Origin of the sequence: Rahnella sp. EDr1-12, assembly GCF_049206505.1 — a bacterium.
GTDB classification, from domain to species: Bacteria; Pseudomonadota; Gammaproteobacteria; order Enterobacterales; family Enterobacteriaceae; genus Rahnella; species Rahnella rivi.
The window spans coordinates 1,737,277-1,852,619 of the sequence record NZ_JBLZNY010000001.1 but is presented as its reverse complement, the minus strand read 5'-3'; the positions used below and the strand labels follow the sequence as shown (position 1 = coordinate 1,852,619).

Below are 115,343 nucleotides of genomic sequence, written 5' to 3'. Positions count from 1 at the left end.
CACCGCAAAACTGGAATCCACTGGCTCAAAGCGGCTGATGCAGTTGCCGTTCGGGCAACGTAAAACGCCCACAATCCGGTCCGGCAGCGTCGGCATCAGTTTCTTCACCACTTCATAATCATCAATGCGATTTACCGTCGCGCGCGGGGCGTACACCGCCAGCTGATTGACCTGCTCGTCGGTCAGAAATGTATTCTCAATTTTGATGATGTCTTTGCGGCCAAGTTCGCCGGACGGCAGGTTCAGGCCGACGGTGACGCGTTGTTCCGTCTGGGTAAATTTGAACAGAGACAGCAGCTTAAACCCGACCTGCGCGGGAATATGGTCGATCACCGTACCGCATTTGATCGCTTCAACCTGAAGTTTATTGTCGTGAGTCATGATCGTTTCTCCTCAAGTTTATTGGGCAGTGTCTGCGTTCAGCACCAGTGCCAGCAACGCCTGGCGCGCAAAAATGCCGTTTCCGGCCTGCTGGAAATACCAGGCGTAAGGCGTTTTATCGACATCCGGCGTGATCTCGTCAATACGCGGCAGCGGATGCAGCACTTTCAGATGCGGCTGAGCATGGGTCAGATCGGCGGCGCGTAACACAAACTGCGCCTTCACATTGGCGTACTCAGAGGGATCAAGACGCTCTTTCTGCACGCGAGTCATGTACAGAATATCGATGTCCGGCACGACCTCCTCGATGCTGCTATGCAGGCTGTATTCAATCCCTTTCTCTTCCAGCAGCGCCAGAATGTAGCCCGGCATCGCCAGTGCGTCCGGGGCGATAAAGTAGAAACGGTTGCCGTTAAATTTCGCCAGCGCCTGCGCCAGGGAATGCACCGTGCGGCCATATTTCAGGTCGCCGACCATGGCGATGTTGATGTTATCCAGGCGGCCCTGTGTTTCCTGAATGGTGAACAAGTCCAGCAGGGTTTGGGTCGGATGCTGATTCGCACCGTCACCGGCGTTCAGTACCGGAATGTTGCCGGAGAATTCAGTGGCCAGACGCGCCGCGCCTTCCTGCGGATGGCGCATCACAATGGCATCGACGTAGGTGCTGATCACCGAAATGGTGTCGGCCAGCGTCTCGCCTTTTTTGCCAAGCGACGTGTTGCTGCTGTCCGAGAACCCGACCACCGACGCCCCGAGGCGGTGAACGGAGGCTTCAAACGACAGGCGCGTGCGGGTGGAAGCTTCAAAGAAACAGCTGGCGATGACTTTGTGTTTCAACAATTCAGGCTGCGGACTGGCTTTCAGGCTGGCGGCGGTGTCGAGCACCAGCTCGAGCTCCTCGCGGCTGAGATCGTTAATTGAAATGATGTCTTTTAGATACAGCGGATTCGCCATCGTCATTCTCCTGTTTCTTTGTGCTTAAAAGATGTGCTTGCAGTAGCTGCACACTCAAATTTCGGACAAAAAAAAGCCCCTGCAATGAGGGGCCTTTCTTTTTGATCAACTGAACGCTGACCAGCAATACAACGGAAGAACAACGGCAGCGGGCTGCCTGATGGCACGGTGTCTGGTCGATCGTCTGAGCGCAAAACGTGGCAAATGTTCATGGGTTCTCCCGGCAAATTGTGGCGCATTATACGCGCGTAACCGGCGACATCAAGCGGAAAATCGCCCGCAGGCAAACGTTTGGCTGTGGCCGGATCCGCAGGCAAAAAGTGTTAACTGGATCAAGGGGCGCAGGGCAAGAGTGCATTATCATGTTCCCACATTGAAACATCATTTCATTTTTACTACAGCAAAGGGAAAATCATGATTACCGGTAATATTCATCAGTTACATTTAATCCCCTATCTGCCTGCCGCGCTGCGAGAAGCGATCGAATTCGTCAAACAGAACATCAACGCCGATACCCCGCTGGGTAAACACGATATCTGTGGCGATGACGTTTTCGTGCTGATTTCCAATGATTCAACGGCACCTCAGGCAGAACGCCGCGCCGAATTTCATGCGCGTTATCTGGATATTCAGATTATCCTCAATGGGACTGAAGGCATGACTTTCAGCAACTTACCGGCAGGGTACGTTGACACCGACTGGCTGGCCGACAAGGACATCGCGTTTCTGGCTGCCGGTGAACAGGAAAAAACCATGATCATGCAGACCGGCGATTTCGTGGTGTTTTATCCGGGCGAAGTGCATAAACCGCTGTGCGCCGTTGGCGAACCGGCCAACGTGCGCAAAGCCGTGGTGAAAATGGACGCCAGCGTCTTACCCGCTTAACGCTCTGCAGGCTGACGTTTAGTACGTTTAAACAATTTCATCCGCCAGCGACGCAGTCTTCCGAGGCGTTCTGGCGCTTTCAGTTTGTGTTTGATCCACACCACCTGCCACGGCTGGAGGCGCGTCTGCCCGTTAAACACGTCCCCGCCAATCAGATCCTTGCCTTCTACCGCCAGTTTCAGCACCTGTGAACGGCTGCTGATGTTAAACACGCAGGTTATGCGGTCTTCTGTTTTCGGATCATAGCGTTCCATGGCAAACAGCGATTTCCCGAGGTCAAACACCCGCTGACCAGCCTGTGGCGAGAACGCCGGATGGGCGCGCCGGTGCCTTATCAGTGCCTGTAAGCCCTCGAAAACCCGCGCGGGCAAACTGTCTTTCTTTTCCAGTTCGGCCTCAATTTTACTCAGATCCAGCTTTTTACGGTTGATGCGCCGGTTGATCCCGGACTGATGCATGCCGTCGAGATCGTTTTCGCTGCCCAGCAGGCTGTGGATATAAATCGCCGGAACGCCGATGAACGACAACAACAGCGCCTGCGCCGCCAGGAACTTGCGCGCTTTCATTTCGACGCTATCTTCCGGCTCGGTCAGTGCGCTCAGGTAATTGATATTCAGTTCATAAGGAGAATGGGTGCCATCGCCGTTGTCTTTGTAGGAGACGCGCCCCTCTTTGCGCAGCGTTTCCTGCGCCATGTATTTGCGTTCTTCATCGCTGAGAAAGGTTTCTGTCGGGCGCAGGCCGATCCCGTCGTGGCTGGCGAGGAAGTTGAAATACGTGGTGTCAGGGTAGCGCGCTTCGGCATTCAGGCTCTGTGCCCAGCGGGTGAGTGTGGTGGTGTCTTCGCGTAAAAATGCATGCAGCGTCAGCGGCGGCAGCGGGAACTGATACACCATGTGCGCCTCATCGCCTTCACCGAAATAACTGATGTTTTCGTGATGCGGAACGTTGGTTTCGGTAATCAGCCGCGTGCCGGGGATCACTTCATCCAGAATCGTGCGCCACACTTTGATGATGTTGTGCGCCTGTGGCAGGTGAATACAGGAGGTTCCGGCTTCCTTCCAGATATACCCGATGGCATCGAGGCGAATCGACTGCCCGCCGCTGGCCGCGTATTGCAGCAGCACGTCGATGCTTTCCAGCAGGACCTGCGGATTTTTGAAATTAATGTCCACCTGATCTTCGCTGAAGGTTGTCCACAGGTACAGCTCGGTGCCGTCGGCTTTGATAAAGGGAGAGAGCAGCGGCGAAGCGCGCGGGCGCACAACCCGGCTGTAATCGAGTTCAGGGTTGGCGTCGATGAAATACCCTTTGTAATAGGGATCGTCGTGCAGATAGCCTTTCATCCAGTCGCTCGAACGCGAGATGTGATTAATCACGCAGTCGAACATCAGATTAAAGTTCTCTGACAGGTGGTGAATGTCAGACCATCCTCCGAGATTTTCGTCGATTCGCCGGTAGTCGATCACGCTGAAGCCGTCATCCGAGCTGTACGGGTACATCGGCAAAATATGGATGTCGCTGATAATGTCGCGCAAATAGGTGTTAGCAAAATGATTCAGCGTCGCCAGCGGCGGTTGCTCGCCCTGGCGGATATTGTCGCCATAAGTAATCAGATAAATATTCGTACCGTCCACCCAGCCGGTGGTGCGGTGTTTGCCGTAATCCCATTTGTTGGCGAGATGCAGAATCTTTTTCAGCAGATCGGCGATGTGTTCCCTGGGGTAAATCCTGCTTAAGAGGCTTTCCAGCCGCAGGACATACTCAAGATTTACTGAGCTCATATCGGTTCCTTCTCACTGCATTTCTGTTTTTCTGACAAAGGCGATAAAACGAAAGCGCTTTAAAAAGGTTAGTTGAAAATGACCGGCTGTGGCGACAAAAGGGGGGATAACGGAGAATTCTGGAGGAAAAAGGCGGCATCATCCGCAAAAAAATCGGGATGATGCCGTGGAGTTTATTCTGTGCCGAGTGTGGCAACCATGACGGCTTTAATGGTGTGCAGACGGTTTTCCGCCTGATCGAACACGACGCTGTGGCGGGACTCAAAGACGTCGTCAGTGACCTCCATACCGCCCTGCAAACCGTATTCTTCGGCCATTTGTTTGCCGAGTGTGGTCTGATCATCATGGAACGCAGGCAGACAGTGCAGGAATTTCACGTCAGGATTGCCGGTCAGCGCCAGCATCGCGCTGTTCACCTGATAAGGGCGCAGCAGGTTGATGCGCTCCTTCCAGGCCTCTTTCGGTTCACCCATCGACACCCAGACGTCGGTATAGAGGAAATCCGCATCTTTCACGCCGGTAGCAATGTCTTCGGTGAGCGTGATAGTGCCGCCATTTTCATTTGCGAGATGTTGACAGGTCGCGACCAGTTCGGCATCGGGCCAGCATACTGACGGTGCCACAAGGCGTAAATCCAGCCCGCACAGCGCGGCAGCTTCCAGCAGCGAGTTGCCCATATTGTTGCGTGTGTCGCCCAGATACGCCAGGCGCATCCCTTTGAGCGGCTGATTTGGCAGATGCTCCTGCATGGTCAGCAGGTCGGCCAGCAGCTGCGTCGGGTGAAATTCATTGGTTAAGCCATTCCATACCGGCACGCCAGAATATTCCGCCAGCGTTTCCACTTTATCCTGACCGTAGCCACGATACTGAATACCGTCGTACATCCTGCCCAGTACGCGGGCGGTGTCTTTCATCGATTCTTTATGGCCGATCTGGCTGCCACTGGGGCCGAGATAAGTGACTTTTGCCCCCTGGTCATATGCGGCAACTTCGAAAGAGCATCGTGTGCGGGTTGAGTCTTTTTCGAAGATGAGCGCGATGTTTTTGCCTTGCAGGCGGGCTTTCTCAGTGCCATTTTTCTTTGCCGCTTTCAGTTCAGCGGAGAGTGTCAGCAGGGACGAAATCTCTGACGGGGTAAAATCCAGTAACCTGAGAAAATGACGTTTACTCAACAAACTCATGATGTCGCTCCATAGCGCGTAAGCATTTCGGATTGAATTAAAATTCAATTTATATGTATGAATATGCAATTACAACCCCGCAGAGAAAACTTTCTCTTTAATAGTGGAGGCGCGCTCTATGGTGTGTGAAAATAGCGTACAAACGTCAAATTGATTGAGGACTGAGAAATGGCAAACCGTGAATTGCTGGAAGAACAACGTGAAGAAACTCGCTTAATCATCGAAGAGCTGCTGGACGATGGCAGCGATCCTGACGCGCTTTACACCATTGAACACCACTTATCTTCAGAAAAGTTCGAAGTTCTGGAGAAAGCGGTCGTAGAAGCTTTCAAACTGGGTTATGAAGTTTCCGACCCGGAAGAGCTGGAAGCTGAAGACGGTACTGTCATGATGTGCTGTGACGTGATTAGCGAAGTGGCGCTAAATGCAGAGCTTATCGACGCACAGGTTGAGCAACTGATGAATCTGGCCGAAACCAACGGCGTTAACTACGACGGCTGGGGCACTTACTTCGAAGGCGACGACGACGAAGAAGGTGAAGAAGGCGAAGACGAAGATTTCATCGACGAAGATGATGACGGCAAACGTCATTGATTGAGTCAGGCTTCTGAATTTCGATTCATGAAGAAAGAAAAGGCTGCCGGAGACGGTGGCCTTTTTTGTTTGTGCATGACAGCCCCCCTTTGTGACTCCCTTCGCATTAAGCAAATTTCATAAACCCTAAGTGAAATATGGTTAAATTCAACGCACCTGCCAAAAGTTAACATACCAATTCTGAAAGATATTCTACCTCATGGTGTGGAGTCAGATTATGGCAGCCGTAAAGAAATTGTCTGTTATAGAAAAACTTGGTTTTGGTATGGGAGACGCCGCTTGCGGGATCGTTTATTCCTCCGTCACGATGTTTCTGACCTACTTTTATACCGATATCTACGGGCTTTCCGCAGCAGCGGTCGGGGTGATGTTTCTGGTCACACGCATTCTGGATGCCGTCAGCGATCCGCTCACCGGTATTGTTGCGGACCGCGTGAAAACCCGCTGGGGGCATTTTCGCCCGTGGCTGATTTGGTTCGCCATTCCTTATGCCGTGCTGGCGGTGATGACGTTCACCACGCCTGATTTTGGTCATTCCGGAAAACTGCTTTATGCCTACATTACTTATTCGCTGCTGATGCTGTGTTACACCTTTATCAATATTCCTTACTGCGCGTTGGGTGGCGTGATTACTACGGATGATAAAGACCGTCTTTCTGCACAATCCTACCGGTTCACGATTTCCTCTCTGGCGGGTTTACTGGTTTCTGTCGGCACTTTGTGGCTGGTGGATTATTTTGGTAAAGAGAATCAGCAGGCCGGATATCAGGCGACGATGGCGGTGATGGGCGCGATTGCGGTGTGTATGCTGGTGTTCTGTTTTTGTTTCACCAAAGAACGCATCACGGCGGAGGATACCCGTCAGGTATCGGTGATGAGTGATTTGAAAAATCTGCTGGCGAACGATCAGTGGCGTATTGTCGCGATTATCACCTTTTTCTCCAGTATGGCCGGAGTGATGCGCAGTTCCGCCACGTTGTATTACGCGACGTATCTGATGCTGGATAAGGGCCAGAGTCTGGTCAGCGGTACGGCGATGAAAAGTACGTTTATTACCACCAGCGTGGTCGGCACGATATTCGGGGCGATGGCGGCGGGGTATTTTGCCAAACGGTTCAGCACGCTGGCGATGTTTAAAAATATCAACCTGCTGCTGGTTCTGACGGGCGTCGTGATGTTTTTCGTACCGCCGAAATTCCTGCCGGTGATTTTCCCGTTGTATTTCATCATTGGTTTTTTACACCAGATGTACCAGCCGTTTAAATGGAACATGATGGCCAATGCAGCGGATTATGGTGAGTGGAAAACGGGGCGGCGCATCACCGGCCTCTCTTTCTCCGGGAATCTGTTCGCGTTAAAACTTGGGATGGCCTTTGCCGGAGCGTTTGTCGGGTTCTCACTCGGCTGGTTCGGTTATCACGCTGGTGCAGAAACCCAAACCGCGCTGGCAACGACCGGCATCATCGGTCTGCTGACCGTCGGACCTTCAGTGTCCTATCTGATCCTCTATTTCCTTGCCCGCTTCTACAAACTCGATGATGCCACGATGAAGAATATTCAGACGGATCTGGCGAAACGCAGCGGTGATATTGCCCGCGAGCAGGAAAACGCAGCCGGTAATCTGGCGCCTGTGATGGCGGTCAAATAAGGGGAGATGAATATGGAGAAGATTAACCACGCTGGCTGGTGCGCAGATTTGGGTGACGGGCGTTATCAGAATCCTGTTTTGCATGCGGATTATTCGGACCCGGATATTGTTTGTGTGGGCGACGATATTTATATGGTGGCCTCGAGTTTTAACCATATTCCGGGCCTGCCCGTTCTTCATTCAACCGATCTGGTGAACTGGAAAATCATTAATCACGTCGTGCAGCGGATTAACTCGCCGGCATACGACAGCATGCAGCCTGGTAAAGGGATCTGGGCGCCGAGTATTCGTTATCACAACGGGCTGTTCCGGGTGTTTTACAGCATGCCCGATGAAGGCATTTTTATGTCTTATGCCGAAGACCCGGCCAAAGAATGGAGCGAGCCGCAGTGTATTAAAGCGGTGAGAGGCTGGATCGACCCTTGTCCGTTCTGGGATGAGGACGGGCGGGCGTGGCTGGTTCATGCATTCGCCTACAGTCGTTCCGGAATCAAGCATCAGCTACAGCTTTGCGAAATGTCCCCGGACGCCACGTCCCTGCTCGATGAGGGTAAAATCATTTTCGATGGCGCGGTTTCCCATCCGACTATCGAAGGGCCCAAAATCTACCGGCGTCATGGCTGGTATTATATTTTTGCCCCTGCCGGCGGCGTTGAAAGTGGCTGGCAGACCGTATTACGCTCCCGCCAGTTGAGCGGCCCGTTTGAGGCGCGCGATGTTTTACATCAGGGCATCACGACCGTGAATGGCCCTCACCAGGGCGGCTGGGTGGAACTGAAAAACGGCGAATGCTGGTTTGTTCATTTTCAGGATGCCGCACACAATGGCCGGATAGTGCACCTGCAACCGATGCGCTGGAATGGCGATGACTGGCCGGAGATCGGCGAAGAAATCAATGCCGAAGGGCTGGGGCAGCCGGTATCGGTGTACACAAAACCTGCTGCATACGCTCAGGAAATGCCATACGTTCCGCAAACGTCGGACAGTTTTGCCGACGGGCGCTTTGGCCTGCAATGGCAGTGGCAGGCGAACCCGCAGCCAGACTGGATAATCCCGTCGACGACTGGCCTGAAACTGGCCTGCCAGCCTTATGGCGCACGGTCTTTGTATGACACGCCGCAACTGCTTTTGCAGAAACTCTCCGCCCCTGAATTCACGGTGACCACCCGTCTGATACCGCATTTTAACCATGACGGTGAGCAAAGCGGTTTGATTGTGTATGGCGAGAGATACGCAGCGGTTTCGGTGTGTCAGCAGAATGGCGGGTGGGTGCTGGTGTTCGATTTCGGGTGGATGAGCGATAAAGGCGTTCTGAGCCAGAAAAGAACCGTGCTGGCAACGCTCACTGGTCATGAGGCGGTGTTCATCAGGGCGGATGTATTGTCACGTGGCGTTTGTCATTTTTCCTTCAGGCAGGTCGAAACGGAAGAGTGGAAAGCTGTTGAACCTCAATTTTCAATTTCAGCAGGGAAATGGGTGGGGGCGAAAATTGGCCTTTACTCGGCGGCCTCTGCTATCAATGCTGAAGCGGGCTACAGCGAGTTTGCCTATTTTTCGATGAGCGGCCGATAGCCATAAAAAAGCCAGCTCGCGGGAGCTGGCTGTTCTCTTCTTAAAGCACTTCACCGTTACTGCCAATCACTTTCTGATACCAGCCGAAGCTCTCTTTTTTAGAGCGCGCCATCGTGCCGGTGCCGTCGTCGTTTTTATCGACGTGAATGAAGCCGTAACGTTTGCTGTACTGGCCAGTGGTGAACGACACGCAGTCGATGCAGCCCCATGGCGTGTAGCCCATCAGATCCACGCCATCTTCCAGCACGGCTTTTTTCATCTGCACGATGTGCGCTTTCAGATAGGCGATACGGTAATCGTCGTGAATGACGCCGTCTTCACCGGCTTTGTCGATTGCGCCAAAGCCATTTTCAACGATAAACAGCGGCTTCTGATAACGTTCGTACAAGATATTCAGGGTGTAACGCAGACCGACAGGATCAATCTGCCAGCCCCAGTCGGATGCCTTCACATGTGGATTCGGCACGCTGCCCGCAAAGCCGGACAGGCCGTTATCGTCGCTCGGGTTGTGCGCCGAAATTGCGTTGCTCATGTAATAACTCAGCCCGATGTAATCGGCACAGCCGTCGCGCAGCGCCTGAAGATCGCCGTCTTCCATTTTGATATTGAAACCGCGACGTTCCCACTCTTTCAGCGCATATGCCGGGTAGTAACCGCGCATATGCACGTCGCTGAACAGGAAGCGTTCGTGCATCGCTTCGACGGAATACATCACGTCGTCCGGATGGCAGGAGAACGGATAAAGCGGCACCATGGCGATCATGCAGCCGATTTTGAAATCAGGATTAATGGCATGGCCGAGTTTGACCACTTTGGCACTGGCAACGAACTGATGATGCAGCACCTGATACATAGTTTCTTCCGGATTTTCCTGCTCGGTAAACACCACGCCGGAGCAGCAATAACCGAACAACGGGTACTTCCAGTTGCGCTGGTTGTTGATCTCGTTGAAGGTCATCCAGTATTTGACCTTGCCTTTGTAACGCTCCATGACCACCTGGCTGAAACGCACAAAGAAATCCACCACCTGACGGTTTTTCCAGCCGCCATATTCTTTCACCAGATGCCACGGCATCTCAAAGTGAGAAAGGGTAATGACCGGCTCGATATTGTGTTTGAGTAGTTCATCAAACATATCATCGTAGAATTGCAGACCGGCTTCGTTAGGCTGTAATTCGTCACCGTTCGGGAAGATGCGCGTCCACGCAATCGAGGTGCGGAAGCATTTGAAGCCCATCTCAGCGAACAGCGCGATATCTTCTTTGTAGTGCGAGTAGAAATCGACGGCTTCGTGGTTTGGATAACTGTAACCCTCCAGCACGCCGTCGGTCATCACGCGGTCAACGCCGTGTGCGCCGCCGGAAAGCACGTCGCAGATGCTGATGCCTTTGCCGCCTTTGTTCCAGCCGCCTTCAACCTGATGCGCCGCTACCGCGCCGCCCCACAAGAAATCTTTCGGTAACTGATGACTCATTTGATTCTCCCTGGATACTTGATGAGGGCAGATTGCTTCTGCCCTGTAGATCGTAATGTCAGATTTAATTCATTTCCGCCTGCGCGGCACGCCGGGATTCCGCCTGTACCTTTTTGGTGGCTACCACATCGGGCTCGTCTTTGAAGCCGACCAGCCAGGTGAAGAGCGCACCGAGAACAAAGGCCACGCTTATCGACAGCAGGAAGCCAAGGAACTGCGGCATGTGGCCTTCTTTAAAGAACACCGGCAGCACGGCGATACCCGGCAGGCAGTAGCTCCATGACACCGCATTAAAGGAACCGGCTATCGCGCCGCCGATACCGCCCGCAACGCAGCTGCACAGGAACGGTTTTTTCAGGCGCAGCGCCACACCGTAAATGGCCGGTTCAGTGATGCCAAACAGACCGGTCACGCCGGCGGAGAGCGAGATGCCTTTCATTTCACGGCTGCGGGTTTTCAGGTACACGCCGAACATGCTGCCGGTCATCGCGAAGACGGCGGAAGCCTGCAGGCCGGTAAAAGTGTCATAACCCAAGGTCGCGTAGTTGCCGACGGTCACCGGCGTAATGCCCCAGTGAACGCCCAGCGTGACCAGCGGTTGCCAGAAGGCGCCGACCACGAAACCGGCAATGATCGGGCTGAGGTGATAGAGATAATTATAAACGCCGCCGATCGCGCCGCCGATCATGTTACCGACCGGGCCGAACACCAGCAGGGTCATCGGCACCATAATGGCGATACAGAACATGGGGGTGAACAGGTTACGGATAACCACCGGCAGCACTTTATTAAAGAAGTGCTCGATGTACGACATCGCCCAGACCATCAGAATGATCGGGATAACGGAGGCGGTGTAACTCAGGTATTTCACCGGAATACCGAGGAAATCCAGCGTCGGTGCAGAAACCGGAATGCCGACCACGTTTTGCAGAATGTTGGCGATATCAGGATTGCTCACCGCTTCGCGCATCAGTTGCTGCATGGCCGGGTCAGCGGAGTTGATTGAGGTGATCTTGAACGCCGTCAGCATGTTCATGTAATCAGGGCTGATCAGCGCGCAGGCCGTAATCACGGCGGTGAAAGGGTTCACGTTGAATTTTTTGGCGGCGGTGAAGGCAATCATCACCGGCAGGAAAGTAAACGCCGTCCACGACACAAAGTTGAGAATACGGTAGGTGCCGCTGTTCGCATCCATAATCCCGACAGCGGCAAGGAAGGAGATGATCCCCTGTAAAATACCGCAGGCGGCGAGCTGATAAAGGAACGGGGTAAAAATGCTGGAGATGACGTCCATAACCCGGCTGACGATACCGACGTTTGGCGCTGAAACAGGTGCGTTTTCATCGATGTCGATCAGTTGTAATACCTGTTTATAGGCATCACTGACGTGGTTGCCGATCACCACCTGCATCTGGCCACCGGCCTCAATCACTGTGATCACGCCTTTTACACGTTTTAATTCTTCTTTATCGACGGCTTTATTATCTTTCAGAACAAAACGTAAACGGGTCGCGCAATGTGTGATGCTAATCACATTAGCATTGCCGCCGATATATTTAACAATATCCTGGGCTGTTTGTGCGTAATCAATGGCCATTATTTATTATTCTCCTGCCGGGGTGTACAGAGATGAGTTTTATTTTTTTAATCGCTGGCAGGAGTGTAGCAAAAGAAAGGATGAAGTCACGATATAACAAAAAACAAGATTAGGAATATGTCACAACGTAAAAACACCCTGTTTTTTCATTGCGCTGCGTCACGTTTTATTAACGGAAGTTTCTTGCCGATAGTTTCAATAATATAAAGTACCGGGATCTGCGTAGTAATATTATATTGACCTTCAAGCACGATTTGCGGCATGTGGTATGAGATGTTGAGGTCTGCCATGCGCGCCAGCGTGGAGTTCTCGCTGTTGGTCAGGCTGATGATCTTGCAATTGTGCTGGCTGAACTGTGTGGCAAAGCGCAGCACTTCTTCCGTTTCACCGGAAACAGAAAGAATAATGGCGATGGCATCTTTATACATATCGCTGTTGATCGGGAAATAAGGGTCGTCAATAAAGGTGCTGAATTTACCAACGTTAGAGAAAAAACGCGCGCTGTATTTCCCGAGTGATCCTGACGTTCCCACGCCCACAAATATAATGCGCTGGGCATCAGATATTTGTTTTGCGGCCTGATCTAATAATTCATCAAACTCGCTGTTATTAATACTTTTGAAATAGCTGATAATTTCACTGATTCCAAAAGATACCGGCGGCTTTTCTTCATGTTCTAAAAACAGCTTAAAACGGATACGAAATTCTGAGTAACCGTCGCAATCCATCTTTTTACAAAAGCGCAAAACAGTGGTGGTAGACACGCCTGCGGCATCCGCCAGTTCGCGGATAGTCATGTACATCACTTTGTCGCCATTTTTGACGATGTAGTTATAGACCGTCAGTTCCAGTTCATTTAACGCGGAAATGGCTTTGTGTGTGAACATGAGGCGCCTGTTTGCAATGATCGATTAAAGAACGAAAGCGGTGTCAGAGATATTTCAACATCGTCACTTCGCAATCGACGTGACCTGTATTCCCCATTGCGCCATCAATGTGCCGGAAGCCGAGGCGTTCATACAGGGCAATGGCCTGAGTCAGGCTGGCGGTGGTTTCCAGATAGCAGCGGGCAAACCCTTGCTGACGCGCATGATCGATGGCCTGTAATGCCAGACGTTTTGCCAGACCCTGGCCGCGCAAAGAAGGCATGAAGTACATCTTCTGCAACTCGCACAAATCGTCTTCTGCACCTGACAGCGGTGCCATACCGCCACCACCGGCCACCACGCCATCCAGTTCCACCACCCAATAAGCACAGCGCGGCTGGCTGTAGCTTTCATACAGATGATCTAAATTCGGATCAGCGACGGTATAGCCTTTGTCAGCCGTCAGGCCAAATTCGGCAGAAACGTGGCGGATCACGTTAGCGATAGCGGCATTATCTTCAGGGCGGATCGGGCGCACCAGCACGCTGACAGGAAAGGTGGTCGTCATGTTACTCACTCAGTTTCAATAATCGGCAATCATACAGACCGTTTTAATACCATTTAAGGGCGGGTGGGCGCAACGCTGCCGTCCCCTCTGCGACATATTCCTTAACGCAAATGAGAGTCTTTTTCATCTGAATTGTAAAGAATTCGTTGCCTCCTTGTACCGGAGCGTGATTAAATCTTCATCGTTATGTAAAGCACTACGCCTCTTTCTTAATTACAGGAGAGACGGTTTCTCATTCCTTTCAGGACGAAAGATAAAAATGTCTGATAATAATCAACACAACGACAACCTGCATCAGGTCCGTTTTCATGGTAAGGGCGGAGAATATTTCGCAATCTGGCTGGTTAATGCATTACTGACCATTGTCACATTAGGGATTTATTCTGCATGGGCGACAGTGCGCCGTCGTCGTTATTTTCTGGGTAATACTGAAATAAACGGTGATCGTTTTGATTATCACGCAAAGCCAATTCAAATATTGAAAGGCCGTTTGCTGGTGATTGCAGGGATCATTGTCTTTTATATTCTGGCGGCAATAATGCCGCATCTGGCGTTATTGTTCGTGCTGGCCTTTTTCGCCCTGCTGCCGTGGGTGATTATTCGCAGCTGGCGCTACAATGCGATCATGACCAGCTACCGTGGTGTGCGTTTTAATTATCACTGCAAAACAGGGCGCGCTTACTGGACCCTGTACCTGTGTCCGATCCTGCTGATGCTGGCGTTGTATATTCCGATTGTGGCCATCGTTCTGATTGCAGTTCAGACAGCCAGTATCAGTGCAATATTACTGAGCGTGGTGCTGGTGGCTGTCGCCTTAGTCCCTGGTATTGCTGCCGTTCAGGGGATTATCAGCGCCATGACCCACGACCTGTACGTGAATAATATGTTCTTTGGAAAGACGGCATTCAGTGCCGAATTAAAGAAAGCCGCATTTATTAAATACAGCCTGCTGGGCATTTTATTATTCCTGCCATTCCTTATCTTCGCCTTCTGGCTGATGGGATCGTTTATCACCACCCTGTATCAGATGGCTCTGATGGGCGGTATGTCTGATGAAATGGCCAGTGCGATGCTGATGGGCAATCTGTTTGGTTTCTTCCTTGCCATCGTCATTCTGCTGGTGGGTTCCCTGGTGGTTGCCAGTTATCAGGTCGTGGCTATCCGTAATTACGTCTTTAACCAGACACGGATTGGCAACGGGGTTAAGCTGCATTCCTCGATGAAAACCCTCTCCTACTTGGGGCTTCTGTTGACTAATGCGCTGATTGTGGTGTTCTCACTGGGTCTGGCGACGCCGGTGGCGCATGTGCGTATGGCGCGTTACATCGCCGCATCGACCGCTGTTTCTGGCGATTTATCACTGCTGGATGTGCAGGCACACAGCGATTCTGTTAACACGGCCGTTGCCGAAGAAGTTGCACAGGCGTTTGATCTTGGCGTCGGTATGTAATGCATGATCATTGAAGGCTTTTATCAGCCTCCGGGACGGGCAGCGCGTGAGGCTGCCCGCCTCTTTTTAGAAGAAGGACAGCAACTGACGCTGGACACCCCGGAATCGCAGACTCGATTTTCGCTGCGTGATATTGATGTTTCTGACGCGCTCGGCACTATCCCTTTATTCCTCACATTCCCCGACGGCAGCCGTTTTGTGCCTTCCGATGACGCGCCGTTTCGTCACTGGTTGTCGCAGCATCGAAAGCCGGGCTGGGTTTATCGTATGGAAAGCCACAAGCGCGGTGTCATCCTTGCGCTGCTGTCGACCTGCCTGCTGATTATCTTCTATGTCTACGGTTTATTACCCTGGGCCAGTCATGCCATTGCGCTGCGAATTCCGACCACCATTGAGCAGAACCTCGGTCGTCATACGATGACGCTTCTGAAAGCCAGCGATTTTCAGGCATCGGCGCTGCCCGATGTCCGGCAGAGCGCACTTCAGGCGCTGTTCAGGCAGGTGACTCCGCCGTCATTGCGCGATGACCGAACGCCGGTCAGCCTGAAACTGATGAATATTCCTGATACCGCTAATGCGTTTATGCTGGCGGATGGCACGCTGATCCTCAGCGATAAGCTGGTGGAACTCAGCCCCGGGGATGATGCGCTGGCGGCAGTCATGCTGCATGAAATGGCTCATCATGCATATCGTCATCCGATGCGCATGCTGGTGCGCTCTTCGCTGGTGTCACTCACGCTCCTGTGGATGACCGGAGATGTCAGCGGTATCGGTGATACGCTGCTTCAGACGGCGTCACTTGCCAATGAATTGCAGTTTTCGCGCAGCATGGAGCGCGAGGCGGATGACTGGGCGATCGCAGAGATGAAGCGGGAAGGGCGGTCGCTGGCGCAAATGGCGCAAATTTATATGTTGCTCTCCGCGCAGGCGCAGAATGAAAAAACCTACGACAGCACGTTGCCGGACTGGCTGAGTACGCACCCTGCGATGCAGTCACGGACTGAACATATCAGGGAAGCGGATAAACACGAGTTTCGCCGCCCATAAAAAAAGGCCGCTTGCGCGGCCTTAATCATTTTGCTTTAGTGAGTTTACAGCGCGGCAATCGTGGCTTTCTGCTCTGCAATCTTGAGTTTCGCTTCACCGCAGGCTGCCAGACGTTCGCGTTCTTTTGCGACAACGGCTTCTGGCGCACGCGCGACAAAACCTTCGTTAGACAATTTGCCTTCGATGGACGCAATCTCGCCGTCGAGTTTTGCGATCTCTTTGTCGAGACGTGCCAGCTCAGCATCTTTGTCGATCAGACCTGCCATCGGGATCAGCAGTTCCGCGCCTTCGACCAGCTTGGTGACAGACACCGGGCCTTTGTCGCCGGCAGGCAGAATGGTGATGGATTCCAGACGCGCCAGAGATTTAATAAAGCTCAGGTTCTGTTCCACACGACGCTGTGCATCCGCACCTGCACCGCGCAGCAGCAGTTCCAGCGGCTTGGCCGGAGACAGGTTCATCTCGGCACGCACGTTACGGATTGCGATGATCGCCTGCTTGATCCACTCGAGATCGGCCAGCGCCAGTTCATCCGCTTTCGCCGCATCAAACTCAGGGAAAGGTTGCAGCATGATGGTTTCAGCTGTGATGCCTTTCAGCGTTTTCACGCGCTGCCAGATGGTTTCAGTGATGAACGGAATGATCGGATGCGCAAGACGCAGCAAACCTTCCAGCACTTCCACCAGCGTATGACGGGTACCGCGCAGTTGTGCTTCGCTGCCGCCGTTCATGACCGGCTTGGTCAGCTCCAGGTACCAGTCGCAGAACTGGTTCCAGGTGAATTCATACAGAATGCTGGCAGCCAGATCGAAGCGATAGCTGTCCATCGCGTCACGGTAGGCTTTCACCGTGCGGTTATATTCCGCGAGGATCCAGCGGTCAGCCAGTGACAGCTCAAGTTCGCCGCCGTTCAGGCCACAATCCTGATCTTCGGTGTTCATCAGTACGAAGCGGCTGGCGTTCCACAGCTTATTACAGAAGTTGCGGTAACCTTCAAGACGCTTCATGTCCCAGTTGATGTCACGGCCAGTAGAAGCCAGCGCCGCCAGCGTGAAGCGCAGGGCGTCGGTGCCGTGCGGTTCGATACCGTTCGGGAATTGCTTCTCGGTACGCTTGCGGATTTTTTCCGCCAGCTGAGGCTGCATCATGTTGCCGGTACGTTTTTCCAGCAGGTCTTCCAGTGAGATACCGTCAATCATATCCAGCGGATCGATAACGTTACCTTTGGACTTGGACATTTTCTGCCCTTCGTCGTCGCGGATAAGACCGGTCATGTAAACGGTATTAAACGGAACCTGCGGCTTGCCGTTTTCGTCTTTCACGAAGTGCATGGTCATCATGATCATGCGCGCGATCCAGAAGAAGATGATGTCGAAGCCGCTCACGACCACGCTTGAAGGGTGGAAGGCTTTGAGATCAGGCGTCTGTTCTGGCCAGCCCAGCGTGGAGAAAGTCCACAGGCCGGAAGAGAACCAGGTATCGAGCACGTCTTCGTCCTGAGTCAGCACGACGTCTGCGCCCAGATTGTTTTCGCTGCGCACTTCCGCTTCGTCGCGGCCAACGAAAACGTTGCCTTCGGCGTCATACCACGCCGGAATGCGGTGTCCCCACCACAGCTGACGGGAAATACACCAGTCCTGAATGTCACGCATCCAGCTGAAGTACATGTTTTCGTACTGTTTAGGCACGAACTGGATCTCACCTTGCTCAACGGCTTCTACTGCCACTTTCGCCAGCGGCGCGGTACGGACGTACCACTGGTCGGTCAGCATTGGCTCGATCACCACGCCGCCACGGTCGCCGTAAGGTACGGTCAGATCGTGAGGTTTAACTTCTTCCAGCAGGCCCGCTTCATCAAACGCTGCGACCACGGCTTTACGCGCAGCAAAACGCTCAAGGCCACGGAACTGCTCAGGGATATCATTGGCACATGCATCACTTTCTTCGCCGTTCGTATCGAATACTTCAGCGGTCTGGCGGATATCGCCATCGAAAGTCAGGATGTTGATCATCGGCAGGCCGTGACGTTTACCGACTTCATAGTCGTTAAAGTCATGCGCAGGCGTGATCTTCACGCAGCCGGTGCCTTTTTCCATATCCGCGTGTTCATCGCCCAAAATAGGAATGCGACGGCCCACCAGCGGCAGAATGATCTCTTTGCCGATCAGATCTTTGTAACGCGGATCTTCCGGGTTGACCGCCACGCCGGTATCACCGAGCACGGTTTCCGGACGTGTGGTGGCGACCACCAGATAATCTTTGCCTTCAGCAGTTTTCGCGCCGTCAGCCAGCGGATAACGCAGGTGCCACATGGAACCTTTAGATTCGCGGTTTTCTACTTCGAGGTCGGAGATCGCGGTGCGCAGTTTCGGATCCCAGTTCACCAGGCGTTTGCCACGGTAAATCAGGTCTTCTTTGTACAGGCGAACAAACACTTCGCGCACGGCGTTGGACAGGCCTTCATCCATGGTGAAGCGCTCGCGCTCCCAGTCCACGGAGTCGCCGAGGCGGCGCATCTGGCGGGTAATGGTGCCGCCGGATTCTGCTTTCCAGTCCCAGATTTTGTTGATAAACGCTTCACGGCCATAGTCGTGACGGGTTTTGCCTTCTTCGGCCGCGATTTTACGCTCAACCACCATTTGCGTTGCGATACCCGCATGGTCGGTGCCCGCCTGCCACAGGGTGTTTTTGCCCTGCATGCGCTGATAGCGGATCATGGCGTCCATGATGGTTTGCTGGAAAGCATGACCCATGTGCAAGCTGCCGGTAACGTTCGGCGGCGGGATCATGATGGCAAAGCTTTCTTTACTGGTATCACCATGTGGCTTGAAATAGCCCTGTTGTTCCCAGTGCTCGTAAAGCGGCTGCTCGATGTCTTGCGGGTTATATGTCTTATCCATTTCGCTTCGTATTTTCGTCGGTCGATGTGGTGACGGAGGGCGGCGTGGCCGTCGTCAAAGAGAAACCCACGCTGCGATAGGCTTTGTAGCGTTCGCGCGCAAGTTGTTTAAGGGAATCTTCGTAAGGAACGAAGTCTACCACTTCATGGAAAGCAGTAGCAAAATCTGCAAACTCAGGCAGGAGGCTTATCAGCAGGTCGCGAGGCGCATTGCCGCGCTTACCTGGCCAGCAGAGCTCCACCGGTGCACCAAAACGCGGGCCTTCGCCCGCCAGATTGTGCGGCACAAAGTGGCTCGGATCGCGCTTCCAGAGTGCTTCATCCAGACGCTCGGCCTGTTGTTGATTTTCACAAGCCAGCAGGACACGTTTGCCCATCCGGTAACGTTCAGCGGCGACCTGACAGGCCAGCGCTTCGTGTGAGCTGAGCTCGCCACTTGCATCCGGCGCATCGAGAAGAAAAAAGGTTGCCTGTTTCATGATGAGTTCACTGTGCTGCTGAGAAAAAACAGGGGCGCAACTGGGTGCGCCCGCCTGTGAAGGGTCTGGCGAGCCAAACCCTGAGGATGAAATTATACCTTATTTGCCGGGTGAATCAGATCATTCATCACCGTCAAGACCGGCACGGTTAAGCAGGAACTGTGACAGCAGCGCGACCGGGCGACCTGTCGCCCCTTTGTTTTTCCCTGAACGCCATGCAGTACCGGCGATGTCCAGATGCGCCCAGCTGTATTTACGGGTGAAGCGCGACAGGAAGCAACCGGCGGTGATAGCACCCCCTGCACGGCCACCAATGTTTGCCATATCGGCAAAGTTGGAATCCAGCTGTTCCTGATATTCGTCAGCCAGCGGCAGACGCCATGCGCGGTCACCTGCCTGCTCAGAGGCGCCAATCAGCTCATGGGCCAGCGGATTGTGGTTCGACAGCAACCCGGTGATGTGATGACCAAGGGCAATCACGCAGGCACCGGTCAGCGTGGCGACGTCAATCACCAGCTCAGGATCGAAACGTTCGACGTAGGTCAGCGCGTCACACAGCACCAGACGGCCTTCAGCGTCGGTGTTCAGCACTTCGACAGTCTGGCCGGACATTGTCGTCAAAATGTCACCCGGACGGAACGCCTGGCCGCCAGGCATGTTTTCACAGCCGGCGAGGACGCCAATCACGTTGAGCGGCAAATTCAGTTCAGCCACGACGCGCATTGCGCCATACACCGCGGCTGCACCACACATGTCGTACTTCATTTCATCCATATCCGCGGCGGGCTTGATGGAAATACCGCCGGAATCGAAGGTCAGGCCTTTGCCGACGAGCACGATAGGCTTAGCGTCCGGATTAGGATTGCCCTTATATTCCATCACCGACATCAGCGATTCGTTTTTCGAACCCTGACCGACGGCCAGATAAGCGTTCATCCCCAGCTCTTTCATCTGCTGTTCGCCGATAACGCGGGTGGTGATGTTCGTGCTGAACGCGTCGGCGAGCTGACGCGCCTGTGACGCCAGATAAGCGGCGTTACAGATGTTTGGTGGCATATTGCCCAGATCTTTCGCGGCTTTGATACCGGCGGAGACGGCTAAACCGTGCTGGATGGCGCGCTCACCGCTGGTCAGTTCACGGCGGGTTGGCACGTTGAAGACCATTTTACGCAGCGGACGGCGAGGTTCGACTTTATTGCTTTTCAGCTGGTCGAAGGTATAAAGCGATTCTTTAGAGGTTTCGACCGCCTGGCGCACTTTCCAGTAAGTATTGCGCCCTTTTACGTGCAGCTCGGTGAGGAAGCAAACGGCTTCCATAGAACCGGTGTCGTTCAGGGTATTGATCGTTTTCTGGATAACCTGTTTGTACTGGCGCTCATCCAGTTCGCGTTCTTTGCCACAACCAATCAGCAAAATGCGTTCTGAAAGAATATTCGGTACATGATGCAGCAACAGGGTCTGGCCCACTTTGCCTTCAAGTTCGCCACGGCGGAGCAGGGCACTGATATAGCCATCACTGATTTTATCGAGCTGTTCGGCAATCGGTGACAGACGGCGAGGTTCGAAAACGCCGACTACAATACAGGCACTGCGTTGTTTTTCCGGGCTACCGCTTTTTACGCTGAACTCCATGCACTCTCCTGAATCTTAAAGACAAGGGCGGGAGGTACGGCTAGAATGGTTGCCGGAGACACTCTCCCGTCATTGTGTTAACGACCTGTGTTAACCTTAAACGGCGTTAGTTTTTATTTTGGCGGCTATAAGCATGTTCCTATAGGACACCCCAATTCTCGGTGTTGTAATACTATTTTAGCTGTGAAGGTTGCCATATGATGAGAATAAATGACGGATTAGCGATGAAACTAGCGATTTTCCTTCAAAAAGACAAGTTTTCACAGGCGTATTAAGCGTGATCATCATTAGATATCTGGTTAGGGAAACCTTCAAGAGCCAATTTGCCATTCTGTTCATTCTGCTTCTCATCTTCTTTTGTCAGAAGCTGGTCAGGGTGCTTGGAGCGGCAGTCGATGGCGATATCCCAACAAATTTAGTTCTGTCACTTCTGGGTTTAGGTATTCCGGAAATGGCGCAGCTTATCCTTCCTCTCAGCCTTTTCCTCGGCTTGCTGATGACGCTCGGTAAATTGTATACCGACAGTGAAATCACGGTCATGCATGCCTGTGGTCTTGGAAAACGGTCGCTGGTCATCGCGGCGATGGTATTGGCGTTATTTACCTCAGTTTTCGCCGGCTTTAACGCGATATGGTTAAGCCCGTGGTCATCGAAACATCAGGATGCGGTTCTGGCGGAAGCCAAAGCCAATCCCAGTATGGCGGCGATGGTTGAAGGCCAGTTCCAGCAGGCACAAAACGGCAATGCGGTGCTGTTCGTGGGTAACGTGAAAGGTAAGGAATTCCATAACGTCTTCCTGGCGCAGCTGCGCCCGAGTGGCAACCAGCGTCCTTCAGTGGTGGTGGCAGATAAAGGCCACATGTTGCAACGTCCGGACGGTTCTCAGGTCGTGACTCTGGATCAGGGCACGCGCTATGAGGGCACGGCCTTGCTGCGCGATTTCCGCGTCACTGACTTTACCGATTATCTTGCCGTTATTGGTCATCAGACCGTTCAGCTGGATCCGAACGAGTCCGATCAGATGAGCATGTCGCAACTCTGGCATTCCGATGAGCCGGAAGCGCGTGCAGAGCTTAACTGGCGTATCACATTAATTGTGTCGGTCTTTATCATGGCGCTGTTAGTGGTTCCGCTTAGCGTGGTGAACCCGCGTCAGGGCCGCGTGCTGAGCATGTTGCCGGCTATCCTGCTTTATCTGATTTTCTTCCTGCTGCAAACCTCCCTGCGTTCCAATGGCGCGAAAGGTAAACTGGATCCGATGGTCTGGATGTGGGGCACTAACCTGCTCTACCTCGCACTGGCATTGGTTCTGAATGCATGGGATACCTTGCCGGTTCGTAAGGTCCGCGCGCGTCTGAGAGGAGTTGCCTGATGTTTGGCGTATTAGACCGGTACATCGGTCGCACGATCTTCAACACCATCATGATGACGTTGTTCATGCTGGTGTCGCTCTCCGGCATCATCAAGTTTGTCGACCAGTTGCGTAAGGTCGGGCAGGGCGGATATTCAGCGGCTGGCGCAGGGCTTTACACCTTACTGAGCGTTCCGAAAGATATCGAGATCTTCTTCCCGATGGCCGCACTACTCGGTGCATTGCTGGGTCTTGGCACACTGGCAACACGCAGTGAGCTGGTGGTCATGCAGGCCTCTGGTTTCACCCGTATGCAGATCGCAGCATCGGTGATGAAAACGGCAATTCCGCTGGTGCTGCTGACCATGGCGATTGGTGAGTGGGTCGCGCCGCAGGGCGAGCAGATGGCGCGTAACTATCGTGCGCAGCAGATGTACGGCGGTTCGCTGCTCTCTACCCAAAATGGGCTGTGGGCAAAAGACGGGCATGACTTTATCTACATTGAGCGTGTTGCGGGTGAGAAAGAACTCACTGGCGTGAACATCTACCATTTCGATGATCAGAATAAGCTGCAATCGGTGCGTTATGCCTCTTCAGCGACCTTTGATAATGGCGAGTGGAAACTCTCTCAGGTGGATGAATCAGACCTGACCGACAAGCTGCAAATCACCGGTTCTCAGACCCTTTCCGGCGTGTGGAAAACCAACCTGACACCGGACAAACTCGGTGTCGTGGCACTGGATCCGGATGCGTTGTCGATAAGCGGGCTCTACAACTACGTAAAATACCTCAAGCAGAGCGGCCAGGAGTCCAAGCGTTACCAGCTGAACATGTGGAGTAAAATCTTCTCTCCGCTGTCTGTTGCCGTAATGATGCTGATGGCGCTTTCGTTCATCTTCGGGCCGCTGCGCAGTGTGCCAATGGGCGTGCGGGTGGTGACGGGGATCTGCTTTGGTTTCCTGTTCTACGTGCTTGATCAGATTTTCGGCCCGCTGAGCCTGGTTTACAGCATTCCGCCGATTCTGGGCGCATTGCTGCCAAGCGGACTGTTCCTCGTCATCAGCATGTATTTACTGTTGAAGAAAAAGTAAACCGCAGATTCAGATAAACAAAAAGCAGGCTCTTTACAGAGGCCTGCTTTTTTTACGTCTGAATGCGGAGATCTGAACAATCAGATCTCGTTATTGCGCACCAGATCAGCCACCAGATCGTTCACGCCATCGCTCATGTTTTTAAACTTGGTCAGCTCGCTGCGGGTCACCACCACGAACACACCGACACCGCGTTGCGGTACCATCGCAACATAAGTGATAAAACCACCGCCGCCACCGGTTTTCTGAATGATGCGCGGTAACAGTGGGGTTGGCGCCATGGTCACCCATCCCATGCCCAGCGAGTCCGCCATGCCCGGTACGTCCATCCCCTTGAGCGACACTAAATCAGAACGTTTGTAATACATTTTCTGCGCCATCTCGGCGGTAGAGGTGCGTTGCCCGAGGAACTGACGCATCCAGCGGCCCATATCAGCCGGCGTCGAGTACAGCCCGCCACTGCCTGCTGCTGCCGTGGTGTTGATGCATGGCGTCGGTCGCAGGCCCACCATCAGCCTTGCACACTGGCTGGCATTTGGTGTGAGCGTGGTGTCGATCATGCCGAGCGGCTGGGTGATCTGCTCGCGCAGAAGTTGGGTGTAAGGTTTATTCGCGGCTTTTGATAACGCATCCGACAACAGATCAAATGCCAGATTAGAGTAAGACGCGCGGGCGCCCGGCGGCACGGTCATTTTGGCGACGCTCAGCCAGTTCCAGCGATCGCTTTTCGTCGGCCAGGTAAATACATCACGATGCGCAACGCCACCCGGTTGCTCACGGGGCAGCCCACTGGTGTGCGTCGCCAGATTCAGCAACGTGATGGGATTGGTGCCGTTGTAACTGGGTACGCGGGCACCGGCAGGTGCATATTTACGCAGCGGGTCATTAATACTGACTTTGCCCTGTTGCGCCATTTTGACCAGCACTTCGCTGGTAATCAGCTTAGTCAGCGACGCAACGCGCACGAGGGAGTCTTCACGTGGACGCACATCGGAACCGGGGCGGGTTTCGCCAAAACTGCGGAACACCTGCTGATTGTTATCCACCACCACCAGCGCCATTCCCATTGCGCCACTGCCGTAAAAAATGTGTTCTGCATGGTCATCCACGACCTGCGACGCGAGACGCGCGTTTTGTTGCGCATAGCTCCATAAAGGCGTACTGGCAAAGGCCAGAGCAAGGAGCGAAAGAGAGATTTTTTTCAACAAGCGGGTATCCATCAACAGGGCATCAACTATTCGTGATTTGTATACTAATGCGAAGTTTGAGAAACGGCATGAGAAAAACGCGCCCAAATCGAAGATTTTTGTCAACAAAACCCCCACTTACCGCGGCTGATGTTTGTTTTTTCAACACTTAAACCGAACAGGGTGGGATAACTATTGCGTGACCTGCTGGGCTGGGTATAATGCCCACGTTTTCCGCATACTACTTTCTGTGCCGAAGTGGCGAAATCGGTAGACGCAGTTGACTCAAAATCAACCGCCGCAAGGCGTGCCGGTTCGATTCCGGCCTTCGGCACCATTAGTATGTAAATAGACCTCAACTGAGGTCTTTTTTTATGCCTAAAATCCAGTCCCCGCAAGGCTTTCCCCCGCGTTTCAGTCAACCGATGTCAATCTGAGTTACCCCACATCAACATGCTTGTGAGTATAGAACCGAGTATATATGCTGGTTCGATAATGCTTATATACTCACGGCAGCATATGGAAGGAATACCATCATGGCCCTGACTGATACCAAGGTGCGTTCGGCAAAACCTGAAGCAAAGGAATACTCGCTAGTAGACGGCGATGGAATGTTTTTGCTGATACACCCTAACGGCTCCAAATACTGGCGTTTCCGCTTTCGCTTTGGCGGCAAGCAACACTTGATGGCGTTTGGTGTTTACCCAGAGACATCACTTGCTGACGCCAGACATAAAAGAGAAGCTGCCAGAAAACTCGTTGCCGCTGGGATTGATCCTCGCAAACAAAAGCGAGCAGTAAAAGAAGAGTTGGCGAAAGAAGTCTTCACCTTTGAAGTGGTTGCCAGAGAATGGCATGCGACTAATAAGAAGTGGTCAAAAGATCACAGTGCTCGAGTTTTGAAAACCCTGGAAGATTTTCTTTTTCCGGCCATTGGTAAACACAATATCACCGAACTTAAAACTCGAGATTTACTGGCACCTATAAAAGCCGTGGAGAAGTCTGGACGTCTTGAGGTGGCTTCGCGTCTGCAACAGCGCACAACAGCAATCATGCGCTATGCCGTACAAAGCGGTTTGACCGATTATAATCCCGCTCAGGAAATGGCTGGTGCCGTCGCTACAGCAAAACGGCAACATCGTCCCGCCTTAGAACTTAGCCGCACTCCTGAACTACTTCATCGTATCGACACCTACACCGGCAGACCGCTCACTCGTTTGGCAATAGAGATGACATTGCTGGTCTTTATCCGGTCAAGTGAGTTGCGTTTCGCCCGCTGGTCAGAGATCGACTTCGAGACAGCTATGTGGACGATTCCGGCAGATCGCGAACCATTGGAAGGTGTTAAGCATTCTTACCGTGGATCTAAGATGCGAACGCCGCATCTGGTACCGTTATCTCGTCAGTCCCTTGGAGTCCTTGAGAAAATAAAACGCCTAAATGGTAATCGCGATTTAATTTTCGTTGGCGATCATGATCCGCGTAAACCAATGAGTGAAAATACGGTAAACAATGCACTTCGGGTAATGGGCTACGATACGAAAGTCGAGGTTTGCGGTCATGGCTTCAGAACCATGGCGTGCAGTTCGTTAATTGAATCGGGGATTTGGTCTAAGGATGCGGTAGAGCGACAGATGAGCCATCAGGAGCGTAACTCTGTACGTGCCTCTTACATTCATAAGGCTGAGCACTTGGATGAGCGCAGACTAATGCTGCAGTGGTGGGCTGATTTTCTGGATGCGAATCGGGAAAGCGCGACGAGTCCATTTGATTACGCAAAGATTAATGCATCGATGAGAATTTAGAATGGCTGATGGCTGACGAATACATTCCATGTGAACACGAAAAGTGGCCCTTAACTAATAGATACCAACCGCGGACCTCACTGACAATTCCATCAGTGAGGTTAATGTCTTCATTTTAATTTAATTATCGCTTCATGTGGCGCTGTGAGGGATATATATCGAAACACAGATTACACTGAAATTCATCGACATAGAGATGTATTTGATGAAGTAAATGACAACTTTTGTTAAACAAGAAATTGAAGCCAATATGCAACGCTACTTGGATTTTGCTAAACTTTATGAGATTATTTTTTATATGGTAGTAGTGGGGATGGAAAGTCTCAGATTTTGACAAGCTGTCAGTCAGAACATCGTTACCAGCAGCGGTTCACGTTCCATTTGGATGCTACACATATTTTTGCTCCCCGACAATCAGCTATTGATGCCCTGAATATTTTATTTGAAAAACACCATCTGCAATCACGTCCCCTATTGGTGGGCATTTATAATGGGATGCTTGCTAACTTTGCAAGAGAAGGCGCTGAATGCCACCAGAGAGTTCGAGTTGCGATTGATCTGTTTTTATCAAAACAGGAGAAGTAGCATGGTTCTTATAGTACGGATAATTTCTATTTTTTGACTTCGAAAATTATTAAAAACTTCAGTTCGACGCAGATAAAAATGCTCACAATTTAATAAAAAAGTATTAGATCAGTTAAATTGCGATACTGGTGAAAATATTTTTACACTATTTTTAAATGTGAAGGATTCACAGAACATGATTTAAATGTAGTTGTTAATTTCAAGCTGCTCTGTATGCCTGGCGTTAAGGATATCTTAATTACGAAACTTTTTAAAGTGCGATTAATTAAATGTCAGTTCGTTACTACGAGAACGTTATTGGATTTTCTATAGCCAAATTCCCCTGTCAGTTTAATAAATAACATTACGTCACTGATGTTACTTATCCCTTTAAATAAACAGTGCGGCGACACCTGGTTATAAATTAGTTTTTATGCCAGAGGTATTCTGAACCCTTTTTCGGTAAAGTTCAAAAAATGCAGTGCCTCCACCAGCATATGCCAGTAAAAAATCACAGATCTGTTTATCCAGCGAGAATTGTAAGTATCCCTGCAAGCAGTGGATATCCGCTTGGTATGCGACTGGATTGAGTCCTGGAGCTAATCTCACCTTGGTAGCGTTACTCATTATATCTCTAACAAAGTGTCCAGAATGATTAGACCATTACAGTGTGAAAATTTTAGGAATTACCATATTGATCTCTCCCACTAAAATATTATTATTAAAATTACAGGTGCTAAGAAAAGTTGCTAAGAGGTCAGCAGCCTTGAGATGGAACCTCTCAGAAAAAAGTTGCGGCAGTCTCTTAAAGATTTGAGACTTAAATGGAGAAATAGCATGACACAGAAGAAAAGCACATCCAATCAGATTGATGACTACTTTAAAGCTATGAGCGAAGGCACACTGGGTGAAAGGAAGACATATTTGCAACTTTTTGCCGAACTTACCTCAACGCATAAATCGGTCAGCCGAAAGGACATCATTCGAGGCCTGGTTAAAAAGCTTGAAATGGAGAAGGACGTAACAAAGGCCGATATTTATCGCAATATACTTGAACAGATGCATGAAACTCGGGATAACGACTAGCTAAGCAGGCATAATTTTCAATGTATAAGAGAAAAAATACCGGACGAGAAAGTTACTAAATCCACTGAGTAAAAAAATTTTCAAGACTACATTAAGCATTCAATATTTATGCTGATATTAATAAGGAATTCTATTATATACCTCTGTCATTGTAGACTGAAGATTCTATATTAAAATGATGAGTGCGCCATTTAGTGGGGTGGGGCTCGAGTTTATGAATATACCGTTGCTCCTTCGTAAATTTATTAGCCCAACTATCATACTTCGCTACATGCAATTTAAAAAGTGTGAAAAAAACTCATACATTGTTCCGTACAATGTATGAGTAAGCCAAGTGGCCAATACCAGGGAATCAAAAACACTATAATAAATAGTGAGTTAGTAAATTTCCTGAACCGGGACGAACTTATTGATTACAAGTGTCTGACCGAAATTTAAGTTCTAGAATTGTTGCATGTGAATGAGCTTAATTCTGTATTCCAGTAAAGTGCTTACTTTGTATTTCTGCATAGCTGACCTTAAATGAGAGCTAACTGTTTTAGGTGTTATGCCCGTTATTGTACTTATCTCATTATGGCTTAGACCTTTCCTGAGCAGATCAGAGACTTTACGTTCCTTATTTGTTAAGGCTAAATTTTCAGTTCTTACAAAAAGATTATTCCTAATTAAAGGCGAACCAAACATAACCATTTTAAAGATGTTTAAAATCTGATCTAATCCTGTGTCAGGGGCAATAAAAAGTGCATTTTCATACCCTCTTATGCCTCTCACAACTTCTGACATTGAAAAAGTACAGAAAACGATCACTGCTCCTCCTCTATCAAGCGAAGGGCTACGTTCAGGTAACTTTTCAAATATGCTCCTGGAAGATAAGACGACAATATCAGCTTGAAAATAATCGTTATATCTTGACTCATGTCGATTAATGAGCCTTACATTTACTACATGAGAATGATATATATCATCTAAAAGTTTTTGCAAGCCAACCTTAAAGTAATAATCCTTGCAGTAAATAGAAAAAAGTGAATTTCCATATGACAACATATTCAAAGTCCATATTAATAGCAACAGCTCTAGCGAATTGCAATTGAATATCTTAAGCAATCGCTAATAAAAAAACTTAAAGATCGTTATCCTTTTTACCAACAGGAACTAACTAAAGCAACTCGTCAAAGCTGTAAGGAGAAATGACATAATGAGCATAATCCTAATATCGAAAACGAAATAGTGGCTTCTCTTTAAATTAACAAACCAAATAAAATAGGAATATTCATACTGCACGTTGTGCCCAATTAGGATTGAAGCGATATAAACTAGGATTTTTCACATGCAGCAAGAAATAATAACATAAGTGATTAATCATAATCATAAATCACTAATTGCTAGCAACGATAGATACAATCACATTGATAGAAATTAACATTTTAAACGCCTTGATAATTTAAAATGAATAATCAATTCATTCCAAAGAATGCCCCGTTGTGGACGTTTCATCATGGTTGAAGTGAAGACGTTACTCACCCCACTTTGGGCGGAATAAGATATGCAAAAAGACAATTAAGTATAGAGTTCACTGACATCTTCCATTTCGCGTTGTTAGATTCCTGATATAAATCATGGTGACTAACTCAATTGAAGCCATCGAGAGTATCGATATGTGAAAGCTTTACTCTGTACTCTAACAAAGTCTTAACTTTAAATTTGGTCATGGCTGATCTTAAATGTAAACTCACAGTCTTTGGGTTAATGCCTGTAAATTGACTAATATCATATTGATTTAGTCCTTTACTCAATAGTGAAGACACACGCATTTCATTACAGGTCAAGGGGGCCAAACCCGTCTTTGTAAACAAAGATTTTTTTGCTCCTTCCGTGCCAAACACTAGCACACAAAAAATCTGAGCTAACTTCTCCAGTTTGACATCCATCGGAATACACGAAACGAGATCGTATCCTGTAATACCGGTGAGTATGTGTGTCATTGAGTCAGAACAAAATATTATTGCAGCGTGATTCTTTTTTTTCTTAAGAATTTGTTCAGGTATTTTCTCATATATAGCCTTAGAAGACAGAACTATGATGTCAACGACAAAATAGTCAGCGAGCTCTAATTCGAATGGAATGCCATTATTAACAGGCAATTTAACTGATGAACATATGTCCTTAAAGATTTCTTGTAATCCTATTTTAAAAAAACGATCTTCACAATGAATAGAAAATAAACAACTCCCAATTACAAACATAATCAGACCTAGTTATTGAATTTAATCTTGATATAAAATAAAATATCCGCAGCATGGCTAAAATGCATATCGTAATTAAAAAAAACACTTTAACCATCATGCATATAGAATATTTCCCATATCATTAATGAACGCCAAAAGGGAATGCTAAGTATTTCTATCTCAGAATTTTACATTACTGTTCCTGACAGGATAGTAGTGAGTGATGTTTATCATGACACTGTTTAACTAAACAGCAGTCTAACAACATCAAAGATAAAAACTTAATCCACTATTGATAACGATTTATAAATCTTTAAGATTACTGAGCCCTGCCTGCCTTACAGAACTCCGCACGTATTTATATTATTAACGCATTGTTAGTCATAAATTTAAAATCAATGTAATAATATTTCATTATCGTGTAAATTAATGTTTATGTTGGCGTTATGTATCTTGATGTGAGGAATAAGATATGTAAATTAATGAATTTTTGTACACTTAAAGTAGTTGGATGTAATTGGACATGGTTTTTTATATTCTCCGGGAAAAAGGCTGGTATTCATTCAGACTCAAAGAAACATTATATTCATGAAGTCAGAGCAAGCTGAGATATTCCATGATGTAGTAGTTATCACTGTGCAAGCTTCAATAAAATTAGCGTATTAATAACCAGACATCACTGCGTTTTCTGCCCGGCTGCGGCCACCGAAGCCTCAGGGTTTATATCCAAACCCCATCCGGGGCATGGATTTTGTTTTTATGCGTTGTTTGACAGGCGACGACTGCGCCTGTTGACAGTTATAAAACCTTACACCCGCGAATGCCTGGGAATATGTGTGGGAAAGGATCAGCATTGGGCAGCAGTGGACAGAAGTGGCTGGGATGCTGACAACCACGCGCTCAGGCTCTTTTTACCGTATTTGCAGAGAATCGATACATAATGTTGCTAGGTTATTGATAAGAATAAGTAATGCCTATCAATGATTTTGCAGTACCACTCTTTAAGTCTTTGGATGTATCACGGACGTAACTAAATCCTAAAGTAAGTGCCATCGGAAGGTTTTTGTCAGAACCCACAACACCGCCGCTGTTGCCAATAAAATACTTAGTCTGGCCGGGGATATCTTTTGCTGAGCCATCAGGACCGAAAGAAAGCTGGGTTCCGGAAGAATTCGTTAATGTGAAACCTATACCCGAAGCTGTTGAATCAGAGGTTAAGGAGGTGATAGTGCTTCGATTAGCAGGATTATTTAAATCTGAAACTGAGTAATACAGTGCGATGCTTGGATCGCAAACAAGCGAGAATGTTACCTGCTGAGTATTTATTAATTGTGATGCAGCCGAATTGAGTAAAGAAGACATGGCCACAGCCCCCATGTCAACAGAAGTTGTCACGACATTTGGGGTACAAGTTCTAATTGAAGCTCTTACATTTGCGCTACCTGTACTGATATGAATAATTTCCTGGAGGGTATTTGTTTCATCGTAACATTCGAAACGGAACATTTCTTGCCCCGGAATTAAGGTATAGCCATCATTAGGGCGGTCTGAACCTTTCCAAATATACGAACCATAAGTAGTAGGTATTCCATTATAAACGCGTGCACCATTATCATAATTACCACTCCAGACAGTAGTTCTGACTGTTTGTCCGTAAGTTATCATCGCTGCATTAGATGACACATTATAAAAGGGAATTAGTGCAAACCCCGGTGCGCCAGTATCAAACAAATACATAACACTAGAACCTGCACTTGAATAAGTCTGACCTAAATAGCTTGCAACTGGAACGTAATCAACCCTTCTAAGGCTATAATTAATTGTATTGTTCGAACATATTTTTACCTGCCTGCCTATCCCCGAACCAGCTAAGACAGTAGCAAATGCCATGCTATCCGCAGCATTATTAATAACAATGTCCCCAGAAGTATAATTCCTCGAGTAATAAGACTCAACTACAGCAAGACCTTCTTTAGGAAAACAAATTAAGGTTAATACTATAAAAAAAGGGAACAAGTAAGTGCTTTTGTTCATGATTCATCCTTATAATCAACTATTAAAATTATTCATATGTATTTTTTTAAGTATTGAGTCATCATCGTCGACTACAAAAACCCAAAAATTACATTTCTTCAATTTGCAAAATTTACTTACATTGACTTTCCCTTCAGGAATTAAAGTTATTCTGCTATCTAATTTCTCAGTGCTCGGATATTTTATATTGATAGTCAAAACGAAATTGGAATGATTTCTTAACCAAAAAATGTCATTACCTTCCTTTACCAAGGCAAGGAGCGCAGGATCAAATTTTGAGAGATTATCATGTCTGTAAATCAAATTAAAATGTGACCTCAGTGCCAATGATATTGTACTGAAATCCTTCATTTTCTTTGAGTTGGGTATAAATGCAATAGTCAGTGAATATAGTTGGTCGGCTTTAATATTTTCTATTTTATCTGGGATCAGCATCTGTATATTAGATGTGTTCTTAGCAAGTAAAAATAAAGGAGGGGTTACGACAAAGCGACCTTCATCGTTTCCAGAAATATTGGTTTTGACTAAATAATCATTTTCATTGTCATTGATGATTTTTATAGGCAAACTTTTGGTATTTTGAGTAATTATAAAACGGGTTCCGACGACAGAAACACCTGCCAGAGAGTCCGCACTCAATATAATCAGAGACAATATTAAGATAAAAACTATTCTAGTCATAGGAGATTTCAAATGATGTGACGCCCGTGACTTTTCCGGGAGACATTTCGCCAGATGTTTTAACATAGGCAGCGTAGAAACTTAGTTTATTAATATCCGATGAATGAGTTAAATTAAAGCTACTAAAATTATTCCTGATGTCCAGGTTAGTTATATTCATGTCATATAATCCAATGGCTACACCATTTGCTTCACCCTCTGCACCAGAATTAATCTGAAGCAAATTAGGCATTTTCTCATCGCTAGCTCCAGTAAATCTCACGTTGACTGTGTTAATTTCTAAAGGACAATTTTCAATTATTATATTAAATGGTGTGAGACCAAAAGGGACTCCTAAATTCTTACCATTTAAGAGTCCAGTCGTCATGTTAACAACGGAGTTATCGCTCCCGGAAGAAAGAGAGCAAGTTGATGAGCTCAACTTTGCACTGATATTTATAGTTATCTGCTCAGCACTACCTGGAAAACAGGTAAAAATAAAACCCAGACAAATTAAAAATTGTTTAATCATAATACATATCCAGGAAAAGTACTGATGACGCGTCACCAGCTAAAACAGGAACTGCGACTGCTCTGTATTGCAAGAAGAATTTTAAATTATATTTTTCAGTCGTTACAGGTGAACCCAGGGCTAACTTGGTGTTCAAAGGAATTCGATTACCCTTATCATCTAATATTTCAATAGCAAGCCCTTGCGCAAGAGGCTCCGACAGATTTGGTTGGCCCTTAATCTTTAGCAACGTCGGATCAAGTTCGTTGGCCTCACCTGTAAATTGGTAAGAAATGTTGCTCGAAGTACCCAGGCAGTCTAAACCAATGTCTATCTCTTCCTTATTACTCACATTCCCTGGCGCTTTGAAGGCTGATGTATTCAAGTCAGAAAAAACAACATTCTTGGTGAGGTCTTCACTATTTACATTACAATTTTGATCTCTCAAAGCGCCATTTATACTTACCATCACATCAGCAGCATAACTGCGTAGGTTTATAGCGTTGATCAGAACAAACAAGAAAACATATTGGAAAAATTTAAGTTTCAAAACACATCACTCCTCAGTGACATTCGACATGAGTTCTATTTATTGTTCTAGATTTAAAATTCTCGTCATAATGTATTACAAATTTACAAGTGTCCTCTTCATCCCATTTTACTTTATATGTGGCATTATTACTGACTCCAGTCAGATATACTGTTCCATCATCATTGGCAATAGCGAATGAGTTATTTCCTTCTTCGCTCACGATTGTTCCAAATCGTATAGGTCTGTTTTTATATTTAACCGAAACTAAGAAGTTATAGCCTCTTTTAACATCAAAAACTACTTTCGAGACAGCGCCTCGCGTTGGAGCCACTTTGATAACTCTGCCTTCTATATCGAAGTCATCACCAAATGTTAAAGGATCCAATTCAACATCATTATAATGATATGGCGATGCATAGGGGATAAGAGCATATCCATGCTTATCTATAGTAATATTTTCACCTGCTCGGTTAATTCTTGCTCCGCTAGCACCAGCAGCTTCAACCAGGATTGCAGTGTCATTCGCTTGTTGAGAGAAAACAATACCATTTTCATGTGCTAAAATAGAACCGCTAACTCCGTAATCTGCTTGTTTTGTTACAGGGGAGAATGTTAAACCTGATTTAAATCTTGCATAATCAGACCTATAATTAGCGGAAAGATATGTTGTATTGTTATCATGTTCTCTGTTAATACTTTGATTTATATTATAATCCATTCTATTGTCTAACGCAGTACCATACAAGCTTGTATTATTATTGTATGTTCCATCCTGTTTGTTATAAGTATAGCTATTGGAAATATATGCAATGTTGTTCCGCCCGCGACCGGAAAGGGGTATGGTAAAAGATACAAAAAACAAATTATTTTTTGTTTTATTGTACTCATATTTATTAAAACTTAAGGACAGCATCATGTTATTGAGTTTGTTAAAGGTTTTATTCCAACCTGCTTGAATGTTTTTCGATGTACCGCCGTTCCAATAATCCGTAGTATTACCCCATAGAGATAACTGCCCAAAATTGTTTAGATTTTGGGATATATTCCACTGATATGAAGCTTTCCTTGCACCGGAATAATTATAGTTCACTGACTCTCCAGTAAGCGGGTCAATATACTGGTTGTTATCTTTTTGAACCGCTTCATTAAGTGAGTAATAATTAGATGTTGAATATCTATAGCCGGTTATCTGTATATTTGTTCCAATATCCTGGAAAGACTTTGAGTACAACACTCTATAGGATTGTCCAACTTCTTTGTCATGCGCATCCTCAGTGTAATACGAATTGATGGCATCAAATGATAGCGCACCAATCCCACCTAAATCTTTTGCTAAACCGAGTCCTAAGGATCGATAATTTCCTGATAACTGAGTGCCACCATAAATTGTAGTTTCATGCGGCAAGCCAAATGAAGCAGAACCTTGAAAAAATGATGCTTTCCTGGCAGCCTGGAGATCAAGTTCGCCTGCTGTAGCAGAATAATTATATAGTCCCGTTTTTAACAAATTAGGCAATGTAGAGTAGGGAATTATAAAATTTTTAACAGTACCGTCTGCAGCAATGAGTTCTACCTGATAATCACCACTGCTACCTACCGGGTTCAAATCCTTAATATCGTAGGGGCCTGCATCAACATAAGTTTGGTATACAATTACACCATTTTGTCTAATTGTTAACTTAGAGCGGCTATCTGCTATACCTTTAATCGGAGGTGAATACCCTCTTTCACTTTCCGGACGCATTTCTTCAGATGTAGCCAGTGTAACACCAGTATAGGTAAGTGAATCAAATAAATTAGATCCTAATGAATTTTGACCTATGATTAGATTGCTTTTAAGCCCCTGAATAGCTCTGCTCGCAAAGACGTTATTTATCTTTTTTTCATTGTGATGACTTACACCGTAATGACTCTGATTCCAGTAGATATTACCATTAAAACGCCATGCTCCGTAGTTCAGCTTATTATTAAAGCTAAAATAAGACGATGAAAAATTGGAGTTATTTGTGTTTTTTGAGTTACTCCCGGTAAAGTCATAATTACTAATAAATACGGGAATACCATCATCCCAGTCTCTTACATCAGCCAGGCTAGAGCGTGTGGCATCAAGATATATTTGAGGTATAGATATTCTCAGAAGCAGCTTCGACATCTCGACCTGATACGATGAGCCACTAACATTTTTTTGTAAGTCTATGCATTTACTATTATCTCCAATAGCTCGCAATTTCTTTTTTAGACTATCGTTAAATGGCATAAGGTCAACTAACTCAGATGTGAAGCACGGTTCAACTTTTTTTTCCTTCGAATTCACTTCGACAAAACGAATTTTACTGTTCTTGATGAATTTGTCGCCTACATAAACATCAAAATAATAAACGCCAGGTGTAACGTTATTATTTTTAGATATAAATGATAAATCATGCAGAGAAGCTACATCACTACCTAAGAACAATGGATTGAAATAATCCTCAGCATGTACCTGAGCTATGCGTACAAAAAGCAAAGCAAATGTAATAAATCTTAAGGAATACATTTCTAGATCCAATCGTTTATTTTTTAAAATTAAGACTTTAACTTGCAAGTATTATTATTGACTTGCACTCCATAATCGTTGATGAAACTATATTTTATTTCTGATCCTGATGATTTTATAGCAATGCTTACATTGCCAAATGGGGCAATGGTTTCCGCCTTAGAAACTTCTTTGTTATTGATGCTAACATTGACCATATTTACGTAGTATGGTGATGTGTTTTTAATTTGTAATGTTTTACCGTTGAGCTGGCAAGCGAGCGTTTTTGCAGCATCGCTCGCTTCGCTATTCAAATCATTTGGCCTTATGAATAATTTTATTTTTGTTGTAATTGAAACCAATAGCGAGTTATTAAGCTCTTGTTCCTCTTTACTTAAAGATGGGATCACTTTAGCATTGAAATAAAAAAGTTCCTCTCTGTCATTGGGTAATTTATTTTTATCACCAGCATAAACAATACGTAATACGCTGTCAGTATTTGCATTTAACACAAATAGTGGTGGAGTTACGATAAAGTCATCGACTTTATTTCCCTGCTTATCGGTAACCCAGGATTGGACGAGGAAATTATTTTTCTTATCGTTATTAAATATTTTTATCGCAGTTTGACTTTTATCTGCCGGGTATATTAAACGAGTAGCCCCTAACGAGACCCCTTCGGCGAAAGCAGGGGGCATAATAAAAGTTAAAATGAGTAAAATTAATAAATTAAATTTCAAGGTTTTCCCCTGGGATTATTCAATTATTAGCTGGTCTCGAGTACCAGCTAATATTATTATTTAGTTATAGGTAAGCATGAAATTTGCTACGGACTGAACTTTGCCAGCACCGACTACGGCTGCAGTGGAAACATAGTCCGCTGCAAAATTAATAGTCGATGTAGCGCCTTCGTTCAATGCTACTGGTGCGGTTTGTCCAGTACCTAGAGCTAAGGCTTCATTATTTGGCCCATAAATCTGCAACCCGACATTTGTTGCAGCGCCAGCGCCTGCATTATTTGCCAGAAGGTTAGGTGAAGTCGCATCAGCTTGTCCTGTGAAACTTACGCTAACATTTTTATATGTCGTCGTGTCGCAATCCTGTAAGGAAATGGTGAATGGTTTACGTGCATTAGCTACCTGGTCTTTAGCAGTAAATACGCTTGATCTCACAGTATCCAGATTAACAATTTTATTTGTGTCGTCACTGGCAACAGAACATGCGCCTTTAGTAATTTCTCCATTAAAAGTTACCTGGCCGCCAGTTGTTGTAACCGGATCAACTTCACCCTCAGCATAAGCAGCTGATGCTGAAATTAAAAAACCGAAAGCAAAAACAGGTAGTAACACATTCTTCATTTTCATAAAATCTTCCTTGCTGTAATTACCAATGTTAAGTGTTGAGAACGCTAACCCCGGCAGAACAGTATTTCAGACATACCGGGAAGCGGAGCAAGTTTAAGGGTATCAATTCTCCAGAATCAAGCTGGTATTAATTCCCCTGTCATCCTTCACTGATGATATTTGTGGGTATAATCCTAAAAATATCATCTTTGGCAAATTAAGATTTTCCTCGATTTGGATTTTAAAAATATATTCAGATCAATAATTTTTCGTACAGTAAACATCCAGCGGTTAGGAGTAATCGCATTTTTCATGGTTTCTTAAGTTATATAATTAGTTATAACAACCTGTCTCACCTCATAAAACGTCAGAAATTAATTGTCAAAAACATTTATAAATAACTTTTTGTCATCTTTTTTGCCCCTCAATACTTCCTTATCACCTTTATGAAGCTATGAGTTGGGTGACATCATCCACATGCTGACCGAAATCATATCTATGGAACTGCTAAAGCCACCTTTTACAACTGATTGACTGTATCCAGAGGATGGAAATCGCTGATTTTATAAATGCTAAAGCCCGTGAGGATGAGAACTGTCATCTGAGGCAGTTTTCCCAAAGCGAAGACTGGTAGTTCAGGCACATAATCGGAGGTTTGGTAGGACTCAGGCTGCTGTCACATAAATGTAATATGTCCGAATGATAGTAAAATTTGAAACTTGCCGATTTTTCACGTCAAAAAATCATTCGCAACTTCAAAATAACCCACTCAGGGGAGAGGGATGTTATTTACGTTTCTGTGAACTATCCCGTTAACTGAGAAACCAGTCGCGGTTATATCTGTATTTACACAGAGCCAGGGGTAGGGAAAGTGGCAGACAGACGTAATCGCTATTCTGTTATCACAAGGTTTAGAGTGCCCGAAGCTGTAAACCACCATAGAAATAATAATCTAAATATAGAAATGTACAGACGGGCAGGGGACGTTGACAATTAATCAGACTGGATTTATTAACGCTAAATATAAATTAAACACTCGTTTCATGCCCATCAGTATCCTCCTCTTATTTTTTATAAGGTTTAGCAAACCAAACCAATAAAGTGAGTGTAAGAAAAACATAAGACGAAACAGAGAATATTTCATTCGCAGAAATCAGCAGTGATTGCTGAGTAATGGTCTGATTAATGTATTCCAGCGCCTGAGAAGTGCTTAATCCTGCCGTTTTTAACTTGCTGATATAATGCTCAAAAACAGGATTGGCACAATTAACATTTTCTGTTAACTGGGCGTGATGCACCGATTCTCTCCGGCTCCATAACGTCATCGTCAAAGATGTCCCTACAGAACCTGACAGAGTGCGCAAGAAATTACTCAGGCTTGTAGCACTGGCCAATTTATCGTAAGAAAGTCCTGCTAAAGATATCGTTGTTAAAGGCAGAAAGAAGCACGCAACCGCAAACCCTTGTATCAACTGCGGCCAAATAATTGACGTAAAATCGATCGTCGGCGTGAAAGTAACAGAACGCCAATGATAGCATATGAAATAGACCGTAAAGCTGAATGTAACCAGCAGCCTCATGTCTATGTTCTTATTGTAGCGACCAATGAGTGGAGCGATGATCAGTGGCATTATGCCTATCGGTGCGTAAGCTAAACCAGCCCAAACTGAAGTATAGCCATATACACTCTGTAAAAGTTGAGGCATCAAAACAATAGCGCCGGAATAGATAAGATAGGCGCAAACAATACATAAAATGGCGATGCTAAAATTCAGGGATTTGAAAAGACTTAAGTCAACCAGGGGGTTTTTATCTTTTATTTCATGCAGCACGAATAAGGGCAAAGCCACAACGCAAATTATTGTGAGCGTCACAATCGTGGAGGAGCTAAACCAGTCAAGGTCTTTGCCTTTATCCAGCATTATTTGCAGAGACCCCACTCCCAATACCAGCAGGCTTAGTCCAATCAGATTGAGTTTCACTGGTTGAGTGGCAGTTTCCCGGCCCTTCATTAAGAAAGAACAAACTAAAACTACCGCGATACCCATAGGGACATTAATAAAAAAGATCCATCCCCAATGGTAATTATCGCAAATATAGCCCCCGAGAATAGGGCCAAAAATCGGGGCGATGATAACGGTCATAGACCAGATAGCTAAAGCGTAGGTGCGTTTCTCCGGGGGATAATTGCGCAGGAGCAGGCTTTGAGATAACGGAATGAGGGGGCCTGCGACTAATCCCTGAATGATACGAAAGAAAATCAGCATATCGAGACTGGAGGCCACTCCGCAACAAAACGATGTCATGAAAAAGAGTGTGACAGACATTAAAAAAAGACGTCGTTCTCCTAAACGCAACGAAAGTCGCCCCGTGACAGGAATCGAAATAGCATTCGCCACACCAAAAGATGTAATAACCCAGGTTCCTTCATCGGAAGAAGCGCCCAATGACCCGGAAATCGTTTGGATCGCCACATTCGTTATTGTTGAGTCGAGCATTTGCATAAAAGTCGCCATTGCCAGCGCAATAGTGACAAAAATTAGGGTGCTGCCTTTCAGCGGCGGGAGTACTGATGATGAACACGCCATTATTTTGCCCCGTTTCGCGCAATAATCCCGGTGATCACACTTTCAATTCCCCGTGTTTCGACCACAAGCGCCTTACTGCTTAAGGCGGGGGTTGAAATAACATGTTTTGAAAGTGTTTCATCACCCACCTCATCTTGACCGCTGGAATAGAGCTTCGCCGTCGTGGAGAGACCAATTCGCAAGGGATGTTCAAGCAGTTGCGCTGGATTGAGTGCGACCCGCACTGGTACGCGCTGAACGACTTTAATCCAGTTACCTGTGGCATTTTGCGCTGGCAGGAGAGAGAAACTACCTCCAGTTCCCATATTTATCCCGGTGACATGTCCTTCATATGGGACGTCATCTCCGTAAATATCACTGATAATGGTCACTTTCTGGCCTAAAGAAACGCCGCTAAGCTGGGTTTCTTTGAAGTTTGCATTAACCCACATTTGTTCAACAGGAATGACTGACATCAACGTTTGCCCGGCAGAAACAGTCTGACCAACCTGCACATTTCTTTCTGCGATATACCCTGTCACCGGGCTGCGGATCACCGTACGTTGCAAAGTGATCCACGCCTCTCGAACGGCATCTGCGGCCTGCAGAACCTGCGGTTGTTCATTAATGGGCGTATCAAGCAACAATGCTTTGCTGGCTTTATATTGCTGAATGGCTGCATCTAATGCTGCTTTTTGGGAGGACACCTTATTTCGATAATGTTCAAGCGCTATTCTGGCAATCAATGCATCACGGCTCAGTCCGGTTTGACGCTCGTAATCAGTTACCGCCTGGCTGTACGCAATTTTTGCCTGCCTGACATCTGCTTCAAGCTGGTCATTCTGAAAGGCAAGCTGTTGTGTTTGCCGGACAACATACGCCAGGTTATGTTTAGATTTTTTATAAGCGAGTTGTGCATCGGTATCATCAAGAACCGCCAGCACATCACCTTCCTTTACAAATTCGGTGTCAGTATGGTTAACCGTAATGACACTTCCATTAATGAGCGCTGATACCGGATTTATGTTTCCTGCTACATAAGCATCATCCGTGGTTTGCACGTTTCCCAGTAAGAGATATCTATATGCTAAGGTCACGAGGGAAATTGTTATAATCATAATAATAATGCTAGTGATGACTATTTTTTTATTCTTAAAATCTATTTTCACCGGATATATCCACAATTATTTCTTGATGTCGACGCTGTCAGACATCAATGACAAAAAGGCAGAACTCAGTAAAGAGTTTAACTTCCTGATAACTTGGGTTTAAGCTGCACGTTCTGGAACTATTAGATAATAGAAAGGCATGGTATTTATAGAAGAATGATTCGTATTCTTTGTAGAATTTTTCTTACGTATGTAATCGATGGCTGAAATAATTAATCTAAAATTAACAATATTAAAACAATATATTGCTGAATGCGTATAGCTCTCATCTTTAACTATGCCCTCATTTATATTGCGTTTATATTCACTCCCATAATAAATGTTAGAATGTTTTTCATGTGGCAACCTCACTAATTAATATTTAACGACTCGCATATTTCAATTGTAAATGTCGTAATATGTATTTCTCATATTTTCTCGGACACAGGAAATTTGAAGGAATTGATGTTTAATTTTCGTTAAATCAAAGGATGATGATTTAATAATGAAGGCAATAATCGTAGACGACCACCCTATCGCACTCATCGCGATAAGAAATTTGCTTAATGCAAATGGAATAGACATTTTGGCAGAACTGGATGAAGGGGGAAACGTCGTCAATAAAGTCGAAACGCTAAAACCCGATCTTCTTATCATTGATGTCGACATCCCTGTACTAAGCGGTATCGAAGTGCTGGAGCAATTACGTAAGCGTCGTTATTCAGGGGCTATTATCGTCATTTCGGCTAAAAATGAAGTCTTTTATGGACAGCGCAGTGCAGAATTAGGAGCAAATGGATTTGTCAGTAAAAAAGAAGGACTTAATAATATTATGTCTGCAATTGAAGCTGCCAATAATGGTTACAGTTATTTCCCTTTCACGCTGAGTCGTTTTTATGGCGAGACAACAAGTGAACAAGGCAAACTGGATTCACTTTCCATGCAGGAAGTAAAAGTTTTCAGATATATGATTAACGGTACTGATTATACCAGTATCGCCAGTAAAATGAACATTAGCAATAAAACAGTTTGTACCTATAAAAGACGTTTGTTAGAAAAGCTTAACTGTAATTCTTTGATGGATCTTTTTAGTTTTGCGCAAAGAAATAAGCTTGGATAAACTCATGAAGATTTTTGCGTTTATACTTTTAATTGTGCTATTCCCTGTAAATGCGGCCACGGTAAAGAATATTGAAATAAAAAATAGTTTTATTAATAATTTTGAGAGGGTCAAATTAAGTAAGGATGAAATACGCCTGATTGCCCGTAAACAGAGTCTGGTTATTGGTACATGGACGCCTGAGATTTCACCCGTTGTTTACGATAGCGTTGACCATTATTACAGAGGAATTAATGCTGATTATCTGGCGTTAATGCAAAAGAGCCTGGGTGTTAAGATCACTATTACACTGTATAGCAGCGAGGCCGAAGCACTTGAAGAACTCAGAAAAAACCACGTCGATATGCTGCTTACCCCATTGACGCGTAAAGCCTATGAAGAGGATGATTTACTGCATAGCTCGGCTTTAGTCAGAACCTATCCGACGCTCGTGACATCCTTAAAAAACGCGATGCAGCCTTTATCAACAGATAAAACGGTCACTATTGCATGCTCTGAGTCATGCCCTCCTGCCGAGAGTATCAAAGCTGACTTCCCTAATGCAGTTATTAAATATTATGATACTGATTATCTCGCCATGTCATCAGTATCAGATAATGAAAATACTTACTTTATTGGTGATAACATCTCCACTGGTAATTATATTTCTAAGTTTTTTCCTCAGTCACTCTCAGTGATACGTTACTTTCTTCAGTCAGATCTGGATAATCACTTCATTTTTAATTCTGAACAAATCATACTCTGTGAAACTATCAATAACTTTATTCATGCAATATCAAATGAAACAAATATTCAGATTACACAAAACTGGCTAGACAGAGGGAACCTCTCATTTTTAAATAAGCCAATTTCATTAACTGGCCGAGAGAAGAGTTGGCTTAAAAAACATAAAAAAATACGTGTGCTTGTCAACCCATACTATCCTCCTTTTACAATCACCAATCACGAGAATGAAATTCGCGGCATTATGGGTGATATCTTGAATCTTATCCAGATACAAACCGGTATGGAATTTGAACCGGTATTTACTAATTCAAATGCTGAAATGATTAAGATAATTCTTAAAGGGGAGTGGGATCTGATCCCCGCCGCCACTTATAGCAGTGAAAGGGTAGATCATATTTCATTCAGTGATCCTTTTATGAAAGTCCCTTTTGTCCTAGTAACGAAACTAAAACGAGCAGTGGATACTTCGCTCAAAGATATTACTCAGGTCGCAATACCTTCTCACTTTACCATTGACCGTCAACTCAGGGATAAGTACCCACAGGTAAAATGGATCTTAGTAGAAAACACCAGCATTGCTATGAATATGGTGAATAAAGGTGAGGTTGATGCAGCAGTGACAACTCAATTATCAGCACGCTATATCATCGATCACTATTATCCTAATGCATTAAATTATATGCGCCTCTCCGATATGCCGCTTGCACCAATCAGTTTTGCCTTATCCAAAAGCGATCCTGAATTGAAATCCATTTTAAACAAAGCTCTTATGTCGATTCCACCGCGAGAGATACTTCAGTTGACTGAAAAATGGTCAAAGATGCCTAAAGTTCAGATCGAAACCTGGAACCTATACAGCAAGCAATTTTATCTCGTTATCGCGTTAGCCGGAACACTGATTATAAGTAGCCTGATTTGGGGAATTTATCTGTTAAGTGAAGTACGTAAACGTAAAGAGTCCGAGCGTCAGTTGGAAATTCAGCTTCAGCTGAAAGAATCTCTTTCCAGCGCACTTGAAGAGGAAAAAAATAAAGCGATTCTTGCAACGGAAGCAAAAAGTCAGTTTCTCGCCACGATGACACATGAATTGCGCACTCCTGTCAGCTCCATTGTGGGTTTCTTAGAGTTACTGGACGGTCATAAACTCGATGATCAACAACATCGGGAAGCTATTTCACAGGTATATTCCACAGCGCAATCATTGTTAGGGTTGATCGGCGAAATACTTGATGTTGATAAAGTGGCGTCAGGTAAATATCAGATTCACTACCAAAGAACCGATGTTAATAAACTGATTCTTGAAATATGCCGCTCTTTTGAGGGGATTACACAGAAAAAAAATCTTTCATTAAATGTTAATATTACTCTTCCCAATGATATACAGATACTCGTTGACCCTCAGGCACTCAGGCAGATTGTGAATAATCTCATCAGTAATGCTTTGAAGTTTACTGATAAGGGTTGGGTTCAGGTGTGTGTGCATCAGCATAGGTTTAGCGACTATCAAACCGGAATTCAGATCCTTGTCAGTGATACCGGATGCGGTATTTCCCAGGACGAACAGGCGACACTTTTTACGCGTTACTCCCAGGCCAGGTCCGGACGTTTGCAAACCGGGTCGGGCTTAGGGCTGGCGATATGTAAAGAGCTCGTTTCGCTGATGCATGGCACACTCACGATGGATAGCCAGCCCGGCAGCGGAACGACTCTTACCCTCAACTTACCTGTGGAAATATGTGCGCCACAGCCAGACATTTCCTCAGTACCTCAAAGTGAGCCTTTAGCTCTCGCCCCTCTCTCTATTCTGATAGCAGATGACCATCCAGCTAACCGCCTGCTGCTCAGGAGGCAATTACAAAATATCGGTTATGAGGTGCATGAAGCCAGTGACGGGGATGTGGCAGAGAAAATGCTAGGGAGAATGCATTTCGATTTGTTGATTACTGACATTAATATGCCGGGCAAAGATGGAATTACACTTTCTAAAGACATACGAAAAAGCCATCCCACTTTACAAATTTGGGGACTGACGGCAAATGCTCAGGAGCACATGCGAGAGAAATGTTTGCAAAGCGGGATGAATCTCTGTCTTTTTAAACCCGTTTCCCTGGGAACTCTGACCAATGAACTCAATAAGCTTGCGCGGGGGCGTCCGGTTACACCTGCGATTTCTCATCTCAATGTGGATGTACTTAATCGCAACACTGGCGGACAAAAGGATCTGCTCAATGAGCTGATTCAGGTTTTCTATCGTGAAGCTAAGAAGGATCTGGCTGAAGCTGAGAAGGCAATCACAGTGGGCTCTTTCAGCAAGTTCAGGCAGGCCATGCATCGCCTTCATGGTGCTTCTCAGCTTCTCGAAATAGCAGAACTTAAAACAATTCTTGTCCCTGTTGAAGCCATGGATGAGATTGAGTTGACGAATGAATATTGTCTGTCAGTGCTGAAATCAGTCAGAAGCATTTTGCAGGACGTCAGTGAAGAGATCACCATTATTTGTCCGGCAGACATTCAAGAACTGCCAGACAGATAATAATAGTGATATTTCAAATCATTTGGTTAAATCTATAAGCTGGCTTTCCACCACAATTCCATCTTCTGCGCTTTTCAACATCAGATTGGCTTCGTAGTATTTGCCAGTGTTGAGCAGATGGGTGGTCTCGGCAACGGCATGGCGTGTTTGCTGTAATGGCATCAGATACTGATTTTGCACCACGCTCATGCCAGCTAAACGCAGCGTGTCGACGGCTCCTTTTGGATCGCCCTCAGAGATTTTCTCGTTTGCCTTTTTAATGGCGGCCTCTTTTTCTGGTGAGGCAACGAAGTTCTCTGAAATCGAAAAATTAGAATTAATGATAATATACTGATCGTTAATCATCTTCGCATTATGATCCATCTTGGTGAACTTGCTCCAGTCTGTGCTGGTATCAGAGAGCAAGGTCGTCGCGTTAGCGATAAAGTTTTCGGCTTTTCCAGTATGCCCCTGAAATATGGCGACTCTGGCCAATTGTATATCGCGCATCGCATCAAATCCCTGTCCGGCCATGTGCAATACCTCTCCGGCTTCGCGTTGAACCTTTTTAACTGAAGTGGTTTCCGTTTTAACATCGGCCGTATTTTCTGACGCCCAAACTGGAGTCGCGGTCATCACGGTAGCTATCATGCTGGCTAATAATAAGTTTTTCATAATAATATCCTTTCAATAAATTGTTTCTGGAAAACATTTATAGAATAGGGTTTACATTGCCTGATGGTAATAGGACCGCCACCTTTATTGTGAGAGATATGACTTACACTTGTCATCCCTGTTTAGTATGGATTACAGATGTGAGATTGAGATGATAATGACGGGATGTTTATCCTATGTATTTTGATGAAAACAAAGAATAGATTGTCACACTAAATTCGTTATTGAAAAAACTATTATCTCTTTATCTTTATCAGGCAGAGAAAATTGAATAATACCAATGAAAAAATAGCTCATCTTTCCTGGTGTGCGCTGATAGCTCTTTACATCAACAATCACAGACATCCATCACAGGATGCCGCACAAGAAGACCTTTTTTTACGTCGCTGGCTAATAAATGCTCAACACCAAAAAAGGTTTCCCAAAGAAGTGGCGGGATCACTCAATGACATTATCTGCTATAGCAGGCAGTTAAGTCGGAAGGTGAGAATAAAAGAATATTTGCTGGATATATGGAACAGTTATTCAAGGTCAGAAGAGGACCCGCTGTCGTTATGAAACTGTCGTTATGAAGCTGCCCTCAGCATCAATATATTATTTTACGGTATCCACCCGACAAGAGGCATCATGCGTGTTGGAAAAATTTTACTTTTAACTCTCACTTCTTTCATGTTGCCGCAGTCCCTGGGCTCAACTATAGCTACGGGAAATACGGTTCCGCCAAAGATGGTTACATATGAAGAGTTTATTTTCCTGGAGTCAGATGATGTGTTTCCAATGACAACTTTGGAGACTGCAAATGACAAGGTTGTCCAAAGTTATAAATTAATTAGTTCCCATAAAGTAAGGCGTTTTTTATTGCGTCTATTATCGGGAAAATAACGTATTGATTATAATTTATTTATTGCAGAATTTGAATTGTAAACAGGTAACAGAAGTCACTGACTGTGGCGCGGTTTTATTTATCGTCTGTCAGGTTATCGTCTGTCAGGTCATAGTCTCCATGACATAAACGCTATCGAATTCCCCCGGCACCGTTCAATCTTTGATTTGGTCATTTATTGGCGTTGCTTATATTTTTAAATAAAAAACTTTTAATGGTTTATAAAGTGAGCGAGCATATGAAAGTTACACAATCGAATAAAGATGACGTTTATGCGTCAGCAGAGTTAGCATCATCATTACCCACTTCAGTTTTTCCAATAGCAGAGTGTGAGCCTCGCAATATATTTAATGCGATTCGTGATGAATTATTACTTGATGGTAATTCACGTCAGAACCTTGCGACTTTTTGTCAGACCTGGGTAGATGATGAAATCCGGGAACTTATGGATTTGTCCATCGATAAAAATATGATCGATAAAGATGAATATCCGCAAACTGCTGAAATTGAAGCTCGTTGCGTGCGAATGCTGGCGGACCTGTGGAATTCCCCCATGCCGACAACCACGCTGGGTTGTTCCACCATTGGTTCTTCAGAAGCGGCAATGCTTGGCGGGTTGGCACTGAAGTGGCAGTGGCGCAAGAAGCGCGCTCTGCAGGGGCTTCCTTCTGACAAACCAAATCTGATATGTGGCCCGGTTCAAATCTGCTGGCATAAATTTGCCCGCTATTTCGACGTTGAACTGCGTGAGATTCCATTGGAAGGCGATCGTCTTATCATGTCGCCGGAAGAGGTACTTAAGCGTGTGGATGAAAATACTATCGGTGTGATCCCTACGCTTGGCGTGACATTTACCTGCCAGTACGAGCCGGTGAAAGCAGTAAGCGATGCTCTTGATAAACTTCAGCTGCAGACCGGGCAGGACATCCCAATGCATATTGACGGCGCCAGCGGCGGTTTTCTGGCGCCATTCTGTGCCCCGGAACTGGAGTGGGATTTCCGTTTACCACGAGTTAAATCCATCAACGCATCAGGACATAAATTTGGTCTGGCTCCGCTTGGCGCTGGCTGGGTGATATGGCGCGAGTCGTCAGATCTGCCTGAAGAGCTAATTTTCAACGTTAATTATCTGGGCGGAAACATGCCGACCTTTGCGCTTAACTTTTCACGCCCTGGCGGTCAGATCGTTGCACAGTACTACAACTTCTTGCGTCTGGGACGAGAAGGGTACGCAAAAATCCATAACGCCTGTTACGCCACAGCCCAGTATCTGGCGGCAGAAATCGGCAAGCTTGGGCCGTTTGAGATCATTTTCGATGGCGACAGCCAAAAAGGTATCCCTGCACTGGCCTGGACGCTGAAAGAGGGGGCTTACCTTGGCGGTTACACGCTCTACGATCTGGCTGAGAAGCTGCGCGTGCGTGGCTGGCAGGTGCCGGCTTACTCCATGCCGTCCCACCGAGAAGATTTGGTGATTCAGCGCATTCTGGTCCGTCACGGTGTGAGCTACGACCTGGGCTGCCTGCTCATTGAAGATATGAAACGTGCGCTGAATGACTTCATGAGTCACCCGCTCAGCCAGCCTTCCAGCGCATCACGCACGGGCGGCTTTAATCACGCATAAACGCGTGACTTCTCTTGTTCCGGGGTGACCCGACAGTCCCCCCCTAAATTTCAGATTAAAACTTACTGAGAAGACTCTGCGCTTCCTTCAGGAGATCAGTTATGGCGAGCACAATAAAAAGCGCCGCACCTAAACAATTATCGTTGTTGGGCTTTTTTGCTATAACGGCGTCGATGGTGATGGCCGTTTATGAATACCCCACGTTTGCAACCTCGGGTTTTTCCCTTATTTTCTTTCTGCTGTTAGGCGGCCTGTTGTGGTTTATTCCCGTCGGTCTTTGTGCGGCCGAAATGGCGACGGTGGAAGGGTGGCAGGAGGGGGGCGTTTTCACCTGGGTTTCTAAAACGCTCGGTGAAAAATGGGGATTTGCGGCTATTTCGTTCGGTTATTTGCAAATCGCGATTGGGTTTATCCCCATGCTCTATTTTGTGCTGGGTGCGCTCTCTTACATCCTCAAATGGCCGGAGCTAAACAACGATCCGATAGTAAAAACGGTAGCGGCGCTGGTGATCCTCTGGGGTCTGGCTTTAACGCAGTTCGGCGGCACCAGGAATACGGCACGTATTGCAAAAATCGGTTTTTTCGCAGGTATCCTGCTGCCTGCATTAATTCTGGTTGTTTTGGCGCTTAGCTATTTGCATTCCGGTGCGCCGGTGGCTATCAAAATGAGTATGTCGACTTTCTTCCCGGACTTTACCCAGATGGGTACCTTAGTGGTATTCGTGGCGTTTATCCTGAGTTACATGGGTGTTGAGGCTTCTGCAACCCATGTCAACGAAATGAAGAATCCGGGTCGGGACTATCCGCTCGCGATGCTGTTGTTAATGGTTGCGGCCATCTTCCTGAGTTCTATTGGCGGGTTGTCTATCGCTGCAGTGATCCCTCACAGTGATATTAATCTATCGGCAGGTGTAATGCAGACTTTCACCGTGCTAATTAATCACTTTGGCAGCGGTTTTGAGTGGGCTATCCGTGTTATTGCCGCGTTGTTGATGTTGGGAGTATTGGCTGAAATTGCTGCCTGGATTGTCGGGCCATCTCGTGGAATGCTGGTGACGGCGCAAAAAGGCATATTGCCCGCGAGTTTCGCCAAAATTAATAAGAACGGTGTACCCGTCGTTCTGGTGATTTCCCAGTTAATCATCACTTCTGTGGCTCTGATTGTTCTTACCAATACAGGCGGCGGCAATAATATGTCATTCCTGATTGCGCTGGCATTAACCGTTGTTATTTATCTGTGTAGCTATTTCCTGCTCTTCCTCGGATATATCAATCTGGTGCGCAAGCAGTCGAAAAACAAGCGAACCTTTAATATTCCTGGTGGAAAAACGGTAAAACTTAGCGTTGCGATGGTCGGTTTACTGATTTCAATGATTGCCTTTGTGGTCTCGTTCTGTCCGCCTTCTGGTCTGCCGGGCGGGGAGGCGAACCACCTGTACGCGGGTCTGCTGATCGTCAGCTTCCTGGTAGTGGTATCGATTCCGTTCATTATCTATGCATTGCATGATAAGCGTGGTAAGGCATGTAATTTAACACTTGAACCTATCACTACAGATTCAGCGCCTGAAGGACATTTCTTCATTCATCCGCGCGCGCGTTCGAAACATCATATCTTTGTAGGTGATAAAAAAATGCATTGATTGGAAACAAACAGACCAGTATGACTGGTCTGTTTACTTGTTTCGTGTCTGACCTACTTTATCGCTTCTTTCAGGATCTCATTTATAAAAGTTTGCCTGACAGCTTAATAAAGAAAAATACATCACTCAGGCTGTTAATACCTTTAAATAAATCACCGGCTGAAATGCTTTCTCTGAAGCATGACTTCACCCCGATCTTGTCCCCCACATTATTTCTAAACAACCCCAAAAAATGCCGCGCCTCCACCAGCGCATGCCGGTACAAAAACACCCTGATTCTTATGTTCTGCTCCAGCCTGGCCAGCCGGATGATTTCCGCAATCACCTCTATATAGCTTTGTGCCCTGACGTCAAAATAATCGCTGCGATGCGTGATGGAATCGGCATTTACCTTATAAGTGTAATCTTTGCTGTCGGATAAACAGAATCGACCATTGGCTGCTGCAAGGTGAATGGTCCAGAGAATATCTTTGTGGCTTTTGCCGGACTGAAAGGAGAGGGAATGCTGGCGGATATAAGATGACCTGATGATCTGCAGCCACAGATAGTGTGGCCATTCGCGATGCGTCACGCAGTGGCGTATCCAGTCATGCCCGGATAGGTTTTTTCCGTAGGGCTGTTTGACATGCACAGCCGTGTTGGATGAAGAGGACCCCGTGCGCCAGGCATTGAAGATCATCACATCGGCCTGAGTGTTTATCGCGTCCTGCCAGCGTTCATAAATGAATCCGTCTTTAACGTCGTCGTCTGCATCAAGAAATATCACCCATTCGCCGCGATGGATATCCAGAGCGGCATTGCGTGCTGCATAGACGCCCTGATTTTCCTGCTCAATGAGGATGAACCGGTTGTCGCAGACATCCCGGATAAGATTGCCGGTAGCATCAGTGGAACCGTCATTAACGATAATGAGTTCAATAACGACACGGGTTTCCCTAAGGATCTTGCTGATGAGGTCACCGATGGTCTCTGCCGCGTTATAGACTGGAATGATGACGCTTACATCGATCACGGCCTGTTGAGTTTGCTGAATGAGCGCCATTTAATCTTTGTGCCTTTTGACCGGGATTTCTCTTCTTTCTCGAATTTCCAATTGAATGTCGTATAAGCACTCCTCGCAGAGCTCTTTATCCAGCGCGAATAACCGTTCGATGAAGTTTCTTTTTTTATTACATCGGGTGCATCTTCTCATGTTCATCTCTTCGCTGCTGCATCGTTCCAGCATGCGGCCTGGTGTTGGCGTACTCATCTGATGCAATAATTGTTACCTGAGGGACGATTAGTTTCTGGCCTCCCTGCAGTGATGACGTAGCAAGCCCCACAGCGGTAATACGCCGTGATAGAAGCCATTTATCGTCAACAATGGAAGCCAAGGATAACCAGAGAGATTGCTGAAAAGATAATCGTTTTGATAGATCGATAATTTGATTTCGATCGTTATCACCGATCGATGTGGACAGGATATCGATAATGGATAGGTATTCCTTGCCCTGCGTTGTGGAATGGCCCAAATAAGTCTGGTAAGTAATACCTGCTCGAGAAAAGATTTTTAAAATCATGAGCATGAAAACCTGTATTTTCGATTTGTGACCAATGTGTTCAGAATGCGAGGTTCAACTGACACGCAACGCATCCATTGGTGCATAACTCAGTTCAGCACTGTTTGAAGGAATATGACGTGCTACATCAACGTTATTGCACCATCAGCCCATTAACGGACGAGTATGGCTGTTAGCCGAATGCGGAGCCGGTACAGGTAGGGGGATCAAAAAATAGGTATGTGTTCACTAAGCTGGTTTATTTCTAAATATTTCTAGAATAATTTTTCAGCAAAACTGTTATTCAGCAGTATTCATCTTATTTAGGTAATGTGGCGGGAATTACTTGGTGTAATTCCCTAAAAAAACTGTGGATTGGCATATTTATTAATCCTTTTCGTGACTCTCTTTTTACATATTTTGCAATGTCATTAGCCCGTTAATTGCTAAAGGTGGATCATTCCTCAGCCGATATGTGTTGAATATTAAACAATCCTTCAACGCTGTAGCGGCACCTGACGCGCAAGATTGAGAGCGGAAAGGGCAGCAAGTCGGCGAGAGAAAACGCCCGGATATGGAAATCATAAGCCTTGTTACTAGTTTTCGACATTTCAAACGCCGGAAAGTTAAACTTTTAGCGTCGTTATACTTACTGTTTGCTTTTGCGACGCAGGCCGCGCCGCTTAGCCCCGCCGACCGCGACAGTATCGAACAGCAGCAGCGGCAACTTCTGCAGCAGAACCAGCAGCAGCGTCAGGAACTGGAGCGCAGCACACCGATAACACCCGCGCCGCAAACGCCAGCTCAACCCGGCGGCCCGTGCTTTGATATTCACGACATTACCCTCAGCGGCGCAGACCATATGCCCGCGCGAATACAGCAAAAACTTACCGAACCCTATCTGCAACAGTGCCTCGGCATTGGCCAGATTAATGCCCTGGTGAAACAGGTCTCCGACTGGTATATCGGCCAGGGTTACATCACCAGCCGCGCGTTTCTCACCGAGCAGGATTTGTTTTCCGGCACCCTCAGCCTGACAATCATGGAAGGCAAACTCGAAGCCATCAAAATGGAAAATCAACGCGGCGCAATGCTGGCGATGGCGTTTCCGGGACGGGTGGGCAAAATTCTTAATCTGCGCGATATCGAGCAGGGGATGGAGCAGATTAACCGGTTGCGCAAAACGCCGGTGCAGATTGAAATCCAGCCCGGCAGCCAGCCGGGATACTCCATCGTCAACCTCACCTCAACGCCTGAGTTTCCGCTGCAGGTCAGCGCCGGTTTTGATAACTCAGGGCAGAAAAGCACCGGCACCGGACAGGTCAGCGGTTCGCTGACGGGCAATAACCTGCTCGGGCTGGCGGATCATTGGTTTGTCAGTGCGTCACGCAGCAGCGACGGCGCAAGCGACCACGACGCGAAAAGCGTGCAGGCGGGCGTTAATCTGCCTTATGGCTACTGGCTGTTCGATTACAACTACAGCTACAGCGATTACCTGAGCACCATTGAATCGCAGGGCTATCTCTGGCGCTCCACCGGCGACAGCCAGGCGCACCGTTTCACCCTTTCCCGCGTACTGTTTCGCAACGGCGACATGAAAACCGCCGCCAGACTCGGGCTGACGCACCGCCTCAACCGAAATTATCTCAACGATGCTCCGCTGGAAAGCAGTACCCGCAGCCTGACCAGCTGGACGGCTGGCCTCAATCACAGCCAGAAACTCTGGGGCGGATACGCCACGCTTAACCCGGCGTTCAGCCGTGGCGTGCCGTGGTTTGGCGGCGAAAGTGATGAAGATAAAAAACCGGATGCCCCGCGTGCGGAGTTCTCTAAATGGACGATGTCCACCAGCTATTACCGGCCTGTCACACAACGTATTACCTGGCTGACCAGCGCCTACGGCCAGTGGGCTGACGACCGTCTTTACGGCAGCGAACGTCTGACCGTTGGGGGCGAAAGCTCGGTGCGGGGGTTCAAAGAGCAATACCTCTCCGGCGACAACGGCGGCTACTGGCGTAATGAGCTGGACACTCAACTGTTCGCCATGCCGGGGCTCGGACAAATCAGCAGCGTAACGGCCCTCGACGGCGGCTATCTGCAACGCAGCAATCACGACACCAACGCCTCCGGCACTCTGTGGGGCGCGGCGGTCGGGCTTGCCAGTACCAACGCACATTTCTCCAGCCAGTTTACCGTCGGCTGGCCGCTGAGCTATCCGGACTCACTGGCACCGGATCGCGTCACGGTCTACTACCGTATCGGCTTTGCACTTTAGCTTTGTACCTCTACATAAGAGAGAAGGAATTCGGCGATGAAATCGATCACAGAGCAACCGGTCGCGTTATGGCGTAAGGCACTGGCGTACGGGCTGATGGGCTGGCTGGTCTGGCAACCGGTGATGCCCGCATTTGCCGCCGGTATTACCGTGGCCGAAGGCAACACCCGAACCGATCAGGCGGGCAACGGCGTGCCGGTAGTGAATATCGCCACCCCGAATCAGGCCGGGATTTCGCATAATAAATACAACGATTTCAACGTCGGCCAGCAGGGCCTCATCCTCAATAACGCCACCGGTAAACTGACCCAGACTCAGTTGGGCGGGCTGATCCAAAATAACCCCAATCTTACGACAGGTCAGGAAGCGAAGGGCATCATTAACGAAGTGGTGTCAGCGAACCCTTCGCAGCTTAACGGCTACATGGAAGTCGCCGGTAAAGCCGCCAACGTCATGGTCGCCAACCCCTACGGCATCACCTGTAACGGCTGCGGCTTCCTCAACACCCCGAACGCCACGCTGACCACCGGCAGGCCGGTGCTGAACGCGGACGGTTCGCTGCAGTCCCTCGACGTCACGCAGGGTGCGATTACGGTTGAAGGTCAGGGGCTGGATGCCCGCACGAGCGACTCTTTTTCACTGATTTCCCGCGCCGCGCAGATTAACGCCGGGCTGTACGCTAGAGACCTTAACGTCACCCTGGGTGCCAACCGTGTCGATGCGCAGGGCAATGCCACGCCGATATCCGGCGCAGGCGTACCGTCGGTGGCGATTGACACCGGCGCACTCGGTGGCATGTATGCCAACCGCATTCATCTGGTTTCCAGCGACAAGGGCGTCGGGGTCAACCTCGGCAACCTGAACGCCTCGGTCGGCGATATGCAGATTGATGCCAGCGGCAAGCTGACGCTAAGTAATGCGACTTCGACCGGCAAGCTGACGGCGAATGCGCAGGCCATCGCCCTTAACGGTACCCAGCAGTCGGGCGCCGATATGGCGCTCAACAGCCAGGGGCAACTGGCCGTGCAGGGGAGTCAGGTGACCAGCGGCGGCAATATGACGCTGGCCGCTGACCAGCTCAATTCAGGCAATACCGCGCTGGTATCTGCGGCGGGCAATATTCATGCTACCGCCGGTAATGGCAGCCAGTGGCAGGGCAAGCTGACGGCGGGGAAAGATCTCCAACTGAACACCGGGGATCTGACCAATAACGGGCTGATCGCCGCAAACGGAAACGCCCGCATCACCACGCAGCGGCTGACCAATACCGGCACGCTGCAGGCACAGGGGACGCAGGATCTTCAGGCGACAACGCTGGATAACAGCGGGGTGGTACAGGCCAGCGGAGCCCTGACCCTCACCGCCGGAGAGACTCAGCTTGGCGGATTGCTGTCGACTGACAACCAACTGACCGGACGTTTCGGGCAACTTTCCACCCTTGCAGGGTCGCAGATTCAGTCTGGTACCGATGCGGATATCGGCGTGCAGAACAGTGCGGTACTCGGCGGTAACGTCCGCGCCGGACAAAACCTGCGGCTCAGCAGCGGCTCACTGAGTTCGGCCAGCAGCGCTAAGCTTTACGCCGTCGGCAATGTGCAGGCGGAGGCGGGCAATAACGGCGTATGGGACGGCAGCCTGACGGCGGGCGGTAATCTGGGCGTTAGTGCGGGCGACATGACCAACAACGGCACGCTGGCCGCCAGCGGCAACACGCAGATCACTACGCAAAAACTGACCAACGGCGGGCTGATCCAGGCGCAGGGCACACAGACCCTGAACGCCACCAATTTGGTGAATACGGGCAAATTGCAGGCCGGAGGCGTGGAGCAAATCCGTGCTGATAGCCTGCGAAACAGCGGCGCAATGAGTGCCGGTGGCCTGCTGGATATCACGGCCGGTGATGTACAGATTGACGGCTCACTGACGGGTTTGCAGGCCACGCAGTTGAATGTCGGTTCACTCAGTACCACCGGCGATTCGACGATCACCAGCGCAGGCGAGCTTTCGCTGACGGCTGATAACGCGCAGCTCGGCGGGTTGATTTCAACGGATAATCTGCTGACCGGACGTTTCGGCGAGCTGACCACGCTGGCAGGGTCGCAACTTCAGTCGGGCACGGACGCAGATGTTCAGGCAACCGGCAAAGCGATATTAGGTGGCAAGCTGCGCGCCGGGCAAAATCTTCTGCTCAGTAGCGGGTCACTCAACTCAGATAATACCGCGCAAATTTATGGCGTGGGCGATGTGCAGGCCAATGCGGGCAATAACGGTGTGTGGAACGGCAGCCTGACGGCGGGCGGCAATCTGGGCGTCAGCGCGGGCGACATGACCAACAACGGCACGCTGGCCGCAAGCGGCAACACGCAGCTAGCCACGCAAAAACTGACCAACGGCGGCCTGATCCAGGCGCAGGGCACACAGACCCTGAACGCCAGCGAACTGAACAACAGTAGCAAAATGCAGTCCGGCGGCGCGCAAGATATCACTGCCAATACCCTCAGTAATCAGGGGGTGATCGGCTCGCAGAAGGGGCTGGGTTTACAGGTTGCTGACCAGATGACCGTGGGTGAACAAGGCTCGCTGTTTGCCGGTGATCGGCTGAACATCGGCGGCGGTAAGATGATTGTCGACGGCACGCTGACCGGCAAAAATGGCCTGACGATCAACAGTACTTCCCTGAACGCCGGGCAAAACTCGCTGATCACCAGCCTTGGCGATATTCAGTTTACTGCCGCGCAGCAGACGCTTGGCGGCCAGTTGTCGACCTCCGGCAACGTGGGCCTGAACGCCACGGATCTCTCCGTCGGGGCACAGGGTTCCGTTCACAGCGATAAAGATTTATCCCTGACGGTAACCGGCAGCGCCATGCTGGCCGGTGCGCTCGACGGCAACACGCTGAAAGCCGGTGGCGGCACATTGCAGGTGACCGGCACCGGTTCGCTGGCTTCAACCGGTGATATGCAGTTATCCTCCGCTCAGCAACAGCTCGATGGCACCACCAGCGCGGGCAATACTCTTTCGATCACCGCTGACCTGCTGAATGCCGCACAGGGTGGTAAAACCTCGGCGCAAAATGACGTGCAGGCCACGGTTGCCAGTGGCGGACAGTGGTCTGGCAGCCTGATTGCCGGGCGCGACCTTAACTTCTCCTCGCACGATTTCAGCAACGGCGGCACGCTGGCCGCCAACCGCAACGGGCAGTTCAGCTTCGGTATCCTGACCAATAACGGCCTGCTGCAATCCCTCGGCACCCAGCAGCTTGACGGCGACACCTTCAATAACAACGGCACGGCGCAGTCCGGCAGTGACCAGACGCTGACCCTGAATCAGTTCAACAATCAGGGGCTGACCGGCACCCGCGGCGACTTAGCGCTGACCGTGCGGGACGGCGTGATTAACGGCGATGCGGCAATCTTACTGGCCGATGGTCAGCTGACGCTCAACACCGGCCAGGCAGATCTGGGCGGTACGCTGACCGGCACGCTGGGGGCGACGCTTAACGCCACCGCGCTGACCACCCGCGCCGGATCTGTACAGTCCAGCCAGGGCGATGTGGCTCTGAAGACTGATACTGCGAACTTAAACGGTTTTCTCTCCGCCGACGGCAACGCGGCGCTGACCACGCAACAGCTCACTACCGGCAACGGCTCGCAGACGCAGGGTAAAAAGGCGCTGGGGATCAGTGCGTCTGAAAAAGCCGATCTGGCCGGGAAACTGGTGACACCGGGCACGCTGACAGTTCAGGCCGGTACGCTGACCAACGGCGCGGCGCTCGGCGCGGACAATGTGGATATCACGGCCACCTCGCTGACCAACAGCGGTGCCATCACCGCCGATGACGGCCTGCATGTGAAAGCCGGTACCTTGCAGCAGCAAGGCAGCCTGTCTGCGCAGAACCAGATGACGCTGGAAGGCCAGACGCTGGTTAATCAGGGCAACGTGTCGGGCGGTAACGTCGGCGTGAATGCTACCGGCAGCCTGACCAATCAGAACGCGGGCGTGATATCAGCGGGCAACGGCCTGACCGTGACGGCACCGGTTGTGACCAACAACGGCCAGCTTCTGGCACAAACCGTCGGCGTGAATGCCACGGGTATCAGCAACAACGGGCTGATGCAGGGCAACGGCGGTACCACGCTCACCGCCACTACCTTAACCAACGGTGCGCAGGGGCAGGTATTGTCCGGCGGCACGCTGGGTGTGCAGGCAGGCGATACGCAAAATCAGGGCAGGCTACAGGGCAGCCAGCTTACTCTGACCGGCAACAGCCTGACCAACGGCGGCACGGCATTAGGCACGAATGGCCTGAACGCGCAGATGCAGGGTGACCTCAATAACGGCGGCAGCCTGCTCTCATCCGGTGATGTCACGGTGAACGCCGCCACGCTGGAAAACAGTGGCCAGTTGCTCAGCGATAAAACCGCCACGGTGACGGCTAACCATCTGACCAATCAGGGGCAAATCCAGGGCGACACGCTGGCGCTTACGGCGAACAACGCGGACAACAGCGGCAACCTGATTGGCCTGAAGGGCCTGACGGCGCAACTGCAGCAGGATTTAACCAACGCCACGTCCGGCAAGATGCTGACGCAGGGCGCACTCACCGTCACCGCTGCGCACGTCACCAACAATGGCAGCTGGCAGGCCGACAGCGCCGATTTACACGCCGGTCAGTTAGATCTTAACGGCGCGATCCAGACAGCTTCGCGCGCGAACCTCAACCTGACCGGTGCGCTCAACACGCAGGCGCAGGGCAAAATCATCTCAACCGGTCTGGCTATTTTGCAGGCGGCGAACCTGAATAATCAGGGGAACTGGTCGGCGGATAATCTCACCCTGACCGGTGGTGCGCTGACCAGCAGCGGCGGCATCAGCGGTGTCAGTCAGCTTGCGACCACGCTCAGCGGGCAACTTCAGGTTCAGCAGGGCGGCACATTACTCAGCGGCGGCACCGCCACGGTGAACGCCGGGAATATTGCTAACAGCGGCACTCTTCAGGCCGGTAACCTGACGCTCACCACCAACAGTATTAGCAACGCCGGGCAGTTACAGGGCCAGCAAAGCCTGCAGGGCATGGTGCAAAATGACATTAATAACCTGAGCAGTGGCACGCTGCGTAGCCAGGGAACCTTAGATTTGGGCGCTCAGTCGCTGCTCAATCAGGGGCAGATGCAGGGCGACGGCGTCAGCCATCTCACGTTTTCCAATAACCTGACCAATCAGGGTACGTTGCTGACCGGCGGCCGCCTGACGGTGTCTGCTCCCACGCTGACGAATACGGGTGTTTTGCAGGCGCAGGGCCTGACGATGACCGGCGGCACGCTCAACAACAGCGGTACGCTGACCGGTCAGGGCGACAGCACGCTTAACGTCACGCAGATGACCAATCAGGGCCAGCTTCAGGGCGACCGGCTGACGCTGACCGGTAACGAACTGCATAACACCGGCACCGTATTGGGCAGCCAGTCGCTGGGGCTTAACGTTCAGAACGCCGACAACCAGGCGGGCGGAAAACTCTACAGCGCAGGTAACCTGACGCTGGTGACGCCGGTGCTGAATCAGGCAGGCAGCCTTCTGGCGCTGGGGGATATGACGCTGCAACTCGGTTCGGGCTTTACCCAGACCGGCACGCTGGCAGCGGGACAGAACCTCAACCTCAGCACGCAGGGCGACCTGAACGTGCTCGGCACCTTGCAGGGCAACGGGATCCAGCTCAGCTCGACCGGCAACTTTACCAACAGCGGTCAGCTGCGCGGTGGCGGCGGTACGGTGGGCGTGGACGCCAGCAACATCCAGCTCAACGGCAGCGGCAGCGTACAGTCCGGAGGGGATATCCGCCTCGCCAGCCGTGGCGTGATTAACAACAGCGGCTTTGTCGGCGGAGCGGGCAACGTGGTGATGTCCGCTGGTGGCCAACTGACGAACAGCGCGCTGCTGTACGCCGGTAACAACATGCAGTTGCTGGCCGACAGTATTCACAATAACTACGGCGATATTCTGGCAGGCAACAGCCTGTGGCTGCAGCGGGACGCGGCGGACAACGCCAACAGTGAAGTGGTCAACACGTCGGGGGATATCGAAACCACCAACGGCGATATCACCATCAACACCGGCCATCTGCTGAATCAGCGGGACGGGCTGAGCACGACGAGTTCTTATCAGGCGGCGGCAGCCAGCCCGGCATCCGGCGGTGCCAGTTCGATCAAGGTGCGTCTGGGGGATCTGGATGATGATGAACTGGGTACTTACCTGTCAACGTTCAATTATAACAACGGCGGAAGCGGCAGTAATGGTGAGCGCTGGAGTATAACAACCAGCTATCTGGCACCCAACCAAAAAGGATCAGTTAAAGAGTTCCTGGAGGGCACATCAACCGTGACGGCGACGGCCAGCGGAGGTGCCGGACGTATTGCCGCTAACAACAATATCAATATTGCAGCCAGCACTCTGGACAATGTCGGCAGTAATATTCTGGCGGGTGAGAATATCTCACTGTCTGGTGTGAATCTGAATAACCAGTCCTATGAAAATGGTATTCAGAATAAATATCTTACCTACACCTATACCGGCACACTGGGGTCTGATAATCCTGATAGCAAGGATTATAAAAAAACGTTTGCTACAACTTCCGACTCCACCCAGTCGACTGTTGGACGCGGGGACAGCGTTGATTCAACCGTGACCTACAACCTCTCTGAAGCACCGACTTATGAGAATGTCAGCACCGGCGAAGGCCTCCGCTCAGTTATTCAGGCCGGTGGGGCGGTTAACGCCAGTTTCAGCAATAACATCAGCAATACCACGACCTCCGCTAACGCAGGCGGTTTATCCCATGCGATAAGCGCCCCGTCTCTGAACGGTACGTCGGGCCTGCAACAGGTCAGCGGTTCGCAAAGCAAACAACTGGCATCCGCACAAAACCTGACCGTTGGATCGGTACAGTGGAACAATTCCGTCACCGATGCGTTAAAGCAAATTGGCAATCAGGGCGCAGCACTGACGGATTACCCGCTGCCGACCGGCAATAACGGTTTGTTTGTGGCGAGTCAGGATCCTTCCAGCCCGTATCTGATCACCACCAACCCGCAACTTGGCGGGATCGGTAAAACCGATCCGTCACTGTTCAATGCGCTGAACGATTACCTGTCGCGTCCGACCTCCGTAGTCTCCGGCGTAAATCAGCAGACCACTCAGAACGGCGCCGGGCTGAGTACAGTGCCCGGGTCCTCCGGGCTGGCGTTTGTGCAGACTTCCGCCCCGGGAGGCAAAGGGGCGACGGCTGCGGGGTATATTCCGGCGCAGGGCACAGTGATCAACCCGGTTGTGCAACCCGGCACGCCGTCCAACCCGCGTATTGAGACGGCACCCGTCTATACCGACGAGAGCAAATTCCTTGGCTCGGCCTACTTTATGGACCGGCTGAAGCTGACACCGGACTATGACTACAAATTCCTCGGCGATGCCGCCTTCGATACCCGTTATGTCGATAACGCCGTGCTCAGTCAGACCGGGCAGCGTTACGTCGGCGGCACAGGATCAGACCTTGCGCAGATGCAGTATCTGATTGATAACGCCGCCGAACAGCAGGCCGGTCTGGGCCTGCAACTGGGCGTAAGCCTGTCGCCGGAACAGGTCGCGGCGCTGACCAAAAGCATCGTCTGGTGGGAAAAAACCACCGTCAACGGCCAGACCGTTCTGGCCCCTAAACTGTATCTCTCTGCCAACGACACCCACGCGGTGACCGGCAGCGTGATTTCCGGGAACACCGTCAATCTCGACGCCGGGCATATCGTCAATGCAGGCAGCACGTTGCAGGCCGGAACCCAACTGACAGCAAAAAGCAGCGGCGCGCTGGATAATCTTAGCGCAGGGCTTATTGCCTCCAACGGAAGCCTGCAACTCGCTGCACTGGGAGATATCAATAACATTGGTTCGTCGATTTCCGGGCAGACCGTTGCGCTGCAATCCGTCAGCGGCGACATCAATAACGTCACCCAGGCGCAGCAATGGAATGCTGCACCGGGCAGCAGTAAAAATAAAACAGCGCTGCTGACGTTCAGTGAGACACAAACCGGGGACGCCGCGAGTATTACCGCTGGCAAAGGGCTCTCGCTCACCGCCGGTCACGACATCAACAACACCGGCGCCAGACTCACGGCGGGCAGTGACCTGCAACTGGTGGCGCTGAACGACATCAACATCACCGGCAATGCGCTCAGCACACAGAACACCACCTTACAGGGGAGTTCACAGGTTACGAGCAGTCAGGGCAGTGAGGTCAGTGCTTCAGGTTCATTGTCGGCCAGTGCAGGGCATGATCTGAACGTTACCGGTAGCGCGATTGCTACCAAAGGGAATGCCAGCCTGTCTGCGGTCAATGACGTCAATATTGAAACGATGGACAAGAGCAGCCACCAGACCAGCGGAAAAAATCAGAACGATATTAACGATGCCACCAGCAGTGCTGTCAGCAGCGGCGGCGATCTGGCTATTAACGCGGGGCGTGACCTGAATGCTAAAGCTGCGCAACTGACCGCCGATCTGAATGCTTCATTGAGTGCAGGACGCGATGTCAATCTTGATGCTCAGCAGACAGGGGCTTATAGCGAGAAACACGGAAATAAAAGCGTTAGCATTCGGGAGACTGTGCGCCAGGAAGGCACTGAGATAGCCAGCGGAGGTAATACTTCCATCATAGCCGGTCGCGATATCACCACTCAGGCCGCACAGGTGAATGCGAAAGAGGACCTGGTTTTGAATGCGGGTCGTGATGCCAATATCACCACCGCCAAAGAGAGTGATTACAGCTACGACGAAAAAACCACCGTTAAAAAAGGTTTCCTGTCTAAAACGACGACGCATACCGTTAAAGAAGATTATGCAAGTCAGGAAAAAGGCTCGGTACTGAGCGGCGACAACGTGTCTGTTAGTGCCGGTAACAATCTGAAGGTCAAAGGCTCGTCAGTGGTGGGGGACGGGCAGGTTAGCCTTACTGCGGGGAATAATGTTGATATTGTTGCCGCAACGGATGAACAGTCCAGCTATCGTCTGAATGAAAAGAAAAAGAGCGGTCTCATCAGTACCGGTGGCATCGGCGTGACTATTGGGTCGAGTAATTCCCGTTATAAAATGAATGAGGAAGGTACTACCCAAAGCCAGAGTGCGAGCACTGTCGGTTCAACGGGGGGAAATGTCAGCGTGGTCTCGGGCGGGCAGGCGCGCATCAGCGGTTCTGATTTGATTGCAGGTAAAGATCTCAGCATCAGCGGCGACAGCGTGGTCATCGATCCCGGACGTGATAAACGCTCACGTGATGAAAGCTTTGAACAGAAAACCAGTGGCTTAACCGTCGCACTATCGGGTGCCGCGGGCAGTGCCATTAACTCCGCAGTGACCACGTCGTCAGAGGCAAAAAGTGAGTCTGACAGTCGACTCGCGGCTCTACAGGGAACCAAAGCGGCGCTCTCCGGCGTACAGGCGGGGCAGGCGATGGCGCTTAATGCCGCCAAAGGTAACGAGACATCGGCATCTTTCGGCGTCAGTGCAACGCTTGGGTCGCAAAAATCGTCTTCATCTTCTCATCAAAGCTCTGATGCTGTTGTGGGTTCTACGTTGAATGCGGGTAATAATCTGGCGATCACCGCGACAGGAAAAGGTCATCAGACGCAGAGTGGTGATGTGACGATCGCGGGCAGCCAGTTAAAAGCGGGCGGTGATACCGTTGTAAATGCCGAGCGTGACATCTTGCTGGCAGGTTCTGCAAATACGCAGCAGTCATCGAGTAAAAACAACAGTAGCGGATTTGGCGTTGGGGTAGACGTTTCCATTGGGCAAAATACGGGTTTTGCCATCACGGCAAATGCGAATAAAGCACAGGGCAATGACAAGGGTAATGGGACGCAGTGGTCAGAGACAACGCTTGATAGCGGTAAGTCGCTGACGCTGCAGAGCGGGCGCGATACAACCCTTCTGGGTGCGCAGGTCAGCGGTGAAACGGTCATTGCCAATGTGGGACGTGACCTGACGCTTTCCAGCCAGCAGGACACCGATCGTTATGATGCTAAACAAAGCAGCGTATCGGGTGGAGTGAGTATCCCTATTGGGGCGAGCACCAACGCTGGCGGCCAGTTCAGTTACAGCCGTGACAAAATCCACAGCAACTATGACTCGGTGCAGGAACAAACCGGAATTTACGCCGGTAAAGGCGGATTCGATATCACCGTGGGTAAACATACCCAGCTTGACGGCGCGGTGATAGCCAGCACGGGCAATGCCGATAAAAATCGTCTGGACACTGGCACGCTTGGTTTTAGCGATATACATAACCAGGCCGATTTTAGCACTGAACATCAGGGTGGCTCACTCAGTTCCGGGGGTGGTATCGCCGGTAACCTGCTTTCTAACGTCGGCAACCTCTCACTTGCGGGGGCGGGCAATAACGGACACGCCAGTGGTACGACACAGTCAGCCGTATCGGACGGCACTATCGTTGTGCGTGACACCGCGGCTCAGCAGCAAAATATCAAAGACCTCAGCCGTGACACGGAACATGCCAACGACAGCATCAGCCCGATATTTGATAAGGAAAAAGAGCAGAACCGTTTAAAACAGGCTCAGCTCATCGGGGAAATTGGCGGACAGGTGATGGATATTGCGCGAACGCAGGGCGATATCAACGGGCTGGAAAAGGCTCATGCCGACAACCCTGGGATCAAAAAACCGGGGCCGGAAGCTACGGAGAAAGAGCGTGATGCTTATGTTACTGCACTGAAAAATACCGACAGCTACAAAACTGAAATGGCGAAATACGGTACGGGCAGTGCTATTCAGCAGGGTTTACAGGCTGCCACGGCGGTAATGCAGGGGCTGGCCGGTGGGGATTTAGCGAAGGCTATTGCAGGCGGGAGTGCACCGTATCTGGCGGAAGTTATCAAGGAGATTGCACCGGATGAAGCCAGTCGGGTAATGGCCCATGCTGTCGTAGCTGGCGCACTGGCCTCAGTACAAGGTAACTCTGCCGCTGCGGGTGCAGCCGGTGCTGCGACTACGGCATTAATGGGCGAAGCGATAAAAACTGCGTTGTATGGTGATATTCCAGTAAGCCAATTAAGTGAAAGCCAGAAACAAACGTTGGTTGCGCTAGGAACTGCAGCGGCAGGGTTGGCTGGCGGGTTGGCAGGCCACAACTCGGCTAATGCGATGGTGGGGGCGCAGGCTGGCCAGAATGAAATCAGTAATAACATGGTCGGTATCGGGTTAGTTCAGCAGATGCTAGCGTATGAAACCCTGAACTCTGCGGCGATAGCCGAAAGCGGTAAAGGTAATGCGAATGATCAGGCTGCGCTAGCGCTAACGAAAGCCGTGAAACAGGGGCTGGGTGCGAACTGTCTGGCGAATGATGTCTGTGTAATAATGGCGATAGTTGCGGCGCAGAACCAGCAACACACAGACGGTGCAGGAAGCAAAACTCAAACCGTGCCGGTGAATGATGATCTGACGGGAGGGAACCTGTTTAATCCGGTTCCGGACGAGAACAAAGGGACTTCACTGATTACGCCGGATCTGTCTGGTGATAATAAAGGCATGATTACTATTTCACCGGAAAGCCAGCCCGGTAAGAACGATGGTATTTATATTAATCCTAGACCTGCGCTAGCAGATAAGAATGACTCGAACTATATGTCAGAGTCACAGGATGGGATTAATGCGGGTAATTTTTTAGATGGTACAACATATACCGATAAAGTACGCCAACAAGCATCTTCGGGAGATTATCATTCTTTCCCTGAATCAGTCGATGGATATGCTGGACAAGGTACGGTATCCGAGATCACTGGTGGTGATGGTGTCAAGCGTTGGAAGCTCGAAATACCTGGTACTTACAGAGGAAGTGAAGGTGTTTTCGAATATATACGAAATCCAGATGGGACGATTAATCATCGACTTTTTGTTCAGGATAAAAATAAAGAGGGCTATAAGTTATGATTGGAAAAATTTTAGAGTTATATGCCCGTTGCGGACATAGCTTACTTGAAAATGGTTTAAATGAGGCAGTGTTGCCTATATCTTCATCAAATGATGCTCTTGATATTTTTAAAGAAAATGGCTGGTTAGTTTTAGGTGGTGATGTTTATCAGCGTGGAAGTGATGGGGGTATGAATAACTTTTATGCAGATTGGTTCAGCTCCTCATCTGATCCAATTGAAGCTACTGAATATGCAAAAGAGCATATTAATGGCTTGAAAGGCGATAATTTATTTATCTCTTTTACTATAAAATCATAATACTAAACTCCGGACAATCTGGTCGAGGTAGTGGCCGGGTAGCTGCGATATCAACCTTGTCAGCGGGTCTTGCTGGCGTGATTACCGGTGACAGCAGTGCCAATGCGGTAGAAGGTGCACAGGCTGGTAATAATGCGCTTGAGAATAATGCGCTGAGTCTGCCGCACAACAAAGCGCGTGCTCATGAGATAACTCAGTGCCAGGGCGATTCTGCCTGTGAAGATGCTGGAGAACTCGCCGGAAAACGTTGCTGCTGAGCAGAAATACGGCATCGGCAGCCCGTTCTGGACGGCGGGCACGGCGATATCAGGCGCGCTGGCAGGCTTAACCGGTGGTGACATGAGTCAGGCACTGGCGGGCGGGCTGGCACCTTATTTGTCCCTGGCGGTGAAGGCGGCGACCACAGACGCCAAAGGCAACGTTAATCAGGCTGAGAATATTACGGGGCACGCCCTTGCCGGCGCGGTAGTTGCCTATCTGCAGGGCGGCTCCGTGACCGGCGGCGCAGCGGGTGCGGCGACCGGCGAACTGGCGGCGCAGCTGATTGCGAAAGAGCTGTATCCGGGGGTAAAACCGGAAAACCTGACGAATGAGCAAAAGGCGAATGTGAGTGCCTTGAGCACGCTGGCCGCAGGACTGGCAGGCGGCGTGGCGGGGAATTCGTCTGTTGCAGCAGGGACTGGGGGGATTGCAGGGAAGACGGCGGTTGAGAATAATTTCCTTAGCCCACAACAAGCTGAAACGCTGAATAAGTCTATTGAGGATCAGAAAGCTGGTAAAAACCTACTAGAGGCTTCACAGAATATCGTCAGGCTGACGAATGAAGACCGAGCTAGCAATGTGTTGCTGCAACAGTACCAATCAGGCCAACCACTGACAGAAGGCCAGAAGCGAGAGCTAGCCGGATTGCTTAACCAGTATGGTTATGAACTTCAGTCTATGTACGGGTATACCCCAGAGCACGCGGCTGACGCTATTCAGTCACTGGTCGCAGGTAAGGCATTTGTCGCCTCCACAGGAAATATCAAAGCGTATAACGAGGCGCTGAGTTATCTGAAAGGATACAGTGTCCAGTCTGGCCAAGCCGCATTAGGAACTGATGCTCTACTCGCTTTGCCAGGTGCACCGGGGATTATTGCTCGTTCAACTCTGGCTGCTGGTGGGGCTTATCAAACCGGTACTGGGATCGGTCAGGTCGTTGAGGGCAACTACGGAGAAGGTGCACTAAATATCGGCTTAGGGACAGCGGCAATCTTTGGTGGTGTTGCGGGAAATAATGTCATAGGTAAGACAGATGGCGCCATAACGTCACCGAATAACTCTAACATATGGCAAACAGGCTCTATCGGTAATGTGATTACAAAATCTGAGGGGTCTTTAACGGGGCCAGTAACCAAGATGGAGTCAGGGATGACGAAAGAGAATATCCGCTCTCTCAACAGGGAAAATGAGAGTGCTCAAATTCTTTCGCAATCAGGATTTTATATAGAGCAGAACCCTTCTATAGCTGGAAATAAGAATCCAGATTACCGGATTAATGGCGAGATCTTTGATAACTATGCCCCTAGATCTAATAGTGTGCGAAATATCTACAGCGAGGTTAAATCTAAAGTAGACAAAGGCCAGACATCTAATGTCGTGATCAATATGTCTGACACTAAAGTTAGCATTCCAGAACTTCAAAAACAGCTAACGCAGTGGCCAATTATGGGATTGGATAAAGTTATCGTAATTGATAAAACCGGCAACGCTATTAGGGTGAAGTGAGGATGCTATGTCTATAGGATTAACATGTTTTACTAAGCTGACTTGTGCTGATTTGCAACATAAGTTGAACGAATTTGCGACACGATATCCAGATGTATTCCCCGCGCACTACTATTTATCTACTGCGGGTATACCACATCCAATTCAAAAAGAGGTATCTAATGAATTTGGGTTGGATCCGATATCGTATTGTTATATATCAGTAAATAATAAATCGCTTAAAATATCGACTGATAAGATGGCTGAGATGATTAGGGAAGCTCTAGGGGCGGACAATGTCATTGTTCTTTTAAATAGTGAAGATTTAATCTAAATCCTGTAATAGGTCCCGGCCTACTGGCCGGGATTTTTGCTTCTAAGCTCTGAAACTGTCAGCTTCCAGCCTTGCAACCGGAGCAAACTGGGCGCAGCGGTGACTTCCAGTTGTTCCGCATCGATAATGCCGGACTCGGTGAGCCAGTCGCCACCGATAATCACCTCGCCGTTCTCTATCACCCAATCCGTCCGCAAATCTTGCCGCTGTTGGCTAACGTCGGCAACCTCTCACTTGCGGGGGCGGGCAATAACGGACACGCCAGTGGTACTGTAAGCATCCCGCTTAACCGGCCCATTCACTTTTAGAGATCTTCGGACATACAGATCATGTCCCTGAGGAGATCGCTATGCGTAAGATCCGATTCACCGAGTACCAGATCATCACCGTTCTAAAGTCTGTTGAAGCCGGACGTACTGTCAAAGATGTCTGCCGCGAAGCGGGAATATCTGAGGCTTCATACTATAACTGGAAAGCGAAGTATGGTGGCATGGAAGCCTCTGATATCAAAAGATGAAGGATCTTGAGGACGAAAACCGCCGTCTCAAACAGATGTTTGCCGACCTGAGTCTGGAAAATCGCGCGTTAAAAGACGTCATCGAAAAAAGCTTTAAAACCAGCGATAAAGCGTGAGCTCGTCAGCTATCTGACCACACAGTTTACGATGAGCATACGCCATGCATGCAGGACGTTATCGCTGAGCAGGACGGTGTTTCGCTATCAACCGGATACGCGACGTGATGAACCGGTGATCCATAGGCTGACTGAGGCGGCTGAACGCTATCCCTGCTACGGTTTTAAGAAGCTTTTTCAGGTGCTTCGCAGGCAGGGGCACGTCTGGAATCACAAGCGGGTACACCGGATTTACTGTCTGTTAAAACTGAATTTTCGTCGTAAGGGTAAACAACGCCTGCCGGTGCGCGATCCGGCTCCGCTGGCAACGCCGGAAGCACTCAACCAAATCTGGTCGATTGATTTTATGCACGACGCCCTGGCATGTGGCCGAGGTTTTCGGACCTTCAACGTCGTGGATGATTTTAACCGAGAGGCTCTGGCCATTGAAATTGACCTGAATATCCCGGCGCATCAGGTAGTATGGGTGTTGGACAGAATAGTGGCAAACCGTGGATTTCCGCTGAAGAGGCGAATGGATAACGGGCCGAAACTGATATCGCTGGCTCTTGCACAAAGGGCTGAGGCCCATGACGTAATGCTGGAATTTATCAAGTCAGGCAAACCGACACAAAACGCATTTATCGAACGGTTTAACCGAACGTTCCGGACCGAATATTGGATTTTTATCTGTTCAGAACACTGAATGAAGCACGGAAAATAACTGAACGCTGGCTGAATGAATTAAACAGTGAGCGGCCCCATGAATCCCTGAATAACCTGACGCCGGAAGAATACCGGCTGATGGCCGAGAACACGGAAATCTCAAAAAGTGTGTGGAACTAAAGCTGGGATACTTACAATTTTATTGATCGACATGTAGGAAAAACTGAAGCGGAGTTATTTGATAGAGTGTCTACAGGTAATACAAAAACAGCATCTACATTTACTGATAGAGCTACAGCAGAAGCTGTAACAAGTAAAGCCATTGATAGTAATCAATCGAAGATCCAGAGTTATTTATCTGGTAGCCAAAAAGGTTACTTAGAACTTGATTATCAATCTTCTGCTGCTATTGGTATTAGCGTTACTCGTGGTTCTACAAATGTTGTACCAACCACAAATGCCAGAATTATCATTGGAAGGGATCCTTCAATGCCAGAGGGATATAAAATCATTACAGGATATCCAACACCATGAATATTAAAGAGAAATATCCTTCCTTGTCATATTTGCTAAGATGCTACTTTAACCAAGATTTTGAAGTGCTCTTTGGCAACGCGGATGAAACATTAGCAGCTTATAAGGCTACCGAAACTGCGGAAGAGCGATTGCAGATGAAAGCTGAAATAGATTATCTGTTGGCACTTTCTCTGTCAGATGATGAATTACAAGACATTTTGCTTAACAAAATTGATTGTAATTATTATTACCCTAACGAATGGCCTTCATCTGAAGAATGGTTAAAGCATATATACAAACAAATGAACTGAAAGATCCCGGCCACCGAGCCGGGATTTTTACCTGTCAGCCGTCAAATCCACTTCCCGACAGGAGGGTTCTTAGCGGTGATCACCCCAATAAACTCAAGGATTTGCTGTTGCTTACGGCCCGTGAGCTTACAGGCCTTCTTCAGTGTCTGCATAATCTCCGGCTCTGGCGGCGGTGTGGGGTCGGGATCTTGTGCGGTCAGCACCAGCCAACCGGGCATCACGCGAACCTTCAGCGGTGTACCGGTTGTAAACCCCGCATCTTCCAGCCAGTTGCTTTTAAGTGTGGTTGTTGTGGTTGCTCTTTAACAGCGTTGGGGAAAGTGGCTTGCACCGCGCAGCGTTATCTCGGCGTTATCCATGGTTTTTTCCAGCTTGGCGGCATCAGCCCGACGGCGCGAAACCTGATTCGGGATCTCGCCTGGCGCGTCAGTTCATCGGATAAGCCGTAATCTGGCGTGTTTTAGTCATACTGTTGTTGGCTTTTTCACACAACTCGAACAGCGCAGGGATAAGGTGGGCCGAGGCTTTCAGGTAACCACTGACCTGCGCAATCCCTTCAGGGGGGAGTATCTCGCAATTCTCCAGACCTTCGCTCAGGCACAGTAAACCCTGGCACAACCCTTCGGCTGATTCGGACGCCAGCGCGCTGAGATCGTAGAGTTGTGCCTCGGCAAAGTGTCCTACGTCCAGCTCGGAAATCAGAGAACGAAATACGGTGATGGAATTAGCGGTGAATGCGGTGTTGTCGGTATCAGTCATGATGATCATTCCATTGTCAGTGAGTTGAAATCCCTTTTCCGGCCGGGAAGTTGCCGCTGCGAAGTCACTCTATCTTTGTTGAAGATTCAAAGAAATAACCTGTATGCATTTACAGTATTTTGTTGCGGAAGTTGGAAGGCAACTCGCAATTTTTGTCGAATGGAAGGACATATTCCCCATGTGAGCTGCAGCATGACGCTCTCTCACTTATTTGCCACTTGAACCATCAGGCCAGCGCATGCGCGCTGGCTTTTTTACCTCTGCAAACCTGCTAGTGCGCCATCGCTTCCGTCACTTCAACGTTTACAACATCATCATCGGTAAAGGGCATTTCCAGCGTTTGATAAAGCACTTCAAGCCGTTCACAAAGGATATAGGTCAACAGGTCTTTCGCCTGCGAATTATCCAGCGACACAATGGCATAAGATAACGCACGGCAGTGATCGACGATCTCTTCCAGTTCCAGCGGGGTATTATCGTAAAGATTAGGCATTGCGAGCCTCCGGTGCGGAGGTATTTGAAAAAGAAGTATTATAAAATTTCATTTTAGTACTCCAGCTGATAGTTGATTAACTACCTCCAGAGACGCTAATCCCGTGGTGGTAGCTCAAACAGCGTTAGCGTTCCGGCCAGTCTGGAGTCCGGTGCTTCGTAAGAAGCCACTGTCTGAGCCACCATAATTTGGGTGAGTGCAGACCGTACCATATTTACCCTATTTTCATAGAGTTGATGGCACCAAACTGGGACAGAACGCTAATTCTGACTGCGGATTTTGCCGCGGCGAGGAAACTTTATCTCTCTGCAAAATCGATGAAAATAGGCTGGATGAATTTACAGGGAGTTACTTTTAGATTTGGAAGGAAGATCGCTTTGTATACATGACAATAGCCGTGAAACGAAGATTGAGCTAAAGTCCCTACAATTCGAAATTTGTAAAAGTTACAGATAGAGTACAAGAGGATTAACTTGAAAACTTTAGATGAGTTCATAAGTGAAAAGGCAAACCCAGAATGGGTAATCTATATGAAACGCTTATCTGCTAATGATACAGGTGCTACAGGAGGTCACCAGGTTGGGATTTACATCCCAAAAATTACCAGAGATATACTTTTCCCCTCTATAAATAGATTTGATTGCGAGAACCCAAGTATACAATTATCTGCAAAAATAGTTTCGCATGATATCGAAAAACAAAGTGTTAAAGCAATTTATTATAATAGTAAATTGGCAAGAAAAAAGAAAAACGGCAGGAATGAATCAAGGATAACCTCATGGGGAGGGAAAGGAAGTCCTATCCAAGACGCGGAAAATACTGGTTCATTACTCGTTCTGGCATTTAGAAAGCAAACCGAACTTGCAGATTGCGTGTATCTGGAAGCATGGATTTGTCGTTCCTTAGAAGAAGAAGATTTAATAGAGACGATAACCGGTGAGGTTCTTCCGGGGACATCAATTTTTAGTCCTGGGGATAGTGTATTTGGTGGTGTAACTTCCATTCAGGAAAATAAAACAAATAAAAATTTCAAAATTCCTGAAGGTTGGGCCACGACATTTCCTTCTGGTAGTGAGATTATTTCTTACCTGCCTAATTTGTTTAAATTTAAATCAACGACGTCAGACTCTCTTATTCTGGAGAGAAGAAAGGCAGAGTTCTCTCTTTTCCTTCATATTGAAGAGTTTCATGTTTTACATAAAATAAAAGATGGGTTTAATAGTGTTAATGAATTCATCGCACTTGCTAATTCTGTTAGTAATCGCAGAAAATCCCGAGCGGGTAAGTCACTTGAGCTTCACCTTGAAGTTATCTTCAAAGACAATGAGTTGCTGAATTTTTCAACACAGTGTGTGACGGAAGGCAACAAAAAACCTGACTTCATATTCCCCTCAGGACAGGCGTATCATGATCCTGACTATCCCGAAGAAAAACTACGAATGCTTGCTGTGAAAACAACCTGTAAAGATCGATGGCGGCAGGCTATTAATGAGGCTGATAAAATAAAAATGGTACATTTATTTACTTTGCAAGAGGGCGTCTCAGTTAATCAGTTTAATGAAATGAAAGCGGCAGGGATTATCTTGGTTGTTCCAAAACCTCTTCATGAGAAATATCCTAAAGATATTAGAATGGAACTGGTTACTCTGGAAGACTTTATCGATGAAATTAAAGTGATTTATTGAGTATAATTGCTTGTTCACATTGCCAACTATGACAGTGTGAACATTCCATTTGTATCTATGTAAGATGTTTTCGCGGAGGTACACAACCATTCTTCAATTCTTTCAAGGATATTGTTGTGTGATAATTTTTTTCGCCCTTTTAAACTACACTCCCATATAATTAAAATCCGCCAGCCATTTTCTAAAATATTTTGAATAACCCGCTCATCATTTTTGACATTATTTTGAATTTTGTTAATCCAAAAATCAGTTCTGGTCGCAGGAACTTTGAAAAGATAGCAATTATGATGATGCCAAAAACAGCCGTGTACAAAAATAACAGCTTTATAGTCATCAACAACAAAATCTGGTTTCCCTGGCAAATCCTGGACTTGCTCCCTAAAAATGAAACCAGATTCTGATAGCAAACCTGCAACTTTTTTCTCAATAACTGTGCCACGATTCTTAATTGCTCGCATATTTTTGCTTCGCGTTTTTGAATCGTGGACATCAGCCATCGTATCTAAGCCGCCTTATCAGATTTCAGTTCAACAGCCTTCGCAATATACGGAGCGAGTAATTGTGCGACTGCTGCAAAGACTGGGACAACAACTGAGTTACCAAACTGTCGATATGCCTGCGTATCAGAGACTGGAATACGGAAAGATTCTTTTCCCGGCTGCTCGAAGCCCATAAGGCGTGCACATTCTCTCGGCGTCAGGCGACGGGGTCTGTTGATTTGATTCTCAGGATTATCAAATTCAGTTTCCCCCAATTCTTTGTCCCAGCCCCGGTCAATTAAGATTTCTGAGCCATCTTTGTGATAACGGGCAGAGAGCGTTCTTGCAACTACGGCCGGATTTTCTGGGTCAACTAATCCAAAACCAAAACCGTTCCCTTTGGCCTGATGCTTCTTGGCATAATTGTATAAATACTTCCAAAGAAGTGGGGTGAGAACGTACTTTTTATCGTATTCGGTCTGAAGGATATGCTTAAAGGTAATGCGCTCCTGAGGGAAAAATTGACTGATGTTTTTAAGAGTAAAATCTTTACTGATGTTCAGTGAACGGCGAAAACCTACCAGAACAATTCGTTCGCGATGTTGGGGAAGAAAATGTTTTCCATCAATGATTTTTGGATCGCCTGACCCCGTGATATCGGCATCGGCAACGTCATACCCGAGCTCATCAAGTGTTTCCATAATGACTTTAAACGTTTTTCCTTTGTCATGACTTTTAAGGTTTTTAACGTTCTCTAATACAAAAATAGAAGGTTGTTTGGCTACGATGATTCGGGCTACGTCAAAGAACAAAGTCCCTTGCGCTTCGCATTCGAAACCGTGGGCTTTGCCCAGAGAGTTCTTTTTTGATACTCCAGCAAGTGAGAATGGCTGGCATGGAAAACCTGCCAAAAGAACATCGTGATCAGGAATTTCTTTGTCGATGTTTTGGTAGGCTTCTTCAACATCGATTTCCTGATTATCGCTCAGCGTAATTTCTCTGATATCTGAGTTAAAAACGTGTTCATCAGGATCGCTGTACCAGTTTGCTTTATACGTGCGAACGGCATCTTTGTTCCATTCACTGGTGAATACACATTTACCACCAATGTCTTCGAACCCTTTGCGGATCCCGCCGATTCCTGCAAATAAATCGATAAAGCGGAATTTGTAGTCCGGATGGGATTTTGGTGGTTTTGGGAGCATGCTTTTTAGCGTAATGATTTCGCATTCGGTGAGTGAGCGCTGAGTTGCTTTTCCATTTAACCAACGGTTAAGGGATTCGCGCGACCAGTCGTTATTGTATTCGCGCAATGTTTCCGCAATGGCTTTCTGGTCATAGATTTCCAGCAAACGACGAACCAAAGCCTTATCGTTTTCTAGCTGGAGCCGCATGTCTTCTGCTGCTTTTTTGATTTGTTCTACAGTTGAAGCTTCAGATTCGGTCATTTAGATTGTGCCAATTTATGGGACGAATGAGTGACACTTTATCACTCGTTTGACCCAGAGGCAAAAAACAAATCTGTGTATCTGTACAGTAATTTTCCGGGCTGCCTTAATTTAGCAACCCGGAATGGACCTGTCTCTCAACAAGATGTAATTACTTTCCGGGATGTCTCGCAATTTTGGTATGTAAAATATGAAATTTGTGTCTTCTCCCCCCTCCTAAAAAATCCTCCCCATCTCCAGCTGCCCCATCAGTAACGCGTTATCACTGTAATCCACCGGTACGGCGACGACGGCGGGGCCTTGTACGTCCATGGCGGCGCGGAGTGTGCTTTCCAGCGTTTCGGCGGAGGTGACGGCAAAACCTTTGGCGCCGAAGGCATCGGCGTAGGCTTTGAAATCTATCGGGCCGAACTGGATGCCGGAGGTGCGGTGGTATTTTTTCTCTTCCTGGATGGCCACCATGTTGTACGCCTCATCAACCCAGATGATGTGCAGCAGGTTGACGCCCAGACGGACGGCGGTTTCCAGTTCCATGCTTGATTGCATAAAGCCACCGTCGCCGGAAACGGACACCACTTTGCGGCCCGGATCGACCAGCGCGGCACCGATAGCCCACGGTAATGCGACACCCATGGTTTGCTGGCCGTTGGAAATCAGCACCTGACGGGCGCGGAAACTGTAGAGGTAGCGGGCGATCCAGATATGGAAACTGCCCATGTCGACGCACAGAGTGACGTCGCTGTTGACGATGTCCTGCATCGCGCGCACCAGGCGCAGCGGGTGGATTGCAAACTGATTCAGGCTGCGGCCTTTCTGAGCCAGCAGCTCACGTTGCTGGCGGCGATCTTCGAGGATCTCGACAGATGACGCGCTCAGATCGATGCGCTGATGGATCTGTTCGGTCAGCAGATCCAGCGTGTCGGCGATGTCGCCCACCAGCTCGACGTCCGGCAGATAATCGCTGTCGGTTTCGGCGGGCATGACGTCGATATGCACCAGTTCGGCGTTGTCGTTACTCCACTGCGCCGGTTCGTACTCGACCGGGCTGTAACCGATGGTGATCACCAGATCGGCATTACGCAGCAGGCGGTCACCGGCCTGATTGTTGAACAAACCGACGCGCCCGGCGAAGCGGTGGAAGGAAGCCTGATCAATAACGCCCGCCGCCTGATAAGTGCTGGTTACCGGCAGATCGCTTTTATGCAGCAGACGGCGGATCGCTTCGGCGTTACGCGGCTGGCTGGCCATCAGGCCGAGCAGCAGCACCGGATTTTTAGCCTGTCGCAGCAGGCGCGCCACTTGCATGATCGCATCGTGCGGCGCGCTGCCGAGCACCGGTGCCTGCGAGGTCAGCAGTTTGCCGCTGGCCGGTTCGTTGACGATATCCATCGGCAGGCTGATAAATGCTGCGCCGGGGCGGCCAAACTCGGCGGCGCGAAAGCCGTTCGCCAGCACTTCGGCCAGCGCGGAAGGGGAGGTGACTTCAGCGGAATACTTCGTCACCGGGCGAAACATCGCGACGGTGTCCATGGTCTGGTGCACCTGTTTGACGTGGTCGGCGCGTTTTACCGCACCGCCCAGCGCAACCAGCGGATCGCCTTCGGAGGTCGCGGTGGCGACGCCGGTGATAAGGTTCGAGCAGCCGGGACCGGAGGTGACCAGCGCGACGCCCGCTTTACCGGTCAGGCGGCCAACCGCGCCGGCCATAAAGGCGGCGTTGGCTTCGTGACGGACCGGGATCAGCGTAATGCTGGAATCGAGCAGAGAGTCAAAGACGCGATCGATTTTTGCGCCGGGAATGCCGAATACGTGTTTTACACCCTGGGCTTCAAGCTGCGCGACCACCAGATCCGCACCGCATTTCCACTCGGTTTTACTGTCTGAATTTTTCATGGTGTCACTCCTTCGATGTGGCGGTGATTAACTTTCAACGGACTGGATGGCGTCGTTCAAATCATCCGGGCATAAATTGGCGTGCAGGAAATCGCTGTCCTGCGGGAAGTCGATCAGCAATTTTTCAACGGTGCCGAAGGTCAGCGTGCCGCTCTCCACCTGATAATCCAGCACGTGGCCGCCGCTGCTGCGTTCCTGATTAATAAAGTGTTCGTGGTATCCGGCGACGTTGATGCCCTGCATATAAGCAGGGGTCAGAAACCCAATCAGCACGCCCTGGCTGTGTTCGATATGGTATGTCGGCTGGGCTTCGATGGCTTCGAGCATCGGTTTATAAGGCCGGTGCTGTTCCGGCACGGTGCGCGTCTCGACCCGGCTGAATCTCCCGTCAATGCGCAGCGCGCAGAAGGTGTTCTGGCTGGCGACAACCTCGTCGATCACGTGATGGATCTGCTCGCGGCTGTGCGGACGTTCGATGTGGTATTCATGGGTGGGATTAAAGAATGTCATGACGGCGAACGGCGTTTTTTGTTCCGGGCTGGCGCGTCGTGCGCTGCCGTCGCCGCGCAGCTGGAAGATGTTGCTGTTAAAGGCGATCAGCTCACCGTCGAGATGGTTGAAGGTGCCGAGGCCAAAATCGCCATGCCGGAGCAGGTCGGCCATCGTCGTCTCGCCCTCATAAACGCCGCTGAGCAGGGCGCTCATCAGTGATGACTGATACAACACGCGGTCAGGATGTTGTTGCTTAAACGCCGTGGCCGTGCGGGCGATATCGGCGACGCAGGAACAGGAATCGGAATGGTTTTTCATGCAGAGCTCCGGATGGAATGATTAACTTAGCTAACTAAAGGTTGACGCCATTCCACCCTGAGTTCCAATATGAGGAGGTGTTCACTTTGAGACGTTTTTGATATGGAACTGCGTCATCTGCGCTATTTTGTGGCGGTGGCAGAGACGGGGCACTTCACCCGTGCTGCTGAACAACTGGGCATCTCCCAGCCTCCTCTGAGCCAGCAAATCCAGCGGCTCGAACATGAAATCGGTACCCCTTTACTGAAACGCCTGACCCGTGGCGTTGAGCTGACCGAAGCCGGAAAAGTGCTGTACGACGAGGCGCTGAATATCATCAAACTGACCGATGCTGCACTTGAGCGCACGCGCTCGGTGGCCCGTGGCATGAGCGGCACGCTGCGCATCGGTTTTGCGACTTCGACTGCGTTTAATCCGCAGGTTTTTTCGCTCTTACATCGCTTTCGGGATAAATATCCGGGCATGGTGATGGAGCCGCAGGAAAAAGACATGGCAGGGCTGATGACCGCGCTGGGCGAGGGCGCGCTCGACGTGGCCTTTATTCGTCTGCCCTGCGAACGCAGCAAAGCGTTCAGTTTTAAGGTTCTGGATATTGAAGAGATGATGGTGGCACTGCCGAAAACGCATCCGCTCAGCCAGGGGAAGGACGTCCGGCTGGCGGCATTGCGTCACGACGCGCTGATCACTTTTCCACGGGATTTATCGCCGGGGTTGTACGATGCGGTGACGACGGCCTGTGAAGAAGCGGGTTTTTCGCCGCGCTATGGTCAGCAGTGTCCGCAAATCACGTCATCGCTGAGTATGGTGGCGACAGGATTTGGTTACGCGCTGGTGCCGGCGTCGCTCGGTAAAATTGATGAGAATAATGTGCGCTGTCTGCCCATTGCCGGGCAGACATTGACGACGCAGATAGCGCTGGCGTGGCGCAGAACGGACAACTGCAAGGCCGCGCTGCATCTGGTGGGGTTGTTATAACTACACCACAATAATCACAGACACCCGACGGTTCTGCGCGCGTCCTTCCTGGGTTTTATTGCTGGCAACCGGCTGGCTCTGGCCTAATCCGCGCGTGTGAATATTGGCGCGTGGCATGCCGGCCTGAGCAAAGGCCGCGGCGACGGTGTTGGCGCGGCGCAGTGACAGATCGTTGTTGTAGCCGACATCACCGTAGTTGTCGGTGTGGCCGTCGAGATTCACTTTCATCAGGCCAACATGCAGCAAATCGCTGGCAAGTTTTTCGACCGTTTTTTCACTTTCCGGTGAAAGCGTCGCCTGATTGTTACCAAACAGCACTTTCGCATCCAGACCCAGTTCCCAGCCTGCGGCCGTCTGCGTGAAGCCATTTTTTTGCAAAACAGCGATCTGTTCCGCAGTGAGTCCGGCGGGTTTGGTCTGGCAGGCGGCCAGCAGCAAAATGCACAGTCCCATCGCGGCGAACTGATACCAGGTTTTCAATGTGTGATACGCGTGCATGGTGGTGTTAACTCCTTTTAGTCTTTCGTCACGACGGTCAGCGGCATGCCTGTTGAAACATGCCAGCAGCTGCCTGATATTTTTTTCGAGCGGTACATCGCTTCATCGGCTTTTTCCAGTAACTCTTTAGCGCTGTGTGCCTGTGAAGGTGACAGCGCGATACCAATACTCAGCGAAACATCCAGCGTCTTGTTGTTGAGCAATATCACCGGCGTTTTCATGGTATCGACAATGCGTTCGGCAAAGGCCACCGATTCGGCGGTAGAGTTCATCGGGTCAAGCAGAATGGCAAACTCATCGCCACCCAGGCGCGCCAGCACATCGCCTTCGCGCAGGGTCTTCGACAGACGTTCGCCAATCACCATCAGCACCCGATCCCCTGCCGCGTGGCCGAGTGAATCGTTGATCTCTTTGAAGTTATCGACATCAATAAACAGCAGTGCCAGAGACAGCGGCGGGCGCATCGGATTGAAGCACTGATTAAGGGTATCAATAAAGAACGCGCGATTATGCAGACCGGTCAGGCCGTCGTGCAACGCTTTTTTGGTCAGGGATACGTTCTCGTTTTTCATGTGATTTTCCCAGGCTTCCAGCTCCGTCAGCAGGCTGTTGAAGTCCTGACTCAGCGTATGCAGTTCGGCAACCGGCGCGGAAGGGACGCGCAGATTAAAGGAGCGGTTAGCGCTCACTTCGTGGGTAACCCGCGTGATATGGCCGAGTGCGTCCACGATGCCTTTTTGCATCCGCCGCGAGAAATAGAGCGCAACCAGCGCCGTCAGAACCAGGCAGCCAATCAGGCTGAGCACTGTCTCCAGCAGGAAGCCGAGCAGGCTGGTGCCGTTGCCGGTAAGCCAGACGGTGCCGATCACCGAGCCGGAATGAATGACCGGCAGCGTCACCGGATCCGGGAAAGCAAGATGTCCGATGAACTGCCCCAGTTTGTCCCAGTTCCCTTCCGTCGGGCGTTGCCATTCGGCGAAGGTATTGCCCGCCGGGGTCAGGATTTTCGCCTGCGAGAAATCTCCCCGGTCAGCAATGAAAATCAGCGAATCATGGGCGGCAGAGGCATCGTTAAACACCAGCGCGGCTTCTGTGGTGTAGCTGATCGCACGCGCGGTCAGCTGCAGATTACTTTCCGCATGTGAGCGCAGGGCAATCAGCGCCAGTAAAGTCAGTAAAAAGCCCGCCAGGCCGATCGCCGTCAAAATCACAATAACGTGGATGCGGTTGAGCGCAGCGCCCAGGGTTTTACGCGGGCGCGGCTGTTCAACCTCAGGAACAGGAATAGTTTTATTCTTCATCGTTACTCCTTTTCCCTGGCAAGTTGTAATACGGCGGGATTTACCCGCACGCCGCTGCGTGACAGCGTATCCAGGTTCAATTTAAACCCGGTATGTTGAGGGGTGATCACCAGACAAAAGGCATTGAGTAATGCACAGCCGTCATCCTGCTCACTGATGGTCAGTACCGCGTGGCCTGTGAGTCGCTGGTTTAAATCTGCCTGCTGTTCCGGCGAGGTGTAGCCGGAGTAAATGGCGTCACACTGCGTCGCCAGCATCGGGCTGTCGAAAGGGTAAGTCATCACGTTGAGCGGTCTGCCGGAGAAAGCACTGCCATCGGGCGTTAACTGCGCCGCAAATTTTACCGGGGGAATGATGCAAAGCCGCAACGCAGTTGAAGAGGCGTCACCGGCGGGCCAGCGCGAATAGCTGAGGATCCCGTTAACGGTCTGGGCGACGCTCGCCGCCTGCGCCACGCCATCATGTGTTTCTGCCACGCTTTGCGTCAGCGGGGCGAGAGTGAGAAAAATGAGCATGGCAAAGCCGTACATCGCCTTGAATAACCGGCGGTTATGCGTCTTCACTGACAGGCAAAAAGAATGTCGGGCTTTGTCCATGGGCTCGCTCTGCGATTCATCCGGTTAAAATTGTTTCACCGGCGTAAGAATAACTTTATCGGCAATACTTCTGAAAGCGTCAGTAAAAAATTTATCTGCCCGTAAACCGGCACAATTGTGCTGATTTGTTGACATGGAGGCAGACACAACAGGGAATACTGAAGAAGTCTTAATGTAATTCGTTTTCGTATTGTTTATTTATTGAACATATATTTTGCCTGGCTGAGCCGTTAAATAATCCAACTTGTTTGTATTTCAACCGTTAATTAAATAATAGTCACGGCGATAACAAATAATTCGTTAAGAATAATGTTATCAGCCTCTCCTTTTGATGAAATTAAATTGGAGAAAATGTTAATGGTTTGGAATTTAAAGGAATATTAGGCGGCTATTTTAGGATATTCGTGACCATGATCTCAAAGCCATGCAGTTACCCAGATTTTTATGCTGCGGATAGGTATCATGCCCGCATTAATGGTATGTTTTATCCGTCAGGATGGTTTTTTTGATGACGGGTGCAGTGAAAAAAACATCAACCATTCTGGGGAAAACGAATTACTTTATAAATAAGCATTGAGGGATTATGGATAACACAACTATTGGAACGCTGTCTAAAGAGTCAGTCAGTTCCTGGCGTAAAACCGATACCATGTGGATGTTGGGTCTGTACGGAACAGCAATTGGAGCAGGTGTACTTTTCTTACCGATTAATGCCGGTATTGGCGGATTAATACCGTTAATTATTATGGCTATCCTGGCATTTCCAATGACGTTTTTCGCTCACCGCGGATTAACCCGATTTGTTTTATCAGGGAAAAATGCCGGTGAAGATATTACCGAAGTGGTAGAAGAGCATTTTGGTATTTCCGCCGGTAAGTTAATTACGCTGCTTTATTTCTTCGCGATTTACCCGATCCTGTTGGTTTATAGCGTTGCTATCACCAATACCGTTGAGAGCTTTATTACTCATCAGATGCATCTGACAGCACCTCCGCGCGCATTATTGTCGCTGGTATTGTTGTTAGGCTTAATGACGCTGGTGCATTTTGGTCAGGATCTGATCGTCAAAGCGATGAGCATTTTAGTCTTCCCGTTCGTTGCGGTATTAATGGCGCTGGCGCTGTACCTGATCCCAAACTGGAACACCACAGTCTTTGAGAATGTCTCCCTGTCCGGTAACGGCGTAGGGCACGGCATGCTGATGACCCTGTGGCTGGTTATTCCGGTGATGGTGTTCTCCTTCAACCACTCGCCAATTATCTCTTCCTTTGCGGTCGCAAAACGTAAAGAGTACGGCGACGACGCTGAGAAAAAATGCTCACGCATTCTGGCATTTAGCCACATCATGATGGTGCTGACGGTGATGTTCTTCGTCTTCAGCTGCGTCCTGAGCCTCTCTCCGGCAGACCTGATGGAAGCCAAAGCGCAGAACGTTTCTATTCTGTCGTATTTAGCCAACCATTTCTCTAACCCGGTGATTGAATATATCGCTCCATTTATTGCCTTTATTGCAATTACCAAATCTTTCCTCGGCCATTATCTGGGGGCACGTGAAGGTTTTAACGGCATGGTGATTAAATCACTGCGCAGCAAAGGGAAAACAATTCCATTACCTAAGCTCAACCGTTATACCGGCATCTTCATGTTAGTCACGGCTTGGGCGGTTGCCACGCTCAACCCAAGTATTCTGGGTATGATTGAAACCCTCGGCGGCCCGATTATTGCGATGTTATTATTCCTGATGCCTATGTATGCCATTCGTAAAGTCCCGGCAATGAGAAAATACAGCGGCCACATCAGTAATGTTTTCGTGGTAATTATGGGTCTGATTGCTATGTCAGCCATTGTATTTAGCCTGATTGGTTAATCATTAAAACCGAAATAAAGTGAGCGGGAATATTCCCGCTCGCTGTTTCCTGCACCTCTTTTCCTGTTATTTCCCGTAATCCTATTCAGACATGGAGTCCACCGTGATCAGCGTCTTCGATATTTTCAAAATTGGTATTGGTCCTTCCAGTTCGCATACTGTTGGCCCGATGAAAGCCGGGAAAATATTCACTGATGAACTTATTTCTTTAGGTCATCTCGCACAGACCACCCGCGTGGTGGTAGATGTTTACGGGTCTTTATCTTTGACTGGTAAAGGTCACCACACCGATCTGGCCATCATTATGGGGCTGGCCGGAAATATGCCGGATGACGTTGATATTGATGCGATTCCTGGGTTTATTCGTCAGGTTGAAGCCACCGGACGTCTGATGCTCGGCAAGGGCGCCAAAGAGGTCGATTTCCCGGCGAATTCAGGCATGAATTTCCACACCGGTAATCTGCCGCTGCATGAAAACGGCATGTCCATCAGCGCCTTTAACGGCGATGATCTGCTGTACACACAAACGTATTACTCCATTGGCGGCGGCTTTATCGTCGAAGCCAGCAAATTCGGGCTACAGGATGAAAACCCTGTCGTGCGTCCGTATCCGTTCCGCTCGGCCAGTGATTTGCAAAAACACTGCACCGACACCGGCCTGTCGCTCTCCGCGCTGATGCTGCAAAACGAACTGGCGGGCCATTCGCGCGTGGAAATCAGCGAACATTTTGCGGCGATCTGGAATGTCATGAGCGAAGGCATTACCCGCGGAATTCACACCGAAGGGCTGCTGCCGGGGCCGATGAAAATCAACCGCCGCGCCGCCGCACTGCGCCGCATACTGGTGACGCAGGACAAAAATAATGTCGACCCGATGGGCGTGGTGGACTGGATCAATATGTACGCGATGGCGGTGAACGAAGAAAATGCCGCCGGTGGCCGCGTGGTCACTGCACCCACTAACGGCGCGTGCGGCATCATTCCGGCGGTGCTGACCTATTACGATCAGTTTATCCGCCCGATCAGCCCTGATTCTTACAGCCGTTTCTTCCTCGCGTCAGGCGCGGTCGGCATTCTGTTTAAGATGAATGCGTCGATTTCCGGTGCAGAAGTCGGTTGTCAGGGCGAGGTCGGCGTGGCCTGTTCCATGGCGGCAGCGGGTCTGACCGAGTTGCTGGGCGGCAGCACCGCGCAGGTATTTATGGCGGCAGAAATCGCGATGGAGCACCACCTCGGGCTGACCTGCGATCCGCTGGCCGGACAGGTTCAGGTGCCGTGCATCGAACGTAATGCCATCTCTGCGGTGAAAGCGGTCAACGCATCGCGTATGGCACTGCGCCGCACCAGCGAGCCGCGCGTGTGTCTCGATAAAGTCATCGAAACCATGTACGAAACCGGTAAGGACATGAACTCAAAATACCGTGAAACGTCTACCGGTGGTCTGGCGATAAAAGTCCTGGCTTGTAACTGATCTCTTTCCTTCATATTTCCTAAAAGGCGGGAAACCGCCTTTCTCGTCTCCTTCCCGATTTTCCTCCTGTGCTATGTTTTGGTTATCAAAAAATTTATGTAGTCCCTCAAAACACCTGGAAAACAGTTAAAAGGAAACGTCCGGCATGTCTAAATTTTTCATGAATGACCGCAAGACTCTGATTAACGATGTTATCGAAGGGGTGATCCTGACCTCTCCCTACAAAAATCTGGCAAAACTGGACATCGATCCGGCCATTCGCGTCGTTGTGCGGCGCGACTGGGATAAGAAAAAAGTTGCGCTGATCTCCGGCGGTGGCTCGGGCCACGAACCAGCGCACGTCGGGTTTATCGGCAAAGGGATGCTGACCGCGGCGGTATGCGGCGAAGTGTTCGCCTCGCCGAGCGTCGATGCGGTGCTGAACGCAATTGTGGCGGTCACCGGCAAAGCGGGCTGTCTGTTGATCGTCAAAAACTACACCGGCGACCGTCTGAATTTCGGTCTGGCCGCCGAGAAAGCCAAAGGCATGGGCTATAACGTCGAGCTGGTGATGGTGTCTGACGACATTTCCCTGCCGGACAACAAGCAGCCACGCGGCATCGCCGGTACAGCACTGGTGCACAAAATTGCCGGTTACGCGGCAGAGCAGGGAAAATCTCTGAAAGATGTCACTAAAATCGCCCAGCAGGCGATTGATGCCACCGCCAGCATCGGTGTGGCGGCGGCCGGTTGCAGCCTGCCGGGTGGCGGAGAAGATGAAGAAGAACAACGTATCGAATCAGGCCACGTTGAGCTGGGTTTAGGCATTCACGGCGAGCCGGGTGTGTCGAAGATGAAGACCCAGAACAGCAAAAAAATCGTCGATACGCTGGTCGAAAAGCTCCAGCCGCATGTGAAGAAAAGCGACAAGCTGGCGGTACTGATCAACAACCTCGGCGGCGTTTCTCCGCTGGAGATGAGTCAGATCACCAAAGAAGTGGTGCATTCCGCGCTCGGCGGGTCGATCCGTTATCTGATTGGCCCGGCTTCGCTGGTCAGTGCGCTGGATATGAAAGGGTTCTCGCTCTCGGTGATTGCGCTCAAAGGCGGCATTGAAGAAGCCCTGCTGGCAGAAGTGGAGGCGTCCGGCTGGCAGCCGCTGGTGAAGCTGGAAAAACTGGCGACCAAAAAAGGCAAGAAAATCAGCGATAAGAAAACGGTAAAAGCGTCTTCTAATGCGCAGGTCAGTAAGATCGTGGAAACCATTACCCAGACGCTTTCCGATCTCGAAGATGAACTGAACAAACTCGACGCCAAAGTCGGTGACGGCGATACCGGTTCGACGTTTGCCACCGGTGCCCGCGATATCCAGAAACAGAACAAAGCGAAAAAACTGCCGCTGAACAATGTGGCGGATCTGCTCGGGGTAGTGGGCGATCGTCTTGCCGTCGTGATGGGCGGATCCAGCGGCGTGCTGATGTCGATCTTCTTTACCGCTGCCGGTAAAAAAGTGGAAGAGGGCGAAAAATTACCGAAAGCCTTACTGTTCGGGCTGGAGCGTATGAAGCATTACGGTGGTGCCGATCTCGGCGATCGCACCATGATCGACGCCCTGCAACCGGCGCTGGAAGCGCTGGGCAAGAAAGATGCCCTGAAAGGCGCGGCCAAAGCGGCGGCCAAAGGCGCGAAAGATACCGCCAGCATGAAGAAGGCCAACGCCGGCCGTTCTTCTTATCTGAGCAGTGACAGCCTGAAAGGGGTGAAAGATCCGGGCGCGGTGGCTGTCGAGAAAGTGTTTGAGGCGCTGGCGAAGAAATAAGTTTGCCTGCGTAAATGAAAAAGGCCTGCGGGAAACCGACAGGCCTTTTGTTTTTCAGCGCTCAGAAATCAGTGCCCGACCGGCCAGCGATCCAGCGTGATATTGCGATCCGGCGCTTTTGCCCCAAAATCTGACAGCACCGCTTTCACATCCGGATCGATATACCCGACATTCTCCCGTTCGACCCGCACCACGCTGTTATCGGGGATCTCCGCCAGTAAGCTTTGCAGACGCGGGTTATGAAGGAACGTCAGGTTCTGATGAAAACGCATCACATAATGGTTTTCGTTGCGCGTCAGCTGCATCGCATTGTGATGACTTTTGTAAGTGCTCGACAGCAACTGCGCGAGCAGGCCGATGCCGATCCCGGCCAGCATCCCGAAGACCAGAATACCGGCCAGCGTGGCGATAAATGGCAGAAACTGCGGCAGACCAAGCCGCCACTGGGTCATGAACAACGCCGGTGAGGCCAGTTTGTAGCCGGTATACAGCAGCACCGCCGCGAGACAGGCCAGCGGAATGGTGTTGAGCATGTCACTGAAAAACATGCCGCACAGCAGCAACAGTACTCCGTGAAGCAGAATCGACACCTTGCTGCGCGCGCCGGTATTCACGTTCACCGAGCTGCGCACGATCACGGCTGTGATCGGCATGCCGCCGAGAAATCCACTGATCAGATTCCCGATCCCCTGCGCGCGCATTTCTTTGTTGGGCGAAGGCGCGGGAGTTTGCTCTTTCAGCTTTTTCAGCGCTTCCTGACTGAGCAGCGTTTCCAGGCTGGCGACCAGCGCCAGCGTGGCGGCAATCACGTAAATCTGCGGATTATTCCACGCGCTCCAGTTCGGTTTTTCCAGCTGTGAGGTGACCTCATCCACACTGTCAAATTTCGGCAGCGCAATGCGCGGCAAGGCCTGCATCGCATCCGGCACTATGCGGTCACCGAAAATCATCGCCAGACTTCCCCATAATACCGCCACCAGCGGGCCGGGCACATAGGTCATCAGTTTGATGCGCTTAAACGGCGGTGTGGTCCACAGCCACAAAATCAGCAGGGCGACAGCCGAGACAATCAGAACCGCGGGCGAGAGACTGAACGCCGGATCGCTAAAAATGCCGCGTAATCCGTCTTCACCCTGATAGCCAAGCGCGACCGGGATCTGCTGCATGATCAGCAAAATACCGATCGCCGCCAGCATGCCCTGGATCACTGAACCAGGGATGAGCGAAACAAAGCGTCCGGCTTTTATGATCCCAAAGACGATTTGCAGAACGCCCGCCAGCATCAGCGCCAGCAGCAGAGAGGAGAAGGATCCGAGCGTTTCCATGGCACCGACCACAATCGTCACCAGCCCGGCAGCCGGTCCGCTGACCGCAAAACGCGACGGGCTGAGCAGGGTGACGATGATGCCGCCGATAACGCCGGTCAGCAGGCCGACAAAAGGGGGTAATCCGCTGGCCTGGGCGATGCCAAGGCTCAGCGGCAACGCCACCAGAAACACGACAATCCCGGCCGGGATGTCGTAACGCAGGAAACTCATGTTGAGACTTTCAGAGGATTTTATCGTCATGAAGTGCTCTCCACTGCGTATGAAAAGGTGAGGATAGGGCGTGGAATGGATGCGGTCACAATGGGCTTCTCTCTGTCAGGGGGCGGCGAAAAATTCGCGATGGCCCGGTGGCGGTCAACGTCTAAAGTTAGAAATTCTTTAGTTACGATTTGAAGCTTTCTGATGCACTTTCTAACATGGTAGTCGGCAATTCCGCATAAGGAAAATCTTAGAGTGGTGAGGTGGCGATCACGGAAAACCGGGTTTGCGGCCTGAAAACCTTGATCTCACGCATGCCAAAGCCATTCCCCGCAGCAGACTATTTTTTGCCCACGTATAATCTCCGCCCTTGAATTTCTGGCTGCTAAATCACGATGTATAAGCCGTGCTTAAGCAACGTCCCCCTTTATTTCAGCGAAAACTCTTTATGCCAATCAGCCTGATCCAACCCGATCGCACCCTGTTTTCTTATCCGCGTTACTGGGCCGAATGCTACGGCACTGCGCCGTTTTTCCCGATGACCCGTGAGGAAATGGATCAGCTTGGCTGGGACAGTTGTGATGTGATCGTGGTGACGGGCGATGCGTATGTCGATCATCCGAGTTTCGGTATGGCGATCGTGGGCCGTATGCTGGAGGCGCAGGGGTTCCGCGTGGGGATCATCGCGCAGCCGGACTGGAGTAACAAAGACGATTTCATGCGTCTTGGCAAACCGAATCTGTTTTATGGGGTGACCGCCGGCAACATGGATTCGATGATCAACCGCTACACCGCTGACCGCAAACTGCGTCATGACGATGCCTATACGCCTGATAACGTCGGCGGCAAGCGGCCTGATCGCGCCACGCTGGTCTACTCCCAGCGCTGCAAAGAAGCCTACAGCGATGTGCCGGTTTTGCTCGGCGGTATCGAAGCCAGCCTGCGGCGCATTGCGCATTACGATTACTGGTCCGATACCGTACGCCGTTCAGTGCTGGTGGATTCCAAGGCCGATATGCTGATTTATGGCAACGGCGAACGCCCCCTGGTGGAAGTGGCGCACCGTCTGGCGGCGGGCGAGGCGATCACTGACATTCATGACGTGCGCAATACCGCCGTGATGCGTAAAACCGCACTGATTGGCTGGAGCGGGGTGGATTCCACCCGCCTCGATAAACCGGGTCGTATTGAGCCGATCATGAACCCGTACGGCGAAGATTTGCCCTGTTCAGAAGGCGAACTGCCCGCACCCGACGCGGCGCAGCCGGTCACCGTTCGCGCGCCGAAACCGAAGCCGTGGGAGAAAACCTACGTGCTGCTGCCGTCATTTGAAAAAGTGAAGGGCGATAAAGTGCTGTACGCGCACACCTCGCGCATTTTGCATCACGAAACTAACCCTGGCTGCGCGCGTGCGCTGATGCAAAAACATGGCGATCGCTATGTGTGGATCAATCCACCGGCGATCCCGCTGTCTACTGAGGAAATGGATGCAGTGTTTGCGCTGCCGTTCCAGCGCGTGCCGCATCCGTCTTACGGAAAGGCCACCATTCCGGCGTACGACATGATCCGTTTCTCGATCAATATTATGCGTGGCTGCTACGGCGGCTGTTCGTTCTGTTCGATCACCGAACATGAAGGGCGGATCATTCAGAGCCGTTCGGAAGAGTCGATCGTCCGCGAAATCGAAGAGATCCGCGACAATGTGCCCGGTTTTACCGGTGTGATCTCCGATCTCGGTGGCCCGACGGCCAACATGTATATGCTGCGCTGCCAGTCGCCAAAAGCCGAACAAAGCTGCCGTCGCGCCTCCTGCGTGTATCCTGAAATTTGTACGCACATGGACACCAACCATGAGCCGACCATCAACCTTTACCGCCGCACCCGCAGCCTGAAAGGCATCAAGAAAATCCTGATCGCCTCTGGCGTGCGTTACGATCTGGCGGTGGAAGATCCGCGTTATATCAAAGAGCTGGCTGAACACCATGTGGGCGGGTATCTGAAGATCGCGCCGGAGCATACCGAAACCGGGCCGCTGTCGAAAATGATGAAACCGGGTATGGGCAGTTATTACCGGTTCAAAGAGCTGTTCGACAGCTATTCGAAACAGGCCGGGAAAGAGCAGTACCTGATCCCTTATTTCATCTCGGCGCATCCGGGCACGCGCACTGAAGATATGATCAATCTGGCGCTGTGGCTGAAGAAAAACCGCTTCCGGTTGGATCAGGTGCAAAACTTTTATCCGTCGCCGCTCGCCAGCGCCACCACCATGTATTACAGCGGCAAGAATCCGCTCAATAAAGTCGATTACAAAAGTGAAGACGTGGTGGTGCCGAAGGGCGATCGTCAGCGCCGGTTGCATAAAGCGTTGCTGCGCTATCACGATCCGGTGAACTGGCCGGTGATCCGCGAAGCGCTGACCGCAATGGGTATGCGCCGTCTGATTGGCGTGCGCCCGGATTGTCTGGTGCCGCCGGACGGGTTTGATCCTCGTTTCGCTCCGCCTCGCTCGGGGATCGCTCGGCCTGCGGCGACCCGCTTTACCGCATCGAAGGCACAGGATCCGGCAAGCGGATCAGGGAAAGCACGCGCGGGGAAAAAACCGGTCGCCGCAGGGCCGGCAACAGGAAAAGCCGGAAAACCGGCGCAGGGGAAAGGTGAAAACCGGGGTGTTAGTCGAGGTAAAAGACCGGTTTAAGATCGTCACTTATCGGGCTGTTATCGGCATTGGCAGGCATCACGTCTGCCATATGCTTCCACCACTGCTGGCAGATGTCCGTTTTCGCCACCGCGTTCCATCTCTCTTCTGATTCAATTTCCACATAGCCAAACAGCAGATTGCGTTTTTCATCCAGAAAAATGCTGTAGTGATGCGCGCCGTGGGCTTTCAGCGTTTCTGCCAGTTCCGGCCATATTGGCGAATGACGACGCTGATATTCGTCGTGCGCATTGGCGTTAACCTGCATCACGAAAGATTTACGGATCATGTTTTCTCCTGCCTGGTTTGCCTCCTCCCTCTGCAAAGAGGGAGGAGTAAAGAAATCGCCCCTGGTTTTTCACTCTTCGCAGAGTAAAAAGCGAAAAATTACATCGCCTTCAGATACAACTCGCGCACTTCTTCGCGCGTCGGCGTCCTCGGATTGCATGGCGCGCACGGGTCTGCCAGCGCTTTGTCCAGCCAGCCTTCAATGTCGGCCTCCTGAATCCCCAGCGCTTTGAAACCGGACGGGATCCCCACACGTGCCGACAATTGACGAATCGCATCAATGGCCGCGATGCTTGCCTGTGTTTCACTGATGCTTTGCGTATGTACGCCCATCGCCCGGGCGATATCGGCAAAGCGGTGCGGGGCAGCAGCGCGGTTAAATTCTTCGACGACCGGCAACAAAATCGCATTACAAACGCCGTGCGGCAAATTGTGTGTCGCGCCCGGCTGATGCGCCATGGCATGAACGAGGCCAAGACCGGCGCTGTTAAACGCCATGCCTGCCAGATATTGCCCCTGTGCCATTTTCTCACGCGCTTCAAGATTATCGCCGTGATCCACCGCTTTTGGCAGCCATTGGGTAATGGTTAAAATCGCGGCCAGCGCGGTCGGATCCGTCAGCGGATGCGCGCCGAGTGACACATAGGCTTCAATGGCGTGGGTCAGCGCGTCCATGCCGGTGGCTGCGGTCACATCCGCCGGGATCTTCAGCATTACCGAAGGATCGTCCACGGCGATATCCGGGATCAGGTTGGCATCGATGATCACTTCTTTCACCTGACGCTGGCTGTCGATGATCACTGCATTGCTGGTGAGTTCTGCCGCTGTGCCCGCTGTGGTGTTGATGGCCACCAGAAAAACGCCTGGTTTAGTAACTTTACCCACACCGGAATACATCGTGGCGGGCCCAGGATTGGCGGTCAGAATTTTAATGCCTTTGGCGGTATCAATCGGGCTGCCGCCGCCGAAAGCGATCAGGTAATCGCAATGATTGTCCTGAAACAGACGCAAGCCTTGATCAACATGGGCGGAAGTGGGATTGGGCACGACGCCACCGTACAGGGCGTAGGGCAATCCCGCTTGTTTGAGTGCGTGGAATAAACTTTCAAGCAGGCCGAGTTCGACTAACTGGCCGTCGGTGACGATCAGCGCTTTGCCCGGTTGTCGGGTTGCCAGCATCGCCACCATATCTTCGATTGCGCCCTGGCCGTGGAGGCTGATTTTAGGAAGTGCCAACATAAAACTCATAAAAAATCCCTCTAAGAGTAAATAGAACTGATGTTCTGTGTGGCGATGCTCCCGGGTCTTTGCCCGTTCTTGCTACGGGGAACATCCTCTGTTCCCCGTGCAGGATTTATCGTGTCCGGAGCAGCAACCGCCGGATCAGGCTTTCAGTGCCGCCTCGAAAGGCGTGACCTCAAAACGTTTGCCGAGGGCAATCAGTTCGTCGGTCTGAATGGTCTGTTTCATGCCCCCCATGGAAATCACTTTGACCAGAATTTCTGCCGATTTTTCGGCGGTGTCGATCAGGCCAAAGGCGTCATCCAGCGTCGGACCGCAGCCGAAGATACCGTGGAAAGCCCACAGCACCAGGCTGTGATGTTGCATCTGATCGGAAGTGGCGGCGCCAATGCCGTCGGTGCCCGGCACCATCCACGGCACAATGCCCACGCCGTCGGGGAACACCACCAGACATTCGGTGCTGCATTCCCACAGCTTGCGGGTGATTTTGGCGCTGTCGAGTTCCAGCACGTAGGTCAGTGCGATCAGGTTGGTGGCGTGACAATGCATGATCACCCGGTCCTGCCCGTTCGTGACACGTTTACGTACGGCGTGAGATTGCAGGTGTGACGCCAGTTCCGAGGTCGGCAGGCCGCCTGCGGTCAGGCCCCACAGAATTTTGTAGCTGGCGCCTTTGTCATCGAGCTGAATCACGGTCAGCGCTTCCGAAGGAGCGAGCTGCACGTTACGGAAGAACTTCCCGGAACCGGTGACGATGAAGTATTCATTCGCCAGATCCGGCGCATGTTGAGTCAGTTCCACCGTGCGGGGTTGGGCGTAAAAATCATTTTTGTAGGGGGCAATATCTTCCGGTAACAAACGCATGCTGACGTTACCGCCGTTACGCTCATCCCAGCCTTTCAGCCACATATCTGTGGTTGCTTTAACCATGCCCTGTACAAACCACGCGCTAAATAATGTTTTCATCAGTTCTTTCCTGCGAATAAGGTGAATGCGTTTCTGGTGTGATAATCGATGGTTAACGTTTTGCCAGCACGCTGGTTTCGTAGTGGCGGACGGCATCCAGCCACTGGCCGCCCACCGGCACGTCGTGACGCTGGCAATACATGTCCCAGACCGCCTGCCACGGCAGCGATTTCTGTTCTTCCAGCAGGGCCAGGCGCGCAGTGTAATCGCCTTCGGTTTCCAGCTTTTTCAGTAATTCGGTCGGCTCCAGCAGGGCTTTCAGCAGTGCTTTTTTCATGTTGCGCGTGCCGATAACCCAGGCGGCGATGCGGTTGATGGAAGCATCGAAGAAATCCAGCCCGATATGCACGCGGTTGAACAGATTGTGACGAACGATTTCGCTGGCGATGGCCTGCGTTTCGTCGTCAAGCAGTACCACGTGGTCGCTGTCCCAGCGCACAGGACGGCTGACGTGCAGCAGCAGGCGCGGCACATACAGCATGGCGGCGGAAATTTTGTCGGAAATCACTTCTGTCGGGTGGAAGTGACCGGCATCGAGGCACAGCGCAGTGCCGCGGCTGGCGGCGTACCCGAGATAGAATTCGTTGGAGCCGACGGTGTAGCTTTCAGAACCGATGCCGAATAATTTGCTTTCGACCGCGTCGATGTGTTCGGTGAGCGCAAACTTCTCAGAAATCACTTCATCAAGCGCACTCATCAGGCGCTGGCGCGGTGCCAGACGATCGACGGTGACGTCTTTCATGCCGTCCGGCACCCAGATATTCATCACTGACGGCGTGCCGAGCGCGCGGCCAAACGAGGCGGATACGCGGCGGCTGGCCTGACAATGTTCGATCCAGAACTGACGGACTTCAGGGTTGGCGCTGGAAAGAGTAAACCCGTCGGCGCTCATCGGGTGTGAGAAACATGACGGGTTGAAATCCAGACCCAGTTTGTTTTTCTTCGCCCAGTCTACCCAGCCGGTAAAATGCTTCGGTTCGATTTCGTTACGCGGCACCGGCGTGTCGGATTCCAGGTAAATAGCGTGCAGGTTCAGACGATTAGGGCCGGGGATCATGGAGATCGCCAGTTCTAAATCTGCCCGCAGTTGCTGCGCATTTCGCGCTTTGCCGGGATAGTTGCCGGTCGCCTGGATCCCCCCGGTGAGGCCGCCTTCCGGGTTCTCAAAGCCCGCGACGTCATCCCCCTGCCAGCAATGGATGGAAACCGGCAGAGTATCGAGTTGGGTGATTGCGGCTTCGGCATCAATGCCCAGCTGCGCAAAGCGTTCTTTAGCAAGCGTCCATGCGTGATCGATAGATGAAGTCATACTGCGAGCTCCTCATTGACGTGACAGAGCGCCTCAAAACGGCGCCAGTGAATAGCGAAATCCGCGTGAACACGGGGAATGTAATGGTGCTGTTCGAAGTTCGAGGCCACGATACGACGAAATTCAGCGGTGTCTTTAACGGCGTTGAGCGCCATCAGCTGGCAGCCGATATTGCCGAGCGTAGAGGCTTCAACCGGCCCGGCGCTGACGTTGACCTGACAGACGTCGGCACACAGCTGGTTGAGGAACTGGTTCTGGCTGCCGCCGCCAACAATATGGATATCTTCCAGCGGCGCGCCCTGTAAATCAGCCAGTTGCAGGGCGATTTTGCGATACAGCATGGCCAGACTGTCGAAAATACAACGCGCCAGTTCGGCCGGTGATTCCGGCACCGGTTCGCCAACCTGCTGGCAGGCTTCGCGGATGGCATTGACCATCGACGGCGGATTGATAAAGCGGTCTTCGTTCGGATTGATCAGGTAAGTGAACGGGGGAATGTTTTTTGCCAGTGTGATCAGTGAAGGCAAATCCTGAATCCCCAGTTCCCGGCAAACCCGCTGGAACAGCCACAGCCCCATAATGTTGCGCAGCACCCGATAACTGTCGTTGATGCCGCCTTCATTGGTGATGTTGTCGTGCAGCGCCTTCGTCTGGTTGAACGCTTTAGGACTTTCGATGCCCATCAGCGACCAGGTGCCGGAGCTGAGATAGGCGCTGTGCGGGCCGGTCAGCGGTGCGGCGACCACGGCGCTGGCGGTATCATGCGAAGCGACGCTGATAACCGGCACGCTGCGCCCGCGCGGGCTGTGCCAGACTCCCTTTGAGTTTCCCGGTTGCGTCGGTTTTTGCAGCCAGCGGCGTGGAACACCCGCCAGTTTCAGCAGATCCTCATCCCAGTCACCGGTGGTGATATTCAGCATTTGCGTGGTGCTGGCGTTGGTATATTCCCAGTTCAGCGCGCCGGTCAGGCGGTAATGGAAATAGTCGGGGATCATCAGCAGATGTGCGGCTGTGTTCACGACCTCGGGCTGTTGTTCGGTCAGCGCCCGCAGCTGATAAAGCGTGTTGAACGGCATAAACTGGATGCCGGTTTTCTGATAAATGGTGTGGCGGCCTGCCTGCTTTTCCATCCGCGCCATGACGCCTTCGGTGCGGCTGTCGCGATAGGCCACGGCTAAACCCACCCGCTGGCCCTGTTCGTCGAGCAGCACGTAATCCACCCCCCAGGTATCGATGCCAATACCATCGAGCGGGACGCCGGAAGAATCCAGACGGTTCAGTCCTTCCAGAATGTGCTTTTCAAGGTCATCCAGATCCCAGGTATCGTGGCCGTCAACGTGCTTCAGAGTATTTGGAAAACGGTGAATTTCTGTCAGCGTCAGCGTTGCGGCTGAATCGGGATCCTGGCGGGTAAACGTGGCCAGCATTACACGGCCGCTGGAGGCACCGAGGTCAATAGCGGCAAGATGGTGAGTTCTCATAGCGGCCATTCCTTGTTGAATATGCTGGCCAGTGTAGGGGAGGTGGGGCGGGGGCACCTTCCGGTGATTGCCACGGGTTTTAACCGGATGGCAGCATTAAAAAGGTAGATGCGAGGCAGATCACAGTTCAGCCCAAAGACCTGCGGACGGCGATGATGAAAACGGCAGGTAACGCGAACACAGCGATTGTGATCCTCGCCGCAGATCTGCATCACCACAGGGGGAATCTTGAAAAAATGACCGTTTATGCCGTTTTTAGCGCCGCGGTTTGAAGGTAAGACGGCATGGCACAGGGTAGGGTGGGTTCCCCGAAGCACATGAATGTCTAAACCGGAGGCGATCCAATGACGTTACTGAAGGGTGATGATTATTTTGCGGCACCTGAGCTGACGGTGACCGTTGAGCGACGTCTTCCGCAAAGCGTATTCCCGGAGCACTACCACGATTTCCACGAGATTATGCTGGTGGAAAGCGGCTCCGGCGTGCACATCTTTAATGACAATCCCTATACGCTGACGGCCGGCACGGTGTGTTTTGTGCGCGCAAGCGATCACCATTTGTTTGAAAACGTGGAGAATCTGCGGCTCACCAACGTCCTTTTTCGTTCGCCAAAAGCATTCCGGTTTATTCAGGACGTCGGCCATTTTCTGCCACAGGAGCATCATTATCAGGCACAGATCCACTGGCAACTCAGCCCGCACGTGGTCGTGCAGGTGCTGGAGTGTATTGCGCAGCTGGAAGCGCTGCCGGACAGCATTGAAATGGAGCATATCGCCACGCGTGAAAGCCTGTTCCTGCAGTTGCTGATCCTGCTTTATCAGGATTGTTTCCAGCCACAATTGCGAGACACCTCTGAAAACAAAGTCAATCAACTGTTGCAATGGCTCCAGTCACATTACAGTGAAGAAGTTAACTGGACTGAAGCCGCAGACCGTTTTTCTCTGGCGCTGCGCACCCTGCACCGGCAGATGAAGCATTACACCGGCCTGACGCCACAACGGTACCTCAACCGTCTGCGTTTGCTGGAGGCGCGCCGTCGTTTACATCACAGCGATCAGAGCATTACCGATATCGCCTATGCCTGCGGGTTCAGTGACAGTAACCATTTTTCGACGCAGTTCCGTCGGGAATTTTCGGTGTCGCCAAAACTCATGCGTGACCAGTTACGTTAAGCGGCACCTCTCGCGGCCTCAGGAATTATCAGCCTGAGCCGCCTCGTTTATTTTGTGGTCAAACGGGTTGAGATTGCTGCTATGTCGCTGAAACTGAATAAAAATGATTTCTTTCTGACCGGAATGAATTCCGTCGTGGTGGCAGAGCGCCATCCTCAGGCGGATTTTCCCAGTCACGACCACGATTTTGATGAGCTGGTGATTGTCTGGCGCGGAAATGGTGTCCACATCTGGAACGATATCCCTTATCCCATCACCTGCGGCGATCTGTTTTATATCAACGCCAAAGACCGACACAGCTATGAATCCGTCAATATGCTGGCCCTGGATAACGTGTTGTATTGCCGCGAGCGTTTCGGGCTGGCGGCCGACTGGGCGCACCTGTTGCCCGGCGAAAGTGTCAGTCAGGAACAGCGTTACTGGCGGCTGAGTACGCTGGGCATGTCGGTGCTGCGCGATAAAGTCGATGAGCTGGCGAAAGAGTGCATGAAATCTGAAGCGCTGTCGGTGCAACTCAGTGAGGCTTTGCTTATGCAGCTGGCGCTGTTGCTGCTGCGTTTTCGTCATCAGCCCGACAGCGGCGTGCTGCCGGATGCCCATCAGCTGGATTTATTGCTGATGGCGCTGCGGGCAGGTATTTCAGCCCCTTTCCATCTGGAAACCTTTTGCCGTCAGCATCAGCTCAATCCCCGCGCTCTGCGCGCTTTGTTCAAGCAGCATACCGGCATGAGTGTGACCCATTACCTGCGCCAGTTGCGGATTTGCCGGGCGATGAGTTTGCTGCGTTATGGCAACATGGCGATAAGCGATGTGGCTGCGGAATGCGGCTTTGATGACAGTAATTACTTTTCGGTGGTGTTTAACCGCGCCTGTGGCGTTTCGCCGCGTGATTACCGGCAACGCTTTACCGGCCATGCAGTCAAATCGCCGGAAGGGGAATACGCCGAGGTAAACCGCCTCTGAAGGCCGATGATAAGCATGTTAAAACAATAAATTAGGATGGCGTGCCGGTGAGGCGTTCACGGTTTAATGGCGGGATGATCAGCAGACGCTTGGCAGGTGTTTAGTGCTATAGGATTATCTTTATGTTTCATTTTTTTTCTAAAACTCAGAAAAGGATTCTGAGTCATTGAACAATATAAAACAGAATTGAAAATCACCTCTCTCCAGACATTAATTAGAATAAAGCGATGATTTACTTTTCTATGGTCCTCTTTTATCTGCTGCGGATATGAATGGTTATGCATTAAAGATGAATGCCTGCCCAAAGCTGATAAATTTGAGTGGGCAGGAAAGTCAAAGGGATAACATTAATAACAATAAGCGTATTGTTATTAATGTTACTTTCAGGCCATTTTCTCTTCACTCAACGTCTGCTGTTGTTCAGTCACTTCCCAGGCATAAAGTATTTTATTGCGGCCACTGTTTTTAGCGTTATACAGCGAGACATCAGCCTGACTGAGAGCATTATTAAAATCTCCCTCTTCCAGCGCGGCCAACCCTGCGCTCACCGTGACATGCGTGGACACCTCGGCGTTAAACAGATGCGGAATATTCAGACCCAGCACTTTATTTTGGATCCGCTCGGCCATGCGGATGGCGTGTTCCTGTTTAACGTTAGACATCAGCACCAAAAACTCTTCCCCGCCGTAGCGAACGACCACATCGCGCGAACGCACGGCGTCGCGAATGGCTGCGGAGACCCTGACCAGCGCCTGATCGCCCATGCTGTGGCCGTAATTGTCGTTGTAAGCTTTAAAGTGATCAATATCGAGCAGCATCACGTAATGACCCGAGGCCTGACTCAGCAGGCCCTCCAGCTTATTCTGTAACCCGCGCCGGTTGTACAGGCCGGTGAGTGGATCAAGCATACTCAGGTCGCTGAATTTTTCCCTTTCGCTGTAAAGGTTTGACAGCATCCGGCGGGTAAATTCATCGCTGCGCCGCAGCATCAGATGGTGCAGCCACAACCCAATCAGCGGCAGGGAGACGGAAAACATGATGCGGCCGATATGCTGAAAATCATCTAAAAAGACCACGCACAGAGTGGAAGGTACCGCGTGGAGGCAAAAAGCGAGGAAATTATCAGACAGCGCAATGGCGCTGATAAAGAAAATACTGAGTAAACTCACCAGAAGGTAGTTTTTATCTAAATGCCCGACTTCTTCAAACCGCAAAGCAATTAACCACGCCCACAGTAATCCGATAATGACAGAGCACATATTCAAATGGGCAGAGTAATTTTTCTTTGTGAAAAAAGAAAATACTAAACCTGCACCGCAGAGTACAAAGATCAGAACCAGCGGGAAAGGAGTGGCAACCGCATTATCCGGCGGATCAACCATAGAAAATAGCGCAGTAGCACTATTTAAAAAAAAGAATAGCAACATAACCAGTCGATGTTTGCTTTTTAGCAACTCATCATAGGAATGAGATATCATCAAATTCACTCTATTTATTGTGTTTGTTGTCTGAATAGATAAAGAATCTTATCGCCCAATGCCGTTAATTAAATCCTTACAGGCAGGCCAATGGTTTTAATGCGTAATTATTAGATTTCTATGAATGTATTTTTCATGTGTATTTTTTAAGGCGTTAAAACTAGCACTTTTGTACGCAGGTGTCACCTCGCCAGGGGCGTGCGCAGCAAATAGATGGTAAATGAGAAAAAATCCTATATGATATTGGTTCTCATTATCATTGTTTGGAGCAGGGTTATGATAGCGGCGATTGTCATGGCATGTGGGATCTGGGCGGTTGTGTGGGTGCTGGGTAAGCGTCTGACCAGCGGCTGGGGCGTTTTATTGCCTTGTGCACTGATGCCGTTGCTGGCGATGGCACATATGACGCTCGATCAGCTCCGCGTACTGGTCGTGGTCGCGATGCTGGTTACCCTGGTGATGCTTTTTCATCGGACATTGCGCCATTACATGTTGTTACCATCATTTATGGCACTGGCGGGTGGTCTGGCCGCGGTGACGCTGAATTTTAGTCTATAGTCATAAGTGATTGTTATAAAAAAGGAACGAAAAGAGATGAAAAGCAGGAAACACAGTAAAGCCGCAGGGATTTTTTATTTTTTAAAAGCGAGAGAGTTAATGCAGGAAGGAAAAACCGGAGAACAGAATCATGTGGTGCGAAGAGAGGGACTTGAACCCTCACGTCCGTAAGAACACTAACACCTGAAGCTAGCGCGTCTACCAATTCCGCCACCTTCGCACAGATGAATTCTGCTTACTGCTTGATTTATATCACCGGTTTGGTGCGAAGGGAGGGACTCGAACCCTCACATCCGAAGGACACTAACACCTGAAGCTAGCGCGTCTACCAATTCCGCCACCATCGCGTACCGTGCCGTGCAATATAAATCTTGTGATTGTATTGGTGCGAAGGGAGGGACTCGAACCCTCACATCCAAAGGACACTAACACCTGAAGCTAGCGCGTCTACCAATTCCGCCACCATCGCGTTCCAATTGATTACTGTGGTGACGCATTCATCAGAATGTCATCAGCAAGTAACACAACCACGGGGGCGAATTCTAGAGATTTTCCCACAGCCGTCAACAGTTATTTCCCCCATTGTGGACGTTTGATGTAAAAAACAGCATATCCGCAGTGAATAGATGAAGAGGTAACATTATCGTCAGGTTAATTGATGTTTTATTCAACAACACCTGAGGATATCGGCCTGTGAACTGAATGGCTGCCAGGCTATGAAAACAGTGAGATAAGCCAGTCCAGCAGCGCGCGGATCCTCGGTGCCAGAAAGCGTCCGGGCGGGTACATTATGTACAGCGGCATCGGCGGTGGCGGGTACTCCGGCAGCACCTCAATCAGCGTTCCTTGGGCCAGTTCCTGTGCAATGGCCAGTTTCGAAGCCTGAATCAGTCCAAACCCTGCTTTTGCCGCCGCCACGTAGGCATCGGCACCGCTGACGGTCAGGGTGGCGGGGAGCATAATTTTTTCGGTATTGCCGCCAACCCTGAACTCGAGATGCGTTTCTGCCCGCTGATGGGCAAAAAAATAGCCAACCGCCTGATGTGATTGCAGATCGGCCAGCGTCTGAGGTGTGCCGCGTAACGCGAGATAGGCGGGTGAAGCGCAGGTCAGTTGCACCAGATCGGTGAGATGACGCGATTGCAGATTGTCATCTTCCGACGGCCAGGCGCGCAGAACGCAGTCCACGCCCTGATCCAGCAGATTGATGGCATTATCGTTAGCGCTGAGGATCAGGTTGATCTGTGGATACTGTTGATAAAATGTACTCAGCGCCGGGATCACCCGTTCGCGTGCCAGCGAGTGCGGCATATCGATGCGCACAATGCCAGCGGGCTGATTTTTGTGATGGGCGAATAACGTATCGGTTTCTTCCAGAGCGGCCAGTAAATGCAGGCAGCGCTGATAATAAATTTTCCCTTCGTCGGTAATTTTCACCTGACGGGTGGTGCGTAAAAACAGCCGGACGCCGAGCCGCTGCTCCAGCCGTTTGAGCGTGGTGCTGACGGTGGCGCGGGGGATGTCGAGGTCTTCCGCCGCGCGGCTGAAACTTTCCAGCTCTGCAATACGGATGAAAATTTTCATAGCCTGAATCTGATCCATATCACTCCCGGCGATGGCTGGTGGCTTTCTATTGTTCGTGAATTCTGAACAGTGTTGCACGTTTACGCGGATTTATCTTTTCCGGCACAACAACCACACTTCATTTCGTCACTCCCCCCATTCATGTCAGAAGGAAAGTCAGATGAAACAACGTCAGCTTGGAAAAAATGGCCCGCTGGTCTCCGCGCTCGGTTTAGGTTGCATGGGTATGAGCGATTTTTACACCACCGGTCAGGACGAAAAAGCGTCGCTGGCAACGCTTGAACGGGCGCTCGAACTCGGCGTGACCCTGTTAGATACCGCCGATATGTACGGGCCGCATACCAACGAGGAGTTGCTCGGCCGCTTTCTGAAAGGCCGTCGAGATAACGTCTTTCTGGCCACCAAATTCGGCATCGTGCGTGATGCTTCCAATCCGCAGGCGCGCGGTACAAACGGCCATCCCGACTACGTGCGTCAATCCGTGGAAGGCAGCCTGAAACGTCTGGGAACCGACGTTATCGATCTCTATTATCAGCACCGTCCCGATCCTGCCGTGCCGGTAGAAGAGACGATCGGCGCGCTGGCGGATCTGGTGCGTGAGGGCAAGATCCGTTATATCGGCCTGAGCGAAGTGTCGGTGAGCATTCTGGAACGGGCGCACAGCGTTCATCCGATCACGGCGCTGCAAACAGAATATTCGCTGTGGTCGCGGGATGTGGAGGCAGATATTTTACCGGCGTGTGAACGGCTGGGTATTGGATTTGTGCCGTATAGCCCGCTGGGGCGAGGTTTTCTGACCGGTCAAATCCGTTCGATTGACGATCTGGATGCAGACGATTACCGTCGCGACAGCCCGCGTTTTCAGGGGGAGAACTTCGCGAAGAATCTGCAACTGGCGGAGAGAATTGCTGAGCTGGCGCAGGAAAAAGGGGTAAAACCGTCGCAGCTGGCGCTGGCCTGGGTATTGTCGCGTGGCGACAACATGGTGCCGATCCCTGGCACCAAACATCGTCATTATCTTGAGGAAAACATCGCCGCGCTTGATGTCTCCCTGAGTGAAGCCGAAATCGCGGCGATCGAAGCAGTATTTCCTTTCCGCGCCGCAGCAGGCGAACGCTACAACGCAGAAATGATGCGCATCCTCAGTGTCTGACTGATTAACGTCTTTTCTTTTTCGAATCGCGCGGCGCACGGCCACGAACGGCTTTATACACTTTGAAGCGGCCGTTTTGGGCCAGCACTTCATGGCTGCCGAAAGCATCATCAAGCAGCGCGGCATAAGGCAGGAAGGCGTTAGCCACAATGCGCAGTTCGCCGCCGATATTCAGATGGCTGATTGCGCCACGGATCAGCTGCTCAGACGCATGCAGGCTGGTTTGCAGCCCTTCATGGAACGGCGGATTGGAAATGATCATATCGAAACGGCCATCAATGTCTGAATAGACGTTGCTGGCAATCACTTCGCCGTCCAGTCCGTTGGCGGCAAGCGTGGCGCGGCTGGCTTCGATAGCGGCTGCGCTCACATCGCTGAGCGTGATTTTCATCTTCGGCGAGTAAGTCGCCAGAACAGAGGCCAAAACGCCTGAACCGCAGGCGATATCCAGAACTTTGCCTTTCACCGGCTCTTCAAACGTGTTGATCAACAGCAGGCTTCCGCTGTCCAGACCTTCACGGCTGAATACGCCCGGCAGGGTTTTGATGGTCACTTCTTCGACCATGTATTCATCCCACCAGCCGTCAGCATCAAATTCAGGCTGTTTTTCCAGACGGCCATGATACAAACCACAGCGGCGGGCGCTGTCGATTTTGCTCAGTTCACACAGGCCTTCCAGCGTGGTTTCCGCGCTGCGTACGCCGCTGCGGTTTTCGCCGATGACAAACACGTCGATGCCAACCGGCATCTGCGACAGCAGATTAAACAGCTGGAATTTGGCTTCGAGTTTGCTCTTAGGCCAGTAATAAATCAGCACATCGCAAGGGGCGATAAGATCTGCGTCGGCGAGTAAACCGAACTGTACGTTGTCGCCCAGCGCTTTGCTGAGCATCTGCCCATGGTGATACATATTGGTGTGGACGCGGACTTCTTCGGCGTCAATTTCAGCAGGCAGGCTGTCTTGTAAGTCGCCGGCGAACAGGACGCGGCGGCCTTCAAATTCTTCGCTATGGCGCAGTATGACTTCACTGGCCGGAGTTAATGCAGACATCAGGATAAGGCTCCTCAGGGTTTGGCCCGCGATTATATACTCTTCGTCCCTGATTGAGTAATCGAGCTTTATTGGCGCATGTTCCGTGTGTTTGCTAGCATAGCCGGGCTTTTCGCACTTCAACGGGCAGGGATCAGGCATGGCATCCAGAAGAGATACGTTGTTACAACAACTGGGGATCACCCAGTGGACGCTGCGTCGGCCTGCGGTTTTACAGGGCGAAGTCGCCGTCAGCCTGCCTGCAGACACCCAATTACTGATTGTCGCAGACGTTCCGCCGACTGAAGATGATCCGCTGGTGTGCGATGTTCTGCGCAGCCTGGCGCTGACCGGACAGCAGGTTTACCGCCTGACGCCGGAACAGGTGACGATGTTACCTGAAGATACCCGCTGCAACGTCTGGCGACTGGGGGTAAACGAACCTCTGCCGCTCTCCGGTACGCAGTTATCCAGCCCGGCTCTGGCCGAGCTTTATCAAGATGCCGGCGCCAAACGCGCGCTGTGGCAGCAGATTTGTGAAAATGAACCCGATTTCTATCCTGACGCCCGCTGATCTTCCCCGCGCATTCCAGATTGAACAGGCCAGCCATGCTTTTCCGTGGACTGAAAATACGCTTGCCAGCAATCAGGGCGAGCGCTATCTGAACCTGAAAATCATGCAGGGTGAAGTGATGGCTGGTTTCGCCATCACTCAAATCGTCCTCGACGAAGCGACGCTGTTCAACATCGCCATCGATCCGGCCTTCCAGCGCCAGGGCTTAGGCCGCACGTTGCTGGAAGAGGTCATACAACAGCTTGAGCAGAAAGACGTTTTCACCCTCTGGCTGGAAGTGCGTGCTTCTAACGCCAAAGCCATTGCGCTGTACGAAAGCCTCGGCTTTAACGAACTCTCAGTTCGCCGCAACTACTATCCTGCCGCCCAGGGGCGTGAAGATGCCATTATGATGGCGCTGCCGCTGGGATAGAGCACAAAAAAACCATTGATTGCCCATCCCGGCTAAATCAGTGAAAATAGCCGGCTATAACTTTTATTACCGCTTTGCCTGACGTCTCCTTCTGACGTGATGTGAAATCCTATGCAGGGCGGACCAACCGCAGAAACGTGAAAAACATGTCTCCAAGTGAATACGCCCTTGAAGTGGCTAAGCGCCGCACATTTGCCATCATCTCTCACCCCGATGCCGGTAAAACCACCATTACTGAAAAAGTTCTGTTATTCGGAAACGCGATTCAGACAGCAGGTACGGTAAAAGGCCGTGGCTCGAACAATCACGCCAAATCCGACTGGATGGAAATGGAAAAACAACGTGGTATCTCCATCACCACGTCCGTGATGCAGTTTCCGTATAAAGAGTGCCTGGTTAACCTGCTCGACACCCCGGGGCACGAAGACTTCTCCGAAGATACTTACCGTACCCTGACCGCCGTCGACTGCTGTCTGATGGTGATCGACGCCGCAAAAGGCGTCGAGGATCGTACCCGTAAGCTGATGGAAGTTACCCGTCTGCGCGATACGCCGATCCTGACCTTCATGAACAAACTCGACCGTGATATCCGTGATCCGATGGAAGTCATGGACGAAGTGGAACGTGAGCTGAAAATCGCCTGTTCTCCGATTACCTGGCCGATTGGCTGCGGTAAATTGTTCAAGGGCGTTTACCACCTCTACAAAGATGAAGTCTATCTGTACCAGACCGGTAAAGGTCACACCATTCAGGAAGTCCGCACGGTCAAAGGGTTGAATAACCCTGAGCTGGACGCTGCCGTCGGTGAAGAACTGGCGAAGCAATTGCGTGAAGAGCTGGAGCTGGTGCAGGGCGCATCGCATGAATTCGATCACGAAGCGTTTCTGACCGGTGAACTGACGCCGGTATTCTTCGGTACCGCGCTGGGTAACTTCGGTGTTGACCACATGCTTGACGGTCTGGTGGACTGGGCGCCTGCGCCAATGCCACGTAATACCGACGTGCGTGAAGTGAAAGCCGACGATGAAAAATTCACCGGTTTCGTGTTTAAAATTCAGGCCAATATGGATCCTAAACACCGCGACCGCGTGGCGTTTATGCGTGTGGTTTCCGGGCGGTACGAAAAAGGCATGAAACTGCGTCAGGTGCGTACTGGCAAAGACGTGGTGATCTCCGATGCGCTGACCTTCATGGCCGGTGACCGTTCGCATGTGGAAGAGGCCTACCCGGGTGACATCATCGGGCTGCACAACCACGGCACCATTCAGATAGGCGACACCTTTACTCAGGGTGAGAACATGAAATTCACCGGCATTCCTAACTTTGCCCCTGAAATGTTCCGCCGTATCCGCCTGCGTGATCCGCTGAAACAGAAACAGCTGCTTAAAGGACTGGTTCAGCTGTCAGAAGAGGGCGCTGTTCAGGTGTTCCGCCCTATTGCCAATAACGATTTGATCGTCGGTGCGGTAGGTGTTCTGCAGTTTGAAGTAGTCGTGGCGCGCCTGAAAAGCGAATACAACGTGGAAGCGATTTATGAATCGGTCAACGTGAGCACCGCCCGCTGGGTCGAATGTGACGACGTGAAGAAATTCGAAGAATTCAAGCGTAAGAACGAAACCAACCTGGCGCTCGATGGCGGTGATAACTTAGCTTATATTGCGCCTACTATGGTGAACCTGAATCTGGCTTCTGAGCGATATCCTGAAGTGAAATTCCGCAAAACCCGCGAGCATTAATTCCTGATTGCGTGGTTTACAACCTGAAGACGGCCATTGCGCCGTCTTTTTTTTGCCCTTTTTTGGCTGAGCGTCACATTTCCTTTCATTCCCGTTTGTGTATTTTTTCATCTTCCCACCCTGAATTCGCCCATAATTTCTTCGAAATCTTAAGACTTGTCTGCATTCGGCCCCGTAATTGGCGATCGCTCTACTCTTTTGGACATTCTTGACTATATTAAATGTGTGTTCACGAAACAGTGGCGTAAAGCACTGCTTAAAAGTGACGAAGCAGAGTGTTATATCGAAAGGCGATAAAAAGCCCGAATAAAACGACGTACTCTGCTACAAAGGAAGTAAATACAGCAGCAATACAATTTGTTAGAAGGCGTCACCAAAAATGTGGCGTACCGGGTCCAGGCTTAGGGCTCATAAACTGAAAGGAATAAATCGATGAAAAATTCTAAATTTGCCTATTCAATGATGGCCGTTGTTCTGGGTACCGCACTGATGAGCGGTAGCGCACTGGCTGCAAGCACCACTGATAGCGCAGGTGCAAAAATCGATAGCTCCATGAAGAAAGTTGATAACTACATGGGCGATAGCGCCATCACAGCAAAAGTGAAAAGTGCACTGGTGGATGATAAAGCCATCAAAAGCACCGACATCTCTGTTACCACCAATTCTGGTGTGGTTACGCTGAGCGGCTTTGTGGCTTCCCAGTCTGAAGCTGAACAAGCTGTTGCCGCCGCCACCAAAGTTGAAGGCGTGAAATCTGTCAGCGACAAATTGCACACTAAAGACAAAAGCGAACAAAGCGTGAAAGGTTACGCCGGTGACTCTGCTACCACGGCTTCAGTAAAAGCCAAGCTGCTGGCAGACGACATCGTTCCTTCACGTAACGTCAAAGTAGAAACCACCGAAGGCGTTGTTCAGCTTTCCGGTTCAGTAAAAGACCAGGCACAGTCTGACCGTGCTGAAAGCGTTGCGAAAACCGTTGATGGCGTGAAAAGCGTTAAAAACGACCTGAAAGTTGCACCATAATTTTCGCGACACGTGTGTCGTATGAAGCAGTAAACGGCGTCCGCTCACGGGCAGGGCGCCGGATTTGAATAACATATAATGATATACCGTACCTCCTGCCCATTGTCCGGCACTGAAGGCTTACGCAATAGCGATGTGAACATTTATTTGAAAAATAAGCGTTAGTTTTTGCTAACACTTCCATTTTTCCGACTATCTTTATTAGGTAAGTGATGATTTTTATCTCCGGTATTTGCCGGCTAATAAAGTGTCACCAAGACAAATGTTACACCGAGACTTCAGACCGGAAGTAGGAGTGTCACCTTTTTAAACTGGCAAAGTGAATATATAGGGTAAGGAGAAGCTTATGTTTCGTTGGGGCATTATTTTTCTGATCATCGCGTTGATCGCAGCAGCACTGGGTTTTGGTGGTTTGGCTGGTACAGCTGCCTGGGCTGCAAAAATCGTATTCGTAGTGGGTATCATTCTGTTCCTGGTCAGCTTGTTTACCGGTCGTAAACGACTCTGACAATATAACGTTATGAAATCATAACGTTAACAGAAGTCCCTCGTAAGACACCGCATCGCCCTCTTATCTGAACACATTGCCTGACCGCAGTGTTTTCAGAAAAGGGGGCGATGTTTTTTATGTTATGACCCTTCTCATTTATGTGATCCGTTAACAGTAAGTAACGATTTTATCCTCACATCCTGGTAAGAAACTCACCGAAACTGATAAGACGAGGTATGCTCAGAAATGAAGCCTGCCCGTAAAGGCTAATTGTGTGAGGATAATGCGTTGGGATACAGAATACCTGTCACGCTGGGGAATATAGAACCGCTGGCATATAAACCCTACCGGCCGGGCAAGATTGCCCTGGTGTGCGAGGGGGGAGGGCAGAGAGGCATTTTTACCGCCGGTGTGCTGGATGAATTTCAGCGGGCGAATTTCAATCCCTTCGATTTGTACCTCGGAACCTCTGCCGGCGCGCAAAACCTTTCCGCCTTCGTGTGCGGACAACCGGGTTACGCCAGAAGAGTCATTACCCGCTACACCACCAGCCCTGACTTCTTCAATCCGCTGCGCTTTGTGCGCGGCGGGCATCTTATCGATCTCGACTGGCTGGTCGATGAAACCGCAAAAAACATGCCGCTGGCGATGGAAAGCGCGGAAAAGCTGCTGATCGATGGCCGCGAATTTCTGATGTGCGCCTGCCGCAGCGATGATTACACGGCCAGCTATTTTTCACCGACGCGTGAGAACTGGTTGCCGGTGATCAAAGCCTCCAGCGCCATACCCGGTTTTTACCGTATGGGCGTGGATCTGGACGGCATCAGCTATCAGGACGGCGGCATCAGCGACGCTATTCCGGTGGAAGAAGCTTACCGTCGCGGGGCAGATACCATCGTGGTGATCCGCACGGTGCCTTCGGCGATGTTCTACACGCCGCAATGGATGAAGCGTATGGAGCAATGGCTGAGCGAAAGCAGCCTGCAACAACTGGTGCGCATGATGCAGCATCACGAAAACAGCTATCACCGTATTCAGCAGTTCATTGAAAACCCACCGGGCGACGTGCGGATTTTCGAAATCTTCCCGCCGAAACCGCTGGCCAGCCACGCGCTCGGCAGCCGTTTACCTGCTCTCAATCAGGATTATCATCTCGGGCGCCGCTGTGGCCGGTATTTCCTGTCGGCAGCCGCACACTGGCTGTTGCCACGTGAAAATGAGCGGCCTTATCCGCAGATTATCCCGCGGGCGACACGGCCTCAGCGCGTGGTGGTGCCGGAGAATGAGCCAGAAAACGTGACACCGCTGGCGGCGGCCGTCAGCACGGTCGAACAAATCGTGCTTGATCCCGCTGTGCTCACCGATATGGTGGCCGATGGTGGAGTCGTGCGTCCGGCGGCTTTTCAGGACAGTACGCCGGCAGAAATCCGCCCGCAAAGCGTCCCGTCTGAGATGCGGTCAGCGGACATTTATCCTGCCAGTGAAGGCGATAAGCTGTGAGTGTTCACTTCGTTGATACGCACTGCCATTTCGATTTCCCGCCGTTCACCGGTGCTGAGGCTGAAAGCCTGCATCTGGCACAACAGAGTGGCGTGCGGGACATCATCGTGCCCGCCGTTACCGCCGATCGTTTCCACGGTATTCTCTCCCTGGCAAAAAAATTCCCTCAGCTTTATGCCGCGCTCGGTCTGCATCCTCTGTATATCGCGCAGCATACAGACGAGGATCTGGCGTTACTGGATACCCTGCTCAGCCAGCGCGATCCACGCGTGGTGGCCGTCGGGGAAATCGGGTTGGATCTGTTTATGGAAACGCCGATGTTTGAGCAACAACAGCGTTTGCTGAAGGCGCAGTTCGCCCTGGCAAAGCGTGAGTCGCTGCCGGTGATCCTGCATTCACGGCGCAGTCACGATCAGCTGGCGGCCATGTTACGGCAGGCAAAACTTCCGGCGACCGGTGTGGTACATGGTTTTGCAGGCAGCCTTTCTCAGGCGCAGGCGTTTATCAGACTGGGTTTCGCCATTGGCGTCGGCGGCACCATCAGCTATGCGCGTGCGCAGAAAACCCGTCAGGTGATGGCGCAGTTACCACTTTCCTCATTGTTGCTGGAAACGGATGCGCCGGATATGCCGTTGCAGGGTTTTCAGGGCCAGCCAAATCGCCCGGAACGCGCCGCCGCAGTGTTTGATGTGCTGTGTGAGTTACGCCCGGAACGCCCCGAAGATATCGCCGCCGCGCTGCTGGCGAATACCCGCCGGGTGTTTAATCTTCCTTCTTTTTGATGATTGCTCTCATCGTTTTGTGATTTAAATAACATTAAGTTCTCGTAAAATTCCCCATCAACATGCCGATCGTGATGTTTTGTAAGTTTTGTTTCCTCTTTAAATGTTATTATTATAACATCACCGGCAAGATTACCGGTCGGTGATCCCCGCGTGTCTGCCCGAACTCCGTTTGTCATGAATCGGGTATACACTCTTATATGGGCCGAATACTGAGCATAACGCCGGGTAAATGTGATTCAGATCTCATTTTACCAAGCAACGTTGCAAACGGTTTTCATTTTGTGTGAAATACTGCACACAGGAACCTGATGTGACGTGTTCAAATAGTCACAACGAATTGGCGTCTGCCAATCCAAGCGCGGTGAGAAGGATCTCAGTTGCCACGTAAGCCAGATACAGCGCTTACGCACGCTATCTTCAAGGAACCAAGTCCGCTCGCCAACCGTGCAGAATTCTTCTGCGGCGTTACCCGCCGAAAGGAATTCATGACTGTATGCTCAGTTCTGGCTGGTCGCTGGAATTGAAAATTGTTGGAGAGTTATATGACCGATTTAACCGCCGCAGCACAACGTGCGCTGAACCTGATGGATTTAACCACCCTGAACGAAGACGACACCGATGCAAAAGTGATCGCGCTTTGTCATCAGGCAAAAAGCCCGGCAGGTAACACCGCTGCTGTGTGCATTTACCCTCGTTTTATCCCGATTGCCCGTAAAACCCTGCGCGAGCAAGGTACGCCGGACATCCGTATCGCAACCGTGACCAACTTCCCGCATGGGAACGACGATCTTGAGATTGCGCTGGCTGAAACCCGTGCCGCTATCGCTTACGGCGCAGATGAAGTTGACGTGGTCTTCCCTTACCGCGCGCTGATGGCCGGTAATGAGCAGGTTGGTTTTGAAATGGTGAAACAGTGCAAAGAAGCCTGTGCCGCTGCCAATGTCCTGCTGAAAGTGATCATCGAAACCGGTGAACTGAAACAAGACGCGCTGATCCGTAAAGCATCTGAAATCGCTATCAAAGCGGGTGCTGATTTCATCAAAACCTCTACCGGTAAAGTGCCGGAAAACGCCACGCTGCACAGCGCAGAGCTGATGATGACTGTGATCGCTGAAATGGGCGTCTGCAAAGACGTCGGTTTCAAACCTGCCGGTGGCGTTAAAACCGCTGAAGATGCCGCGCAGTATCTGGCGCTGGCCGATCGCCTGCTGGGCCGCGAATGGGCTGACTCACGTCATTTCCGTTTCGGTGCATCCAGCCTGCTGGCAAGCCTGCTGACCACTCTGGGTCACGCCGGTCAGAAAGCCACCAGCAGCTATTGATCACCGGGGCACCGCTCTGGCGGTGCGCATCTGTCGGGGCGTTGCCATGCAGCGCCCGCACAATCAGCGTCCAGATTCTGGCGTTCAGCTCAGGCAGGGGGATACCTTGTTTCTCGCACAAGAAATTATTCGTAAAAAACGTGATGGCCATCCTTTAAGTGACGAAGAAATTCGTTTCTTTGTGAACGGTATTCGCGACAGTCAGGTTTCAGAAGGTCAGATCGCCGCACTGGCAATGACTATTTATTTCAACGACATGACCATGAATGAGCGCGTGTCGCTGACCATGGCGATGCGTGATTCCGGTACGGTACTTAACTGGAAAAGCCTGAACCTGAACGGCCCGATCGTGGATAAACATTCCACCGGTGGCGTGGGTGACGTGACTTCCCTGATGCTCGGCCCGATGGTGGCGGCGTGCGGAGGTTATGTTCCGATGATTTCAGGCCGTGGCCTCGGTCATACCGGCGGCACGCTCGATAAACTCGAAGCCATTCCGGGGTTTGATATTTTCCCGGACGACAGCCGTTTTCGCAGCATTATTCAGGACGTTGGCGTAGCGATCATCGGCCAGACCAGCTCGCTGGCGCCGGCGGATAAACGCTTCTATGCCACCCGTGATATCACCGCGACCGTTGATTCCATACCGCTTATCACCGCGTCAATCCTCGCCAAAAAACTGGCTGAAGGTCTGGACGCGCTGGTCATGGACGTCAAAGTGGGTTCCGGCGCATTTATGCCGACCTATCAGCTGTCCGAAGACTTGGCTCAGTCGATTGCCGATGTGGCGAACGGCGCAGGCTGCAAAACCACCGCATTGCTGACGGACATGAACCAGGTGCTGGCCTCCAGCGCCGGTAACGCCGTTGAAGTGCGTGAAGCCGTGCGCTTCCTGACCGGCGAATACCGCAATCCGCGTCTGCTTGAAGTGACTATGGCGCTGTGCGTGGAAATGTTGCTGTCCGGCGGTCTGGCAAAAGATGACGCCGATGCCCGCAGCAAACTGCAGGCCGTGCTGGATAACGGCAAAGCGGCAGAGATTTTTGGTCGCATGATTGCGGCGCAAAAAGGACCGGCTGACTTTATTGAAAATTACGATCGCTATCTGCCGCAGGCAACGCTGAGCAAACCGGTTTATGCCGAGGGCAACGGGATTGTCAGCGCGATGGATACCCGTGCGCTGGGCATGGCCGTGGTGTCACTGGGTGGCGGTCGCCGCCGTGCCAGCGACCCTATCGATTACAGCGTAGGCCTGACGAACATGGCGCAGCTCGGCCAGCAGGTGGATACCCGCCAGCCACTGGCGATGATCCACGCCAACAGCGAAGCTGCCTGGCAGCAGGCTGCCGCAGAAGTGCGTGCCGCCATTGTTCTGAGCGACAGCGCGCCGGAAATTACGCCGGTGGTGTATCGCCGGATCGGCGGCAACGCTTGATTTCAGGCCACCTCGCCCCCATTTAAGACTGATCAGGTACGCGGCAGTTCCGCGTGACCCAATGCGTAACCATTCGCAGGAGAGCAAAATGAAACGTACATTTATCATGGTGTTAGACTCATTCGGTATCGGTGCCAGTGAAGATGCCGAACGCTTTGGCGATACAGGCTCTGACACGCTGGGCCATATCGCGGCTGCCTGTGCGCGTGGTGAAGCCGACAAGGGTCGCAAAGGGCCGCTGCATCTGCCAAACCTGACCCGTCTGGGGCTGGCGAAAGCGGCTGAAGAATCTACCGGTAAAATTCCTGACGGCATGGACGGTGATTCCGAAATCACCGGTGCGTATGCCTACGCCAGCGAACTGTCTTCCGGTAAAGACACCCCGTCAGGCCACTGGGAAATCGCCGGTGTGCCTGTGTTGTTTGAATGGGGCTATTTCAGCGACACCACCAACAGCTTCCCGCAGGAACTGCTGGATAAACTGGTTGAGCGTGGCAATCTGCCGGGCTATCTCGGTAACTGCCATTCCTCTGGCACCGTTGTGCTGGATGATTTAGGTGAAGAGCACATGAAAACCGGCAAGCCGATTTTCTACACCTCCGCCGACTCTGTATTCCAGATCGCCTGCCACGAAGAAACTTTCGGGCTGGATCGTCTGTACGAACTGTGCGAAATCGCCCGTGAAGAGCTGACGGAAGGCGGCTACAACATTGGCCGCGTGATCGCCCGTCCGTTCATTGGCGACAAAGCCGGTAACTTTGAGCGTACCGGTAACCGTCACGATCTGGCGGTTGAGCCACCGGCACCGACCATTCTGAAAAAACTGGTTGATGAGAAAGACGGCCATGTGGTGTCTGTCGGTAAAATCGCTGATATCTATGCGCAGGTCGGCATCACCAAAAAAGTGAAAGCCACCGGTCTGGACGCTCTGTTTGACGCCACCATCAAAGAGATGAAAGAAGCGGGCGACAAAACCATCGTCTTCACTAACTTCGTGGATTTCGACTCCTCTTACGGCCACCGCCGTGACGTGCCGGGCTACGCCGCCGCACTGGAACTGTTCGACCGCCGCATGCCGGAACTGCTGGAACTGGTGAAAGAAGATGACATCATCATCTTCACCGCTGACCACGGTTGTGACCCAACCTGGCGCGGTACGGATCATACCCGTGAGCACATTCCGGTGTTAATCTACGGCCCGAAAGTGAAACCGGGCTCATTAGGCCACCGTGAAACCTTCGCGGATATCGGTCAGACGGTCGCGAAATACTTCGATCTGTCACCGATGGACTACGGCAAATCCATGCTGTAAGACTTTGCAGACGCGGGGGGGGCCGGAAGAAGGCCCCGCGGAAAATATTATATTTAAAAAAAAAAAAAAAAAAAAAAAAAAAAAAAAAAAAAAAACAAAAAAAAAAAAAAAAAAAAAAAAAAAAAAAAAAAAAAAAAAAAAAAT

89 protein-coding genes, 4 tRNA genes and 5 pseudogenes (1 of these 98 running past the window's edge) are annotated in these 115,343 nt (G+C 50.3%); 50 read left to right on the top strand and 48 right to left on the bottom strand.

Annotated features, from left to right (window positions below):
* A protein-coding gene (pyrI, locus tag ACO0U8_RS08485; protein WP_056776493.1) for an aspartate carbamoyltransferase regulatory subunit crosses the window boundary here: on the bottom strand, positions 1-381 show its 5' portion. 84 nt of this gene lie to the left of the window's left edge; only the first 381 of its 465 coding nucleotides appear in the window; its start codon is at positions 379-381; its stop codon lies off the left edge, out of view.
* Between the two features lie 18 nt (positions 382-399).
* The gene (pyrB, locus tag ACO0U8_RS08480; RefSeq protein ID WP_217204462.1) at positions 400-1,335 is read right to left on the bottom strand and encodes an aspartate carbamoyltransferase; all 936 of its coding nucleotides are present in this window, start codon (positions 1,333-1,335) and stop codon (positions 400-402) included.
* A gap of 414 nt (positions 1,336-1,749) precedes the next feature.
* On the opposite strand from pyrB, the gene ACO0U8_RS08475 reads away from it, so the two are divergent.
* On the top strand, positions 1,750-2,220 hold the full coding sequence (locus tag ACO0U8_RS08475) for a YhcH/YjgK/YiaL family protein (RefSeq protein WP_421670610.1): 471 nt from the start codon (positions 1,750-1,752) through the stop codon (positions 2,218-2,220).
* Here the strand turns inward: ACO0U8_RS08475 and ACO0U8_RS08470 are convergent.
* Together ACO0U8_RS08470 and argF are read right to left on the bottom strand one after the other, a co-directional pair.
* The gene (locus ACO0U8_RS08470) at positions 2,217-4,004 is read right to left on the bottom strand and encodes a sugar phosphorylase (protein ID WP_183848422.1); all 1,788 of its coding nucleotides are present in this window, start codon (positions 4,002-4,004) and stop codon (positions 2,217-2,219) included. The genes ACO0U8_RS08475 and ACO0U8_RS08470 overlap by 4 nt on opposite strands.
* Positions 4,005-4,177: 173 nt before the next feature.
* A complete protein-coding gene (gene argF / locus ACO0U8_RS08465; RefSeq protein WP_056776508.1) occupies positions 4,178-5,185 on the bottom strand; it encodes an ornithine carbamoyltransferase in 1,008 nt (335 codons plus the stop codon).
* A 168-nt stretch (positions 5,186-5,353) separates the two neighbouring features.
* On the opposite strand from argF, the gene rraB reads away from it, so the two are divergent.
* The 3 genes from rraB to ACO0U8_RS08450 all read left to right on the top strand — a co-directional run bounded on the left by rraB (position 5,354) and on the right by ACO0U8_RS08450 (position 8,999).
* On the top strand, positions 5,354-5,779 hold the full coding sequence (rraB, locus tag ACO0U8_RS08460) for a ribonuclease E inhibitor RraB (RefSeq protein WP_056776511.1): 426 nt from the start codon (positions 5,354-5,356) through the stop codon (positions 5,777-5,779).
* A gap of 217 nt (positions 5,780-5,996) precedes the next feature.
* On the top strand, positions 5,997-7,427 hold the full coding sequence (locus ACO0U8_RS08455) for a glycoside-pentoside-hexuronide (GPH):cation symporter (protein ID WP_421670609.1): 1,431 nt from the start codon (positions 5,997-5,999) through the stop codon (positions 7,425-7,427).
* Positions 7,428-7,439: 12 nt separating this feature from the next.
* Complete coding sequence (locus ACO0U8_RS08450; RefSeq protein ID WP_421670608.1) at positions 7,440-8,999, top strand: glycoside hydrolase 43 family protein; 1,560 nt, start codon at positions 7,440-7,442, stop codon at positions 8,997-8,999.
* A gap of 40 nt (positions 9,000-9,039) precedes the next feature.
* On the opposite strand, the gene ACO0U8_RS08445 is transcribed toward ACO0U8_RS08450, so the two are convergent.
* From ACO0U8_RS08445 to ACO0U8_RS08430, 4 genes are all read right to left on the bottom strand, one after another.
* Positions 9,040-10,473 carry a 6-phospho-beta-glucosidase gene (locus ACO0U8_RS08445; protein ID WP_183848428.1) on the bottom strand — a complete coding sequence of 478 codons (1,434 nt, stop codon included), beginning with the start codon at positions 10,471-10,473 and terminating at the stop codon, positions 9,040-9,042.
* A gap of 64 nt (positions 10,474-10,537) precedes the next feature.
* Positions 10,538-12,070 carry a PTS transporter subunit EIIC gene (locus ACO0U8_RS08440; RefSeq protein WP_056776524.1) on the bottom strand — a complete coding sequence of 511 codons (1,533 nt, stop codon included), beginning with the start codon at positions 12,068-12,070 and terminating at the stop codon, positions 10,538-10,540.
* Between the two features lie 146 nt (positions 12,071-12,216).
* Positions 12,217-12,957 (bottom strand): MurR/RpiR family transcriptional regulator, encoded by a 741-nt coding sequence (locus tag ACO0U8_RS08435; protein WP_136375479.1) that lies wholly within the window; start codon positions 12,955-12,957, stop codon positions 12,217-12,219.
* 43 nt (positions 12,958-13,000) lie between these two features.
* Positions 13,001-13,504 carry a GNAT family N-acetyltransferase gene (locus tag ACO0U8_RS08430; RefSeq protein WP_421670607.1) on the bottom strand — a complete coding sequence of 168 codons (504 nt, stop codon included), beginning with the start codon at positions 13,502-13,504 and terminating at the stop codon, positions 13,001-13,003.
* Positions 13,505-13,763: 259 nt separating this feature from the next.
* Here ACO0U8_RS08430 and ACO0U8_RS08425 point away from each other — a divergent pair, with 259 nt between their 5' ends.
* Both ACO0U8_RS08425 and ACO0U8_RS08420 read left to right on the top strand, forming a co-directional pair.
* Complete coding sequence (locus ACO0U8_RS08425; RefSeq protein WP_183848437.1) at positions 13,764-14,954, top strand: YjgN family protein; 1,191 nt, start codon at positions 13,764-13,766, stop codon at positions 14,952-14,954.
* Between the two features lie 3 nt (positions 14,955-14,957).
* The gene (locus ACO0U8_RS08420; RefSeq protein WP_421670606.1) at positions 14,958-16,001 is read left to right on the top strand and encodes a M48 family metallopeptidase; all 1,044 of its coding nucleotides are present in this window, start codon (positions 14,958-14,960) and stop codon (positions 15,999-16,001) included.
* Between the two features lie 44 nt (positions 16,002-16,045).
* Here the strand turns inward: ACO0U8_RS08420 and ACO0U8_RS08415 are convergent, their stop codons facing one another.
* The 3 genes from ACO0U8_RS08415 to pepA form a co-directional block, all read right to left on the bottom strand.
* Positions 16,046-18,901, bottom strand: coding sequence for a valine--tRNA ligase (locus ACO0U8_RS08415; RefSeq protein ID WP_122094371.1), 2,856 nt, complete (start codon positions 18,899-18,901; stop codon positions 16,046-16,048).
* A complete protein-coding gene (locus ACO0U8_RS08410) occupies positions 18,894-19,379 on the bottom strand; it encodes a DNA polymerase III subunit chi (RefSeq protein ID WP_421670605.1) in 486 nt (161 codons plus the stop codon). The genes ACO0U8_RS08415 and ACO0U8_RS08410 overlap by 8 nt, the downstream gene beginning before the upstream one ends.
* A 120-nt stretch (positions 19,380-19,499) precedes the next feature.
* Positions 19,500-21,011, bottom strand: a complete 1,512-nt coding sequence (gene pepA, locus ACO0U8_RS08405; protein ID WP_056776547.1) for a leucyl aminopeptidase — start codon at positions 21,009-21,011, stop codon at positions 19,500-19,502.
* A gap of 277 nt (positions 21,012-21,288) precedes the next feature.
* On the opposite strand from pepA, the gene lptF reads away from it, so the two are divergent.
* Both lptF and lptG read left to right on the top strand, forming a co-directional pair.
* Positions 21,289-22,383: an LPS export ABC transporter permease LptF gene (lptF, locus tag ACO0U8_RS08400; RefSeq protein ID WP_056776550.1), complete on the top strand. Its 1,095-nt coding sequence runs from the start codon at positions 21,289-21,291 to the stop codon at positions 22,381-22,383.
* Entirely contained in the window at positions 22,383-23,453 is a 1,071-nt protein-coding gene (gene lptG, locus ACO0U8_RS08395; RefSeq protein ID WP_056776552.1) for an LPS export ABC transporter permease LptG, read from the top strand. The genes lptF and lptG overlap by 1 nt, the downstream gene beginning before the upstream one ends.
* A gap of 80 nt (positions 23,454-23,533) precedes the next feature.
* Here lptG and ampH read toward each other — a convergent pair whose 3' ends face one another.
* On the bottom strand, positions 23,534-24,673 hold the full coding sequence (ampH, locus tag ACO0U8_RS08390; protein ID WP_217204456.1) for a D-alanyl-D-alanine-carboxypeptidase/endopeptidase AmpH: 1,140 nt from the start codon (positions 24,671-24,673) through the stop codon (positions 23,534-23,536).
* Positions 24,674-24,892: 219 nt separating this feature from the next.
* Between ampH and ACO0U8_RS08385 the strand changes: the two genes are divergently transcribed.
* From ACO0U8_RS08385 to ACO0U8_RS08370, 4 genes and pseudogenes are all read left to right on the top strand, one after another.
* Positions 24,893-24,977 (top strand) — tRNA-Leu (locus ACO0U8_RS08385).
* Positions 24,978-25,176: 199 nt separating this feature from the next.
* Positions 25,177-26,445: a tyrosine-type recombinase/integrase gene (locus tag ACO0U8_RS08380; protein WP_217204455.1), complete on the top strand. Its 1,269-nt coding sequence runs from the start codon at positions 25,177-25,179 to the stop codon at positions 26,443-26,445.
* 174 nt (positions 26,446-26,619) lie between these two features.
* Positions 26,620-27,339, top strand: a pseudogene (gene dptF / locus ACO0U8_RS08375) (DNA phosphorothioation-dependent restriction protein DptF); the annotation flags it as partial.
* A 507-nt stretch (positions 27,340-27,846) separates the two neighbouring features.
* Complete coding sequence (locus tag ACO0U8_RS08370) at positions 27,847-28,095, top strand: biofilm development regulator YmgB/AriR family protein (protein ID WP_159281389.1); 249 nt, start codon at positions 27,847-27,849, stop codon at positions 28,093-28,095.
* Between the two features lie 441 nt (positions 28,096-28,536).
* Here the strand turns inward: ACO0U8_RS08370 and ACO0U8_RS08365 are convergent, their stop codons facing one another.
* From ACO0U8_RS08365 to ACO0U8_RS08315, 11 genes are all read right to left on the bottom strand, one after another.
* Positions 28,537-29,139 (bottom strand): helix-turn-helix transcriptional regulator, encoded by a 603-nt coding sequence (locus tag ACO0U8_RS08365; RefSeq protein WP_132966393.1) that lies wholly within the window; start codon positions 29,137-29,139, stop codon positions 28,537-28,539.
* A 584-nt stretch (positions 29,140-29,723) separates the two neighbouring features.
* Positions 29,724-30,338 carry a helix-turn-helix domain-containing protein gene (locus ACO0U8_RS08360; protein ID WP_421670604.1) on the bottom strand — a complete coding sequence of 205 codons (615 nt, stop codon included), beginning with the start codon at positions 30,336-30,338 and terminating at the stop codon, positions 29,724-29,726.
* Between the two features lie 933 nt (positions 30,339-31,271).
* Positions 31,272-32,354 (bottom strand): fimbrial protein, encoded by a 1,083-nt coding sequence (locus ACO0U8_RS08355; protein WP_421670603.1) that lies wholly within the window; start codon positions 32,352-32,354, stop codon positions 31,272-31,274.
* 15 nt (positions 32,355-32,369) lie between these two features.
* On the bottom strand, positions 32,370-33,035 hold the full coding sequence (locus tag ACO0U8_RS08350; RefSeq protein WP_159281388.1) for a fimbrial biogenesis chaperone: 666 nt from the start codon (positions 33,033-33,035) through the stop codon (positions 32,370-32,372).
* Positions 33,028-33,546 carry a fimbrial protein gene (locus ACO0U8_RS08345; RefSeq protein ID WP_113876265.1) on the bottom strand — a complete coding sequence of 173 codons (519 nt, stop codon included), beginning with the start codon at positions 33,544-33,546 and terminating at the stop codon, positions 33,028-33,030. The genes ACO0U8_RS08350 and ACO0U8_RS08345 overlap by 8 nt, the downstream gene beginning before the upstream one ends.
* Positions 33,539-34,075, bottom strand: coding sequence for a fimbrial protein (locus ACO0U8_RS08340; RefSeq protein ID WP_390976507.1), 537 nt, complete (start codon positions 34,073-34,075; stop codon positions 33,539-33,541). Before ACO0U8_RS08340 ends, ACO0U8_RS08345 begins: the two co-directional genes overlap by 8 nt.
* Positions 34,076-34,088: 13 nt before the next feature.
* Positions 34,089-36,641 carry a fimbria/pilus outer membrane usher protein gene (locus ACO0U8_RS08335; RefSeq protein WP_421670602.1) on the bottom strand — a complete coding sequence of 851 codons (2,553 nt, stop codon included), beginning with the start codon at positions 36,639-36,641 and terminating at the stop codon, positions 34,089-34,091.
* On the bottom strand, positions 36,623-37,312 hold the full coding sequence (locus ACO0U8_RS08330) for a molecular chaperone (RefSeq protein WP_421670601.1): 690 nt from the start codon (positions 37,310-37,312) through the stop codon (positions 36,623-36,625). The genes ACO0U8_RS08335 and ACO0U8_RS08330 overlap by 19 nt, the downstream gene beginning before the upstream one ends.
* 60 nt (positions 37,313-37,372) lie before the next feature.
* A complete protein-coding gene (locus ACO0U8_RS08325) occupies positions 37,373-37,936 on the bottom strand; it encodes a fimbrial protein (RefSeq protein ID WP_421670600.1) in 564 nt (187 codons plus the stop codon).
* 1,043 nt (positions 37,937-38,979) lie between these two features.
* Entirely contained in the window at positions 38,980-40,503 is a 1,524-nt protein-coding gene (locus ACO0U8_RS08320) for a DHA2 family efflux MFS transporter permease subunit (protein ID WP_421670599.1), read from the bottom strand.
* Positions 40,503-41,600 carry an HlyD family efflux transporter periplasmic adaptor subunit gene (locus tag ACO0U8_RS08315; RefSeq protein ID WP_421670692.1) on the bottom strand — a complete coding sequence of 366 codons (1,098 nt, stop codon included), beginning with the start codon at positions 41,598-41,600 and terminating at the stop codon, positions 40,503-40,505. The genes ACO0U8_RS08320 and ACO0U8_RS08315 overlap by 1 nt, the downstream gene beginning before the upstream one ends.
* 535 nt (positions 41,601-42,135) lie before the next feature.
* Between ACO0U8_RS08315 and evgA the strand changes: the two genes are divergently transcribed.
* Entirely contained in the window at positions 42,136-42,750 is a 615-nt protein-coding gene (gene evgA, locus ACO0U8_RS08310; protein WP_112289462.1) for an acid-sensing system DNA-binding response regulator EvgA, read from the top strand.
* Positions 42,743-46,009, top strand: a complete 3,267-nt coding sequence (locus tag ACO0U8_RS08305; protein ID WP_421670598.1) for a response regulator — start codon at positions 42,743-42,745, stop codon at positions 46,007-46,009. The genes evgA and ACO0U8_RS08305 overlap by 8 nt, the downstream gene beginning before the upstream one ends.
* An 18-nt stretch (positions 46,010-46,027) precedes the next feature.
* Here ACO0U8_RS08305 and ACO0U8_RS08300 read toward each other — a convergent pair whose 3' ends face one another.
* Positions 46,028-46,663 carry a YfdX family protein gene (locus ACO0U8_RS08300; RefSeq protein ID WP_421670597.1) on the bottom strand — a complete coding sequence of 212 codons (636 nt, stop codon included), beginning with the start codon at positions 46,661-46,663 and terminating at the stop codon, positions 46,028-46,030.
* Between the two features lie 267 nt (positions 46,664-46,930).
* Between ACO0U8_RS08300 and ACO0U8_RS08295 the strand changes: the two genes are divergently transcribed.
* The 3 genes from ACO0U8_RS08295 to gadC all read left to right on the top strand — a co-directional run bounded on the left by ACO0U8_RS08295 (position 46,931) and on the right by gadC (position 50,810).
* Positions 46,931-47,221 carry a DUF2913 family protein gene (locus ACO0U8_RS08295; protein WP_157960996.1) on the top strand — a complete coding sequence of 97 codons (291 nt, stop codon included), beginning with the start codon at positions 46,931-46,933 and terminating at the stop codon, positions 47,219-47,221.
* A 563-nt stretch (positions 47,222-47,784) separates the two neighbouring features.
* Positions 47,785-49,170 carry a glutamate decarboxylase gene (locus tag ACO0U8_RS08290; RefSeq protein ID WP_421670691.1) on the top strand — a complete coding sequence of 462 codons (1,386 nt, stop codon included), beginning with the start codon at positions 47,785-47,787 and terminating at the stop codon, positions 49,168-49,170.
* A gap of 101 nt (positions 49,171-49,271) precedes the next feature.
* Entirely contained in the window at positions 49,272-50,810 is a 1,539-nt protein-coding gene (gadC, locus tag ACO0U8_RS08285; protein WP_113876275.1) for a glutamate:gamma-aminobutyrate antiporter, read from the top strand.
* Positions 50,811-50,892: 82 nt separating this feature from the next.
* Here the strand turns inward: gadC and ACO0U8_RS08280 are convergent, their stop codons facing one another.
* On the bottom strand, positions 50,893-51,852 hold the full coding sequence (locus ACO0U8_RS08280; RefSeq protein WP_421670596.1) for a glycosyltransferase: 960 nt from the start codon (positions 51,850-51,852) through the stop codon (positions 50,893-50,895).
* Between the two features lie 127 nt (positions 51,853-51,979).
* Entirely contained in the window at positions 51,980-52,369 is a 390-nt protein-coding gene (locus ACO0U8_RS08275) for a hypothetical protein (protein WP_421670595.1), read from the bottom strand.
* A 553-nt stretch (positions 52,370-52,922) separates the two neighbouring features.
* Between ACO0U8_RS08275 and ACO0U8_RS08270 the strand changes: the two genes are divergently transcribed.
* The 11 genes and pseudogenes from ACO0U8_RS08270 to ACO0U8_RS08220 all read left to right on the top strand — a co-directional run bounded on the left by ACO0U8_RS08270 (position 52,923) and on the right by ACO0U8_RS08220 (position 71,092).
* Positions 52,923-54,623: a ShlB/FhaC/HecB family hemolysin secretion/activation protein gene (locus ACO0U8_RS08270; RefSeq protein ID WP_217204445.1), complete on the top strand. Its 1,701-nt coding sequence runs from the start codon at positions 52,923-52,925 to the stop codon at positions 54,621-54,623.
* 36 nt (positions 54,624-54,659) lie between these two features.
* A pseudogene (locus ACO0U8_RS08265) lies at positions 54,660-56,228 on the top strand (filamentous hemagglutinin N-terminal domain-containing protein); the annotation flags it as partial.
* 621 nt (positions 56,229-56,849) lie between these two features.
* Positions 56,850-66,608 (top strand): hemagglutinin repeat-containing protein, encoded by a 9,759-nt coding sequence (locus tag ACO0U8_RS08260; protein WP_421670690.1) that lies wholly within the window; start codon positions 56,850-56,852, stop codon positions 66,606-66,608.
* The gene (locus ACO0U8_RS08255; RefSeq protein ID WP_122094344.1) at positions 66,605-66,907 is read left to right on the top strand and encodes a hypothetical protein; all 303 of its coding nucleotides are present in this window, start codon (positions 66,605-66,607) and stop codon (positions 66,905-66,907) included. The genes ACO0U8_RS08260 and ACO0U8_RS08255 overlap by 4 nt, the downstream gene beginning before the upstream one ends.
* Before the next feature lie 77 nt (positions 66,908-66,984).
* Positions 66,985-67,164: a VENN motif pre-toxin domain-containing protein gene (locus ACO0U8_RS08250; protein WP_338019872.1), complete on the top strand. Its 180-nt coding sequence runs from the start codon at positions 66,985-66,987 to the stop codon at positions 67,162-67,164.
* On the top strand, positions 67,130-68,674 hold the full coding sequence (locus tag ACO0U8_RS08245; protein ID WP_238485217.1) for a VENN motif pre-toxin domain-containing protein: 1,545 nt from the start codon (positions 67,130-67,132) through the stop codon (positions 68,672-68,674). The genes ACO0U8_RS08250 and ACO0U8_RS08245 overlap by 35 nt, the downstream gene beginning before the upstream one ends.
* A gap of 7 nt (positions 68,675-68,681) precedes the next feature.
* Positions 68,682-68,987 carry a hypothetical protein gene (locus ACO0U8_RS08240; RefSeq protein WP_136377220.1) on the top strand — a complete coding sequence of 102 codons (306 nt, stop codon included), beginning with the start codon at positions 68,682-68,684 and terminating at the stop codon, positions 68,985-68,987.
* Positions 68,988-69,058: 71 nt separating this feature from the next.
* On the top strand, positions 69,059-69,295 hold the full coding sequence (locus tag ACO0U8_RS08235) for a hypothetical protein (protein WP_217204442.1): 237 nt from the start codon (positions 69,059-69,061) through the stop codon (positions 69,293-69,295).
* Positions 69,296-69,336: 41 nt separating this feature from the next.
* A pseudogene (locus ACO0U8_RS08230) lies at positions 69,337-70,445 on the top strand (IS3 family transposase).
* Positions 70,446-70,466: 21 nt separating this feature from the next.
* Positions 70,467-70,799 (top strand): RNase A-like domain-containing protein, encoded by a 333-nt coding sequence (locus ACO0U8_RS08225; protein ID WP_217204526.1) that lies wholly within the window; start codon positions 70,467-70,469, stop codon positions 70,797-70,799.
* On the top strand, positions 70,796-71,092 hold the full coding sequence (locus ACO0U8_RS08220; RefSeq protein ID WP_238485214.1) for a contact-dependent growth inhibition system immunity protein: 297 nt from the start codon (positions 70,796-70,798) through the stop codon (positions 71,090-71,092). The genes ACO0U8_RS08225 and ACO0U8_RS08220 overlap by 4 nt, the downstream gene beginning before the upstream one ends.
* A 41-nt stretch (positions 71,093-71,133) precedes the next feature.
* Here the strand turns inward: ACO0U8_RS08220 and ACO0U8_RS08215 are convergent.
* Positions 71,134-71,373: pseudogene (locus ACO0U8_RS08215) on the bottom strand (SymE family type I addiction module toxin); the annotation flags it as partial.
* A gap of 39 nt (positions 71,374-71,412) precedes the next feature.
* Between ACO0U8_RS08215 and ACO0U8_RS08210 the strand changes: the two are divergent.
* Positions 71,413-71,541: pseudogene (locus tag ACO0U8_RS08210) on the top strand (alpha/beta hydrolase); the annotation flags it as partial.
* Here the strand turns inward: ACO0U8_RS08210 and ACO0U8_RS08205 are convergent.
* Both ACO0U8_RS08205 and ACO0U8_RS08200 read right to left on the bottom strand, forming a co-directional pair.
* Positions 71,519-71,851: a hypothetical protein gene (locus ACO0U8_RS08205; RefSeq protein WP_421670594.1), complete on the bottom strand. Its 333-nt coding sequence runs from the start codon at positions 71,849-71,851 to the stop codon at positions 71,519-71,521. The pseudogene ACO0U8_RS08210 and the gene ACO0U8_RS08205 overlap by 23 nt on opposite strands.
* Before the next feature lie 271 nt (positions 71,852-72,122).
* Positions 72,123-72,344: a hypothetical protein gene (locus ACO0U8_RS08200; protein WP_421670593.1), complete on the bottom strand. Its 222-nt coding sequence runs from the start codon at positions 72,342-72,344 to the stop codon at positions 72,123-72,125.
* 473 nt (positions 72,345-72,817) lie between these two features.
* On the opposite strand from ACO0U8_RS08200, the gene ACO0U8_RS08195 reads away from it, so the two are divergent.
* A complete protein-coding gene (locus ACO0U8_RS08195; protein WP_421670592.1) occupies positions 72,818-74,029 on the top strand; it encodes a type II restriction endonuclease in 1,212 nt (403 codons plus the stop codon).
* A gap of 26 nt (positions 74,030-74,055) precedes the next feature.
* On the opposite strand, the gene ACO0U8_RS08190 is transcribed toward ACO0U8_RS08195, so the two are convergent.
* The 4 genes from ACO0U8_RS08190 to budA form a co-directional block, all read right to left on the bottom strand.
* Entirely contained in the window at positions 74,056-74,526 is a 471-nt protein-coding gene (locus ACO0U8_RS08190; RefSeq protein ID WP_421670591.1) for a very short patch repair endonuclease, read from the bottom strand.
* A gap of 5 nt (positions 74,527-74,531) precedes the next feature.
* Positions 74,532-75,956, bottom strand: coding sequence for a DNA cytosine methyltransferase (locus tag ACO0U8_RS08185; RefSeq protein WP_390974180.1), 1,425 nt, complete (start codon positions 75,954-75,956; stop codon positions 74,532-74,534).
* Between the two features lie 216 nt (positions 75,957-76,172).
* Positions 76,173-77,849 carry an acetolactate synthase AlsS gene (alsS, locus tag ACO0U8_RS08180; protein ID WP_183848487.1) on the bottom strand — a complete coding sequence of 559 codons (1,677 nt, stop codon included), beginning with the start codon at positions 77,847-77,849 and terminating at the stop codon, positions 76,173-76,175.
* Between the two features lie 27 nt (positions 77,850-77,876).
* Positions 77,877-78,659: an acetolactate decarboxylase gene (gene budA / locus ACO0U8_RS08175; RefSeq protein WP_136374779.1), complete on the bottom strand. Its 783-nt coding sequence runs from the start codon at positions 78,657-78,659 to the stop codon at positions 77,877-77,879.
* A gap of 102 nt (positions 78,660-78,761) precedes the next feature.
* Here budA and ACO0U8_RS08170 point away from each other — a divergent pair, with 102 nt between their 5' ends.
* A complete protein-coding gene (locus ACO0U8_RS08170; RefSeq protein WP_122094288.1) occupies positions 78,762-79,634 on the top strand; it encodes a LysR family transcriptional regulator in 873 nt (290 codons plus the stop codon).
* Here the strand turns inward: ACO0U8_RS08170 and ACO0U8_RS08165 are convergent, their stop codons facing one another.
* The 3 genes from ACO0U8_RS08165 to ACO0U8_RS08155 are packed head-to-tail and all read right to left on the bottom strand — an operon-like array spanning position 79,635 to position 82,029.
* Positions 79,635-80,132, bottom strand: a complete 498-nt coding sequence (locus ACO0U8_RS08165; RefSeq protein ID WP_056776593.1) for an OmpA family protein — start codon at positions 80,130-80,132, stop codon at positions 79,635-79,637. It abuts the gene before it with no gap.
* A gap of 17 nt (positions 80,133-80,149) precedes the next feature.
* Complete coding sequence (locus ACO0U8_RS08160) at positions 80,150-81,433, bottom strand: diguanylate cyclase domain-containing protein (RefSeq protein ID WP_056776596.1); 1,284 nt, start codon at positions 81,431-81,433, stop codon at positions 80,150-80,152.
* 2 nt (positions 81,434-81,435) lie between these two features.
* Positions 81,436-82,029 (bottom strand): YfiR family protein, encoded by a 594-nt coding sequence (locus tag ACO0U8_RS08155; protein WP_421670590.1) that lies wholly within the window; start codon positions 82,027-82,029, stop codon positions 81,436-81,438.
* Between the two features lie 583 nt (positions 82,030-82,612).
* Between ACO0U8_RS08155 and ACO0U8_RS08150 the strand changes: the two genes are divergently transcribed.
* The 3 genes from ACO0U8_RS08150 (at position 82,613) to ACO0U8_RS08140 (ending at position 87,165) form a co-directional block, all read left to right on the top strand.
* Positions 82,613-83,896 carry an HAAAP family serine/threonine permease gene (locus tag ACO0U8_RS08150; RefSeq protein ID WP_056776603.1) on the top strand — a complete coding sequence of 428 codons (1,284 nt, stop codon included), beginning with the start codon at positions 82,613-82,615 and terminating at the stop codon, positions 83,894-83,896.
* 103 nt (positions 83,897-83,999) lie between these two features.
* A complete protein-coding gene (locus ACO0U8_RS08145) occupies positions 84,000-85,367 on the top strand; it encodes an L-serine ammonia-lyase (protein WP_122094284.1) in 1,368 nt (455 codons plus the stop codon).
* Positions 85,368-85,512: 145 nt separating this feature from the next.
* Positions 85,513-87,165 carry a dihydroxyacetone kinase subunit DhaK gene (locus ACO0U8_RS08140; RefSeq protein ID WP_122094282.1) on the top strand — a complete coding sequence of 551 codons (1,653 nt, stop codon included), beginning with the start codon at positions 85,513-85,515 and terminating at the stop codon, positions 87,163-87,165.
* A 68-nt stretch (positions 87,166-87,233) separates the two neighbouring features.
* Here the strand turns inward: ACO0U8_RS08140 and ACO0U8_RS08135 are convergent, their stop codons facing one another.
* Positions 87,234-88,733, bottom strand: a complete 1,500-nt coding sequence (locus tag ACO0U8_RS08135) for a SulP family inorganic anion transporter (RefSeq protein WP_056776612.1) — start codon at positions 88,731-88,733, stop codon at positions 87,234-87,236.
* A 406-nt stretch (positions 88,734-89,139) separates the two neighbouring features.
* Here ACO0U8_RS08135 and ACO0U8_RS08130 point away from each other — a divergent pair, with 406 nt between their 5' ends.
* Positions 89,140-91,386: a YgiQ family radical SAM protein gene (locus ACO0U8_RS08130; protein WP_217204437.1), complete on the top strand. Its 2,247-nt coding sequence runs from the start codon at positions 89,140-89,142 to the stop codon at positions 91,384-91,386.
* Here the strand turns inward: ACO0U8_RS08130 and rhaM are convergent.
* From rhaM to rhaB, 5 genes are all read right to left on the bottom strand, one after another.
* A complete protein-coding gene (gene rhaM / locus ACO0U8_RS08125; RefSeq protein WP_056776618.1) occupies positions 91,361-91,675 on the bottom strand; it encodes an L-rhamnose mutarotase in 315 nt (104 codons plus the stop codon). The genes ACO0U8_RS08130 and rhaM overlap by 26 nt on opposite strands.
* A 98-nt stretch (positions 91,676-91,773) precedes the next feature.
* Positions 91,774-92,922, bottom strand: coding sequence for a lactaldehyde reductase (gene fucO / locus ACO0U8_RS08120; protein WP_421670589.1), 1,149 nt, complete (start codon positions 92,920-92,922; stop codon positions 91,774-91,776).
* Positions 92,923-93,057: 135 nt separating this feature from the next.
* Entirely contained in the window at positions 93,058-93,882 is an 825-nt protein-coding gene (gene rhaD, locus ACO0U8_RS08115; protein WP_056776624.1) for a rhamnulose-1-phosphate aldolase, read from the bottom strand.
* 52 nt (positions 93,883-93,934) lie between these two features.
* Positions 93,935-95,191, bottom strand: a complete 1,257-nt coding sequence (locus tag ACO0U8_RS08110) for an L-rhamnose isomerase (RefSeq protein WP_122094272.1) — start codon at positions 95,189-95,191, stop codon at positions 93,935-93,937.
* Positions 95,188-96,672: a rhamnulokinase gene (gene rhaB / locus ACO0U8_RS08105; RefSeq protein WP_421670588.1), complete on the bottom strand. Its 1,485-nt coding sequence runs from the start codon at positions 96,670-96,672 to the stop codon at positions 95,188-95,190. Before rhaB ends, ACO0U8_RS08110 begins: the two co-directional genes overlap by 4 nt.
* Positions 96,673-97,016: 344 nt before the next feature.
* Between rhaB and rhaS the strand changes: the two genes are divergently transcribed.
* Both rhaS and rhaR read left to right on the top strand, forming a co-directional pair.
* Positions 97,017-97,844 (top strand): HTH-type transcriptional activator RhaS, encoded by an 828-nt coding sequence (gene rhaS / locus ACO0U8_RS08100; RefSeq protein ID WP_056776633.1) that lies wholly within the window; start codon positions 97,017-97,019, stop codon positions 97,842-97,844.
* 81 nt (positions 97,845-97,925) lie between these two features.
* A complete protein-coding gene (gene rhaR / locus ACO0U8_RS08095; protein ID WP_122094598.1) occupies positions 97,926-98,807 on the top strand; it encodes an HTH-type transcriptional activator RhaR in 882 nt (293 codons plus the stop codon).
* Positions 98,808-99,190: 383 nt separating this feature from the next.
* On the opposite strand, the gene ACO0U8_RS08090 is transcribed toward rhaR, so the two are convergent.
* Complete coding sequence (locus ACO0U8_RS08090) at positions 99,191-100,285, bottom strand: GGDEF domain-containing protein (protein WP_421670587.1); 1,095 nt, start codon at positions 100,283-100,285, stop codon at positions 99,191-99,193.
* Positions 100,286-100,561: 276 nt separating this feature from the next.
* Between ACO0U8_RS08090 and ACO0U8_RS08085 the strand changes: the two genes are divergently transcribed.
* Both ACO0U8_RS08085 and ACO0U8_RS08080 read left to right on the top strand, forming a co-directional pair.
* Entirely contained in the window at positions 100,562-100,843 is a 282-nt protein-coding gene (locus tag ACO0U8_RS08085) for a DUF1435 domain-containing protein (RefSeq protein WP_056777204.1), read from the top strand.
* 36 nt (positions 100,844-100,879) lie between these two features.
* Positions 100,880-101,014 carry a hypothetical protein gene (locus ACO0U8_RS08080; protein ID WP_256370236.1) on the top strand — a complete coding sequence of 45 codons (135 nt, stop codon included), beginning with the start codon at positions 100,880-100,882 and terminating at the stop codon, positions 101,012-101,014.
* Here the strand turns inward: ACO0U8_RS08080 and ACO0U8_RS08075 are convergent.
* From ACO0U8_RS08075 to ACO0U8_RS08060, 4 genes are all read right to left on the bottom strand, one after another.
* A tRNA-Leu gene (locus ACO0U8_RS08075) sits at positions 100,977-101,063 on the bottom strand. The genes ACO0U8_RS08080 and ACO0U8_RS08075 overlap by 38 nt on opposite strands.
* Positions 101,064-101,104: 41 nt before the next feature.
* Positions 101,105-101,190, bottom strand: a tRNA-Leu gene (locus ACO0U8_RS08070).
* Positions 101,191-101,226: 36 nt separating this feature from the next.
* Positions 101,227-101,312 (bottom strand) — tRNA-Leu (locus ACO0U8_RS08065).
* 245 nt (positions 101,313-101,557) lie between these two features.
* A complete protein-coding gene (locus ACO0U8_RS08060; protein WP_421670586.1) occupies positions 101,558-102,445 on the bottom strand; it encodes a LysR substrate-binding domain-containing protein in 888 nt (295 codons plus the stop codon).
* 142 nt (positions 102,446-102,587) lie between these two features.
* Between ACO0U8_RS08060 and ACO0U8_RS08055 the strand changes: the two genes are divergently transcribed.
* Positions 102,588-103,580, top strand: a complete 993-nt coding sequence (locus ACO0U8_RS08055) for an aldo/keto reductase (RefSeq protein WP_421670585.1) — start codon at positions 102,588-102,590, stop codon at positions 103,578-103,580.
* Positions 103,581-103,584: 4 nt separating this feature from the next.
* Here the strand turns inward: ACO0U8_RS08055 and rsmC are convergent, their stop codons facing one another.
* A complete protein-coding gene (gene rsmC / locus ACO0U8_RS08050) occupies positions 103,585-104,631 on the bottom strand; it encodes a 16S rRNA (guanine(1207)-N(2))-methyltransferase RsmC (RefSeq protein WP_056776643.1) in 1,047 nt (348 codons plus the stop codon).
* A gap of 139 nt (positions 104,632-104,770) precedes the next feature.
* Between rsmC and ACO0U8_RS08045 the strand changes: the two genes are divergently transcribed.
* The 10 genes from ACO0U8_RS08045 to deoB all read left to right on the top strand — a co-directional run bounded on the left by ACO0U8_RS08045 (position 104,771) and on the right by deoB (position 115,199).
* On the top strand, positions 104,771-105,184 hold the full coding sequence (locus tag ACO0U8_RS08045; RefSeq protein ID WP_421670584.1) for a DNA polymerase III subunit psi: 414 nt from the start codon (positions 104,771-104,773) through the stop codon (positions 105,182-105,184).
* Positions 105,153-105,596, top strand: coding sequence for a ribosomal protein S18-alanine N-acetyltransferase (rimI, locus tag ACO0U8_RS08040; RefSeq protein ID WP_421670583.1), 444 nt, complete (start codon positions 105,153-105,155; stop codon positions 105,594-105,596). Before ACO0U8_RS08045 ends, rimI begins: the two co-directional genes overlap by 32 nt.
* A 146-nt stretch (positions 105,597-105,742) precedes the next feature.
* Complete coding sequence (prfC, locus tag ACO0U8_RS08035; RefSeq protein WP_056776651.1) at positions 105,743-107,332, top strand: peptide chain release factor 3; 1,590 nt, start codon at positions 105,743-105,745, stop codon at positions 107,330-107,332.
* 432 nt (positions 107,333-107,764) lie between these two features.
* The gene (gene osmY / locus ACO0U8_RS08030; protein WP_056776654.1) at positions 107,765-108,355 is read left to right on the top strand and encodes a molecular chaperone OsmY; all 591 of its coding nucleotides are present in this window, start codon (positions 107,765-107,767) and stop codon (positions 108,353-108,355) included.
* Positions 108,356-108,701: 346 nt separating this feature from the next.
* Entirely contained in the window at positions 108,702-108,863 is a 162-nt protein-coding gene (locus tag ACO0U8_RS08025) for a DUF1328 domain-containing protein (RefSeq protein ID WP_013577105.1), read from the top strand.
* Positions 108,864-109,133: 270 nt separating this feature from the next.
* Positions 109,134-110,345 (top strand): patatin-like phospholipase family protein, encoded by a 1,212-nt coding sequence (locus ACO0U8_RS08020; protein WP_238485212.1) that lies wholly within the window; start codon positions 109,134-109,136, stop codon positions 110,343-110,345.
* Positions 110,342-111,127, top strand: a complete 786-nt coding sequence (locus tag ACO0U8_RS08015) for a TatD family hydrolase (RefSeq protein WP_421670582.1) — start codon at positions 110,342-110,344, stop codon at positions 111,125-111,127. Before ACO0U8_RS08020 ends, ACO0U8_RS08015 begins: the two co-directional genes overlap by 4 nt.
* Positions 111,128-111,672: 545 nt before the next feature.
* On the top strand, positions 111,673-112,452 hold the full coding sequence (gene deoC, locus ACO0U8_RS08010; RefSeq protein ID WP_421670581.1) for a deoxyribose-phosphate aldolase: 780 nt from the start codon (positions 111,673-111,675) through the stop codon (positions 112,450-112,452).
* Positions 112,453-112,498: 46 nt separating this feature from the next.
* On the top strand, positions 112,499-113,887 hold the full coding sequence (gene deoA / locus ACO0U8_RS08005; protein ID WP_205965057.1) for a thymidine phosphorylase: 1,389 nt from the start codon (positions 112,499-112,501) through the stop codon (positions 113,885-113,887).
* 88 nt (positions 113,888-113,975) lie between these two features.
* Positions 113,976-115,199 (top strand): phosphopentomutase, encoded by a 1,224-nt coding sequence (gene deoB / locus ACO0U8_RS08000; protein WP_056776667.1) that lies wholly within the window; start codon positions 113,976-113,978, stop codon positions 115,197-115,199.
* Positions 115,200-115,343 lie beyond the last annotated feature (144 nt).

Excerpts from the sequence above, each read along its gene's own strand:
- ACO0U8_RS08110 (WP_122094272.1), bottom strand. The coding sequence starts at position 95,191 with ATGACTTCATCTATCGATCACGCATGGACGCTTGCTAAAGAACGCTTT.
- ACO0U8_RS08415 (WP_122094371.1), bottom strand. The coding sequence starts at position 18,901 with ATGGATAAGACATATAACCCGCAAGACATCGAGCAGCCGCTTTACGAG.
- ACO0U8_RS08380 (WP_217204455.1), top strand. The coding sequence starts at position 25,177 with ATGGCCCTGACTGATACCAAGGTGCGTTCGGCAAAACCTGAAGCAAAG.
- ACO0U8_RS08150 (WP_056776603.1), top strand. The coding sequence starts at position 82,613 with ATGGATAACACAACTATTGGAACGCTGTCTAAAGAGTCAGTCAGTTCC.
- ACO0U8_RS08315 (WP_421670692.1), bottom strand. The coding sequence starts at position 41,600 with ATGATTATAACAATTTCCCTCGTGACCTTAGCATATAGATATCTCTTA.
- ACO0U8_RS08450 (WP_421670608.1), top strand. The coding sequence starts at position 7,440 with ATGGAGAAGATTAACCACGCTGGCTGGTGCGCAGATTTGGGTGACGGG.
- ACO0U8_RS08345 (WP_113876265.1), bottom strand. The coding sequence starts at position 33,546 with ATGATTAAACAATTTTTAATTTGTCTGGGTTTTATTTTTACCTGTTTT.
- pyrB (WP_217204462.1), bottom strand. The coding sequence starts at position 1,335 with ATGGCGAATCCGCTGTATCTAAAAGACATCATTTCAATTAACGATCTC.
- ACO0U8_RS08140 (WP_122094282.1), top strand. The coding sequence starts at position 85,513 with ATGTCTAAATTTTTCATGAATGACCGCAAGACTCTGATTAACGATGTT.
- ACO0U8_RS08240 (WP_136377220.1), top strand. The coding sequence starts at position 68,682 with ATGTCTATAGGATTAACATGTTTTACTAAGCTGACTTGTGCTGATTTG.
- ACO0U8_RS08425 (WP_183848437.1), top strand. The coding sequence starts at position 13,764 with ATGTCTGATAATAATCAACACAACGACAACCTGCATCAGGTCCGTTTT.
- ACO0U8_RS08420 (WP_421670606.1), top strand. The coding sequence starts at position 14,958 with ATGATCATTGAAGGCTTTTATCAGCCTCCGGGACGGGCAGCGCGTGAG.
- ACO0U8_RS08130 (WP_217204437.1), top strand. The coding sequence starts at position 89,140 with ATGCCAATCAGCCTGATCCAACCCGATCGCACCCTGTTTTCTTATCCG.
- pepA (WP_056776547.1), bottom strand. The coding sequence starts at position 21,011 with ATGGAGTTCAGCGTAAAAAGCGGTAGCCCGGAAAAACAACGCAGTGCC.
- fucO (WP_421670589.1), bottom strand. The coding sequence starts at position 92,922 with ATGAGTTTTATGTTGGCACTTCCTAAAATCAGCCTCCACGGCCAGGGC.
- gadC (WP_113876275.1), top strand. The coding sequence starts at position 49,272 with ATGGCGAGCACAATAAAAAGCGCCGCACCTAAACAATTATCGTTGTTG.
- alsS (WP_183848487.1), bottom strand. The coding sequence starts at position 77,849 with ATGAAAAATTCAGACAGTAAAACCGAGTGGAAATGCGGTGCGGATCTG.
- ACO0U8_RS08365 (WP_132966393.1), bottom strand. The coding sequence starts at position 29,139 with ATGTTGTCATATGGAAATTCACTTTTTTCTATTTACTGCAAGGATTAT.
- ACO0U8_RS08430 (WP_421670607.1), bottom strand. The coding sequence starts at position 13,504 with ATGACGACCACCTTTCCTGTCAGCGTGCTGGTGCGCCCGATCCGCCCT.
- ACO0U8_RS08445 (WP_183848428.1), bottom strand. The coding sequence starts at position 10,473 with ATGAGTCATCAGTTACCGAAAGATTTCTTGTGGGGCGGCGCGGTAGCG.
- ACO0U8_RS08135 (WP_056776612.1), bottom strand. The coding sequence starts at position 88,733 with ATGACGATAAAATCCTCTGAAAGTCTCAACATGAGTTTCCTGCGTTAC.
- rhaM (WP_056776618.1), bottom strand. The coding sequence starts at position 91,675 with ATGATCCGTAAATCTTTCGTGATGCAGGTTAACGCCAATGCGCACGAC.
- ACO0U8_RS08085 (WP_056777204.1), top strand. The coding sequence starts at position 100,562 with ATGATAGCGGCGATTGTCATGGCATGTGGGATCTGGGCGGTTGTGTGG.
- ACO0U8_RS08275 (WP_421670595.1), bottom strand. The coding sequence starts at position 52,369 with ATGATTTTAAAAATCTTTTCTCGAGCAGGTATTACTTACCAGACTTAT.
- ACO0U8_RS08185 (WP_390974180.1), bottom strand. The coding sequence starts at position 75,956 with ATGACCGAATCTGAAGCTTCAACTGTAGAACAAATCAAAAAAGCAGCA.
- ACO0U8_RS08155 (WP_421670590.1), bottom strand. The coding sequence starts at position 82,029 with ATGGACAAAGCCCGACATTCTTTTTGCCTGTCAGTGAAGACGCATAAC.
- ACO0U8_RS08170 (WP_122094288.1), top strand. The coding sequence starts at position 78,762 with ATGGAACTGCGTCATCTGCGCTATTTTGTGGCGGTGGCAGAGACGGGG.
- ACO0U8_RS08255 (WP_122094344.1), top strand. The coding sequence starts at position 66,605 with ATGATTGGAAAAATTTTAGAGTTATATGCCCGTTGCGGACATAGCTTA.
- ACO0U8_RS08410 (WP_421670605.1), bottom strand. The coding sequence starts at position 19,379 with ATGAAACAGGCAACCTTTTTTCTTCTCGATGCGCCGGATGCAAGTGGC.
- ACO0U8_RS08355 (WP_421670603.1), bottom strand. The coding sequence starts at position 32,354 with ATGAACAAAAGCACTTACTTGTTCCCTTTTTTTATAGTATTAACCTTA.
- argF (WP_056776508.1), bottom strand. The coding sequence starts at position 5,185 with ATGAGTTTGTTGAGTAAACGTCATTTTCTCAGGTTACTGGATTTTACC.
- deoC (WP_421670581.1), top strand. The coding sequence starts at position 111,673 with ATGACCGATTTAACCGCCGCAGCACAACGTGCGCTGAACCTGATGGAT.
- ACO0U8_RS08060 (WP_421670586.1), bottom strand. The coding sequence starts at position 102,445 with ATGGATCAGATTCAGGCTATGAAAATTTTCATCCGTATTGCAGAGCTG.
- ACO0U8_RS08290 (WP_421670691.1), top strand. The coding sequence starts at position 47,785 with ATGAAAGTTACACAATCGAATAAAGATGACGTTTATGCGTCAGCAGAG.
- rsmC (WP_056776643.1), bottom strand. The coding sequence starts at position 104,631 with ATGTCTGCATTAACTCCGGCCAGTGAAGTCATACTGCGCCATAGCGAA.
- ACO0U8_RS08160 (WP_056776596.1), bottom strand. The coding sequence starts at position 81,433 with ATGAAGAATAAAACTATTCCTGTTCCTGAGGTTGAACAGCCGCGCCCG.
- ACO0U8_RS08200 (WP_421670593.1), bottom strand. The coding sequence starts at position 72,344 with ATGCCTAATCTTTACGATAATACCCCGCTGGAACTGGAAGAGATCGTC.
- ACO0U8_RS08350 (WP_159281388.1), bottom strand. The coding sequence starts at position 33,035 with ATGACTAGAATAGTTTTTATCTTAATATTGTCTCTGATTATATTGAGT.
- ACO0U8_RS08455 (WP_421670609.1), top strand. The coding sequence starts at position 5,997 with ATGGCAGCCGTAAAGAAATTGTCTGTTATAGAAAAACTTGGTTTTGGT.
- ACO0U8_RS08360 (WP_421670604.1), bottom strand. The coding sequence starts at position 30,338 with ATGTTTGTAATTGGGAGTTGTTTATTTTCTATTCATTGTGAAGATCGT.
- rhaD (WP_056776624.1), bottom strand. The coding sequence starts at position 93,882 with ATGAAAACATTATTTAGCGCGTGGTTTGTACAGGGCATGGTTAAAGCA.
- rimI (WP_421670583.1), top strand. The coding sequence starts at position 105,153 with ATGAACCCGATTTCTATCCTGACGCCCGCTGATCTTCCCCGCGCATTC.
- rraB (WP_056776511.1), top strand. The coding sequence starts at position 5,354 with ATGGCAAACCGTGAATTGCTGGAAGAACAACGTGAAGAAACTCGCTTA.
- ACO0U8_RS08190 (WP_421670591.1), bottom strand. The coding sequence starts at position 74,526 with ATGGCTGATGTCCACGATTCAAAAACGCGAAGCAAAAATATGCGAGCA.
- rhaS (WP_056776633.1), top strand. The coding sequence starts at position 97,017 with ATGACGTTACTGAAGGGTGATGATTATTTTGCGGCACCTGAGCTGACG.
- ACO0U8_RS08300 (WP_421670597.1), bottom strand. The coding sequence starts at position 46,663 with ATGAAAAACTTATTATTAGCCAGCATGATAGCTACCGTGATGACCGCG.
- ACO0U8_RS08325 (WP_421670600.1), bottom strand. The coding sequence starts at position 37,936 with ATGAAAATGAAGAATGTGTTACTACCTGTTTTTGCTTTCGGTTTTTTA.
- ACO0U8_RS08165 (WP_056776593.1), bottom strand. The coding sequence starts at position 80,132 with ATGCACGCGTATCACACATTGAAAACCTGGTATCAGTTCGCCGCGATG.
- ACO0U8_RS08055 (WP_421670585.1), top strand. The coding sequence starts at position 102,588 with ATGAAACAACGTCAGCTTGGAAAAAATGGCCCGCTGGTCTCCGCGCTC.
- prfC (WP_056776651.1), top strand. The coding sequence starts at position 105,743 with ATGTCTCCAAGTGAATACGCCCTTGAAGTGGCTAAGCGCCGCACATTT.
- ACO0U8_RS08370 (WP_159281389.1), top strand. The coding sequence starts at position 27,847 with ATGACACAGAAGAAAAGCACATCCAATCAGATTGATGACTACTTTAAA.
- deoB (WP_056776667.1), top strand. The coding sequence starts at position 113,976 with ATGAAACGTACATTTATCATGGTGTTAGACTCATTCGGTATCGGTGCC.
- ACO0U8_RS08245 (WP_238485217.1), top strand. The coding sequence starts at position 67,130 with ATGCTGGAGAACTCGCCGGAAAACGTTGCTGCTGAGCAGAAATACGGC.
- ACO0U8_RS08220 (WP_238485214.1), top strand. The coding sequence starts at position 70,796 with ATGAATATTAAAGAGAAATATCCTTCCTTGTCATATTTGCTAAGATGC.
- ACO0U8_RS08270 (WP_217204445.1), top strand. The coding sequence starts at position 52,923 with ATGGAAATCATAAGCCTTGTTACTAGTTTTCGACATTTCAAACGCCGG.
- evgA (WP_112289462.1), top strand. The coding sequence starts at position 42,136 with ATGAAGGCAATAATCGTAGACGACCACCCTATCGCACTCATCGCGATA.
- ACO0U8_RS08470 (WP_183848422.1), bottom strand. The coding sequence starts at position 4,004 with ATGAGCTCAGTAAATCTTGAGTATGTCCTGCGGCTGGAAAGCCTCTTA.
- budA (WP_136374779.1), bottom strand. The coding sequence starts at position 78,659 with ATGAAAAACCATTCCGATTCCTGTTCCTGCGTCGCCGATATCGCCCGC.
- ACO0U8_RS08025 (WP_013577105.1), top strand. The coding sequence starts at position 108,702 with ATGTTTCGTTGGGGCATTATTTTTCTGATCATCGCGTTGATCGCAGCA.
- ACO0U8_RS08280 (WP_421670596.1), bottom strand. The coding sequence starts at position 51,852 with ATGGCGCTCATTCAGCAAACTCAACAGGCCGTGATCGATGTAAGCGTC.
- deoA (WP_205965057.1), top strand. The coding sequence starts at position 112,499 with ATGCAGCGCCCGCACAATCAGCGTCCAGATTCTGGCGTTCAGCTCAGG.
- ACO0U8_RS08205 (WP_421670594.1), bottom strand. The coding sequence starts at position 71,851 with ATGACTGATACCGACAACACCGCATTCACCGCTAATTCCATCACCGTA.
- osmY (WP_056776654.1), top strand. The coding sequence starts at position 107,765 with ATGAAAAATTCTAAATTTGCCTATTCAATGATGGCCGTTGTTCTGGGT.
- rhaB (WP_421670588.1), bottom strand. The coding sequence starts at position 96,672 with ATGAGAACTCACCATCTTGCCGCTATTGACCTCGGTGCCTCCAGCGGC.
- rhaR (WP_122094598.1), top strand. The coding sequence starts at position 97,926 with ATGTCGCTGAAACTGAATAAAAATGATTTCTTTCTGACCGGAATGAAT.
- ACO0U8_RS08435 (WP_136375479.1), bottom strand. The coding sequence starts at position 12,957 with ATGTTCACACACAAAGCCATTTCCGCGTTAAATGAACTGGAACTGACG.
- ACO0U8_RS08090 (WP_421670587.1), bottom strand. The coding sequence starts at position 100,285 with ATGATATCTCATTCCTATGATGAGTTGCTAAAAAGCAAACATCGACTG.
- ACO0U8_RS08045 (WP_421670584.1), top strand. The coding sequence starts at position 104,771 with ATGGCATCCAGAAGAGATACGTTGTTACAACAACTGGGGATCACCCAG.
- lptG (WP_056776552.1), top strand. The coding sequence starts at position 22,383 with ATGTTTGGCGTATTAGACCGGTACATCGGTCGCACGATCTTCAACACC.
- ACO0U8_RS08080 (WP_256370236.1), top strand. The coding sequence starts at position 100,880 with ATGAAAAGCAGGAAACACAGTAAAGCCGCAGGGATTTTTTATTTTTTA.
- ampH (WP_217204456.1), bottom strand. The coding sequence starts at position 24,673 with ATGGATACCCGCTTGTTGAAAAAAATCTCTCTTTCGCTCCTTGCTCTG.
- ACO0U8_RS08440 (WP_056776524.1), bottom strand. The coding sequence starts at position 12,070 with ATGGCCATTGATTACGCACAAACAGCCCAGGATATTGTTAAATATATC.
- ACO0U8_RS08320 (WP_421670599.1), bottom strand. The coding sequence starts at position 40,503 with ATGGCGTGTTCATCATCAGTACTCCCGCCGCTGAAAGGCAGCACCCTA.
- ACO0U8_RS08475 (WP_421670610.1), top strand. The coding sequence starts at position 1,750 with ATGATTACCGGTAATATTCATCAGTTACATTTAATCCCCTATCTGCCT.